Source organism: Photobacterium sp. WH24, assembly GCF_019204055.1.
Taxonomy (GTDB): domain Bacteria; phylum Pseudomonadota; class Gammaproteobacteria; order Enterobacterales; family Vibrionaceae; genus Photobacterium; species Photobacterium arenosum.
This window is the reverse complement of record NZ_JAGSOZ010000010.1, coordinates 57,275-172,617: the sequence shown is the minus strand read 5'-3', so window position 1 is coordinate 172,617 and position 115,343 is coordinate 57,275. Positions and strand designations below refer to the sequence as shown.

Annotated in this window: 98 protein-coding genes (1 of these 98 cut by a window edge); 42 read left to right on the top strand and 56 right to left on the bottom strand. The window is 48.0% G+C overall.

All coding sequences use genetic code 11. The features are described from left to right. A protein-coding gene (locus tag KCG43_RS13790; protein WP_218385627.1) for an MHYT domain-containing protein crosses the window boundary here: on the bottom strand, positions 1-1,375 show its beginning. Its footprint begins 1,550 nt before the window's first position; the window shows 1,375 of its 2,925 coding nt (coding positions 1-1,375); it begins with the start codon at positions 1,373-1,375; its stop codon lies beyond the left edge, outside the window. A gap of 300 nt (positions 1,376-1,675) precedes the next feature. Here KCG43_RS13790 and KCG43_RS13785 point away from each other — a divergent pair, with 300 nt between their 5' ends. From KCG43_RS13785 to KCG43_RS13775, 3 genes are all read left to right on the top strand, one after another. Next, the gene (locus tag KCG43_RS13785; RefSeq protein ID WP_237796411.1) at positions 1,676-2,431 is read left to right on the top strand and encodes an AzlC family ABC transporter permease; all 756 of its coding nucleotides are present in this window, start codon (positions 1,676-1,678) and stop codon (positions 2,429-2,431) included. Next, a complete protein-coding gene (locus tag KCG43_RS13780; RefSeq protein WP_192014536.1) occupies positions 2,431-2,748 on the top strand; it encodes an AzlD domain-containing protein in 318 nt (105 codons plus the stop codon). Before KCG43_RS13785 ends, KCG43_RS13780 begins: the two co-directional genes overlap by 1 nt. Before the next feature lie 161 nt (positions 2,749-2,909). Next, on the top strand, positions 2,910-4,472 hold the full coding sequence (locus KCG43_RS13775) for a cytochrome-c peroxidase (protein ID WP_218385624.1): 1,563 nt from the start codon (positions 2,910-2,912) through the stop codon (positions 4,470-4,472). Between the two features lie 59 nt (positions 4,473-4,531). Here the strand turns inward: KCG43_RS13775 and KCG43_RS13770 are convergent, their stop codons facing one another. The 3 genes from KCG43_RS13770 to KCG43_RS13760 all read right to left on the bottom strand — a co-directional run bounded on the left by KCG43_RS13770 (position 4,532) and on the right by KCG43_RS13760 (position 8,176). Then, complete coding sequence (locus KCG43_RS13770) at positions 4,532-5,068, bottom strand: hypothetical protein (protein ID WP_218385621.1); 537 nt, start codon at positions 5,066-5,068, stop codon at positions 4,532-4,534. A gap of 160 nt (positions 5,069-5,228) precedes the next feature. Further along, positions 5,229-7,400 carry a cytochrome-c peroxidase gene (locus KCG43_RS13765; RefSeq protein ID WP_218385618.1) on the bottom strand — a complete coding sequence of 724 codons (2,172 nt, stop codon included), beginning with the start codon at positions 7,398-7,400 and terminating at the stop codon, positions 5,229-5,231. Positions 7,401-7,477: 77 nt separating this feature from the next. Next, complete coding sequence (locus KCG43_RS13760; protein WP_192014074.1) at positions 7,478-8,176, bottom strand: PEP-CTERM sorting domain-containing protein; 699 nt, start codon at positions 8,174-8,176, stop codon at positions 7,478-7,480. Positions 8,177-9,029: 853 nt separating this feature from the next. Here KCG43_RS13760 and KCG43_RS13755 point away from each other — a divergent pair. Then, the gene (locus tag KCG43_RS13755) at positions 9,030-10,448 is read left to right on the top strand and encodes an MATE family efflux transporter (protein ID WP_218385616.1); all 1,419 of its coding nucleotides are present in this window, start codon (positions 9,030-9,032) and stop codon (positions 10,446-10,448) included. Positions 10,449-10,463: 15 nt separating this feature from the next. Here the strand turns inward: KCG43_RS13755 and KCG43_RS13750 are convergent, their stop codons facing one another. Next, positions 10,464-11,279 (bottom strand): helix-turn-helix domain-containing protein, encoded by an 816-nt coding sequence (locus KCG43_RS13750; protein WP_218385614.1) that lies wholly within the window; start codon positions 11,277-11,279, stop codon positions 10,464-10,466. Between the two features lie 83 nt (positions 11,280-11,362). Here KCG43_RS13750 and KCG43_RS13745 point away from each other — a divergent pair, with 83 nt between their 5' ends. Next, positions 11,363-12,082, top strand: a complete 720-nt coding sequence (locus KCG43_RS13745) for a gamma-glutamyl-gamma-aminobutyrate hydrolase family protein (RefSeq protein ID WP_218385611.1) — start codon at positions 11,363-11,365, stop codon at positions 12,080-12,082. A 12-nt stretch (positions 12,083-12,094) separates the two neighbouring features. Here the strand turns inward: KCG43_RS13745 and KCG43_RS13740 are convergent, their stop codons facing one another. After that, on the bottom strand, positions 12,095-12,973 hold the full coding sequence (locus KCG43_RS13740) for a LysR substrate-binding domain-containing protein (protein ID WP_192014066.1): 879 nt from the start codon (positions 12,971-12,973) through the stop codon (positions 12,095-12,097). 122 nt (positions 12,974-13,095) lie between these two features. Here KCG43_RS13740 and KCG43_RS13735 point away from each other — a divergent pair, with 122 nt between their 5' ends. Further along, positions 13,096-13,794 (top strand): FMN-dependent NADH-azoreductase, encoded by a 699-nt coding sequence (locus KCG43_RS13735; protein WP_218385608.1) that lies wholly within the window; start codon positions 13,096-13,098, stop codon positions 13,792-13,794. A gap of 81 nt (positions 13,795-13,875) precedes the next feature. On the opposite strand, the gene KCG43_RS13730 is transcribed toward KCG43_RS13735, so the two are convergent. Next, positions 13,876-14,793: an EamA family transporter gene (locus KCG43_RS13730; RefSeq protein WP_192014064.1), complete on the bottom strand. Its 918-nt coding sequence runs from the start codon at positions 14,791-14,793 to the stop codon at positions 13,876-13,878. 119 nt (positions 14,794-14,912) lie between these two features. Here KCG43_RS13730 and KCG43_RS13725 point away from each other — a divergent pair, with 119 nt between their 5' ends. The 5 genes from KCG43_RS13725 to KCG43_RS13705 all read left to right on the top strand — a co-directional run bounded on the left by KCG43_RS13725 (position 14,913) and on the right by KCG43_RS13705 (position 22,021). Beyond that, positions 14,913-16,331, top strand: coding sequence for a PLP-dependent aminotransferase family protein (locus KCG43_RS13725; protein WP_218385607.1), 1,419 nt, complete (start codon positions 14,913-14,915; stop codon positions 16,329-16,331). Between the two features lie 104 nt (positions 16,332-16,435). Then, complete coding sequence (locus KCG43_RS13720) at positions 16,436-17,872, top strand: DUF3404 domain-containing protein (protein WP_218385606.1); 1,437 nt, start codon at positions 16,436-16,438, stop codon at positions 17,870-17,872. Next, positions 17,869-18,513 carry a response regulator transcription factor gene (locus tag KCG43_RS13715; RefSeq protein WP_192014060.1) on the top strand — a complete coding sequence of 215 codons (645 nt, stop codon included), beginning with the start codon at positions 17,869-17,871 and terminating at the stop codon, positions 18,511-18,513. The genes KCG43_RS13720 and KCG43_RS13715 overlap by 4 nt, the downstream gene beginning before the upstream one ends. Before the next feature lie 3 nt (positions 18,514-18,516). Continuing rightward, on the top strand, positions 18,517-19,443 hold the full coding sequence (locus KCG43_RS13710; protein ID WP_192014059.1) for a DUF2861 family protein: 927 nt from the start codon (positions 18,517-18,519) through the stop codon (positions 19,441-19,443). A gap of 100 nt (positions 19,444-19,543) precedes the next feature. Further along, positions 19,544-22,021, top strand: a complete 2,478-nt coding sequence (locus KCG43_RS13705) for a glycoside hydrolase (RefSeq protein ID WP_255558038.1) — start codon at positions 19,544-19,546, stop codon at positions 22,019-22,021. 65 nt (positions 22,022-22,086) lie between these two features. On the opposite strand, the gene KCG43_RS13700 is transcribed toward KCG43_RS13705, so the two are convergent. Together KCG43_RS13700 and KCG43_RS13695 are read right to left on the bottom strand one after the other, a co-directional pair. Next, positions 22,087-23,007 carry a M14 family metallocarboxypeptidase gene (locus KCG43_RS13700; RefSeq protein WP_218385605.1) on the bottom strand — a complete coding sequence of 307 codons (921 nt, stop codon included), beginning with the start codon at positions 23,005-23,007 and terminating at the stop codon, positions 22,087-22,089. Positions 23,008-23,339: 332 nt separating this feature from the next. Further along, positions 23,340-24,257, bottom strand: a complete 918-nt coding sequence (locus KCG43_RS13695; RefSeq protein ID WP_218385604.1) for a LysR substrate-binding domain-containing protein — start codon at positions 24,255-24,257, stop codon at positions 23,340-23,342. A gap of 112 nt (positions 24,258-24,369) precedes the next feature. Here KCG43_RS13695 and KCG43_RS13690 point away from each other — a divergent pair, with 112 nt between their 5' ends. The 3 genes from KCG43_RS13690 (at position 24,370) to KCG43_RS13680 (ending at position 28,749) form a co-directional block, all read left to right on the top strand. After that, positions 24,370-26,364: a CocE/NonD family hydrolase gene (locus KCG43_RS13690; RefSeq protein WP_218385603.1), complete on the top strand. Its 1,995-nt coding sequence runs from the start codon at positions 24,370-24,372 to the stop codon at positions 26,362-26,364. Positions 26,365-26,387: 23 nt separating this feature from the next. Then, a complete protein-coding gene (locus KCG43_RS13685; RefSeq protein WP_192014051.1) occupies positions 26,388-27,914 on the top strand; it encodes a BCCT family transporter in 1,527 nt (508 codons plus the stop codon). A gap of 217 nt (positions 27,915-28,131) precedes the next feature. Continuing rightward, the gene (locus tag KCG43_RS13680; protein ID WP_192014049.1) at positions 28,132-28,749 is read left to right on the top strand and encodes a glutathione S-transferase family protein; all 618 of its coding nucleotides are present in this window, start codon (positions 28,132-28,134) and stop codon (positions 28,747-28,749) included. 54 nt (positions 28,750-28,803) lie between these two features. Here the strand turns inward: KCG43_RS13680 and KCG43_RS13675 are convergent, their stop codons facing one another. Continuing rightward, positions 28,804-29,028, bottom strand: coding sequence for a hypothetical protein (locus KCG43_RS13675; RefSeq protein ID WP_192014047.1), 225 nt, complete (start codon positions 29,026-29,028; stop codon positions 28,804-28,806). Positions 29,029-29,135: 107 nt separating this feature from the next. Continuing rightward, complete coding sequence (locus KCG43_RS13670) at positions 29,136-30,542, bottom strand: PLP-dependent aminotransferase family protein (RefSeq protein WP_218385602.1); 1,407 nt, start codon at positions 30,540-30,542, stop codon at positions 29,136-29,138. Between the two features lie 297 nt (positions 30,543-30,839). On the opposite strand from KCG43_RS13670, the gene KCG43_RS13665 reads away from it, so the two are divergent. Continuing rightward, positions 30,840-33,269 (top strand): FN3 domain-containing metallophosphoesterase family protein, encoded by a 2,430-nt coding sequence (locus tag KCG43_RS13665; RefSeq protein ID WP_218385600.1) that lies wholly within the window; start codon positions 30,840-30,842, stop codon positions 33,267-33,269. Between the two features lie 47 nt (positions 33,270-33,316). On the opposite strand, the gene KCG43_RS13660 is transcribed toward KCG43_RS13665, so the two are convergent. Together KCG43_RS13660 and KCG43_RS13655 are read right to left on the bottom strand one after the other, a co-directional pair. Beyond that, entirely contained in the window at positions 33,317-33,949 is a 633-nt protein-coding gene (locus KCG43_RS13660; protein WP_218385599.1) for a LysE family translocator, read from the bottom strand. A 16-nt stretch (positions 33,950-33,965) separates the two neighbouring features. Then, positions 33,966-34,394, bottom strand: a complete 429-nt coding sequence (locus KCG43_RS13655; RefSeq protein ID WP_192014040.1) for a DUF2000 domain-containing protein — start codon at positions 34,392-34,394, stop codon at positions 33,966-33,968. A 517-nt stretch (positions 34,395-34,911) separates the two neighbouring features. Between KCG43_RS13655 and KCG43_RS13650 the strand changes: the two genes are divergently transcribed. After that, a complete protein-coding gene (locus KCG43_RS13650) occupies positions 34,912-36,870 on the top strand; it encodes an alkyl/aryl-sulfatase (RefSeq protein ID WP_304622556.1) in 1,959 nt (652 codons plus the stop codon). A 99-nt stretch (positions 36,871-36,969) separates the two neighbouring features. Here the strand turns inward: KCG43_RS13650 and KCG43_RS13645 are convergent, their stop codons facing one another. The 3 genes from KCG43_RS13645 to KCG43_RS13635 all read right to left on the bottom strand — a co-directional run bounded on the left by KCG43_RS13645 (position 36,970) and on the right by KCG43_RS13635 (position 38,403). Next, positions 36,970-37,383 carry a cupin domain-containing protein gene (locus KCG43_RS13645; RefSeq protein WP_218385597.1) on the bottom strand — a complete coding sequence of 138 codons (414 nt, stop codon included), beginning with the start codon at positions 37,381-37,383 and terminating at the stop codon, positions 36,970-36,972. Positions 37,384-37,482: 99 nt separating this feature from the next. Next, positions 37,483-37,947, bottom strand: a complete 465-nt coding sequence (locus tag KCG43_RS13640; protein ID WP_192014034.1) for a DUF3291 domain-containing protein — start codon at positions 37,945-37,947, stop codon at positions 37,483-37,485. Between the two features lie 105 nt (positions 37,948-38,052). Continuing rightward, entirely contained in the window at positions 38,053-38,403 is a 351-nt protein-coding gene (locus KCG43_RS13635) for a GlpM family protein (protein WP_192014032.1), read from the bottom strand. 541 nt (positions 38,404-38,944) lie between these two features. Here KCG43_RS13635 and KCG43_RS13630 point away from each other — a divergent pair. Continuing rightward, on the top strand, positions 38,945-40,405 hold the full coding sequence (locus KCG43_RS13630; RefSeq protein WP_218385596.1) for an aerolysin family beta-barrel pore-forming toxin: 1,461 nt from the start codon (positions 38,945-38,947) through the stop codon (positions 40,403-40,405). A 123-nt stretch (positions 40,406-40,528) separates the two neighbouring features. On the opposite strand, the gene KCG43_RS13625 is transcribed toward KCG43_RS13630, so the two are convergent. From KCG43_RS13625 to KCG43_RS13585, 9 genes are all read right to left on the bottom strand, one after another. Further along, complete coding sequence (locus KCG43_RS13625; protein WP_218385595.1) at positions 40,529-41,140, bottom strand: histidine phosphatase family protein; 612 nt, start codon at positions 41,138-41,140, stop codon at positions 40,529-40,531. Next, on the bottom strand, positions 41,137-41,691 hold the full coding sequence (gene cobU, locus KCG43_RS13620; RefSeq protein WP_192014026.1) for a bifunctional adenosylcobinamide kinase/adenosylcobinamide-phosphate guanylyltransferase: 555 nt from the start codon (positions 41,689-41,691) through the stop codon (positions 41,137-41,139). Before cobU ends, KCG43_RS13625 begins: the two co-directional genes overlap by 4 nt. Before the next feature lie 7 nt (positions 41,692-41,698). Continuing rightward, positions 41,699-42,472, bottom strand: coding sequence for an adenosylcobinamide-GDP ribazoletransferase (locus KCG43_RS13615; protein ID WP_218385594.1), 774 nt, complete (start codon positions 42,470-42,472; stop codon positions 41,699-41,701). Then, positions 42,473-43,510: a nicotinate-nucleotide--dimethylbenzimidazole phosphoribosyltransferase gene (gene cobT / locus KCG43_RS13610; protein WP_218385593.1), complete on the bottom strand. Its 1,038-nt coding sequence runs from the start codon at positions 43,508-43,510 to the stop codon at positions 42,473-42,475. Between the two features lie 242 nt (positions 43,511-43,752). Then, positions 43,753-45,378 carry an FAD-dependent oxidoreductase gene (locus KCG43_RS13605; RefSeq protein WP_218385592.1) on the bottom strand — a complete coding sequence of 542 codons (1,626 nt, stop codon included), beginning with the start codon at positions 45,376-45,378 and terminating at the stop codon, positions 43,753-43,755. 32 nt (positions 45,379-45,410) lie between these two features. Continuing rightward, on the bottom strand, positions 45,411-47,360 hold the full coding sequence (locus tag KCG43_RS13600; protein WP_218385591.1) for a thiamine pyrophosphate-binding protein: 1,950 nt from the start codon (positions 47,358-47,360) through the stop codon (positions 45,411-45,413). 944 nt (positions 47,361-48,304) lie between these two features. Beyond that, positions 48,305-49,819 (bottom strand): FAD/NAD(P)-binding protein, encoded by a 1,515-nt coding sequence (locus KCG43_RS13595; RefSeq protein WP_218385589.1) that lies wholly within the window; start codon positions 49,817-49,819, stop codon positions 48,305-48,307. A 1-nt stretch (position 49,820) separates the two neighbouring features. Beyond that, positions 49,821-51,032: an MFS transporter gene (locus KCG43_RS13590; RefSeq protein ID WP_218385586.1), complete on the bottom strand. Its 1,212-nt coding sequence runs from the start codon at positions 51,030-51,032 to the stop codon at positions 49,821-49,823. Then, entirely contained in the window at positions 51,017-52,258 is a 1,242-nt protein-coding gene (locus KCG43_RS13585; protein ID WP_218385584.1) for an acetyl-CoA carboxylase biotin carboxylase subunit family protein, read from the bottom strand. The genes KCG43_RS13590 and KCG43_RS13585 overlap by 16 nt, the downstream gene beginning before the upstream one ends. Positions 52,259-52,733: 475 nt before the next feature. Here KCG43_RS13585 and KCG43_RS13580 point away from each other — a divergent pair, with 475 nt between their 5' ends. Beyond that, complete coding sequence (locus tag KCG43_RS13580; RefSeq protein ID WP_218385581.1) at positions 52,734-53,768, top strand: helix-turn-helix transcriptional regulator; 1,035 nt, start codon at positions 52,734-52,736, stop codon at positions 53,766-53,768. An 83-nt stretch (positions 53,769-53,851) separates the two neighbouring features. Then, positions 53,852-54,982 (top strand): hypothetical protein, encoded by a 1,131-nt coding sequence (locus KCG43_RS13575; RefSeq protein ID WP_218385579.1) that lies wholly within the window; start codon positions 53,852-53,854, stop codon positions 54,980-54,982. Positions 54,983-55,095: 113 nt separating this feature from the next. On the opposite strand, the gene KCG43_RS13570 is transcribed toward KCG43_RS13575, so the two are convergent. Together KCG43_RS13570 and KCG43_RS13565 are read right to left on the bottom strand one after the other, a co-directional pair. Beyond that, positions 55,096-55,497 carry a hypothetical protein gene (locus KCG43_RS13570; protein ID WP_192014007.1) on the bottom strand — a complete coding sequence of 134 codons (402 nt, stop codon included), beginning with the start codon at positions 55,495-55,497 and terminating at the stop codon, positions 55,096-55,098. Beyond that, positions 55,494-56,420 carry a zinc dependent phospholipase C family protein gene (locus KCG43_RS13565; RefSeq protein ID WP_218385577.1) on the bottom strand — a complete coding sequence of 309 codons (927 nt, stop codon included), beginning with the start codon at positions 56,418-56,420 and terminating at the stop codon, positions 55,494-55,496. The genes KCG43_RS13570 and KCG43_RS13565 overlap by 4 nt, the downstream gene beginning before the upstream one ends. A 344-nt stretch (positions 56,421-56,764) precedes the next feature. On the opposite strand from KCG43_RS13565, the gene KCG43_RS13560 reads away from it, so the two are divergent. Further along, positions 56,765-57,400, top strand: coding sequence for a LysE family translocator (locus KCG43_RS13560; RefSeq protein WP_218385574.1), 636 nt, complete (start codon positions 56,765-56,767; stop codon positions 57,398-57,400). Between the two features lie 100 nt (positions 57,401-57,500). Here the strand turns inward: KCG43_RS13560 and gcvP are convergent, their stop codons facing one another. The 3 genes from gcvP to KCG43_RS13545 form a co-directional block, all read right to left on the bottom strand. Further along, positions 57,501-60,383, bottom strand: coding sequence for an aminomethyl-transferring glycine dehydrogenase (gene gcvP, locus KCG43_RS13555; protein WP_218385572.1), 2,883 nt, complete (start codon positions 60,381-60,383; stop codon positions 57,501-57,503). Positions 60,384-60,491: 108 nt separating this feature from the next. Next, entirely contained in the window at positions 60,492-60,866 is a 375-nt protein-coding gene (gcvH, locus tag KCG43_RS13550) for a glycine cleavage system protein GcvH (RefSeq protein WP_218385570.1), read from the bottom strand. 100 nt (positions 60,867-60,966) lie between these two features. Next, positions 60,967-62,262 (bottom strand): serine hydroxymethyltransferase, encoded by a 1,296-nt coding sequence (locus KCG43_RS13545; RefSeq protein ID WP_218385567.1) that lies wholly within the window; start codon positions 62,260-62,262, stop codon positions 60,967-60,969. Between the two features lie 571 nt (positions 62,263-62,833). On the opposite strand from KCG43_RS13545, the gene KCG43_RS13540 reads away from it, so the two are divergent. Together KCG43_RS13540 and gcvT are read left to right on the top strand one after the other, a co-directional pair. Continuing rightward, complete coding sequence (locus tag KCG43_RS13540) at positions 62,834-63,463, top strand: helix-turn-helix domain-containing protein (RefSeq protein WP_192013995.1); 630 nt, start codon at positions 62,834-62,836, stop codon at positions 63,461-63,463. Positions 63,464-63,685: 222 nt separating this feature from the next. After that, positions 63,686-64,804, top strand: a complete 1,119-nt coding sequence (gcvT, locus tag KCG43_RS13535; RefSeq protein WP_218385565.1) for a glycine cleavage system aminomethyltransferase GcvT — start codon at positions 63,686-63,688, stop codon at positions 64,802-64,804. Between the two features lie 114 nt (positions 64,805-64,918). On the opposite strand, the gene KCG43_RS13530 is transcribed toward gcvT, so the two are convergent. Together KCG43_RS13530 and KCG43_RS13525 are read right to left on the bottom strand one after the other, a co-directional pair. Further along, on the bottom strand, positions 64,919-65,080 hold the full coding sequence (locus KCG43_RS13530) for a hypothetical protein (protein WP_218385563.1): 162 nt from the start codon (positions 65,078-65,080) through the stop codon (positions 64,919-64,921). Between the two features lie 252 nt (positions 65,081-65,332). Further along, positions 65,333-65,644 carry a DUF3081 family protein gene (locus KCG43_RS13525; protein WP_027251070.1) on the bottom strand — a complete coding sequence of 104 codons (312 nt, stop codon included), beginning with the start codon at positions 65,642-65,644 and terminating at the stop codon, positions 65,333-65,335. Between the two features lie 235 nt (positions 65,645-65,879). On the opposite strand from KCG43_RS13525, the gene KCG43_RS13520 reads away from it, so the two are divergent. Then, positions 65,880-67,061 (top strand): amino acid aminotransferase, encoded by a 1,182-nt coding sequence (locus KCG43_RS13520; protein WP_218385561.1) that lies wholly within the window; start codon positions 65,880-65,882, stop codon positions 67,059-67,061. A gap of 146 nt (positions 67,062-67,207) precedes the next feature. Here KCG43_RS13520 and KCG43_RS13515 read toward each other — a convergent pair whose 3' ends face one another. The 3 genes from KCG43_RS13515 to KCG43_RS13505 form a co-directional block, all read right to left on the bottom strand. After that, positions 67,208-68,206: a sphingomyelin phosphodiesterase gene (locus KCG43_RS13515; protein WP_218385558.1), complete on the bottom strand. Its 999-nt coding sequence runs from the start codon at positions 68,204-68,206 to the stop codon at positions 67,208-67,210. Positions 68,207-68,472: 266 nt separating this feature from the next. Beyond that, the gene (locus KCG43_RS13510) at positions 68,473-68,988 is read right to left on the bottom strand and encodes a hypothetical protein (protein WP_218385556.1); all 516 of its coding nucleotides are present in this window, start codon (positions 68,986-68,988) and stop codon (positions 68,473-68,475) included. Between the two features lie 101 nt (positions 68,989-69,089). After that, positions 69,090-69,944 (bottom strand): lipase, encoded by an 855-nt coding sequence (locus tag KCG43_RS13505; protein WP_218385554.1) that lies wholly within the window; start codon positions 69,942-69,944, stop codon positions 69,090-69,092. Positions 69,945-70,253: 309 nt separating this feature from the next. Between KCG43_RS13505 and KCG43_RS13500 the strand changes: the two genes are divergently transcribed. Next, complete coding sequence (locus KCG43_RS13500) at positions 70,254-70,928, top strand: hypothetical protein (RefSeq protein WP_218385552.1); 675 nt, start codon at positions 70,254-70,256, stop codon at positions 70,926-70,928. A 277-nt stretch (positions 70,929-71,205) separates the two neighbouring features. Then, positions 71,206-72,903, top strand: coding sequence for an HTH-type transcriptional regulator SgrR (sgrR, locus tag KCG43_RS13495; protein ID WP_218385550.1), 1,698 nt, complete (start codon positions 71,206-71,208; stop codon positions 72,901-72,903). Positions 72,904-72,922: 19 nt separating this feature from the next. Here the strand turns inward: sgrR and KCG43_RS13490 are convergent, their stop codons facing one another. Continuing rightward, a complete protein-coding gene (locus KCG43_RS13490; RefSeq protein ID WP_218385548.1) occupies positions 72,923-74,155 on the bottom strand; it encodes a D-alanyl-D-alanine carboxypeptidase family protein in 1,233 nt (410 codons plus the stop codon). Positions 74,156-74,579: 424 nt separating this feature from the next. Between KCG43_RS13490 and KCG43_RS13485 the strand changes: the two genes are divergently transcribed. Then, positions 74,580-75,893 carry an endonuclease gene (locus KCG43_RS13485; protein ID WP_218385546.1) on the top strand — a complete coding sequence of 438 codons (1,314 nt, stop codon included), beginning with the start codon at positions 74,580-74,582 and terminating at the stop codon, positions 75,891-75,893. A 182-nt stretch (positions 75,894-76,075) separates the two neighbouring features. Beyond that, entirely contained in the window at positions 76,076-77,518 is a 1,443-nt protein-coding gene (gene nhaD / locus KCG43_RS13480; RefSeq protein ID WP_218385544.1) for a sodium:proton antiporter NhaD, read from the top strand. Between the two features lie 148 nt (positions 77,519-77,666). Here nhaD and ltaE read toward each other — a convergent pair whose 3' ends face one another. The 4 genes from ltaE to KCG43_RS13460 all read right to left on the bottom strand — a co-directional run bounded on the left by ltaE (position 77,667) and on the right by KCG43_RS13460 (position 86,340). Continuing rightward, on the bottom strand, positions 77,667-78,707 hold the full coding sequence (gene ltaE, locus KCG43_RS13475) for a low-specificity L-threonine aldolase (RefSeq protein WP_218385542.1): 1,041 nt from the start codon (positions 78,705-78,707) through the stop codon (positions 77,667-77,669). Positions 78,708-78,851: 144 nt separating this feature from the next. Continuing rightward, positions 78,852-79,805, bottom strand: a complete 954-nt coding sequence (locus KCG43_RS13470; RefSeq protein WP_218385540.1) for an Imm49 family immunity protein — start codon at positions 79,803-79,805, stop codon at positions 78,852-78,854. Then, positions 79,798-84,057, bottom strand: a complete 4,260-nt coding sequence (locus KCG43_RS13465; RefSeq protein ID WP_218385537.1) for a DUF637 domain-containing protein — start codon at positions 84,055-84,057, stop codon at positions 79,798-79,800. The genes KCG43_RS13470 and KCG43_RS13465 overlap by 8 nt, the downstream gene beginning before the upstream one ends. An 18-nt stretch (positions 84,058-84,075) precedes the next feature. Next, the gene (locus tag KCG43_RS13460; RefSeq protein ID WP_218385535.1) at positions 84,076-86,340 is read right to left on the bottom strand and encodes a hypothetical protein; all 2,265 of its coding nucleotides are present in this window, start codon (positions 86,338-86,340) and stop codon (positions 84,076-84,078) included. A 663-nt stretch (positions 86,341-87,003) separates the two neighbouring features. Between KCG43_RS13460 and KCG43_RS13455 the strand changes: the two genes are divergently transcribed. Together KCG43_RS13455 and KCG43_RS13450 are read left to right on the top strand one after the other, a co-directional pair. Next, entirely contained in the window at positions 87,004-87,306 is a 303-nt protein-coding gene (locus KCG43_RS13455; RefSeq protein WP_192013981.1) for a hypothetical protein, read from the top strand. Between the two features lie 239 nt (positions 87,307-87,545). Next, positions 87,546-88,385, top strand: coding sequence for an isopenicillin N synthase family oxygenase (locus KCG43_RS13450; RefSeq protein WP_218385533.1), 840 nt, complete (start codon positions 87,546-87,548; stop codon positions 88,383-88,385). 82 nt (positions 88,386-88,467) lie between these two features. Here the strand turns inward: KCG43_RS13450 and KCG43_RS13445 are convergent, their stop codons facing one another. The 4 genes from KCG43_RS13445 to KCG43_RS13430 form a co-directional block, all read right to left on the bottom strand. Continuing rightward, positions 88,468-89,112: a hypothetical protein gene (locus KCG43_RS13445; RefSeq protein WP_218385531.1), complete on the bottom strand. Its 645-nt coding sequence runs from the start codon at positions 89,110-89,112 to the stop codon at positions 88,468-88,470. Between the two features lie 300 nt (positions 89,113-89,412). Next, positions 89,413-90,072, bottom strand: coding sequence for a protein-methionine-sulfoxide reductase heme-binding subunit MsrQ (gene msrQ, locus KCG43_RS13440; RefSeq protein ID WP_304622555.1), 660 nt, complete (start codon positions 90,070-90,072; stop codon positions 89,413-89,415). Then, positions 90,072-91,082 (bottom strand): protein-methionine-sulfoxide reductase catalytic subunit MsrP, encoded by a 1,011-nt coding sequence (msrP, locus tag KCG43_RS13435; RefSeq protein WP_218385529.1) that lies wholly within the window; start codon positions 91,080-91,082, stop codon positions 90,072-90,074. Before msrP ends, msrQ begins: the two co-directional genes overlap by 1 nt. Positions 91,083-91,214: 132 nt before the next feature. Next, positions 91,215-91,898, bottom strand: coding sequence for a cupin domain-containing protein (locus KCG43_RS13430; protein ID WP_192013973.1), 684 nt, complete (start codon positions 91,896-91,898; stop codon positions 91,215-91,217). A gap of 258 nt (positions 91,899-92,156) precedes the next feature. On the opposite strand from KCG43_RS13430, the gene KCG43_RS13425 reads away from it, so the two are divergent. Beyond that, positions 92,157-93,281, top strand: a complete 1,125-nt coding sequence (locus KCG43_RS13425) for a fatty acid desaturase (protein WP_218385528.1) — start codon at positions 92,157-92,159, stop codon at positions 93,279-93,281. A 326-nt stretch (positions 93,282-93,607) separates the two neighbouring features. After that, entirely contained in the window at positions 93,608-94,516 is a 909-nt protein-coding gene (locus KCG43_RS13420; RefSeq protein ID WP_370630691.1) for a L,D-transpeptidase family protein, read from the top strand. Between the two features lie 129 nt (positions 94,517-94,645). Here KCG43_RS13420 and KCG43_RS13415 read toward each other — a convergent pair whose 3' ends face one another. From KCG43_RS13415 to KCG43_RS13400, 4 genes are all read right to left on the bottom strand, one after another. Next, positions 94,646-94,909, bottom strand: a complete 264-nt coding sequence (locus KCG43_RS13415; protein WP_027251090.1) for an Lpp/OprI family alanine-zipper lipoprotein — start codon at positions 94,907-94,909, stop codon at positions 94,646-94,648. Between the two features lie 225 nt (positions 94,910-95,134). Beyond that, positions 95,135-95,728: an SCO family protein gene (locus tag KCG43_RS13410; RefSeq protein WP_218385526.1), complete on the bottom strand. Its 594-nt coding sequence runs from the start codon at positions 95,726-95,728 to the stop codon at positions 95,135-95,137. After that, positions 95,725-96,153, bottom strand: a complete 429-nt coding sequence (locus KCG43_RS13405; RefSeq protein ID WP_237795958.1) for a hypothetical protein — start codon at positions 96,151-96,153, stop codon at positions 95,725-95,727. Before KCG43_RS13405 ends, KCG43_RS13410 begins: the two co-directional genes overlap by 4 nt. 154 nt (positions 96,154-96,307) lie before the next feature. Next, positions 96,308-97,219 carry a DUF368 domain-containing protein gene (locus tag KCG43_RS13400; RefSeq protein WP_218385524.1) on the bottom strand — a complete coding sequence of 304 codons (912 nt, stop codon included), beginning with the start codon at positions 97,217-97,219 and terminating at the stop codon, positions 96,308-96,310. Between the two features lie 234 nt (positions 97,220-97,453). Between KCG43_RS13400 and KCG43_RS13395 the strand changes: the two genes are divergently transcribed. After that, positions 97,454-97,750: a hypothetical protein gene (locus KCG43_RS13395; protein ID WP_218385523.1), complete on the top strand. Its 297-nt coding sequence runs from the start codon at positions 97,454-97,456 to the stop codon at positions 97,748-97,750. A 2-nt stretch (positions 97,751-97,752) separates the two neighbouring features. On the opposite strand, the gene pdsS is transcribed toward KCG43_RS13395, so the two are convergent. Together pdsS and pdsR are read right to left on the bottom strand one after the other, a co-directional pair. Beyond that, a complete protein-coding gene (gene pdsS / locus KCG43_RS13390) occupies positions 97,753-99,945 on the bottom strand; it encodes a proteobacterial dedicated sortase system histidine kinase (protein WP_218385521.1) in 2,193 nt (730 codons plus the stop codon). Next, positions 99,933-100,619, bottom strand: a complete 687-nt coding sequence (gene pdsR, locus KCG43_RS13385) for a proteobacterial dedicated sortase system response regulator (protein ID WP_192013957.1) — start codon at positions 100,617-100,619, stop codon at positions 99,933-99,935. Before pdsR ends, pdsS begins: the two co-directional genes overlap by 13 nt. Before the next feature lie 241 nt (positions 100,620-100,860). On the opposite strand from pdsR, the gene pdsO reads away from it, so the two are divergent. Together pdsO and KCG43_RS13375 are read left to right on the top strand one after the other, a co-directional pair. Continuing rightward, positions 100,861-101,619, top strand: coding sequence for a sortase-associated OmpA-like protein PdsO (gene pdsO, locus KCG43_RS13380; protein WP_255558037.1), 759 nt, complete (start codon positions 100,861-100,863; stop codon positions 101,617-101,619). A gap of 9 nt (positions 101,620-101,628) precedes the next feature. After that, positions 101,629-101,814 carry a hypothetical protein gene (locus KCG43_RS13375; RefSeq protein WP_218385519.1) on the top strand — a complete coding sequence of 62 codons (186 nt, stop codon included), beginning with the start codon at positions 101,629-101,631 and terminating at the stop codon, positions 101,812-101,814. Positions 101,815-101,976: 162 nt separating this feature from the next. Here KCG43_RS13375 and KCG43_RS13370 read toward each other — a convergent pair whose 3' ends face one another. Beyond that, complete coding sequence (locus tag KCG43_RS13370; protein WP_218385517.1) at positions 101,977-102,927, bottom strand: chemotaxis protein CheV; 951 nt, start codon at positions 102,925-102,927, stop codon at positions 101,977-101,979. 571 nt (positions 102,928-103,498) lie between these two features. Here KCG43_RS13370 and KCG43_RS13365 point away from each other — a divergent pair. Further along, positions 103,499-103,861 (top strand): NADH:ubiquinone oxidoreductase, encoded by a 363-nt coding sequence (locus tag KCG43_RS13365; protein WP_192013951.1) that lies wholly within the window; start codon positions 103,499-103,501, stop codon positions 103,859-103,861. 66 nt (positions 103,862-103,927) lie between these two features. Here the strand turns inward: KCG43_RS13365 and nagA are convergent, their stop codons facing one another. Together nagA and KCG43_RS13355 are read right to left on the bottom strand one after the other, a co-directional pair. Then, positions 103,928-105,067 (bottom strand): N-acetylglucosamine-6-phosphate deacetylase, encoded by a 1,140-nt coding sequence (gene nagA / locus KCG43_RS13360; RefSeq protein ID WP_192013949.1) that lies wholly within the window; start codon positions 105,065-105,067, stop codon positions 103,928-103,930. Positions 105,068-105,198: 131 nt separating this feature from the next. Beyond that, entirely contained in the window at positions 105,199-105,738 is a 540-nt protein-coding gene (locus tag KCG43_RS13355) for a hydrolase (RefSeq protein ID WP_192013947.1), read from the bottom strand. 255 nt (positions 105,739-105,993) lie between these two features. Here KCG43_RS13355 and KCG43_RS13350 point away from each other — a divergent pair, with 255 nt between their 5' ends. Continuing rightward, positions 105,994-106,680 carry a VC0807 family protein gene (locus tag KCG43_RS13350; protein ID WP_027251102.1) on the top strand — a complete coding sequence of 229 codons (687 nt, stop codon included), beginning with the start codon at positions 105,994-105,996 and terminating at the stop codon, positions 106,678-106,680. A 47-nt stretch (positions 106,681-106,727) separates the two neighbouring features. Here the strand turns inward: KCG43_RS13350 and KCG43_RS13345 are convergent, their stop codons facing one another. Beyond that, on the bottom strand, positions 106,728-107,594 hold the full coding sequence (locus KCG43_RS13345) for a DNA ligase (protein WP_218385514.1): 867 nt from the start codon (positions 107,592-107,594) through the stop codon (positions 106,728-106,730). A gap of 334 nt (positions 107,595-107,928) precedes the next feature. On the opposite strand from KCG43_RS13345, the gene KCG43_RS13340 reads away from it, so the two are divergent. After that, positions 107,929-108,600, top strand: a complete 672-nt coding sequence (locus KCG43_RS13340) for a chromosome segregation ATPase (protein WP_255558036.1) — start codon at positions 107,929-107,931, stop codon at positions 108,598-108,600. Positions 108,601-108,605: 5 nt separating this feature from the next. Continuing rightward, positions 108,606-108,992 carry a cupin domain-containing protein gene (locus KCG43_RS13335; RefSeq protein WP_192013944.1) on the top strand — a complete coding sequence of 129 codons (387 nt, stop codon included), beginning with the start codon at positions 108,606-108,608 and terminating at the stop codon, positions 108,990-108,992. A gap of 64 nt (positions 108,993-109,056) precedes the next feature. Here the strand turns inward: KCG43_RS13335 and KCG43_RS13330 are convergent, their stop codons facing one another. After that, the gene (locus KCG43_RS13330; protein WP_192013943.1) at positions 109,057-110,544 is read right to left on the bottom strand and encodes an FAD-dependent oxidoreductase; all 1,488 of its coding nucleotides are present in this window, start codon (positions 110,542-110,544) and stop codon (positions 109,057-109,059) included. A gap of 426 nt (positions 110,545-110,970) precedes the next feature. Between KCG43_RS13330 and KCG43_RS13325 the strand changes: the two genes are divergently transcribed. Both KCG43_RS13325 and KCG43_RS21485 read left to right on the top strand, forming a co-directional pair. Further along, entirely contained in the window at positions 110,971-111,960 is a 990-nt protein-coding gene (locus KCG43_RS13325; RefSeq protein WP_218385512.1) for an OmpA family protein, read from the top strand. Positions 111,961-112,200: 240 nt separating this feature from the next. Beyond that, a complete protein-coding gene (locus KCG43_RS21485) occupies positions 112,201-113,544 on the top strand; it encodes a trypsin-like serine protease (protein WP_192013939.1) in 1,344 nt (447 codons plus the stop codon). A 75-nt stretch (positions 113,545-113,619) separates the two neighbouring features. Here KCG43_RS21485 and KCG43_RS13315 read toward each other — a convergent pair whose 3' ends face one another. Further along, positions 113,620-114,417 (bottom strand): M48 family metallopeptidase, encoded by a 798-nt coding sequence (locus tag KCG43_RS13315; protein WP_218385510.1) that lies wholly within the window; start codon positions 114,415-114,417, stop codon positions 113,620-113,622. Between the two features lie 105 nt (positions 114,418-114,522). Here KCG43_RS13315 and KCG43_RS13310 point away from each other — a divergent pair, with 105 nt between their 5' ends. Continuing rightward, a complete protein-coding gene (locus KCG43_RS13310) occupies positions 114,523-114,960 on the top strand; it encodes a hotdog fold thioesterase (protein ID WP_192013935.1) in 438 nt (145 codons plus the stop codon). Next, positions 114,957-115,199 (top strand): DUF3389 domain-containing protein, encoded by a 243-nt coding sequence (locus tag KCG43_RS13305; RefSeq protein ID WP_192013934.1) that lies wholly within the window; start codon positions 114,957-114,959, stop codon positions 115,197-115,199. The genes KCG43_RS13310 and KCG43_RS13305 overlap by 4 nt, the downstream gene beginning before the upstream one ends. Positions 115,200-115,343 lie beyond the last annotated feature (144 nt).

Below are 115,343 nucleotides of genomic sequence, written 5' to 3'. Positions count from 1 at the left end.
GCAGGGTTTTCGCAGATTGCCGGATAATGCCAAGGTGTCTTTGCTGTTCGGTGCTCATTTTTCCGTCCAGCATGAGTTCAGAAAAACCGATAATGGCATTCATTGGTGTTCGCAATTCATGACTCATATTGGCCAGAAAGGTGCTTTTTGCCTGAGCCGCGATTTCTGCTTCTTCTTTGGAGCGGCGCAGATCGGCTTCCATTTGTTTCTGCTTGCTGATGTCAGTGATCACACCGACAAAGGTGCTGACGCCATTGAGCTTGGATTCGCCAATAGATAAACGAATCGGTTTCATCAGGCCGTTTTTATGCAGCGCGGTGACTTCTCTGCCAATGCCGATAATACGTGCTGTTCCGGTTTTGCGGTAATTCTCCAGATAGGAATCGTGCGCACTTTGATAGGGCTCTGGCATCAGCATGCCGATGTTCCTGCCAATGACTTCACTTTCGTGATAACCAAAAATACGTTCTGCAGAGGCATTAAATGACAGAATAATGCCGCGGTGTGACATTTTTATAATACCGTCTACGGCGGTATCTATGGTGGCTTTCAGCTCAGCAGCGGTTTCTTCACTGTGCTGCAGTAATGAGCGGTAGCGGGTCAGGGCGTTGACCGCAGCAATGATCAGACTCAGGGATACGGTGACAATTGAAATGGTAATGGCGAGTAAGTAATGACGCTGGCTGCCAGGGATAAATGCTGGATCGGGCTGACCGACAAACCGGGTTGCTTCCATGGCAGTATAATGCATACCTGCAATGGCCAGTCCCATAACAACACTGGCAATCAGCTGGATCTGGTAGCCAGGCATTGAGCGATGCTTGCGCAGACCAAAACTGATCCATAAGGCCAGTGTGGCTAACGAGGCAGCGACAAAAATGGAGAGTGCGAATAAGGCCGGGTCATATTTTAGCGCAGGCCCCAGTACCATCGCCGCCATGCCAATGTAGTGCATTGAGCCTATGCCCAGCCCGACGGTTATACCACATAGGATCAGTCGTGCATTACTGACAGCCCGTTTCGTCAGTAAATGGAGCGTTACCCAGGAAGCAAGAAAGCTGGGTATAGCGGAAAGCAGGGTAGTGCTGATGTTGTAGTTCACCGTGGTACACAGCTCGAACGCCAGCATACCAATGAAATGCATGGCCCATACACCCACCCCTAACGAAGCTGCGCCTGTCAGTATATGGAGGCGGCGAAGTAATCGACTACGGCTCTGTTTAGCCGATTCAGCTAAAGAAAGCGCCAGTAAAGAGGCACCCACAGAGATAAGCAAAGAGATAGCAATCAGTGAATAGTTATATTCACCAGTGACCAGAAGGCTTGGGTCTGTGCTGTCGGAGATAAAAAAAAGCGAAAATAGTTCTGCAATCATGATTCATCAAAGACCAGCCATCCGCCATCTGATGCGAGATAACCGGTTAGGTTAAATTAGTGTTGTATTTTTATGTCAATGGGCGCTCACATTATCCTGTCGGTCAGGAAGAGTAAACCATTCTGGCGTTAGTAAGTGCTAATAATCAACACAATATCAATAAATAGTGATCACCTTATGAGCTGATGTTCTTATCATTGTTTAAGACAAGTTTGTACAAGATTGAAGCCTTGTATTGGCGTAAAGTGACTGTTTTCGAAGCGCGGATAGTGGTAGGCAATGAAAGAAAAGGAAATATTCATGGCAACGTCAGCCGTTTTGCTGACTGGCAAGGAGAAACGACGGTTGTTTAAACAAGGCGCTCTCGCAGTGATGCCTTTATGTGTTGCGGTGATCCCCTGGGGGTTACTTGCGGGTTCCTTTGCTATTGATGCCGGGCTGGACGTGTTTCAGAGTGTGGCTATGTCTGCGATAGTGTTTGCCGGCGCGGCGCAACTGGTAGCGACCGGGCTACTGAAAGCCGGGGTCGGTATTGTGACTATTTTACTGACCACCTTTTTCATTACCTCAAGGCACCTGCTGTACAGCATTACGATGCGAAACGTGATCAGCCCGCTTCCGCTTCGCTGGCGGCTGGTTTTGGGCTTCCTTCTTACCGATGAGCTTTTTGCCTTGTGTGGTAACCAGTCCCCGAAGCGTTTTCAGCCCTGGTATGCGCTGGGCGCCGGGCTTTGGTTTTACATCAGCTGGAACATCGCCACATTAGCAGGCATTTTCGCGGGAAAGTTTATCCCGAATCTGGACAGCCTGGGTTTGGATTTTGCCATCGCCGCCACTTTCATCGCTATTGTCGTACCCAGTATTCAGCGTTGGCCGGTGTTGATCGCAGTACTGATTGCCTTGGTGATGTCGGTATTAATGGCAGCTCTGAACATAGAAGGCGGGTTGATGATAGCCAGTTTAACCGCGATGTCAGGCGGATATATATCTGAACGCTTGATGGGAAATAAATCGATTTACAGTGAAATAACAGAAAAACAGCAGGAAGACAAATGATGATCTGGCTAACTATATTGACAATGACACTGATTATTTTCGCCAGTCGCTATCTATTTTTAGAACCCCGATTGCCTGTAAAACTGAACTATCAAACTCAGCGTTTTTTAAATTACTCGAGCCCGGCAGTGTTGACGGCAATTTGGGCGCCTATTGTTTTTTTGCCTGATAAAAATACTGTTGATGTTACGTATAGTAACCCATATTTAGTTGGCGCAATTGTTGCGATTATAATCGCTTTGAAAACAAAGAATGTTTTATTAACGGCTGTGATAAGTATGGTGGTGTTTTTTTGCGTATCATTTTCTATAAAATGAGAATTTGTTGCTTATATTGTTGATTTAAAAAGTTTTCTCTTTTATGAGAAATTCGGATTTATAAACTTAAGTTATAGTTGGTTAATCAAGCCTTAACGCTCTCAGTGCTGCCCGACTTTACGGGTGGCTGACTTGTGCGTGGAAAAAAGAAGAGGTTAACCATGACCATGCAAGCATCAAAAGGCAGACAGCCTGATAATGTCAGTGCATATTTAAAACCGATGCAAATAATCGGAACATCCGTTCTGGTTATTTCAATGCTGTTTTCATTTAGCTCACAAGCTAAAAACAGCAATGAGAATGACTATGATTTACAACCCATAGAGGAATTAGGAAAAAGATTATTTTTTGAAAACATCTCCGATCCTAATCGAATGTCTTGTGCGACTTGCCACGCGCCAAACACGGGTGGCACGTACAATGTATCCGGTGTGAATTTACATCAGGTCGCCGTGACCGGGGCAAGGCCTCATTTGAGACCACAAGATTTAGAAGAGGGACAAGAAAAAACGACGGTGAAAAATGCTGGTGGTCTGAAGCCGCCGACAAATCAATATGTCAGCTTTCTGCATGACGGCGTAGCGAAAGGTCTGCAAAAACTCCAGCTTGCGGGGCAGGGGCCGTGTGGTATTTTTCCTTGTGGCGGTGCGTTTTGGAATGGACGCGCGAATGGAGACATTGTCGAAAATACTAATCTGGTTTTTGATGTTAACGATGCCAGTTGGCAGAAAAAAACGCTTTACGCTAAATACCTCGGTTCCCTTGCTGATCAGGCCTTTGCAAGCCCATTTTTGAACCCTGTCGAGCAAAACCACAAGAGCAAAGAAGATGTGTGTAGCCAAGTAGAATCTACCAAATGGGGTAAAGAGCTGTATTACCTGTCATGGGGCGTGGGTTTATCTTGCCAGTCTGCAGCGGAATCGGCCACGGCCTTTGCGCGCTTTGCTGTTGCTCTGGCGGCATGGCAAATGTCTGAAGATAACAATCGCTTTAACTCAAAACGGGATATTGCTCTTGCTGAAGACGACAATCAACAATTCCCGTTAACTGGATTCACCAATCTGGAAAACGAAGGGCATGACCTGTTTTATGGCCAGGCTGGGTGTGCTTTTTGTCATAACAGTAACGGTGCTAATGGGACACATCCCCTTGAACGTTATACCGATGACAGCTATCACGCGATTGGTGTGCCAAGAAACTATGAGCTACCGGGTTCTCCATTACCGGATATCGGATTACATCCCACACTGTTAGATCTGGGATTAAATCCCAATGCCAATTTACCCTTCCCTCCGTTTAATGTTCAGAATGCCTTTATTGGTGCTCACAAAACTCCAACACTGCGCAATGTTGATAAACGTCCGGGAAAAGGATTTACCAAAGCGTATGCCCATAATGGCTGGTTCAAGAGTCTGGAAAGTATTGTGCATTTCTACAATACCTCAGATGTTGACGGTCAGACCGCGGCAGATTTTGGTGTGATACGTTGCCCTGCAAGTATCGTGACCGAAAAAGAAGCGCTTGCCAATAATTGCTGGCCTGCACCTGAAGTGCCCGATGCACCGCTATTAACTATTGGTGCTGTAACAGGTGATCTGGGGTTAACGGCTCACGAAGAAGCGGCGCTCGTTGCTTATATGAAAACGCTCACGGACACCACGACTGTGGAACCACCGAAACCCTATAAAAGCACCAGTAACCCGCCGAAAAAAGGCAAAAAATAAAACTACAAATAAAAAGAAAAGCGAGATGATTATCTCGCTTTTTTCTTCTTTGTTTTGTCTTACTTTCTGGATCCCACTGGCACCATGATGTGTTCATAGGGAGTGCCTTTCCACATCACATATGGCCCGCCGTTATTGGGATCGGTGGGAAGCGAATCGAGTAAGGTTTTGTCTGGTGTGATAATCATTAAATGTGGTCCTTCAACCACCCATTGATTGTCTGCAGTTTCACCTTCCGCATAAGGGTCGATATTGCTCGCGCCGCCGTCACCAGCCAGCATGTAAGAAATACCTATGGTTTTCGTTTCAACGGGTTCTTTTTTCATCCAGGCTTGTGCCCATGCCATCCACGGACCATCCATGCACATAGGAGCTGTCCCTTCCAGCTGAGGAGGTGTTGGAAAGCATGTATAGTCACTGGAGCCTTTTTGTAAGACATTGTTATCCCAGTCCATTACGGTGACTTTATCTCTGAGTGTGGGGGGAGCTGCACTCAATGCATCATCCAGCATTGCTTGTTTGTCATCGGCATTGACGATAGCAGGGAGTCCTGCTGTAACAAGCACTACCAGAGGCAGATATCTGGCAAATTTCATACCGTTATCCTTAGTCGAATGACGGTGCTGAGCAGGTAACGAATAAAGTATAGTCTGCCGGAAGCAAGATAATTGTTGCGAATCTTATACTGGTCCTGTGCCAGTCAAGGCCAAACGGTATTGGCCTTGACTGGTGCTATTGCTCTTGATTGCCGTACCGTTACAGCGGTCCTCCCTGATTGAACAAATCGCCTGAGTTTGCCCAGCATTTACTGAAGGGTAAACCGGACGCTCCGACAGCCGGTAGGGTGATCAGAATGTCATCGGCGCGATTATCATTGTTGCTGTCCTGATCAAGATGTCCATTGGAAACCGTTAAGCTCGGGTGGTCGAACGGTGCTTGGGCACAACGCACCCGCTCATCGGTTAACGTTTTCAGGAAAGCCACTAAATCGGCTTGTTCTTGAGAGGTTAAGCCCAGTGGTCTGATATCAGGATCCAGATTGGAATTATTATTACCAAAGCCAGAGTTATTGTTTGACTCAGAACCTCTGCGGTTTCCTCCCCGGTTGTAGAATTCGACAACCTGTTCGAGCGTCGCGGCACCGCCATTGTGGAAATACGGCGCTGTTAACGCGATGTTCCGCAGCCCGGGCGTTTTAAAGGCACCGTCAACAGCATCGCGTTCCAGACCTGCGATGACCCTATCTCGTAGCGCATTGGTCTGCTGCGCGGAGTTACAAGGGAAATCATTGAGTACAGGAACCTCAAAGGTGCAGGGATCGACTTCAAACGGATCAGGCGCGTTATTGCCGAGCAAAATATCAAAATACTGGCGGGTAAAAGACAGCGGGTTGCCCCAGGGGTCAACAGCACCGACACCCAGATCCTCTTTGGTTGGTTTCACTCCGATGTTGTAGAAACCGTTATCGTAGAGTGCAACCTGGTTGTCACCCATGATCATTCGCTCAACAAGGCCTTCTTCCTGATTTTCAGCTTGCAGGTGAATGGCGGCAGAGGTGAACTCTGGACCTTTGTGACAGTTAACACATTTTCCTTTATCAACGAATACCATAAGCCCTTGTTTTTCCTGCTCAGACAGCGCATTTTCATTGGGTTCAATGGCCGGTGAACAAGAGGGTTCATGGCATCCTCTGAAGCGGTCAAACGCCGTATCATCGGAAATGAGTTCAGCTTCGTAAAGCATGATGGCAATACCCCAGAACAGAGAAAAGTTGATCTCGGTTTGGGTATAGCCCTGGCTGTCACTAACCAGCATTGGTTCGCTGCCGCTGTTATCAATAACAAAGTTGCCACGGGCTGCCCAGTATTGCGGCTCGAAAGCCATTCGTATTAACTGAGCGTAGCTGGTTCGTAAGCCTTTGCCGCTGGGATGGACCAAATCGGACAGGTGGCTGTCATTGTTAGCGATGTCTTGCTGTGCCAGTGGTCTCAGGCTAACGATGCGTCGACCGACATCGGCAAACTGTCTGCCTGCACAGGACATTTCAAAATCACTCAATGTTGGCCCGACAGCCTGAGAAGCCAGACTGGCGTTGTTGAGATCGATCCGGGCAAGTTCGGGAGTACGGCCGTTAAGGATCATCACCCTCGCTTGCTCATTACGTCGTCCGAACGGGTCGGTACCGTTAAAGATATTGTTGGCACGACCATCCCAAAAGTTTCTGAAGTTAAATGCAGCATTGATGACCGTTGGGGTGTTCCTCGGTTCGACTTTTCGGGTAGCCAGGTTGGACTGAGTATGGAAAATGCTGCCTTCCGGGTCACCACAGTACTCATTCAGATCTCTGGGAATCACAGTGCCGAATGAACCATCGAAGGTTCCCGGTGATGTAGCGGAGTCATTGGTGGAGTATACAATGGCTGAATTGCGGTCATCTTTATCAACCAGCTGGTGAAATGGAAAATCATCCGGGGTGAGTGTGATATTGGCCCGGGCCACCTGGTTACTGGCGGTAAAGCCATCGGTTGCCACCGGGCTGGGTGGTACGGTGCCACCAAACTCAGTATCAGGGTCGGGATTGCCATTGGCATCGACCCGCAACAGGCCGGGAGTAAGAATATTGGTGATCCTGCCATCAGCACCCGCTTTGAAGTGGCAGCTGGCACAGGCTTGCCCGTCACTGCCGACCTGCTGATCCCAAAAGAAGGCTTTGCCAAGTTTTATGGCGATGTTTTTGTCTCTTACAATACCGGTTAAATCAGGTAGAGGTACTTGAAGGTTCGTGAGTGCTTCAGGAATCAAACTTTCTATTGGTTCAGGTTCTTCGGCAGGTATTTCAGATTGTGCAAAAAATACAGCCCCCAAGCTAAAACAAGCAATGGTGCAACCTAGTGCACCAAAGCGCATTGCTTTTCTACTTTTTTCCATTATTATTCCCCTCGCATTAATAAACAACGATCAATGCTTACTTCAGAGATTTTATTATTGGTTAATGTTAAATAAATCTATGAGTTAATTTTAAGACGTCTTCTTAGTGACACACTTGCTCCAAATAAAATAGTAGTGAACAGAAGCAGAGAGCCGGGTTCCGGAACTTGATACGTACCGTCGAAATATAAGTCGGTGTAATAGTTGTCGGTTAAATGCAACCCAGGGCCATAGTCTTTGAGGGTATAGGTGAAGGATAAAATAGAGCCGTGTGAGAACTCATCGATGTTAAAACCCAGCGCGAGCCCATGTGAAAAGAAAGCTGGAGTCACTGAATTATTGAGGGCTAAGCCATAGTAGTAAAAGTTTCCGGAAAGATCATAGCTGTCATTAATCTCCCAACTGTCGGCACTGTTGCCGGCATTATAGGCATAATCATCATCACCGTAAAAATCAATGACTGCATCTAGTACACCCACAATGTGAACATCCGTAAAGCTACTGCCGGAGTTATTTTTGATCTGCCACTGTAATGTACCGTAGTTATCACTATCAAGCGCAGATGTGAAAGAGGTGACAAACTCGTAGGGGATGTCACTGTAGCCAATGCCGTAGTTGTCGAGTGGTGTATCTACATAAACATTTGTATTGTCAGGAGAAAAATAACTTGAAAACGCAAATATGTCTACCAGTCCTGCTTGTGAGGTTGATGATAACAAGAGACCTGAGACATATAAACCAGTGCGAACAGTTCGAAATGTAGATGAGATTTTCATGATATACCCCCTGCTTTATTAGTATTTAATTATCTCACGACGAATTCATGCCAAATTCATGCCGTTTTTGTTCGGTGGTTTAACTTGTTGATTTAAATTTATTTTCATTTAATTCCTGTCGCGTTTGTTTTTATGGTGTAATTTTTTCTGACAGTTAATTTGATGCAATGTTTGCTATGTCGTTAAAGCTAGTCATTACGGTATGTTTTTATTTTTCATTAAGAATAAAAAATATGGTTTTTAAAGTGTTGGTTTGTTTCTGCGGGTAACTAATAAAGAGATGGAAAAACTAAGGAAGGATTCGAAGCTTTATACTTTATCCCTGTTGTAATTTATATTGACTGCGTCAATAGGAAGGGGATAAATATGCTTTATTTTTAATCGTGACAATAACGCTGTTGATAATAGTTGCTATTGTTATTTATGTTGTGTTAGTTGTTCAGTGAGGATTCGAGTGGTAACTGAATATTCTTGGGTCTGGGTTTTATCGAACTAATAGTACAGTATGCTGTTTATTAGTCATGGCTGCATTATGATCTGGCGAGGAAAATGGGCGTCAATGTATCACTGGGTGAGAGGAATATAAGAGGTGGAGCTAAGAAGAACGGCACTCAATGTAATATCCTGCATGGATTGTTTGTTATCGGCACTGACAATAGCAGCTAACCTTGCTGTAACATGCCATGCCATGCCAGCAGCAGCTAATCATTTGTCAACCTGCAAAAGGCCATGCAAAAAGGCCATGCAAAAAGACTATAAAAGCGAATGCTTATAGTGGCCTGACTAACTATATTGACTAAAGTATCCGCATTTTCAAAACGTATTTATAACGATAACTGCATAAGGCATGGCGATGACAGACAGGCAAAACAGGTTTCTCGTAGGTCCTATCAACAAAGTACTTATCTCGTTAGCGGTTCCCATTATTTTGACCAATATTCTTCAGTCGGCCTATCAGCTGACAGATGCATTTTGGGTGGGACGCTTGGGCGCATCTGAAGTGGCGGCTGTGTCTGTCAGCATGCCCGTTACCTTTCTGGTAATCGCGTTAGGCTCAGGGTTAGCCATGGCGGGCGCAACGTTATCTGCACAATATATGGGGGCAGGGCGCCGGGACAAAGTGAACCATGTGGCGGCTCAGACCATGCTGATGGTCGCGGTTACGTCCGTGGTGCTGGGATTCACTGGCTATTTGCTATCGCCCTATTTCCTGATGTTACTGGGCGTGAGCGAAAAGGTCTATGGCGATGCGCTCAAGTTCATGCACGTGTCGTTTATCGGGGTGATTTTTGTCTTTTTATTTGCCATGTTTCAGTCGCTGATGCGGGGGATCGGGCAGATCAAGATCCCGTTGATGATTGTCTTCGGTACTGTGATCCTCAACTTTTTTCTGGACCCCTTGTTTATTTTTGGCCTTGGCAGTTTTGAAGGACTGGGTGTCATGGGGGCGGCGCTGGCGACACTGGTCACCCAGTCAATTGCTGCAATACTGGGCCTGATGGTTTTCATGCGGGGCAGACATGGCATCCAGCTGGAATGGCACAACTTCAAGCCCGATTTTGCCTATATTAAAAAAGCTTTTTTTCTGGGTGTCCCTGGCTCAGTAGAGCTGTCTGCCCGTGCATTGGGGATGATCATTCTGTCGTTTCTGGTGGCGAGTTTCGGAACAGTAACGATTGCCTCTTATGGCGTGGGTTCCAACCTGCTGCAGTTTGTGATGATTCCGGCCATGGGGCTGTCGATGGCTGTGTCGACCTTGGTGGGGCAGAACATAGGTGCGAACCAGATTGAACGGGCAGAAAAAATCACCTTGCTGGGCACGCTATGGGGCTTTCTCGGTCTGACGGTGATCGGCATCCTATTCTATATTTTCGCCCCTTATTTGATCGCTGTGTTTATCCCGGATGATCCTGAGGTGATCAATGAAGGTGCCCACTTTCTGCGTACTATGTGCCTGACGTGGGGCGGTATTGGGGTACAGCTTTGCGTCGTTTCCGCGTTTCGGGCGTCAGGTAATATGCAGAACGCCATGATGATTGCACTGGTGTCGCAATGGGTGGTGCAATTTCCTCTGGCCTATGTGTTGTCAAAACATACATCGTTACAAGATAACGGCATCTGGTGGTCTTTTGCTGTTACCAATGTGGTGGTCGCTGTTTTTGCGTTTTGCTGGTTTAAGCGAGGAACATGGAAAAAGACCCGCCTGACTGAAGAAGAGCAACAGATAGTGCATATCACGGATGAAGCCTTAATTGAAAAAGGCAATCAGTAGCTCAGCTACGTGCTGTTACTCAATAGTGCGCTGATGTTTGAACTGCTGCGGGGTCAGTTTGAAGGCCAGCCGGAATGCTTCAATGAAAGCGGAAACAGACTGGTAGCCAATCTCATGGGCCACATCCTGCACAGGTAAACCTTGCTCAAGCAGCGTCATTGCCGTCATGAGCCGCAGGCGCTGCCGCCATTGCGGAAACGTCAGTTGTATTTCTTTCTGAAACACCCGGGACAATGTCCGTTCGGTTGCTCCGGTCTGACGAGCCCATTGTGCCAGGGTTTTTGTGCTGCCGGGATGACTCAGTAACTCATCGGCTATAGGTATAAGCCGGCGGTCTTGCGGCATGGGCAGCTCCAGTGAACTGTCTTTGTCTGCGCTTAACTCGTCTTCCAGTACCGCCAGCAGGCGTAAAATACTAGGTGGCTGTTCTTGATCGCGCACAACGGATTGCCTGAGTTTCAGGATCAGTTCGCGGAAAAACGGCGTCACTTCAATCGGCTGGCTGGACGCCGGTAAGTGGGTTAAGGACGCTGGGTTCAGGTACACGGCGATAAATGTGGTGTCCTGTTGCGCTCTGGACTCGTGCCGTGTGTGTGCCGGGATAAACAATGCCCTGTGGTGCGGAATACAGAACTGATGCGTGTCAGTGCTGCATTTCAATAATCCTCTGGATGGAAAAATAATCTGATGCCACGCGTGCTGATGCGGTTTGTCGTGAAAGCCTTTAGCCATGTTCAGGGTATTGATCAGAAGAGGTTGGCACGAATAGGTCGCGATCAGTGTATTACCGTCAGGTGTTGCATATGTCTTTTTATCGATATTTTTTGTCATATTGTCGCTACCTGACCGGATTGTTTCGCGCATAGTATGGGTTGTGTTATCGAAACTCAAATACAAAACGCAAAGGGAAAGCAATGAAAGTACATTTTGTTATGCATGAAGCGTTTGAAGGACCAGGCGCTTTATTACAGTGGATTGATCAGCGTAATTATTCGACGTCATATTCGCGTGTTTATCTGGGCGAGGTGTTACCAGAACGTGGTGATGATATGGATCTGCTGATTGTATTGGGTGGCCCGCAAAGTCCGGCAACCACCAGAGAAGAGTGCCCGCATTTTGATGCTGCAGCGGAAATTACGCTGATCAAAAAAGCTGTCGCAAGCAAAACGCCCGTGGTCGGGTTCTGCCTGGGGGCACAACTTCTCGGGGAAGCGTTAGGTGCGCCGCATAGCCGGAGTCTGGAGCCGGAAGTGGGCTGCTTTCCCATCGTGCTTAACAAACACGCAAGGCTGGACCGCAAGTTTGCAGGGTTTCCGCCAGAGCTGGTTGTCGGTCACTGGCATAATGACATGCCGGGTCTGACACCTGAATGCCAGGTGCTGGCAACCAGTCTGGGCTGCCCGCGTCAGATTGTGCGTTATACCCCGTTAGCCTATGGTTTCCAGTGTCATCCCGAATTTACCCGCGACTCGGTGGAAGGTCTCATCAGGCACTCTGGTGAGGATCTGAACAATGCTGAAAACAGGCCTTTCATTCAGACGGCAGAGCAACTGCGTCATGCCGATTACAGTGAAATGAACCGTGCTTTATTCAGCTTCCTGGATGCGCTGGTGGCTGAGTCACGCCGTGAGTGAGGGTGACAGCATTTAGGTGAGTGTCTGCTGAAGCCAGGAAACAAACTGCTGAACCGCGGCAGTTTGTTTGTGTCGGCTAGGGATGACTGCGTAATATTCAAGCCCTGTTTTTTGCAATGACGCAAAGGCAGGGTGCGGTATCAGCCATGCTTCGCTCAGGGGTTGCTGTACCAGTAACGTACTGATAAAAGCCACGCCCTGGCTTGCTAATGCAGCCTGTACCGCATGATTTTCCTGATCAAAATACCGGATACTCACAGACGCAGCAGCGGCCGGAGTTAAACTTTCAAGTGAAGGTTCAATGGCAGGTAAATCGGTATTTTGCCATCGGGTGGTAAAAACAGTGGCGTTTGCTGCTGTTTTTACCTGCTCACAATACGAAGGTGAGGCTACGCAACATAATGTTTCTTTTGTCAGCAGGATAGATTGTGGATCCGAAGCCGGGCAATGGCCATAACGGATCGCCACATCAAATCGTCTGTCGTGTTCGACATCTTCTTTACTCTCACCGGTTTTCAGAACGACATCCAGTTCAGGATGCTGTTGTCGGAACCGTTCCAGCCTTGGTACCAGCCACAAACTGGCGAAGGCAGAAGTCGTGCTCACGGTAATCGTGCTGGCCTGACGACGTATGTTATTCACCCCTGATTGCAGCTGTTTAAGCGCCTGGTGTGTGCAAAGCAGTAATTCTTCTCCTTCCAGGGTTAACACAACAGATCGGGTTTTTCGTTCAAATAGCTGGGTACCCATCTGCGCTTCCAGTTGACGAATCTGATGAGAAATAGCGGTTGGCGTAACATAAAGCTCAGCAGCGGCGTCTTTAAAGCTTTTCAGACGGGCGGCGGCTTCAAACGCGCGAAAGCTGTTGAGTGAGGGGAGACGGGCGAACATTTAATATACCTAAAGGTGAGTTTTATTCATCTATGTGAAAGTATATCCCTTTTGTCATTACTGTCACTCAGGCAGACAATATTCTCTGACCACAACTTACTTTGGAACAGAAGGATAAGCGGATGACTATTTTACATTTAGATGCCAGTGTACGCAGGACTGATAATCTCGTTTCAGGCCATAATTCAATTTCTAAACAAATAGCGGCTTCATTTATGGATGTATGGCTGACTAATGCTCCACAAACCGCTGTGATACATAGGGATATTGGTATTAACCCGCCAGAGTTCATTAGTCAGGACTGGATTGCGGCGGCTTTTACTCAGGAGGTGAATCGGACCGCTGCCCAAAGGAAAGTGCTGGCACTGTCTGATGAATTCATTGAGGAAGTCATGGCTGCGGATACGATAGTCATCTCGACACCAATGTACAACTATGGTCTGCCTGCTGCGCTGAAAGCTTGGTTTGACCAGGTAATACGCATCAATAAAACTTTTTCATTTGATCTGGAACGGGGTGATTTTCCTTTGTCGCCGATGTTAACCGGGAAAACACTGGTGCTCATTACCTCTACAGGTGAATTTGGTTTCGAAGCCGGAGGAGTCCGCGAAGCGATGAATCACCTTGGTCCGCATATTCGTGTTATGAGTCACTATTTGGGGGTGGAACAGACCTATGAAATAAGTGCCGGCTACCAGGAATTTGGTGATAGCCGCCATCAGGCGTCGCTGAAAGCGGCGTATGCAGAGGCTGAAAACCTGGCGCGATCACTGGCAAACCGAGAGTCTGGGCATTCGCTGAGCATGGCTACAGACATCTGATGGCCCAGTCGGTGAGGTTCTCCTGATGCAATAATTGGGTTCTGACACGAAAAGCCACCTGTCATCAGGTGGCTTAGACAATCAGACTTTCTGATCAGAGACTTTCCTTACACGCCATTGAGCCAGTCTGGCAGCCAAAAAGGTGTTACCGGGTTTGAGCAGAATAATGAGCACGCCCGCCAGAATCATTGCTGCAGATATGACCTGTAAAGCACCGACATGCTCACCGTAAAAGAGATAGCCGCCGAGCAAGCCGAATACTGACACCATCAGATTGACCGGTGCGACCGTACTGAGCGGATACTTCACCAGCATACGATTCCATACCCAGTAGCCAAATACCGTGGTCGGATAGGCCTGAAATAGGACTGAGAAAGTGGTGTAGCCATTCCAGCTGTTAATCGTGGTGGTGATGATATCTGTACCATTTAGCGAGAGTGCAAAGAGCAACAATGGCAGAGGCGCAAATGCCATGCCCCAGATACTGAAGGCAAAGGGTTGTCGGGTGCCTGATTTCTTCACCAGGGTGCTGACCAGGCTCCAGGACAATGCTGATATCATCACTAAAGCCACACCTTTTATTGTGATGGTGCCGTCAGTGGCCATCAGGGATAAAGCCAACCCGGTAAACGCAAACAGGGCGCCAATGACTTTGTGTATTGTGAATCTGTCGCGAAAAACCAGATAACCAATGAACAGACCAAAAATGACATTGGTCTGCAGTAACACTGATGTCATTCCCGCAGACAGTCCGGCGGTGATTGACCAGGATGCCATGCCCCATACACCCACTCCAAACAGCACGCCGTAACTCACCAGGTAGCGCCAGGCAACATCCGGTTTACGAACAAAGAAGATCAGTGGCATTGTCGCAAGTGTGAATCGAATTGCAGTCATCAGCAGAGGATCAGCCTGACTGACGCCCAGTTTGATCACAGAGAAATTGATGCCCCAAATGAACATCACGAATAAGCCCAGGCAGGCATCTTTAAATGTCATGCGTTGTACTCCATTGTTGATTTAACCAACATTGTGGATTACCGTCGCAGAAAGGTGCAGATACAATTTTTAACAATAAAAAGAGCACAGTTTGTGTTTCAAGCTGAAAAGGGTACGCCATGAGGTATAAACAATTAGCTGAGCAGTATATTGCCGATATTCAATCAGGTCTGCTGGCTGCTCAAGTCCGCATGCCCTCATTACGCCAGTTTGCACAATTACATCAGGTAAGCATGACCACTACCTTGAATTGTTATCAGCATCTGGAATCTCAGGGCTGGATTGTCGCTAAACCGCAATCCGGTTATTACGTAGCACAGCGCTCAACCCTGCGCTTACCGGATCTGGCGCAGTTTGAAAGTCAGCTGGCATTGGCATCTGACTATTCGCTGGACAAAGGAAATGCGCCTGACAGTCAGTTCGCCGGGCCGCTGGGTTATTCCCGTTTTGAAGTCACTCATAAACTGACCAGTCAGATGGAACAGAGCTTCCGGCGTACAAACCGGCGCCTTGGTGAAAGGTTGAACTTTTATCCCACCCGACAGGGTGAGGCTATGTTGCGCAGTGTCTTGTCTGCACATTTTGCGAATTACAGTTTTCATTTCACCGCTGAGCAATTGGCCATCACAAACGGCTGCATGGATGCCATACGCACGGCCATTGAAGTCTGTACTCAACCTGACGATGCCATTGCTGTCAGCTCGCCATGTTTCAACGGACTGTTAACCTTATTGCGGGAAATGTCGCGCAATATCGTGGAGATTCCGTCTGTGGACAGCGGCATAGATCTGGACCAGTTGGAACATCACATGCAGCAGGGGACGGTTCAAGCCGGTCTCTTTTGTACGACTCATATGAATCCGCAGGGTATTACGATGTCACCGTCACAAAAGCAGCGACTGGCAAAGATGGCATCCCGTTATGAAATTCCTGTGATTGAAGATGATGTGTACATGGAATTACCCCACGGCAATACAGTGCCCTTACCAGCAAAATATTACGACAAAAGCGGATATATACTCTGGTGCGGTTCCGTATCCAAAACATTGGCCGCCAGCTATCGCCTTGGCTGGTGTTTGCCGGGACGTTATCTGAATCAGTATCTGAGCAAACATGCGGCAGGCTGCTTTGGTGTATCGCTGCCGATACAGTTGGCCGTCGCTGATTTTATCGATAGTGGCCAGTATGCGCGTCATTTGAAAACGCAAAGGTTTGATTTGTTGCTCCATAAGCGGCGCTACCGAGAATATTTGCAGCAGCATCTGCCGGAAACAGTTCGTATCAGTGATCCTGCTGGCGGGTTAGTACTTTGGTTACAGATACCAGGCATGGATGAGGCAAAAATTAAGTCTTTGCTGATTGAGGCTAAGCTGGATATCAGGCTGGGTGAGTGTTTCACTCTGCGGGATCTGTACCGGGACAGCCTGCGAATTAATATCGGCTACGCGCTGCCCGAACCGGGAGAGCCGGATAACGTAGCCAAATGCGCGCTGGACACATTGATTGCAGTGGTTAACAGGGCAATCACTGACGAATAACCACATGGAACGGCACTTATAAAATGCCAAACAGTGACATTGCGGAGACAATGTCACGACAAGCATTGTGTATGATCGCGCATTATTTTTTCTGAGAGAGTTAAATGGTCAGGAATGCATTGCTTCCGCTGTTATTAGTGGCCTTGCCTGTATGCGGGCAGCCGGAAACACATCTGGCCCATCAACAATGGCAGGCATTTTCTGATCGTATTGCAACAGTGCAGGGTGAAGATCAAATCAGTCAGCAGTCGTTGAATCAGTATCCCCAGGAATTGCTTTTACCTGTCAGTCAGTACCCAGATTTAAAGCGGTTCAGCTGGGCGCAGATAGAAACACTTTATCACATTCATACCCACTGCTCTGAAGACGACAATGTGTTGAGTGACAGTGCGGATTGGCGCAGAGCGGTGCAATTTGAACTGATCTTGTGCCGCGAAGGTAAACTTCCATCGCAATGGAGTCAGCACCTGTCCGAGAGGCACCCTGCCGGTGGCAGCTATGCAGACAGGTATGTGAACTACCTGAGAGATCATCATGATGAAAGTGACGCGAATGCATTTCTTCAACAGCATGCCAACAGTCTGACTCTTGCCCATCCGCTGCATCCGTTACACGGTATATTTGCCTCGCTTTCTGATACGGGTCAGTCGGCTATTCTGGGCGGCTCGCGGTATTTTCTGACGAAAAGTGGCCGCTTGTGGCGCAACACTCTGACTGGCATTGATGTGTTAAGCCCGGAGCAATGGCAACCGATAGCAGACAAGGCGGGTATCAGGATCACCCGGTCTAGTGACCAGATCAGCGAGAGTTGTCGTTTTCAGTACAGTAACTTATGCATTGAGCTTCGTCGTACCAATGCGCTTTGGTGGCAGGGCGTCATGCTTATTTTACTTGTCATTATTCTTGGGCTGATTTTCAGGCTGGGGCTGGAGCGACGACGGGAAATGAAAGAGCGGCAGTTTATCCTGCAATTGCTGACGCACGAATTGCGAACACCCATTACCAGCCTTGGTTTTACGGTGGAGCAGTTCAGAGATGAATATGATCACTTGAACGAGCAAAGTCAGCATGCGTTTTACCGGCTGCTGGGCGACTACCAGCGCCTCTACCGGCTGACAGAAACCAGCAAAGGGTTTCTCAGTGGACGCCGGGAAGAAGGGCAAGATAAGCAAGACGCTCAGTTTTCAGAGTGGCTGGAGAGCATAGCCAGCCAGTATGACTTGCACTGCCATATCGACGGAGATCGTAGGGTGTCGCTGCCTTATTACTGGCTGGGCGTGTGCTTGGATAATCTGCTGCGTAATGCCGTTTTACATGGCAAGCCACCGATATACCTTGATGCCCAAATCTCTGACAGCCTGGTTATTGAGGTGAGGGATCACGGGGCATCGCCTGCACGTTGGGAAAAGTGGTTACTAACTGAGAAAGGGGACGGTATGGGGATTGGGCTGATGATAGTTAACCGTATCATGCGCCGGATTGGCGGGCGCTTGACTCACTTACGGCATCCAACCAGGTACATTCTGGAGTTGCCACTATGAGCCGGGTTTTGCTGGTTGAGGACGATGTGTTACTGGGTGAAGGTCTTTCGATGTATCTGGCCAAAAACGGTTATCGCTGTGATTGGATCAAAAAAATATCGGATGTGGAAAAACATTGGATTCAGGCCGATCTGGTTGTGCTGGATCGCCAGTTACCTGAAGGTGACAGTGTGAAATGGCTGCCTGGCTGGCTGTCAGTGAAAGCGCTCCCGGTGATCATTTTAACGGCGAAAACCGATGTCGATCACCGTATTGAAGGGTTAAGTGCCGGCGCGAAAGATTATGTCATCAAACCGTTTTCACATCAGGAGCTGCTAGCCCGGATTCAGGCCCAACTTCGCCCGTTAGGGGAAGTCGAGTTCCAATATAGAAACCTTGTGGTGAATCTGTCTTATCAGACTGTCATGATGGATCAGCAAAATATTCCTCTGAAACCTAAAGAATTTCAGCTGCTTGCGTTGCTTGTTCAGAATCCGGGACGGGTTTATCACCGGGATGAACTTTTGAATAAGGTGTGGGGATATCAGGCATTTCCCTCTACCCGGACAGTCGACAATCATGTTCTGCATCTGCGGCAGAAATTTCCCTCTTTGGCAATCGATACTGTCCGCAGCGTTGGCTACCGGCTAAGAAAGGAGTAATCCGTGCGATTTATTAGCACTAAAGCCATGGTATTTTCCCTGTTGCTTGCCGCTTGTGTATGTCGTCCTGCATTAGCCTCAGATCAGGTGCAGGCCGGGAGTACCGCAGCCGGTGGCTGGTTTATGCCCACGCCATTACAGCGGGTTTATCAGGCTCTGGCCGATCACAATATGCTGCTGGCGTGGCAAGAGTTACAGGTCGTTTTGCAGCAGAGTACAGAACCGGTTACCCCGGACTTATGGCAACCTGTTTTTCAGCAGCTGATTAATCAGTCAGATTGTGGACGCAGGCTGACTGAGTATCCGGGAGCACTGTCAGATTGGGTTGACCAACCCCGAATTTCGCTGTCGATACAGGATAAAGTAAATCTCAGCCAGAGGGTGTATCAGCTTAAACTCTCGATTGATGGCGCCGGACATGCAATGGAAGTGAGCCTGACGGATTCGCGGGGCAATCAATGGCTATCGGGGGCAAGCTCAACGCCGGTAGAGGGCTACAGCGAACTGGAAAGCAGAGAATGGTTTCAATCCGTGCCTGATGGATACTATCAGCTGAGTGTTGGGGAGAAACATTATCCGTTGATTCTGACTTCACTGCAGGAAACAGAAAGGGCTTCAGCGATTCAATTACAGCAGGCAGAAAAGAGTACAGCCGGGGTTTTCGTGTTTTCACCGGATCTCTTTGCGGATCGAAATGCCTGTCAGAGGCAGAGATTGCAGTGGCAATGGTTCGACAGTGACTATCAACTGGCATCTCCTGCTGAAACCCTAGTATTGGATGCTCAGGGGCATGGCGTGCCGCCCCGTGACAAACCTGATAACGCGAATTGGTTAAGTGCGGTAGTGGCAGACAGTTATTTTCAAGGGGCGATTAAAATTGAAAACGTGCATCGGCTGACAGTGCCTGTCAGGTACATGCTGACAGACTAATCACTCATCCTGTCCACCTGTGCGAATGAAGACATAGGGGTGACAATTTGGTGTCCGGCACCATGTGTAATACCGGTGTTTATTAACCCAAGGTATTAGGATGAAGACCCCCATGTTATTGAAAGCAGCCCCTGTGACGGGCCAGCGAGCGCACTTGCAGCCATGTAAAGCGATATTACTTTCAGCTATTTTGCTAATGCCTTGTGGCAAAGTGGCTGCCGATATTATTTCATTACGTGACAACCATCAGCGAGTCGAGATTGATCCCGAATCGCTCGCTATTACCTGGCATACCGACAGCCTGATTTACGATCTGAACCAGGCGGGTGCCAGGGTAAATAACGAAAAACAAAGTGTCAGCCAAAGGCAGAAGTCTCAGCGTGATAATGCGTCATGGCTGTGGCAACCCAGTAATATCAAGGTGACAGCGCAATTAGAATCAGGCGACCTGACGCTCCAGTTTCAGTTGCTTTCTGGTGCCAGTATCACTCGCAGTCACCCCATCGTCTTGAACTGGTTTGATTTGCCGGAAACCTCCACTACCGAGCTGTTGTTACCGTTTAATGAAGGGATCAGAGTACCTGTTCATCACAGGCTTTGGGCGAGGTATTTGCAGGATGAATATTCAGGCAGCAATTCCACGCAGGATCTGAAAATGCCGTTCTGGACTCAGAAGGTCCGGCAACGCGCTGACAGTCAGGTGAACACAGACTACGAAAATGAGCCTGATAATCCGGCCAGATATTTTTCTTACCTGTTAGTCAATCCATTTAACAATGCCTTGGCATTCAAAGAGGTGACGGCAAAAGCGGCTGAAACCTCACCTGCTGTTGATATGGTCTCCAGCCACGCTTTTACCTCTCTGAACTGGAATCAGCCTTTTCAGGTCATGATTCATAGCGGGCAAGACAGGCTGTCTGGCGCCATCCGGTACCGGCGCTGGCGGGATGATCAGGGTGAGAGAGAAAGCCTGCGGGATAAGGCTGCCCGCAATCCGGATGTCAGCAAAATCATCGGCGCGAGCCATGTGTACTTGTTCGGTAGCGACGGTATCTCGCAAAGTGATGTGACCGACTGGACTGGGTTGCTGAAATGGTACTTTCATCAGTCAGAGCTGAGCGCCTTCGCGAGCCGTGAAGCCCAGACACAATTGCTGCCACTGACAACAGCTAATCAGCCTGTCAGCTTGGATCGCTATCAACAACGTCTTTTGGTCGAGTCTGTTAATCACTCTTTGTCCGCGCTTTTTCCTTTTAGCGAAAATGCGGGCCCATGGGAGCAAATTACCGACCAGTTTGCTGCGATTCAAAAAAGGAAAGCGTATTTAGCAAGCCATGCGGCGCCATTTCTGCTTGCTTCTGACAAATGGGGACAAAGCCTGTCTTCGCCTGTACTTGAAACACTCAAGCAAGCAGGACTGCAGAAATTGTGGCTGGGGTTGGACAACTGGTTACCTGCTTTTTATCAGCCCGAGGTGGTTGAACAGGCAAAAGCGGCGGGATATCTGGTCGCGACTTATGATTCTTATAATACGGCTATCGATAAAACGGATAACGAGAGCTGGTTAACAGCGCACATTCCGGCAGCAATCAGAACGCGTTGCGCTATTGAACGCGCCGATGGGCAGAATCAGGCGGGGTTTCGCGGGCAAGGCAATTACCTCAACCCCGGCTGTGAAACGGACTATGCCAAACAGCGAATCTCACGCATTCTGGAGCTGGGGCAGTTTAACAGCCTGTTTTTGGACGTTGATGCAACAGGAATGGTGCGTGAAGATTATTCCGATAAAAGCCGCTTGGCTGCATCCGGGAATGAAAGTGCTGCGACTGGCGGTATGTCTCAGCGGGCAATGGCGAAGGCATTCAACGACCGGCTAGAGTGGGTGAGCGGGCAAGGGGTGCTGCTGGGCTCGGAAGATGGCAACAGTATCACCACCCGAGGTGTGGTGTTTGCCCATGGCATGGAAACCACGGGGTTTGGCTGGACGGATAAAGAGATGAAACATAACCGTCAGTCGCCCTATTACCTTGGTGCCTGGTACCCGGATAATAAGCCGGCCTTCTTTTTTAAGCCGGCAACAGTGAAGGAGCCGTACCGAACCCTGTTCTTCTCGCCGGCTTTTAAAGTGCCCTTATACCAGGCGGTGTTTCATGATGAGCTGATCAATAACCATCACTGGCATATGGATAGCCTGAAGTTTTCTGATGTGAAAGGCATCCGGGATCTGACCAGTATGCTTTATAACACGCCACCCATGGTGCATTTAACCCGTGATGAAGCAGCCTCTGCGACTTCGCCCAGAATCAAAGCATTACAAGATTATCAGCGGGGATTCATGCCATTGCATCAGGCATTGTGGGATAAGGCATTAGTGGGATTTGACTGGCTGAATAGTGATGGCTCTTTGCAAAGAACAAGATTCAGCGATGGCAGTCAGATAGTGGCAAATTTCAGCCATAATGTGACTCAAGTTCGCGTAGACAGCCAGCTTGTGACATTGCCCGCCATGAGTATCCGGGCAGTGATATCGCAGGCTAACGGTAAGCCTTCTGAGGTTATTACCTGGCAATCTCAGTGAATCACTGTGAGCGCGTCGAATATTGTGGCAGCCGAACGGGCTGCCACACAGGCTGGATCTGCAGATTATTGCTGTTTCAGAATATACTCCAGTGCCCCTACAATTGCCGCGACTTGTGCGTTGTTGCATTCGCTTGGCGTGACGAGCGGGCTGTCCGGGTACACTTCCGTGGTGGAGCTGTACTGACAGTCTGACAGACCGGCACACAGGCCGAGTTTCTTCAGCGGATAATCAATCACGCCTTCCTGGGAAACCGGAGAACCTATGATGTTTCCTTCGTCATCAGGCGGGGCAATATGGGTGACTTTACGCACTTCATCTATGATGGCTTTCTGGAAGGCATCATGAGGATTGTCGGTGTCGCCCACCACGTAAAAACCATCAGGAATGCTGCCGGGTTTGTACTCAATACCATCACGTGCCGCTAAAGCCGGGCGGAATTCGGTTTCGTCGCTGTCTGTGGTTTCATGCAGATCGATGTGAGCCAGGATCTCTGCGCCTTGATCATTAACCATTTTCATCAGCGCCGCCGATTCTTCCGCCGGGCTGTTGTCGTAAAAGGAACGGTTTGGATCGATCGCATGCGGGTTCCAGCGATTAATCGTCTCGTAACCCCAGGGGCTGACACAAGGGGCAACCAGAATGTTGAAATACTGGCTATAGTGCTGCGCTTTCTCATCGACAAATTGCAGCGCACCATGAACACCACTGGTTTCATAGCCGTGTACGCCACCTGTGACCAGAATGGTCGGCTTTTGCGTATTCCAGTGACGGGATTTGATGACGAACAGCGGGTATTTTTCTGTGTCATAAGACAGAGCGCCATACTGAGCGACATCAAAGCGATCTTTCAGTGCGTCGATCTTAGTGACCACTTCGTCCAGATAGGAACGCTTGATGGTGAGCCGGGCCAGCCACTCTGCCTTCTCTTTCATGGTCCATTTCTGGCCAGGAGTGCCAATCGGGTAGGTACGCTTACTGCTCATAGCTGTCCTTATTTAATGATGTGTTTTCAGGCGTCAGAAGCTTACTCCTCCTGAAGCGCGTGTTCAATCATCTGGCTGCGGAAGATATTCTTTTCAGAACAACAGCTAAATTATTCATCCGGTGCTTTTGCGGCAGCCAGTATTGACATAAATATAGCTGGAACCACAGTGCATTGCCGTACCGGAGAGAAGAGACAGAAAAGGCGAGTGAGCAGGGCAGGGCCAGGGTGAAAAAAAGCCCCTGCAAGTCAGGGGCAAACGTACACATGCATTTCCCAAAAACATGGAGAGCTCCACTGTATCTGGTATGGCAAAAGATGGCTTGATGCAGATCAATCGAATCCGCTTATCTGCATTTCCTGTTCTAAAACCCAACTGACGAAGGTTCTGGCATTGGGGTGCTGGCTTGTTTCAGAAATACTGAGAAAAAATGCATTACTGTCGCACTCCACTGGTTCAGTCAGTGCGATCAGTTTTCCTTCTTCTATTAAAGTGCGGACATGCCAGTCCCAGGCCAGAGCAATACCCGCATCGCTGAGCGCGCCCTGAATGATAGAGACCTGCTCTTCCATCTGAATGACATTAGTCGGCTCCTGGTAGGGGATACCATAACGATTTGCCCAGGTTTGCCAGCCTTCCCAAAAGGACTTGGCATCCTTCAGCATAAGAATGGGTTGTTGCCAAATGGTTTGGATATCTTTGCACTCCGGGCGCTTTGCGAGAAATGCTGGGCTACAAACCAGCAGCATGCGTTCGGCAAAAAGCAAATGGTTATTTTTGTTGAGCGTATCTATCGCGGAGTAGAAGAAAGCGATGTCGTAATCATCGTTATCGCCAATGTGCCTTTCATTGTTGATAATCAGATTGAGAGGTATATCCGGGTAGCGCTCGCGAAAACCATCCAGCCGGGGAATTAACCAGAAGTGTGAAAAGCAGGCCCCGATTTCAATTGTCAGCGGTGCTGTCTGATTGCTGTTATTCAGTTTTACCGTTTCACGCGCAAGGATCTCAAGCACACTGGTGACGGTTGCCAGATAGTTTTTTCCGTTATCAGTCAGTTCCAGACCGGTTTTCCGCCGGATAAACAGGCTGGTTTGCAAAAACGTTTCAAGCTGTTTGATTTGCTTACTGATGGCTGTTGTGGAAACGCAGAGCTCAGTGGCGGCTTTTGTGAAACTGCCTGACCGGGCTGATGCTTCAAAAGAGATCAGGTTACTTATCGGCGGTATGGCTTTGTTGTTAATAGGCATCAGGGCTGGTTATCTTTAACTTTTAGTTCATATTAGGTTAACAAAATAGCGATTTACTCACAAACGGCTGTCTTTAATATGGGTTGTCCGACGTCATCGACTCAAGGACATTATGCAAATGATACGTGAAATCCATCATGACATGCTGACGCTGCCGGATGGTACTCAACTGGCCTACCGGGCGTGGTTACCCGTCAATGCAGAGTCAGTCCCGGTTCCCGCTATTCTCGAATTCCTGCCATATCGTAAAAACGACGGTACTATCATCCGTGATGAAATCACCATGGCCCAGACGGCTGCACATGGTTACGCTTGTGTTCGCGTTGATCTGCGTGGTTGCGGTGAATCTGAGGGTTTCATGACGGATGAGTATTCTCAGCAAGAGCTACAGGATGGTTACGATGTCATTGACTGGCTGACAAAACAACCATGGTGCGACGGCAATGTCGGCATGGTTGGTATCTCCTGGGGCGGGTTCAACGCGCTTCAGGTCGCGGCGATGAACCCGCCTGCGCTGAAAGCCATTATTACGCAGTGTTCGACGGATGATCGTTATCGGGACGACATTCATTTCAGCGGAGGATGCCTGCTGAATGACAACATGGACTGGGCAGCATTTTTCTGGGCATACGCTCAGGCCCGTTCGCCGGATCCTGCGCTGATCGGGGAAAAATGGAAATCGGTCTGGTTGGATCGTTTGCAGGCTATGCCTTTTCTGGCCAAACCCTGGCTGGCTGAGCAAACCCGTTCGGATTACTGGAAACACGGCTCGGTCTGCGAAAACTACGATGATATTAAAGTACCCGTTTATGCCATGAGCGGCTGGGCAGATGGCTATCGTAATACCGTATTTACCTTGCTGGAAAACCTCAGTGTGCCTTGCAAGGGCCTGGTTGGCCCCTGGGCGCACAAATACCCGAATATTGCCTACCCGAACCCAAAGGTTGACTATGTGTCTGAGTCTGTCCGCTGGTGGGATCACTGGTTAAAAGGCAACGACAACGGCATGATGGATGAACCTGCGCTGCATTATTATTTGCAGGAGAGCGTACGGCCGCAAACGGACTATGAGTGTCGCCCCGGAGAGTGGATGTCTGAGCCTGGCTGGCCATCTTCAGATATCCGCCCGCACGCGTTTTATCTGGGTAAACACGGGTTATCTGAATCTCTGAATGAGCACGTTACGTCTTACGCTGTGTGTTCACCTGAGACAGTCGGGCTGGACGGTGGCCGATTCTGCGTCGGCATTCGTCTGGACATGGAGCACCCGGGGGATCAGCGCATTGATGACGCCGGGTCTCTGGTGTTTGACTCCGAAGTGCTGGAGGACGATTTTGCTATCGTCGGACAGGTTATGGCAAAGCTGGCACTGGTATCTGACTCACCGTCGGCGAATGTCATTGTCCGTGTTTCCGATGTGCATCCAGACGGACAAGTGACCAAAATAAGTCACGGTATACTGAACCTGACCCATCGCAACAGCCATGAATTTCCTGAAGCGCTTAATCCGGGTGAAATTTATGAAGTCGAGGTGCCGGTTAACCATATTGCCTACACAGTACCGAAAGGACACAAACTGCGTATTGCCATCTCGACGGCATACTGGCCACTTATCTGGCCTTCTGCCGATAACGCTACCCTGACTATCTTGCCCAAAGACAGTGTGATCGAGATCCCCCGTAAATCTTCATTCAGCACGGCTAATCCGCTGAAAGCGTACGATCAGCCTGTGACGTTTGCAGGGAAAACACTGCGCCCGAGCGACAGCAAACGCGTTACACACCGCGATTACAAAACCGGTTTGGTAACGCTGGAAACCTATGAAGATTTTGGCCGCCAGTATTACAACTCTTGTCATACAGAGATAGATTTCAAGATAGGGCAGGAAATGCGGATTCATCCCGATGATCCGCTCAGTGCTGAAAACGAGATTGATCTGACCGTGGAAATGGGCCGGGACGGTTGGTGGACAAAGATTCACAGTCATTATCATATGACCTGTGATCATGAGTATTTTTATATTAAAGCGCGCTGGGAAGCGTTTCATGAAGGTATGTTGATCTTTGAAAAGGACTTTGACGAGAAGATCAATCGTAACTACATGTAAAACAATAAATTAGGGAAAATACAATGTTGAAATCGTTACGACCTTTGGTGTTTTTTCCAACCTTTCTGATTTTGGTTGGTGCTTTGGTATTCAGTCTGGTTGATCTGGACGCTTTCATTGGCTATACCAAATCGCTGAACGGAGTGATTCTGTCCAATTTCTCCTGGTTGTTCAGTTTGGGCAGCTTTTACCTGCTGGTGTTAATTGCGCTTACCTATTTCTCTAAGCTGGGAAATATCCGAATTGGTGGCGATCACAGTACACCAAGAATCAGCAAACCCCGCTGGTTTATGATTGTACTCTGTACCACGCTGGCGGTCGGGGTGCTGTTCTGGACAACGGCCGAACCTATCTATCACCTGCATTCGCCGCCGGCGAGTTTTGGTATTGAAGCGGGCAGTGCTGATGCCGCGTTGTTTGCATTTTCAGCGATGTTTCTCCATTGGGGGCCAACGCCATATGCGATTTATGCCGTACCTGCGTTGATCTTTGCGCTGGCGTTCTACAACCTGAAAATGCCTTTTTCGATCACCAGCGCCATGCGTCCTGTTCTGGGTAAATATGTCACGGGGAAAATGGCCGATGTCATTGATGCGCTGGCACTGTATTCGCTGGTGGTTGGTATGGCGTCATCGCTGGGAACAGGGGCGCTGACCTTGCTGGGCGGGGTGAGCCAGTTTATTCCCATGGAACGTAATGCCCTGACACTGGGTATTTTCATCAGCCTGATTGTTGCTACCTTTGTGATCTCGGCTGCCAGCGGTTTAACCAAAGGGATAGCGCGTTTATCGGCCACCAACTTTTGGATGCTGATTGCACTGTTTATCTTTGTCTTTCTCTGCGGCCCGACTGTCTATATTCTGGCTATCGGTGTGGAAGGGGTCGGCGCCTACCTGCAAGATTTCTTCCGGCTGAGCTTGTTTACCGGCCAGGCTGCTAGTGATCCATGGCCTCAGTACTGGAGTGTATTTTACTGGGCGGTGTGGTTCGCCTGGGCACCGATCACGGCCATGTTCCTGGGGAAAATTGCCCGTGGGTATACGGTTCGCGAGTTTATTCAGGTCAACGTTGTTTATCCGAGTTTGTTCATTCTGTTATGGGTTTCTGTTTTTGCCGGTACGGCGGTGTACATGGACTTGCACACAGACGGAAGTTTATACGCCGTGTTGAATGAAGGGGGCATTGAACAGTTGCTATACCATATTTTCGGTGAACTGCCATTGGGTGGACTGACATCGTTCTTTCTGGTGATGATCGCATTTATTTCCTATGTCACGGCTGCCGATTCCAGCACTGATGCCATTGGCGATTTGTGTACCAAGGATTTTAAATCGGACTCTGATGAAGGCGCAGCCCTGCCAATAAAAGTACTCTGGGGGGTAATTATTGGTCTGGTGGCCTGGATAATGGTCAGCACAGTGGGTGTGGATGGCGTGAAGCAGTTGTCTAACCTCGGTGGATTACCGGCCACTATTATCATTCTGGTGTGCAGCCTGACGCTTATCCACTGGCTGCGTAACCCAGAAAAGTTACAGCAGAAACCAGACTGATTCCTACTAACTAGTCGCAATAAAACCAGTAAAGCCCGGATGTGCAAATCGCCGTCCGGGCTTTTTTGTGGCCAGCGGAAGCGGCTAAAAGCGTTGGAAAGTTTATAAGCAGTGATGGTGACAGACACAGATATGGTTTAGTCTGGAAGATGTTTGCAAAGAAATTGTTTAATAAACAGACTATTAAGTTCAATCAGATCAATGAGGCAACAGCATTATGATCACACTGCATCACCTGAACAAATCACGATCCAAGCGGATTATCTGGTTGCTGGAAGAGCTGGGTGTGGACTATCAGATCGTCCCTTACCAACGTGACAGCGCAACATTCCTTGCGCCACCAGAGCTGAAAGCGGTTCATCCTTTGGGTAAATCTCCGGTGATTGAGGATGATGGATTGATCGTCACTGAATCCGGGGCTATTACTGAGTACCTGATTGATAAGTATGGCGAGGGTAAACTGGCACCTGAGCGCGGCACTGCAGATTATGTTGCTTACTTACAATGGATGCATTTTGCGGAAAGCTCGGCCATTCTTCCTTTGTTGTTGAAGATGTTCGTCGACAAAGACGGCTGTGAAACTAACTTTCTCGCCGGTTATGCCGAAGGGGAAATTGCCAAGGTCATGGCTTATGTCGATCAGTCACTGGCAGGAAAGCGTTATCTGGTGGGAGATTCGCTGACAGGGGCAGATATCATGATGTCGTTCATTGTAGAAATCCTGCATACCAGTGGCGCACTCGCGCATTTTCCGCACATTGCCGCGTATGCGCAGCAGCTGGTGACCCATCCGTCATACCTGAAATCGAATGAGATCGAAGCCGCTCATGACTAGCGCTGGCTGACAAACTGCGCTCCCCTGAATCGATGCGGGAGAGCGCAGTATTATTCATTCTGCCGGGGTATTTTTCTTATCAATGTTTACTGCCCGGCGAACAGCTGCCACACCCAGCCCGATGAGCAGAAAGGGGATAGCCGCTGCGGTAGCTTCAGCCCAGGCAAAATAGGCGACATTTTTCATCAAAATGAAATGGCCTAACACGACCAGGAAGACGCAGATAATGGCGATGTATATGAATTTGACTTCGTCTTTAACCTTAGTGGTTCTTTCCATGTTGTGACCCTCTAACAAGCAAGAGTCACTATTTCATCACAGCCGCGGTTTTTCCTGTTGATACAGTTGATACAGTATTTTACCGAACAGTCACTTTGTTGTTCACTTCAGTCACTTAGGCACGCTTTTGCTAGCTGACCAAGTGTGGTCATCGCAGCCAGGTTTTCTTCATTCATCTCGTACGAATAGTTGAGCCTGATATGCCTGAGATCGTCTTGCCGGATGTTAAATAACGTCCCGGGTGCCACTGCGATACGCTTCTCCAGGGCTTGCTCATAAAATGCATGACTATCGAACGGAGCTGGAAACGTCAGCCACAAGAAGTAGCCCCCTGCGGGATCAGTTACAGCTGTACTGTCCGGGAAAAAGCGCCGTATTGCGTGTATCATTGCGCTCTTTCTGTCTTGCAATGTACTGCGCAGCTTGCGCAAATGGTTGTCATACCCGCCATGAAGCAGGTAATGGCTGATCCCGAGCTGCACAGGCACACTGCTTGATATGGTCGATAAAAATTGCTGTTTCTGAATGGCTTCGCTGTGTTTTCCTGCCACTACCCAGCCAATGCGAAATCCTGGTGACAGACATTTGGAGAATGAACCACACAGCAACACCAGATCCTGCTGATCGAAAGCTTTGGCCGGTACTGGCTTTTCCGCTGAATAATACAGTTCTGCATACACATCGTCTTCTACCAGAAACACCTTATGCTGGCGCAGAATGTCTACCAGTGTCTGCTTGCGCTCTTGACTGAGAGTGTAGCCAAGCGGGTGCTGGACATTGGTCATCAGCCAGCAGGCTTTTATCGGATAAGCGGATAACTTTTCAGTGAAGTCTTTCAAATCCAGGCCGCCGTCAGCGCTGGCCTTTATTTCTACCGGTATCAACTTCAAACGCTCTATTGCCTGAAGTGCCCCATAAAAAGTGGTCGATTCAACCGCGACATAATCACCGGGCTGGGTGGCAAACTGTAAGCTGAGATTCAGTGCATCCAAGCCGCCGGAGGTGATCACTATGTCATCCGGCCCAATCTGCAGCCCTTGTTGTACGTACCTTTGCGCAATGATCCGGCGCAAGTCATGGTTGCCGGGCGGCAGGTGCGTTAATGCACTTCTGTTGTCCATTTTGCGCGAGGCACTGGACAGACTGCGGACCAGTTCCTGCTGCGGAAACAGGCTGGAGTCGGGAAACGCCGAGCTGAAAGGCACGATATCGCTGTCTTTGGTTCGCTGTAGGACATCAAAAAGTAAATCATTAATGTTGACCGGAGACTGAGGGGATTCCGGCCGCGAAGCCTGTAGTGCTTGGATGTTGGGAGCGACAAAATACCCGGACTGCGGTTTAGCCACCAGCCATCCTTCACTTTCCAGCAATTGATATGCCTGCAACACAGTCGCCGTGCTGTAGCCAGTTTGCTGGCTGCTCGCTCGCACAGACGGGATTTTTTCACCGGATCGCCAGATCTGCTGGCGGATCTGTTGCATCAGATCATTAGCAAGTGATTGATATTTTGTCATTTGTTTAGCTGCATTGAGTTGAAGTTCAGAACATATCATGCCAAAACGGTAAAGCAAGCCAGTTTGTCGCTTCCTGAGCTGAGACACCATGCTCAATGTGAGCCCGGCAACAGAAAGATCCGAACAGTTAAGCTGGCGACAGTACAAAGGCTAAGATCAATATTTCATTGTCAATAAACTGATAGATAAGTGTCATCCATATTTAGATTCTCTGTCACACAGACCAATTAGCATCATCAGCTGAATATTGGACTAGTCCAGTTAACGCCATGGAATAGAGATAAAAAAGGATTAAACATGTCGATCAAAAACAGGCATCTGGCCAGTGTCACGGCTATCTTGCTGACAAGTACTCTGTTAGCGGGGTGTAATGAGCACTCGGAAACGGATCAGGATGATAAAAAAGGCAATGCTGGTGTAGGCCAGATTGGAAAGGAGCTGGTTATTCCGCCTCCGACTGCATTAACGCAGGTTACGTTTACTATTCATCCGTATCTGCAGCAACCTACAGCCAATACTATGGCTGTGTTGTTTGAAACTAATGACACGTCTCCGACGGTTTGGGTCAGGCCGGCAGAAACGCATGATGAATTTACTGTTGTTGAGCCTGTTGCCGTGGACAACACGTATTTATATAGCGCAGCAATCACCGGATTAAGTACAGACACGCGCTATGAGTATTACGTGGTCAGCGGCGATGGCAGTCCGTCTGTCGTGTCGGCTGTTTCTGAACGCTATGTGTTCAAAACCTATCCGGCAGCCGGGATGACACCTGCCCCTTTTAATGTGGTAGCCATCAGCGATACTCAAAATAACAGCACCCTGGGGGCGCTGAACGATCTCATTACCAAAGGCATTATTCCAACGGTATGTCACAGTCAGCCGGAGCAATGTGCGTCAGAGATCGCGGCGATTACGATTTCCGGCGACATAGTCAACAGTGGCGACAGCATGTTGCAGTGGCGTCGTGATTTTTTTGACCAGATGAAAGCCATTACCCCTTATGTTCCGCTGGTGGCCGTTCCCGGTAATCATGATTTTTACGGCAATGCTGAGCTGACCAATTACCGTCATTTCTTCCAGCAGCCTGAAAATGGTTCGGCGGGTTATGAAGAGCAATGGTATGCACTGGATTACGGCAACTTACGTTTGGTCGGGCTTAACAGTTATCCGATTTCCAAGAACCACGGTAAATTTAACGCGGAGATTCTGGGGATACAGCGTCAGTGGCTGCGCGAGTTGCTGATCAACACCCAATCGGACAGTAATGTCGATTATGTCCTGAGCATGTTCCATCATCCGTGTCTGTCTGAACTCTGGCTATCGGGCGAAAGTATCGGCAGTTGCGAGATGGTGGCTGAGATGGAAGATTTTTCCCGATCAAGCGGCAAGATAACAGGCCATTTATTTGGGCATACCCACGCGTATTCCCGCGGACAATCCATGGATACCAGGCACCTTTGGCTCAATGCCGCAACGGCAGCAGGCTATCGTGAAAAAATTAACGATGATAACTACTATCAGACAGATACCCGCGATTACGATACCTTTGCCATTAGTCAGAGTGAGTTTGGCTTTAATCTGCTGACGTTCAATCAGCAGAGTTCACCTTCCATGCAGCTGACCCGCTACACTGCCACTGTGGCCTCGAAAGGGGGCGGTTTTGCCAGCCTGGATGATACCTTTACTGTGTCCGATACCCTGACTATGAAAGCCAGTCCGGTTGTGCCAGAGGCGCCACAAGTTCTGGCCGGTAACGGTAATCACGCTTTTAATCAGCTGAATCTGGCTATCAGCCATCCTGATCCTGGCGCCATTTATGAAGTGCAATGGCAACTGAGCAAAGCCAGTCAGTTTGATTCAGAGGTTTTTGATATCTGGGGGAATCAAACCCGGGCCCACAACATCTGGCCGATGCAAGATGGCAGTATTCAGGGGATGCCGACAGATACGCAGGCGGGGGTTGATCTGACTACAATCAATCTTGCTGACTTTTCAGGCCAGCTCAAAATGGGCAATGATGAAATCTACAAATGGCAGAAACGATCATCAGAGCATTCCCATGATTCGTACCGTGACCCGTTCAACGGCAGCTCAGCACCGGTACTGACATTATTTCCGGGAGATACCTGGTACTGGCGTGCCAGAGTGCGTAATGACAATCTGGGCTGGTCTGATTGGAGTGACACGGCGACATTAGCCATTGATGCCGGGACGACAACCGCGTTACCTGTTCAGAATGGCGGCGCGGAAGCGCAGGATCTTTCAGGCTGGACAGTCGGGCAGGGCTACTGGCGAGTGCTGCAAGAGATCGACAACATCACGGCCGCAGAAGGGGATTATTACTTCAGCGCCCGTCCGAATGATTCCGCTGCTGGTAACGCTGCCTATGATGATCTGAGCCAGACTTTGGATGTCAGTGCGTTCAGTAGTGTGATTGATCAGTCTTCCGCATTCGTTCGATTCAGTTTTAGTAGCAATGGCTGGGGCGACGGCGATCATGCCGTAGTGACGCTACAACCTATAGACAATAACGGAAACACCATTGGTCAGCCGACTGTGGTTAAAACCGAGAGTAAGAAACAAGCGTGGCTGAATAATGCCTCAACCCTGTTGTTACCAGTGGCGACCCGGGAGGTGAAACTGACACTGCGCGCAGTGAAAAAAGCAGGCAGCATGGCAGATGTTCATATTGATAATGTACAGCTTTCACTGACCACGCCTTAACGTCACTCAAAGGCTGATTAAAACATAACGGCATCTTGATAATGCCGTTATAGATCGGCTGACGTTGACATCAGCAACTTAGCGCCGAATAAACCCAGCAGAGTGCCAGCAACACGGCAAAATCCTTTTTTGGCCTTTAGATACAAGTTTTGCGCGCGTTCTGTTGAAAGCAGCACAGCGACTATGGCATACCAGCCAAAATTTGTCAGGAAAACACCCAGGCTTAACAATATCGGAGTGAGGGAAGGTACCTCTGCGGGCAGCAAAGCGGCAAAAACACTGCTGAAAACCATGGCTGTTTTGGGGTTACTGAGCTGGGTTGTTAAACCATAGAAAAAGGATGAATGCACACTTTGCGTTTTACCTGCCGCTACTGCCTGAACACGTGGTTGCTCCCCTTGTTTCCAGATTCGACATGCCAACACGCACAGATATAAGCCACCAAGTAGTTTAAAGGTCAGGTACAACTCAGGTACCGTTTCGAATAATGTCACTAAGCCAAATGATGCGAGTAAGGCAAAGATAAGGGCGCCAGTTCCCATTCCCAGTGCAACAGAAAATGCCTGTGTTCTGGAATGAGACATAGCCGTTTGAGCAACTAACAGAAAAGAGGGACCGGGCGTCATTGCGCCCAGTGTCAGCAAGGCCAAAATGGGTAAAAGAAACACGTACGATTGCATCTTTCCTGCTCCAGGTTCAGCGGTACAAACTGAATTTACCGGTAAATGATTTCAGAGTTTCAGTGTCGCCGAACAGACAGATTCCCAGGTACTCTAATTCACTTTCCGGGGTTTCTTTGGTCCACGCTTGCTGGGCAATGGAGCCACCTTCAGTCATGGTGTGTGTGAAATCGGTAAAAGGAATTTGATGCCTGATGGCTTCCTCTCTGACTTTGCGGATTTTGTTCGAGTTATCTGCTTTCAGAACAATAAACGGAAAGTGAGACAGACTCGGATGGCAGTTGCCATCAGCATCATGATAATCAATGTATTCAGCTCCTTGCTGATCGACCAGATGAGACAGCCCGGCACTCAGGTGTCCCAGCACATTCAGTGTTCGGCCTGCATCCATTTTTTTGCTTAATACTGCGATAAAGCGTTTTTGATCTTCGTTCGGCAAGCCCATTGATACGTTTCCTTTATCTCTCAATATCTATCAGCAATGTTTACGCTGTTCTTCTGTTTCGCAACAAACAAAACAATATGCATATCTGCTGATAAAGCGTCAACCCTATAACAGACAATTGTTGGAAGCGCAGGTAAATCCTGTGCGGTAACAGGAAGATGCAGAATTTAATCTCTATGCTAATTTTATTCTTATCTGTTTACTTTTGTTCTCACCGCTGTAAGAAAAAGCAGCCATAGTGACAGACGGTATGTCAGTGCATTGGTGTCCCGGAGTTTGTCAGACATCATTTGTCTTTTATTAGCAATCAGCCAAAAGGAAATGGCGTTTTGTGCAGGTTATTTGTGTTCCCAGGCTGAGGTTGTGTTGTTTAACGTTCATCACCGAGTATGACAACAACATGAAGATCAAAAACCATGGAGTGCTACACGTTATGAGAAGTTTTAATTCTTTTAGACAGGAAAGTTGCTCTGATGCAACGTCTTCTTCCGGCAGGATTCGCACAAAAAGCAAGTCTTTGTCAGTCGTTTCCTTGTTCATTTCAGGTGTATTGCTGGCGCCGGTTTCAATGGCGGCTGATGAAGCCAAACCGGCTACGGATGCAACCAAATCGGCTAATCAGGCACTGATGAAAGAGTTGCCTTTTGATGATAAAACCGGGTTCGAACTGGCGCACAAAGGCTTTATCGCTCCCTTGCCACAGGAACAGATAAAAGGCGAGCAAGGGAACCTGGTGTGGGATCCTGCGAAGTATGGTTTCATTAAAGAAGACCAAGCTGCACCCGATACGGTTAACCCAAGCTTATGGCGTCAGTCTCAGCTTATTAACATTTCAGGCCTGTTTCAGGTAACTGATGGCATATATCAGGTCCGTAATCAGGATTTGTCGAACATGACAATTGTGGAAGGTAAAGAGGGGATCACGATTTTTGATCCGCTCATTTCTACAGAAACAGCCAAAGTTGCTTTAGATCTTTATTTCCAGCACCGTCCGAAAAAGGCGGTTGTCGCCGTCATTTATACACACAGCCATGTTGATCACTATGGCGGTGTGCGAGGTGTTGTTGATGAAGCTGATGTGAAATCCGGTAAAGTGAAAATCTATGCGCCAGTCGGCTTTATGGAAGCCGCGGTTGCTGAGAACGTAATGGCTGGTACAGCAATGAGCCGTCGTGCATCTTATATGTATGGTAACCTGCTGCCGCCAAGTGCGACGGGGCAAGTTGGAGCCGGCTTGGGGACAACCACGTCTGCAGGTACAGTCACCCTGATCCCACCAACTGATATCATTACCAAAACGGGTGAAACAAAGGTCATTGACGGACTTACCTACGAGTTTATGTATGCACCTGGGTCTGAAGCACCATCGGAAATGCTTTTCTATATTAAAGAGAAAAAAGCCATTAACACTGCCGAAGATTCGACTCACACTTTACACAATACCTATTCTCTGCGCGGCGCGAAAATCCGTGATCCATTGGCCTGGTCTAAGTATTTGAATGAAGCCATTCATATGTGGGGCGATGATGCTGACGTCATGTTTGCCATGCACCACTGGCCAGTGTGGGGGAAAGGTGAAATTGTCAAACACCTTAAATCGCAGCGCGATTTGTATCGCTTCATTAATGACGAAACTTTGCGTATGGCGAACCAGGGTAAAACCATGGTTGAAATTGCCGAAGACTTTAAGTTACCAGACGCATTGAATACGTATTTCTCAAACCGTGGCTACTATGGCTCTATCAATCACAATGTTAAGGCAACGTATGTGCTGTATCTTGGCTGGTTTATTGGTAACCCTGCGACATTGCACACCTTACCGCCTGTTGATGCGGCAAAACGCTATGTAGATATGATGGGCGGTACGGATGCGCTACTTAAGAAAGCAAAAGAGTATTACGACAAAGGGGAATACCGTTGGGTGGCTGAAGTGGTGAATCACGCGGTTTTTGCTGACCCTTCCAATCAGGCAGCGAAAAACATGCAGGCCGATGCACTTGAACAATTGGGTTATCAGGCGGAAAGCGGCCCCTGGCGTAACTTTTACCTGACGGGGGCAAAAGAACTGCGAGAAGGGGTGAACAAGTTACCTGTTCCTGATACGGCCAGCCCGGATACAGTGAAAGCGATGAGCTTAGAGCTGTTCTTTGATTATCTGGCAATGCGCCTGGACAGTGAAAAAGCAGATGGTAAGAAAATCGTTCTGAACTTTGATTTCACCGACCAGAAAGAAAAGTATCTGCTTGAGATGGAAAATGGCGTATTGAATCATACGTTGGGCGCCGAAGACAAAGAGGCGAATGCATCTGTTTCATTGGCTCGCACTACGCTTGATGCCTTAATGCTCAAACAAGTGACACTGGAAGATGCCCTTGAAAAAGGTGATATAAAGATCACCGGAGATCAAGAGAAGCTGACTGAGTTGTTATCTTATCTCGATAATTTCGATTTCTGGTTCAACATAGTGACACCTTAAGCGACACGCGAGACTGTTACTAAGATAATCAGGGCACTCATTGAGTGCCCTGATTTATTCGCGAGATTTTAGCTGTCATGCTGTCATGCTGTCATGCTGTCATGCTGTCATGCTGTCATGCTGTCTGTGCTGGGTATCCTCACCGGCGGTGATAAACAGCATACGTGCCGAGTGCTTTATTTTTGCAGTGTGCCATACGCCTTTAGGTACAAACACGTATGATCCTGGGGACTCCAACCTGACCTCGTGTATCCCTTCCGGCATTTCCAATTGAAATGTTGCCGATCCAGCTAGCAGTATGACAATTTCATCGCCTTGGGGATGTGCTTCGCTGCCAGACCAGTCAGAGCTAAAATCGTGCAAGCTGACCAGATATTCATGATGAAAATCACCAAGCTCACCGGCCATTAACCGCGGCCAGAAAGCATCATTCATCTCAAGAAGCTCAATACTTGCATCGTTTTTCAGCCGGATAGAGCTGCTGGCGAGGTGTTGCGGCTGTTTTCGCGTCATGTTGAATCCTTTCTTTGCATGGATATCAAAACGGTGGGAACACATGCAAAAAAGATAGCAGATATCTATGATGTGGCCTGAGATGTGTCCTGAACGTCATCAGGCTTCAAGCTCATACGCCAGCGCATCGTCGGGTGTAAAATTGCTCTTAAACGTGAAAGCAAATGGGCTGTCACCTTTATTTCTCAGGTAATCAAGACGTTCTTTGGCTTCCGCAATGGTCGGGATATGATCATCTTCTACCCACCACAGCACATAAGTATCTTCCGCTGAACGATGAAACCATTCAGCCTTACGGCGCATGAAGTCGCGGTGATGGGTTCGAAACATAAAGTTTTTAAGCGTATCTACCGATTCCCAGACAGACATGTTGATAAGCATATTGGGGGCGTCGAATGCCTGAATACTGGTTGCATCGCCGGATTCATCCTGAAGCCGCCATATGAAGCCTTCACTGCTTTCAGCAATGGCATTCACAGGATCCAGATTATCGGCAAAATCTTTAATTTCAGGTGCATCCATTGGGTATTTGGCAAGGGCGATGTTCAGTTGCGCTAGTTTCATGCTTCTTCCTTGATAATGGTTAACCCAGATTGAGGGTTTGTCTTTGATGCTGCTCGTAATTTAACCATATCAACAGTATGTTGAATAGTGGTAAGCCATTCGCTGTCAGGCGATGCCGGTATACAAGCGGCTCCAGCCGAGCAGCAGGCCAGCCGCGAAACCGACCCATACCAGAGTTGCCAGACCCAGTGTCCAGAATAAGCTAAACCGATAACTGAAGTAGTATACGGCCACCAGATAAGCGGCATAGGGAACTAATGAATACAGACTGAACAGAGCGGTCACTCTCAAATCCGACATGGTTCGCTCTGTGCCAATAATATAGTGGGCAATTAAGGCAAAAGTTGGAAATAAGGGCACTAAACCTGCAATGAAAAAACTTTTACTTTTGGAAAGTATCGCAATCAGCAGTACAGCTAGCGCACCCAGCAGACACTTAAGAAACAAGGAGACCATTGAAGTTAATCCATCAAAAAAGAGATTATAAGTTAAAGCAAAAAAACACTGTGAACAGTATTTTGTATTTTTAATTAGAGTAAATATTCTATAGTTGAGCATTGAAACTGCTCAGCTAAACGTTATAGATAATTTTATTACATTATTATCTATGTTGCTTAATCAATATAAAGTGATGCGTCGCTTTAACAAAAAGGTAAAGTTAAAGTCTTTATTATCAATAACAGCCTGCCGATGAAAGCGTATTTTGACTTATTGTTATCGATTACATTTTATGGTTTGTTTTCATCTTGTTGTTTTGTATAATAATTATTATATTATGGTAAGACTTTATATCTTATAATATAGCGATTTACTGATATGTTATTTGTCTTTTTTCATCCGGGATATTTAATTGGGTAAATAAAGGGAGTGTGAAAATAATTCATTGACTTTTTATTAAATGCATTGATATAACGGCGTTGCATATGAGAGGGATGTTTTTATTAGTCACATATGTTTTTGCATTTATGCAAGCCAACATTTCTATAAGAAGGTTTCAATGAAAAAACAAATAACGCCTTTGTTAATTATATTACCTTTTGGTCATATAGCGTCCGTGTCTGCACTGGAAACCAGTGCTTTTTATCCAGAGGAAGTCGAAATTCATTACAATCTCGGCCCTGAAACGTGTAACGCTGATTTCCGGCCAGTTACGCGTTCTGAAGCATTGCGCTTTCGAGATTCGATAATGAACAAAATCGGAAAGTGGTCTTATGTTAGTTTAGCCGATGGCTGGGTCATTATGGGGCCCGGTTACATGGGTGAAATTAAACAGGGAACCGCCAGCCATACTGCTTGTTATCCTCTGAATGCAGACACAAATATTTTATCTTTCCCTGCTATTTCCATTGATGAAGGATCTAAAGAGCGTGTTGAATGGACATTGCTCAGTGATCAAGACGATTTTGTAAAACCTGCCGCGTACCTGGCTCACCACATGGGCTATGCCTGGGTGGGTGGTCCGAAAGGAAACCAGGTTGGCGATGACATGAAAGTCTGGTGGGACAGTAACGAAAGTGCCTGGAATATTCGGGGTAATGACGGTCCGTGTGACGGATACCGTTGCCAGGATATGACAACCATAAAGGCGAAAAACTTTGCTTACACCATGGATCCGGCTTCATTTAAAATTGACGGTTCTATCGTGAATTCAAATAGTCAGCTGGTGAATACGATCTCCTCGACGGCGGTCAATAAAACCAGCATTCAGCAGCAATACGTCATTGATATCAGTTACAACACGTCAACCAGTTGGTCACAAAGTAATGATTACAGCTTCAGTGAAAGTATTGAGGTTTCCAGCACTTTTAAGAGCCCTGAAGTCACTGGCGGTGTTGAAAAATCAATATCCGTGACTTTTGGTGCCACTCAGGCATGGGGAAGCACCAGTGGCGGTGAAGAAAGTAACAGAGTAACGATTCAGGCAAGACCGGTTGTACCGGCCAATAGCGCATTGAAAGTGCTGTTGAATGTGTACCGGGCTGATATCTCTTATCCTTACGTCTTTGACGCGGACGTATCGTATGAGCTGGGTTTTGATGGTTTCATGCGCTGGGGTGGGAACGGATTGCTGTGGCATCCGACAGACAGACCAGACTTTACAAGTAACTTTGCTATCGGCCGCTTCGCCGGCAATGAAAAGAGTCTGGAATTCCAGTGGGATCACCGTGATATTACAGGCATGAATAAAACCTGGGACTGGAACTGGATCGCGCAAACTGCAGGTTCTTATGACACCCGTTATTGGCTGGGCAAAGTACTGGCGCCTAAGAAAGCACGCGTCAAAGGCCAGTTTTACGCAGAAGATCAGTTCACCGGCGAGCTGTATTTTGAAGAGATTGCCCTTCCTCAGGGTGATTCAAATACGGCCTCAATGGAGAAAAGCATTCAGGATCAACTCGAAGATGCTGGCCTGAAAGATGTTCAGGTCTCTGTCAAAAAAGCTGATACCGGGGTGTAACTATCTGTAGCTAGAAGAAAAGAACCGGAAACCACAAAGGGGTTTCCGGTTTGTTCGGATCGAATTCAAATCGAAAGTAACTGTGCTTCAGGCTTGAACTGGCCAACAGTCAGGCCAAACTGATCAGTGTGTCGAGCCAATTTGTTTCACGGAAAAATAGGGCTCGTTATCTGCCATCGTGACTTGAATTTGTGTGATGCTGCCATTGCGAATCGTTAAATTTGAATACCATTTAGGATTCTTCCAGTCGAGGCCAAGTACATCTGCAACTATGGCACGAATCACGCCGCCGTGCGTAATTATCAGGACATCGTGTTGCAGCTCGCTGACTATCCTGGTCCAACAGGCCGTCACCCGCCTACTGAAGTTTTCCAGTGATTCGGCATCAGGTAATCCTGAGCTGGCTGGGTTGTGCCAGAATTGCTCAAGCCGTTGCCACTCTTCGCTCACGCTGGTTATTTCCTCAAAAGGTGTACCGTCTAACTGACCAAAGTACATTTCTTTTAATGCCGGTTCGCAGACCAGAAGGTGTTCACCTGCCAGTAATTCAGCCAGCGATAAGCAGCGGCGCAAAGGAGAGCTGATAACGGTTTTATAGTGAATATCAGCGTTGGCAAGCGAGTTACAGATAGCCTGATTGGTCTCGGGGCTGACCTCTACATCGGTTGAGCCGTACAAAGCGGAGGCGCCATTAACTTTTCCGTGGCGGACTAATGTGACGGTGAAGGTTTTCACCTGGCGATCCCTTTTAATTGGAGTGGTAAACCGGCTGTCACCAGAGTCACCTCATCGGCAATGGCGGCGAACTGCTGATTCATGCGGCCGGCGTTGTCGACAAAATAGCGGCTCACTTCGCCGAGCGGCACCACCCCCATGCCAACTTCGTTCGAGACAAAGATCAATCGGGCCTGGCTGTTTTTCGCTGCCTGTACCAGATCGGTAATACGTGCTTCCAGCGCTTCATTGCTGCAAGCCTCTCCCAGTGAATAAATAACGTTATTCAGCCAGAGAGTTAAACACTCAACCAACACCACATCGTTCGCGGTAAACTGAGTTAGCAGGTTTGCCAGTTCCAAAGCACATTCGTGTTCAGCCCAGTTATCCCCACGTTGCTGCTGATGGTGTTTGATCCGCATGCGCATTTCATCATCAAATGGTGTAGCCGTGGCGATATAATGCAGCCTCTTACCCTGTGTTGCGTTTTCTTTGGCCTGCTGCTCGGCAAAGCGTGACTTGCCGGATCGTGCACCACCAAGTATCAGGCTCAATGTCGTTTGAATTGTCATTTAATCCTCACTGGTTGTGAACTGAGGCGATAAGGATCAGGTAGATCAAAAGTTCCATGAGTTGCTGAGCCGCGCCCAGACAATCACCGGTAAATCCGCCAAGCCGCGCATTCAGCCAGGCTTTGAAACCACTCCGAAACAGAACAGCCGCTACTATCAGCACCAGTGACAGATCGGGTACCAGTAACAGGCAGACGAGGGCACCGGTCGCCACTAAAAAGAGTAACTCAGGGACGGTCTGGGCATTGGCCAGAGGTTTGCTCTTGCTGGTACTGGAGTCGCTGACATAGTGCATGTCGAAAATCAGTGAGGCCGCGACTGTGCGGCTGAGTGTGTAGGCGACAATCAGAACCAGGGCCAGTTCAGTATGCTCAGCCAGATAGCTGAGCATGATAAATTTACCCAGTAAGGCCATGATCAGGGTGGCAGCACCGTAAGTGCCGATCCGACTGTCTTTCATTATGACCAGACGGCGTTCTGTCGTCAGGCCACCGCCAATGCCGTCAGCCATGTCGGTCAGGCCATCTTCATGAAATGCCCCGGTCAGCAGCAGGCTGAACACCATAGTGATAAAGACGGCGAACTGTGGTGGCAACCAGGCTGCTGTTATACTGTAAGCAATGGCACACAACGCCCCCAGTACAAGCCCAACCAGCGCAAAGTAACGCCCGGCCCGATTCATGCGTTCGTCAGAATAAGGGGTTGACGCTGGAATGGGTAGGCGGCTGAAAAAAGACACCGCCAGACAAAACAACTGATACTGATAACGAAGGTTGAACATTTACACCGTGACCCCGGCATCGGCGAAGCTGGCCATGTTGTTGTAAAATTCAGCACTGGCACGAAGCAGGGGGTAGGCCAGTGCCGCACCAGTTCCTTCACCCAGGCGTAAGCCTAAATCCAGCATAGGCTGAGCTTCGAGAAGAGCTAACACTTTTTGATGCCCTTGCTCTTCAGAACGGTGCGCAAAAATCATCACATCACGAGCTTCCGGCTTGAGCAATGTGGCAATATAAGCCGCGATCGAAACGATAAAGCCATCCACCAGAACAGGCACGCGTTGGTCACTCGCGGACAGAAACGCGCCGACCATCTGAACGATTTCAAAGCCACCCAGCTCTGCGAGTGCACGTAATGGACCTGGTTCACCGCTTTCACTGTATCTGGCAACACCCTGACGAATCAGACTGATCTTGTTACCCAGCTGCGCATCGCTGATCCCTGTGCCTTTACCGACGCAATAGGCCGCGTCAGTAATACTGAGCGCCGACAGCAGGGCGGAAGAACTGCTGGTATTGGCAATGCCCATTTCTCCGAACATCAGCAGATTACAGCCAGCTTCGATAGTCTGTTTGGCAATTGAACCGCCTAATTCCAACCCCTCGGCAACTTGCTGCTGACTCATGGCGGCTTTCTGGGCAAGGTTATGTGTTCCGGCACCCAGTCGCTGTACGATGAAATCAGGGTTATCGGTTTCAACCGGTAGCATAATGCCACAATCAATGACTTTCAGGTCAATGTTGTTAATGCGGCAGAACTGATTGATAGCTGCACCGCCAGCGAGGAAATTGAGCACCATTTGCTGGGTTACTTCGCTGGGGGCAATACTGACGCCTTCTTTGGCAATACCATGATCACCAGCGAACAGCAGCATGGTGGGTTGAGTTAAGGTAATTTGGGAAACCGCTTCTTTCTGTCCCTGACTTTGCAATAAAGCAAGCTGGTGGGCTGTGGTTTCGAGTTGCCCCAACGCGCCCAGAGGCTTGGTTTTGTTATCTATGCGTTCCTGAATGGCTGATGCGTGGCGAGTGTCTAACATGATTTCTAACGCTCCGGTTAAGTGTTTCCATAATCACTGTATTGCAGTTTACTCGCCAGAGGGGCCACTATCCAGTGAAAGCAAAGTGTTTGATATTGTTACTTCAAAATGACAGGAAGAGAGAATGGAATTTGCAGGAGAGTTCAAATTTTTGCGGGACGGTGCATCTATTATAAGCAGACACTGCATTGTCAGTCATTCACATCACAGGCCAGATAATACCTGGCCTGTGATTAACTCCCTTACGCCTTGAGCTGAACTTCCAGTTTCGCCAGCATGAGCTGGGCGGTCTGCAGTGCTCCTTCCACCCATCCCTGACTGTGGGAGTAAGCTTCACCACAGATATAGAGGTGGGTATTTGCTAATGGCTGGACGATGTTATTGGCCACATCATCACTTTGCACACCAATATTCCAGCTGTTCCAACCGCCGCCAAAAGGGTCATCACCCCAGTCACGAAATGCAGCCTGAAGCGGCAGCGTTGGAGTGACTTCCGCGGCAGACACATCATGCATCAGGTTAACCTGGCGGGTGACTTCCGTCATCATAGATTCAGGCGCCTGATGCGCTTCCCATTGCGGATCGACATTTTGCTGTTTCAACAGACGTCCGGTAAATGCCTTGTGTTCTGGTAAGGGTAGGACTTCCAGCTGTTGCTTCCATGCCAGGCCACGTTTTTGTCTGTAGCCATCCCAGAACCCTACGTTGACACCGTCATCGTAACTGGCCATCAGAATTGCCGGGCCTTGTAACGCAGGTGCCCCCTCGTTGGTTGGCCAGTAATAGGTTTGCCTGACAGGCATGTCAGTCACGCTGCGTCCTTCCCTGATGCCGGATTGATCAACCCACCAGGGGGACGCGTAAGTGGTAAACAATTTAAACAACGGCCTTGGTGTGACAGTACCAGTTAAAGCTTTCACTTCTGGTTGCTGTAAAACAGGACAATTTTGCTCCAGCAAATCGATGGAACGCCGTGGCATCGCAAGCACAATATGCGTGGCTGTACACTGGATATCATTGTACGCTGTGATCGCTAATTCACTGGTGAAATTGAGGCTAAATACACCGTTAACCTGTTCAAAACTATTCAGTTTGTGGCCGAGTAACAGCTCGCCACCAAGCGCCTGAAGTTCTCCGGCCAGCGCTAATGGTACTGACTGGAAGCCCTGTTTAAATCCGAGGTATTCGACGCCATCACCGAAATCGGTCAGAAACCAAGGAATGGCATCGGCGGCATTCCAGTTCGACAAGGTAGAATTGTAGCCACCGGCATCGCGGCAGTAGCTGTAGTCTTCGCTACTCATGACAACTTGCAGAACATTCCAAAAGCCCTGTTCGTACAGCATTTTGCCATTGAATTCAGTGTTCATTGCCATTTCACGGCGCTGTTGTTCAGTGAGATCAATGGCGGTAATGCCGGGAACGATTTTATCGAATGCCTCAATAACCAAAGCGCCGGGTGTTTTGCCGAAAGCGTCAGGGCTGTAGTTGTATGGCACAGCATGCGGATTATCTTGATAATCACTGAGCCGGAGCCGTACATCGCGTAAATAGGCGATATTGGCCGGCGTATCGACCGGGAAATGGTAGGTTTCTATTGGATCTGGCAGTGAAGCAAATTGGTTGATCTCATCCAGTAATGCGTGGACGAGTGGTTGCCGTGTTGCATCCAGAATACGCATGCCACCCAGCTCTGCGACCATGTTATTGACATCTGGCGCCTTGACAGATAATAAACGGCCACCGACGCGATCGCTGCCTTCAAAAACAGCAATGCGCTTACCGGGGAAATTCTTTTTTAACTGCCAGGCGCTGTAAACGCCCGATACGCCAGCACCAATAATGGCAACATCATAATGTTCACTCATATTACTTTTCCTTGTAGATAGAATGTGGTGGATCAGGCTAATGTGTTGACATGATCCGGGTTGATTTCATCAAGAAGCTGCTTGTGGAAATAATTCAGGGGTGGACGTCGATACGCTGGTGACGTTTTTATCGCACCTCCGCTTTGTTGCACTGCGGCTGGATCGCGTTCAGTTCGGATGTCCAGCACGTAAGGTTTGTTTTCATTCAGCACGTAGTGAATCGCTTGTTGTAAAGCGGCATTCAGATCAGTGGATTTTTCTACCACTTGCCCCTGAATGTCCGCACCCATTGCATTGGCAATCTGATGGAAATTGAGCTGAGGATGCTGCAGCGACAGATAATCAACGTCGTAGTTGTGGTAACTGGTTGGATCGGTAGGGTCGGGTTCTACCGGCTTTTTCTTTGGCTCCCAGCCATAAGAGCCAATCACTTCTTCGAGGCCATTTTGCAAGGTATGGTATTCCCGGTTATTGGTGATGATGTACAACACGGCGAGCTGATATTTGGCGGCACTCCACCACACTTGCGGGTAGAACAGGGACGAACCATCACCGACCGCATTGATCACCAGTTTGGGTGTGACTCCCTGAATTGCGGTGGGCTGAATTTTAATTCCCAGCGAAGCGGGCATTGACCAGCCGAGTGAGCCGCCGGATACGCAGTAGTAGCTTACCGGCTTGCTCATTTCCTGATTAAGCGGCATCAGGTACTGAAAGCTTGGACTGTCAGACACGGCCTCATGCACATAGACAAACTCGTTCGCCAGCCCTTGTTGTGTAATGGCCTGAGATAAATAGTGCGGGATCAGTGCCGGGTTAATGGTGCCTGAAGCGTCTTGCTCGGCCTGGAGTAAATACGCATCCCAGTCACTGCGGCGTTGTTCGCTGAGTTTGCTTAATAACTGATTGCGGGCGTCCCTTTCGCGCTGAATGTCATCGGAAACCGGCAACTCGGCCATGACTTGGTTCAGTTTTTCCAGACTGGCTCTGATCCCACCCAGCACGGCATGGCTGCCATAGTAGTTTTTACCTATGTCCCAGGTGTTATTCGACAGGTATAAAATATCTACGGATTCCGGGATTAAGGGGCCATCAGCATAATTAAACACAGTAACCTGAGCCTGATTACTGTAGCCCACCAGAAAAGCCACATCATGTTGCTGATAGATGGCTTGCAGCATGGCCTGATTACCCGGCAGCTCTCCTTGCCAGTGATAATCATCGTTCGGGAAGTTCGCCAAACTACTGAAGGTTTGCAACGCCACAGGTGCACCAACGGTTTGCGCTAATACCTGCAACTGTTCCGAGGCGTTGTCGCACCCGACACCATCACCGGCAATGATGATAGGGTTTTTGGCCTGTGCAAAGCGCTCAGCCAAACGACTGATTTCATCCGGATCACCGGCGAAATTGGTCGGAATACGAGTAATACCCGGCAGCTTTTCAGGCAGGCTTGGCAAGGGTTTTGCCATCATGAATTCCCAGGGAATAGATATGAAGACCGGGCCACAAGCCGGGGCTTTGGCTTCTTTGAAGGCCCTTTGCAGCACCAGTGGGAATTCGTAAGGTGTGCGCAGTTCGTGCGACCACTTACAATACTGACTGGCTAGCTCTTTGATATTGGATGAAAGCAGGGGTTCTTGTGTGACCAGCTCGTTTTGTTGCTGGCAGCAAAGAATAACCAGTGGTGTATGAGAGCGATAAGCGTTGAACAGGTTGCCAATACCGTGGGCGATACCCGGGGTGATGTGAACCACCAGTACCCCGGGTTCACCTGTCATGCGTGCAGCGCCCATAGCTGCACCCATAGCAATGTTTTCGTGTAAACATTCGACATACTCGACATTATTTTCGGCGTAGGAGGTGCCGTCGATAATGGGGATTTCATTGGTGCCAGGAACGCCAAAAATTTGGCGAATGTTGAGTTGATTGAGCGCATCGTATAAATAATCGCGCATGACGCGCGGTGGCATGTCAGACATGACTTATCCTTGTTGACAAAGGGTACAGCCCTCTCCCTGTTAATGTGATGTAAACAAAAAGTTACTTTTTGGTATTTCGACATTAGTTCAGACTTTAGTGTTCTTCAAACTTATTTGGTTAAGCTTTTAGCTGTTTCTGAATGATTTTTAAATGACATTAATGTCATTAAAATATTTACTCAAGCTCAAGGTTAAAGCTTTAAGAAAAAAGGGATTTGGTGGATTAGTGTGTCAAAGGTAATCGATGGGTTTAATTTTACTGATTAGTCGTTCAATAATGCAGGGGGCAAGGTTGTTAACATCGCTTCGCGCCTTGATGTTCCAATACTCATCATAATTCAGTGCTGTGTTATCATTTTAATATTATAAACGTCAGCATCCTATCTCACTGTAGGGGCTGGGTTTATCTTCAGTTTTATCTCTCCACTGGAAGGCTATATCGTATTATCAGTTATTACAGTTTGGGTTTTATACTCTTTGAAAGCAAGTCAATCGGTCGATAATAAATAACACGTTAAAGCATTGTTATTTTCGGTTTTTTTATTGGTGTTGTTACAGTTTTTGGGCCGTTTTTCATATATCAGTTTCCGGAGTATAAGCTCAGTTATTTATTGAACTTTTTAGGAGCAAGATTAAGTAATGGTAATGTTTTATTTTTAATGGCTTTTTTGGAAAGGATGTAAATTAACTATCTTGGCAAGGTGGGTTAATAAATATAAATCAGTTTTGCAGAAGAATTTCTCTTATTTCAATAACTGTTGAGTCGTGAATGTTAATGCCACATTGAGTGGTATTAACATTTGAGTATTGAAAATTGTGATTCACAGGCGGCTTTTTTCAAGCCGCCTGTTTTTTCAATGAAAGGATTTGTCGCGAAGGCCACGCATCCAGCTTTGGAAGTCAAAGACAGTGTTCATGTGTGTTCTATCGCTGAATAAACGGTTTCAGCATACTTTATTGCTGATTTCCTGTTTCCTGGGGAGTTCTTCTACAGGCGGTTCAGGTTGCGTTAGTGAAGCAATCACAGAAGTGGCGCATCGTGATCCATGTTCAACAATTAGATCCAGAGCGCTGGTAAATAAGAAGTTGCCGTTAGTGATTTCACCCAAGGCAAAAATGTTGGCATGTGCGAATCCTCTGTTATCAAGAACCTGATAGGTTTTATTGAGTATTTGTAACCCGCCATGGGGATGGCTGGCGGCAAGTCCAGAGTGAAAAAGGTGATGTAATAGCGGGGAGTCTGCCTGAGTCAGATCCCGTGCGTTCCCGGTTGCATACACAATGGCATCAGTCTGTGGATTAGTCGCGACGCCAACCTGATAGCTTAATTGCCCGGACTTAACAGCGTTCAACAATTTTATTGCATTCTCTTTCGGAATAGATACCCGTAGTGCCATGGCATTAGACCAGCTATCAGTGAAGAAACGCTGTTTATCTTCCTCGATCAGTTTGCGCCAGATAATATCTAATGCAGCATTGGCGCTGTAAAGAATCGCTTGCCAGCCTCTGGGCCCGTTGGCGAGTTCAATTTCTGTGCTGAGAAAGTGGTGAAAATTGGCCACTGGTGGTGTAGGGAACTGCAGCGATTCCAGTGTATCTTCATTATGTTTTCGGTAGTGGTTGAGTTCTTGCTGGAATAACCGAGCTAAATCAGCAAGCGTTAATGTTCCGAAGTTCTGCTCAATATATCCCGGGGATAAAAATTTATTTCGATACGTCCCTTGCGTTCCCCGCACACTTGGGAAAAAACCACCTCGTGATCGGAACTGGATCTTTCCTTTATGGCCGCGTTCAAGTAGTCCAATGGCGACGTCGATAGCGCTGAGCCGGGCGCCGACGATGACAACATCGTCATTAAGGTCAATGGCACGGGTCACTGAACGCACGGGATACGGGCTTGTAAAGACTTTCGCTGAGTGCTGTTCATGCTCCATGATTTTATTATGTGTGCCGCAAGCAAGAATCACAGCATCACTGTTTAATTGATGTCCGCACTCTGTGGAAATGCTATATCCGGTAGAGTCGGAACAAACCTCAATGGAGGAAACGGCTGCTGCAACCGTCAAAATGAAGATGTCTTTTTCGGCCGCTTGCCGGATAACCCGGTAAAACCGATCTTGCATATAGCGGCCAAATAACGCTCTGGGAGCATAGCTGGATGATTCAATGGTGAAATCTGGATAATCCGGTTGCCATTTTGACTCGTGCGCTTTGAGCCAGTGCATGAAGTCACCGGGTAGATCGGGCAGTCCGGAAATCACACCTGCCTGTGTATTAAGAAGGTTGGAATGACTATCCTCTGTATAAGCATTACCCACACCCCAGACACTTTTTTTCTCGACGACAAAAATTACAACATCCTGATTGGGTTGACAGTTCCAGTGACGAGTAAAAGCATCAAGAAAGGCCAGTGATGACGCTCCGCCGCCGACAAGGGTTAAGGTGATTCGTTTCATCATTCTATTCCTCACATGCATCAGTGGAAGTAAAAAGTAAGCTTCGTAACCCCAGCCCCAGCACTAAAACAGCAACCGAGAAAAGCAAGGCCGTATCGGTATCAAAGAACTGACTGATAAGGCCAGCCCAGAACGAACCGGTTGCCTGAGCCAGATACATGACAATCAGGTATATCGCGATAACACGCGAGAGGATTTGCCGTGGAAAAGAAGATTGAATCTCACCATTGAGCAAGGTGACTGTCATGCTCCAACTCAGCCCAAAAACCATGAGAGCAGCGAAAATGACAGTCAGATTACTGCTTAGCCAGATGGTGGCAATCGACGAGATCATCAGGCTATAACACAACCAGTAACCCTGGTGATTGTGGCGAAGTTTCAGCACAGCCGGTAATACAATAACCGTTAACAGTGCACCCAGACCTGTGGCTCCCATTAAGGTGCCTTGTCCGGCCGTGCTCTGGTTTAAGTGATACTTGGCGATATAAGGCATCATTGACCAGATCACACTGCCAGCAAAGAACAAAACACAGGCATCGAATGTGCAGCGGCGAAACAGTCCGGAGGCAGAAATTTGTTGCCACGCATTACGTATGGATACAAAAGCTGGCTGGTCGGTACTGGTTGTCCGTTCGTTGTAAAACCCCCGGAAAAAATAGGCTGAAACGGCAAGCAGCATAGCCGCCGTGACTAAGTAAACCTGATAGTAAGCCAGTACAAGCAGCAATGTTCCTGCAACGGCAGGGCCGACAGCACGGGCAATATTGAAACCCAGATTGTTGAGGACAGCCGCATGTCTGATCTGGTCGCCGGGCACGGTCAGCGCAATGCCTGCCTGTGCAACGGGCATGCGGAAGACGGTTGCGACAGAGAATGCAGCTGTAACCCCAACCAGCAATGCCGGGGAAAGCAGCCCCTGCCAGGTTGCGGCTGCTAGGGTTAACGAAACCAGTCCAAGGCTGAGCTGAGCGACAGTCAGAACCAGAGGTTTGCTGAATCTGTCACCAATCTGACCCGCCAGAATGCCAAACAACAAGAATGGTAAGGTTGCTGCGACCTGTACCAGCGAGTTGACGGCAGGGGAGGTCGACAAATGCGTTAAAGCGATTGAAGACGTTGTATTCTGAATCCAAATTGCGCCGTTACTCATGATGTTCGCCAGCCAGAAATGGCGGTATTTCGGATTTCTTGCCACAGCAATTAACTCTGCATGCATGATGCCACCTCCTCAGTCTCTGTAGACCAGATGAATTCGCTGGCAGCCCATTGCGCAATGTCGCGGAAAATCTTTTCTATTCGTGCTTCGCTATCAGCTTTGACAATCACGTGAATCAGAGCATCGTTTGACATAGTCATGGCATTGTAGTGTTGTCCGGAAACTGCTCTGGATTGAAATCTGACGATACCCTCATGTCTGAAGGGGGGATTTCCGGAACAGATCAAACGGCCTGTCTGTGGCGGAAGCTGGAATCGGCCTCCGAGCTGCCCCGGAGTCATGGCTTGCGGGCAAAGTGACTCTGAGTGGAATTCGGCATGCAAATAGGCTTCAACGACATTCACGCCGTAAGCCAGTTCAACTTCAGTGACAAGATCGTTACCTCCTAGCCGGCAGGCAATCTCACACAGGGTGATGTGCTGATTGTTTCCCACGAAGCATTCAATATGGAATAGGGAGTGCTCAGGAGTCGGGAAGACATGTTCGAGTAAATATCTGCTGAATTCAGTCAAAGGGCGATAAAGAGGGTTTGATTCAGACAGAGTGTACGAGCCGAGGCTTTGTCCACCAACGAAATCCATACAGTTCCCCACATATTTGGCAGGGCTGCATACAGACATTTTTCCGTTTACTACCAGACCGTCGACGTGAAAGACTTCCCCTTCAATGAAGGGTTCAATGATCATATCCGTAGGGTCAATTTCAGTACCGATTTCAGCCCAATGTTCGCAAGAGGTGACTTTGAGCGTTTGCTGGGAGCCGCGGCCAGATTTCGGCTTTATCACGACCGGGTAAGGTAACGACTGCCAATTGGCAACCTGATTGGCATCCTGTGGCATTGCGGAGACCACGCCATAACGGGCGGCGTGCTGTTTCATCAGGATTTTATCTCTGAACAGTATGGCTTGGTCAAAACGCTGTCCGGGAATATCAAGAATTTCGCGGATGTGTGCTGCTCTGAGTATGTCTCCTTCGGATAAGGCGATGACAGTTTCAATAACAGGCAGCACCCCATTATCGGTTAATTGCTGTAAAAGCGCAGTCGCTGGATGGGAAAAATAGTGATCCAATTCGATGATCACACCAAATTGAGATGTCAGTTCACTTCTGTTTTCTGCAGATAACTGTTCTGTGATTAAGATGCTGTCACCCTGAAAATACGTTTCCCGGATGCGGCGCTGAATAGACAATATAAATTTTTTACTGGATAAAATGAGAGCCGACATAACAATCCTCTGTTGCATCACCTGTTTGTTGATTTAATTGTTTTCATTTATAGCAATCAAATAGATTCAATAACCAATAAATAATATTTCTGTGGTTCATCAATCTGCATGCTCGAAAGGGATACTTGCTCATTCAACGCTGAAATGGAATCACTGCGGTACTTATATATGCAACCGTGTGATCATGATCAGCTTACATGAAAGGTTGACCGTGTTTATTGGTGGATTGGTGTCTCTGAACTGATGATTTTTCTCTGTCTCAATGGTGGGGTTATTTACTCCCTGGACTCACAGGTTACAGTGTGAGCGAGCAAATAATTGCTGTTAAGGCCAATGTAAAAGTGGGTTGACAGAGTGATTACCATTAATCATAGGCATATGTGCCACTACTGATTTTCTACGTGTAGGTCATTGATGATTCATGATATTTTATTCATAACAAAATAGAGAATGGATAAAGTGAAGTGAGAGTGTCATGGTAGCATCGATTCTGCTGGCAGGAATTATTCAGAGTATTGTGCTCGGCGTTTATTTAGCAATGAAAAGTAAAGAGCAGCATGTGTTTTGGTTGCTGGCGGGCATCCATTTTTGCTTTGCGCTGGATCTTTCTCTAAACCTTGCCTGGCATCAAGTCTGGTTGACATCCCGCATGAATATGATGTGGCCGCTGCTCTATCCGGTGCTGTTTTTCCTTTTTATTCGTCTGTGTTTAACCCAAAGACCGCTCACTCGCCGGGATACGGTGCATTTGTTACCGCTAGCTGCGCTTAGCTTGTTATGTGCGGACTTGCTTTTTGCGCCAGGTGAGACTGTGCTCACGGCTAGGCATCATTTCTCTGGCATCCTGCTGATTGTTTTCTACCTGGGCTATTGCCTGGCAAGTATCCGGTTTGTGTGGCGTTATCAGTCACGGCAACCACTGTTTCAGGCTAAGCTATCCAACGCAAATTTGCTTGTGTTGTGGGGGATATGCGCCAGTCTGATTTTGGCTCTGGTCATGGTGATACCACAGGTTATATTGGATACGCATTTGCCTTTACCTTATCTGACAGTGTCTTTGCTTCTGTTCGTCATTACCTGTTGCCTGCTTATCCAACCAAAGCTGATGAATTTTGACGTGATGGTGGAATTGCCTGACGAGGAAGCTGATAGCCAACCTGATGGTGTAATGGCGGCCCTGAGTCAGACGGTCCTGATGCTGATGGATGAAAAACACTACTATCTGAAGCCGGAGATAAGCCTGTCGTCGTTGGCCGGGGAAATGGGTGTGAAACCTTATTTGCTGACACAGGTGTTGAATCAGACAATGGGGATCAAGTTTTATGATCTGGTCAACCAGCGACGTATTACACATGTTTGTGCACTGATGGAAAAACGCCCTTCAAGCGCAGTGCTGGAACTGGCATTTGAATCTGGTTTTAACTCGAAATCTACATTTAACGCGGCATTTAGAAAATATCAGCAGTGTACGCCATCGCAGTACAGGACTCGGCTTAAAGGTGCGAATTAGCCAATTCGGACGTCTGATTCCCGTATCCGGACGCTTTATTCTCCAATCTTCTTATTCTGGAGGTCCAGAAAAAGGAGAAAGTCATGATGTTAAAACTACTTTGCAAGACAGGCTTTATTACTGTGTTAGCGGGGCTGACGGGTTGTAATTCAGACGATAATGACAGTAAAAATACGGCGTATACCCATGTTTATCCTGCGCCAGATGGTCCTTATCGGGTCGGGGTGGCAGCCTTTGATGTGTTGGATGCCGGATTGGACAGTATGAGCCCGATCCCGAATCAAACGCGTCGCCTGCCCATCAAAGTGTATTACCCAACGAAACAAGAAAACGGAACATATCAATCTTACTTCGATAGATGGGGCCATCAGGTCGGCTACCTTGACCGGGTACGGCCGAAAGACGTGCCTGTTCATCCCAACCAATTTAAATTGGACGAACTCGCTTCCTGGTCGCAAGCTAATGTTGCGATTGCACCGGCGGCATCGGGAAGTGGCTGGCCGATACTCTTCTATTCTCATGGCGCGTTTTTATTTGAGGTTGATAACACTGAGCTTTTGGAAGATCTCGCCAGTCGTGGTTATGTTGTTGTATCCATTAATCATACCTACATTTCGGGAGTCGCCAGTTTTCAGGATGGCAGCTCAGAGGGCACTTATTTGCCCTCTGATGCTAAAGACGTGGGAACGGATAAAGGCTTTGCGTATTTTGATCAGGTTGTTGCACCGCAGATTACACATGACGTTATCTCTGTCTATCAGTGGTTGTCCAGACATACTGAACGGTTTGATGATCAGTTGGATGAAAGCCGTATCGGGACTCTGGGTTACAGTCTGGGCGGATCGGCTGCCATGAACAGCTGCGCCGAAATGCCGGACTGTGTGGCCAGTGTCAACATGGATGGTCTGCTGCTGGGGGATGTTCGTACACAGCCACTCAATAAACCTTTATTGCTGTTGCAAACCCCAAAACAAGTGCTTGCTCAGGCGTTTGAAGACAATGGACATGAGACATACCTGCTGACTGTCGCCAATACGAATCACCGGGATTTTATGGATCAAAACCGCTGGGTGGTTGGCTATCGATCAGGAATTGAGGGCGATCTGATGCACGCGATTGTGAAACAAAGTGTGGGGACTTTCTTTGACCGTTATCTGAATGATACCGAGATTGAATGGCCGGAGTCTGATGCTGTAACGATTCAAGTAAAATAAGCACGGAAGTCAGTGGTGTTATAAAAGAAGCCACATCAGAACCGCTCACCGTTGGGCGGTTTCTGATGGTATTCACTTCCGGTCGTGCGCCGGAGAGACACGTTCAGGGGCATCTACTCTGTGCAGACAGAACTGGCATTGAGTGAAACTTTACATGTGTTGTGCTGAGGCTGATGCCAGTAACGATTGTCAAAAGCAGCGTTGCAGCCGGCATCTTCCATCAATGCCACATCACCGTCGCACAACAACATCACGGCATGATCGCCCTGAATGTCTAATATCATCTGATACTCGTTGAGTTTAGCCAGTTTGTCGGGTGCGGAAGACATGGCGTTTGCGATGATTTGTTCATCCGCCAGATTGTTTATCTCGCCAAACTTAATTTCTCCATCTACTGCTTGCGCGACATCTTTTAGGATTGACGCCAGGTCGTACATTGCTTCGTCGGAATACTCTGCCTGAGCGGAACATGACGTTATTGCCATCAACAAAGCGAGCTTGATTAACAGTTTCATAATTTTTCCCATGCGGTTAATACACCGTTTTCACATTGGCCAGTATCAAGGTTCCAGTCCTTAAAGAAGTCTGTGGGCCTATTTTCAAAAACAGCCTCAGCCGTTTTCTCCCAAAACAATTGGATGGTCGACACGGCCCGCTCAAATACCTCGTCATAGTGTTGGATGCCATGCGGGGTTTGTAATTCTGCGATGAATTCACGATTTACTTCTTCTGAAAGCGGGTAAGTCAGGCCTTGCGAAGAGGCAACATGTCGAGCCCAGGCAAAAAGTTTGTGGGATTCTTCTGCGTTATTAACCACGAATTGAAAACCGTGATGCCAGCGGTTAATGTCTGGCGGACACTCTTGAGCGTAGTGAGGGTAAACCGCGACCAGGGCAGTCTGCCAGACATCTTGAATAATCAGATCGATGGAATCTTCATTGCTATCATCCACGCAGCTACCAATATTTTCTTTCACTCGGTCTGCGAGGCCAATGTTCCCTAAATTCATGACCTTATACCAAATATAAGTATCCTGATGCATTTCGCAGATCCGGTGATCTTTGGCGTTCTCACTGTAAGGGCCAACCTTCAGCTCAACAACCGGGTGGATGGTGATATCCGCAGCGACATGAGCAACAAATCCACACAACCAAGCAAATGCTTTTTCTTGGTTGCGCTCGTCCAGTCTTTTGGTGAGATCAATCAGGGTAGCAATGAATTTACCTACCTTGTTGTAGTGCATCTCATCTGCCCATTTATTTTGAGCATGATTTCCGACTGCAAGGTAGGGGTAATCTGGGCTGACACACCCAAATTCTAAAAACGCTTTGTATTGAGACAGCGTTTTCTTCACGTGTTTCGGAACGTTCAGCTTTCTGAGCGCAGTATTCTCAGAGGCTTTATTGACTGCTGATATATGAGCAAATGCACCAGGCATAATCTTCTCCATTCATATGGCTGGAGAGATTGTAGACGGTGTGAATGAATAATTATGCGATCTATTTCCTATAATGACAGTATTTTTATGTCACGATCATCGTCAGAATGCCGTTTTCTTAATGCTAAAGCGATAACACCGCGAACCACACCTTTTTTAAATGCGCGCTTCTGTTTATTCTGCTTTTTTCTATGTTTTGATTTACGTATATTGTGCGTCAACTAACCAGTTTGCTGCTTTTGTCAGTGATGCGAGATGTTTTTCAATTGGGTCAGTGATTTGCAGCGATTAAGCCAGGTCACTGAGGTGAGCTTCCCTGGCGTAAAGCAAGGAGAGAAGAGAAAGTGTTGGGTATTGAAAATGTATGGCTGTTTGTTGTCTCCGGCTTGTTACTGAATCTGATTCCCGGACCGGATTCGTTGCTTATTGCAGGGCGCGCCGCGACACAGGGATTTAAAGCAGGCTCTGCAGCTGCGCTCGGGATTGGTTCCGGGACGCTGATCCACATTATCGCCGCCGCCCTGGGTTTGTCGGCTGTGCTGGCCACCTCTGCGACCGCGTTTACTGTGGTTAAGGTGCTGGGTGGGGCATACCTTATTTACATGGCAATCAGTATGCTCAGAAGCAGCAGTGCGGCCGGTAACACTGAGGTAATGCAAAAGCCAAAGGCATCGCTAAAGCGAATTTACTATCAGGGATTCATCACCAACCTGTTTAACCCCAAAATTGCTGTTTTCTTTCTGGCATTTATGCCGCAGTTCATCTCTGCATCCAGCGATAATAAGGCATTGGCATTCATTGTGCTGGGACTAATTTTTAACGTTAACGGCATGTTGTGGTGCCATTTGATTGCCTGGGCATCGTCTTCGCTCAGCAATAAATTGTCCGTTAGCATCACGACTAAGAAATGGCTGTCCAGAGTCACCGCTAGCTTATTTGGTGTGTTTGGGATCAGGTTGTTGCTCACTTCACAAAGCTAACCGGTATGAAGCAGAGAAGCGTGAAGAATCTTTCTGAGGGTTATAAACAAAAAAGCGAGGCCATAAGCCTCGCTTCGTTTTACTTCGTCATCAGGATTGATCAATCCTCGATGTAGTTCTCAATGCCAGGGCAAGAACAGATTAGGTTACGGTCACCGAAGACGTTATCGACACGGTTGACGGTTGGCCAGTATTTGGCGCCTTTACTGTGCGCGGATGGGTAGCAAGCCAGCTCGCGGCTGTAAGCGTGGGTCCATTCGGCATCCATCAGATCAACCTGAGTATGCGGTGCATTGACCAGCGGGTTGTCTTCCAGCGTCCACTCACCAGCCTGAACACGGGCGATTTCCTGACGAATGGCAATCATGGCATCGCAGAAGCGATCCAGCTCGGTCAGATCTTCCGACTCGGTCGGTTCAATCATCAGGGTGCCGGCGACTGGGAAAGACATGGTCGGCGCGTGGAAACCATAGTCCATCAAACGCTTCGCGACGTCTTCTTCCGAGATACCAGAGGCTTCTTTCAGCGGACGGATGTCGATAATGCATTCGTGTGCAATACGGCCTTGAGTACCGCGGTACAGCACAGGGTAGTGATCACGCAGGCGTTCCATCACGTAGTTAGCGTTCAGAATGGCCAGCTTAGTAGCCTGAGTCAGTCCTTCCGATCCCATCATCGCGATGTAGGCATATGAGATAGGCAGGATAGACGCTGAACCCAGCTCGGCAGCAGAAACGGCGTACTGAGCACCTTCGGTTGCTTTCACTGATTCAACGTGGCCTGGCAGGAATGGTGCCAGGTGTGATTTCACACCGATAGGTCCCATGCCCGGACCACCGCCGCCATGCGGGATACAGAAGGTTTTGTGCAGGTTCAGGTGAGAAACGTCCGAACCGATAAAGCCAGGGTTGGTCAGGCCAACCTGTGCGTTCATATTGGCACCGTCCAGATACACCTGACCGCCTGCGGCGTGAACCAGTTCGCACACTTCACGTACCGCTTCTTCGTACACACCGTGAGTAGACGGGTAGGTGATCATGATGCACGACAGATTGTCGCGGTGTTTTTCAATTTTCGCTTTCAGATCTTCGACATCGATGTTGCCGTTGGCATCACAGCCAACCACCACAACTTTCATCGACACCATGGCTGCAGAAGCCGGGTTAGTACCGTGCGCCGAACTTGGGATCAGACACACGTTACGGTGGCTGTCGCCATTGGCCGCGTGGTAGCGTTGAATGGCAATAAGACCGGCGTATTCACCCTGTGCGCCAGAGTTAGGTTGCAGGGAGAAGGCATCGTAGCCGGTGATTTCACACAGCATTTCAGACAGCTTGCTCGCCAGTTCCTGATAACCCTGAGTCTGATCGGCCGGTGCAAACGGGTGCAAGCCGCCAAATTCAGGCCAGGTAACAGGGATCATTTCTGCTGCGGCATTGAGCTTCATGGTGCAGCTGCCCAGCGGGATCATACCGTGGGTCAGAGAATAGTCTTTGTTTTCCAGTTTCTTCATGTAACGCATCATTTGCGTTTCACTGTGGTACTGGTTAAACACAGGGTGAGTCAGGAACTCTGTGGTGCGGCGACAGCTTTGCGGAATAGCGGCAAATTCGTCAGCGGCAATATCGTCTGTGAAAGCAGTGGCTTTCAGTGCCTGACCGGTGAAGATCTCCAGCAGTTCTTCGACGTCAGTGACTTTGGTGGTTTCATCCAGGCTGACACCCAGTTTGTCGCTGTATTGGCGCAGATTGATACCGGCAGCCAGTGCTTTCTTGTAGATAGTATCGGTTTGTTTGCCTGAGTTGATGGTCACAGTATCGAAGAAGGTATCGTTAACCAGTTCCAGACCAGCGTTACGCAGACCAGCAGCCAGAATTGCCGTCAGGTGATGAACGCGGCGACCGATTTTACGCAGACCTTCCGGGCCATGGTACAGCGCATAGAAGGCTGCCATATTGGCCAGCAGCGCCTGAGCGGTACAGATGTTAGAAGTCGCTTTTTCGCGGCGGATATGCTGCTCACGTGTCTGCATTGCCATCCGCAGCGCCTGATTGCCTTTGGCATCTTTTGAAACACCGATGACACGGCCTGGCATGGTACGTTTGTGCTGATCTTTGGTTGCCATGAAACCGGCATGCGGACCACCAAAGCCCATTGGTACGCCGAAGCGTTGTGCACTACCGATAACAACGTCAGCACCCATTTCGCCCGGCGCTTTCAGGATAGTCAGTGCCAGCAGGTCGGAAGCAACCGCAACCAGTGTTTTCTTGGCGTGTGCTTTTTCAATGATGTCAGTCAGGTCGGCAATAGCACCTGTTGTGCCCGGGTATTGAACCAGCGCACCGAATACGTCGTGGTTGTCCAGCTCTTCAGCTTTGCCACGGATAATCTCAATACCTATGTATTCTGCACGGGTCACGACCACGTCGATGGTTTGCGGGTGCAGGTCGGTAGAGATGAAGAAGGCTTTGCTCTTGCTCTTGCTGGCACGCTGACACAGGGTCATGGCTTCTGCGGCTGCAGTGGCTTCGTCCAGCAGGGAGGCATTCGCCAGTTCCATGCCGGTCAGATCCATGATCATCTGCTGGTAGTTCAGCAGTGATTCCAGGCGGCCCTGAGAAATTTCTGGCTGATACGGTGTGTAAGCCGTATACCAGCCCGGATTTTCCAGCACGTTACGCAGAATGACATTCGGCGTTAAGGTGTTGTAGTAACCCTGACCGATGAAACTGCGGTTGATGACGTTCTTACGGGCAACAGTCTTCAGCGCAGACAGCATGTCTGCTTCGCTTTGCGGCTGATCCAGCTTCATCGCCTCTTTCAGACGGATGGAAGCCGGTACAGTTTCTTCAATCAACTTGTCGATGCTGTCGGCGCCAATGGTCTGCAGCATTTTTGTCTGCTGTGCGTCATTTGGGCCGTTGTGACGGGCAGCGAAAGCTTTGTCGTCACTGAGTGCATGTAAAAGGTTCATGTCGGTCATGGTTCTTTCCTGAACAGTTACTACACATTGCCAGTGGATGTCTGGGCAATGGCGAGAATCATCTTGGGTTGGAAAAACGGCTTTCATGTTGAAAGCCGTGGTGTTCCATTACTCTTCGATAGCTGCCTGATATTGGTCAGCATCGATCAGTTTGCTCAGTTCTTCAACGTCAGCAATCTTGATTTTAGCAATCCAGCCGCCTTCGAACGGTGCTTCATTGATCAGTTCCGGGCTGTCACTCAGTTCTTCGTTGATCTCAACGATTTCGCCTGTTACCGGGGCATAGATGTCAGAGGCCGCTTTCACAGATTCAACCAGAGAGAAAGACTCACCGGCTTCGGTGCTGTCGCCAACGTCTGGCAGGTCTACGAAAACCACGTCACCCAGCAGGCCCTGAGCGTGGTCAGTGATACCCATGGTGATAGTACCGTCGCCGTTGTCGCGTACCCACTCGTGGCTTTCAGTAAACTTTAGGTTGCTCATTTAAATCTCCTCGCGCAATGTTTCTGCATCTTTGTTATTTGTGAGGGCAGGCGGGAATCGAAACTGCCTGCCGACCATTTTCTTTCATATTAAAATGAAGTTACTGGTACAGCGGGAAGCGGCTGCACAGTTTCTGTACCTGCTGCTTCACGCGTTGTTCTGTTTCGTTGTTATTGTCCGGACTGGCTGCCAGGCCATCCAGCACATCGCCGATCCACTCACCGATTTGCTTGAATTCGGCTTCGCCAAAGCCACGGCTGGTTCCAGCCGGTGTACCGAGGCGGATACCTGATGTCACCATCGGCTTTTCAGGATCAAACGGGATACCGTTCTTATTACAGGTGATACCGGCACGTTCCAGCGCCTCTTCGACCTGATTACCTTTCAGGCCTTTCGGACGCAGGTCAACCAGCATCAGATGGGTATCAGTACCACCTGTGACAATGTCACAACCGCGTGTCTGCAGCGTCTCTGCCAGCACCTTGGCATTGTTGATCACATTTTTGATGTACAGCTTGAATTCGGGTTCCAGCGCTTCACCCAGAGCAACAGCTTTACCGGCAATGACATGCATCAGCGGGCCGCCCTGAAGGCCTGGGAACACGGCAGAATTGATCTTCTTATTAATGTCTTCGTGGTTGGTCAGAATCATACCGCCACGAGGGCCACGCAGTGTTTTGTGTGTTGTTGTGGTGACAACATGCGCGTGCGGCAGGGGTGACGGGTGTTCACCGGCTGCAATCAAACCTGCGATGTGCGCCATATCTACCATCAGATAGGCTCCGACTTCATCGGCAATGGCGCGGAATTTCTCGAAATCCACCTGACGCGGAATTGCAGAACCGCCGGCAATGATCATTTTGGGTTTGTGCTCAAGTGCCAGCTCGCGCACCTGATCGTAATCAATATCGCAACTGCCCTGACGTACGCCGTACTGAACGGCGTTGAACCATTTGCCCGACAGGGCAGGGCGCGCACCGTGAGTCAGGTGACCGCCGGCATCCAGAGACATCCCCAGAATGGTATCGCCCGGCTGCAGCAGTGCCAACATGACAGCGCCGTTTGCCTGTGCGCCCGAGTGCGGTTGAACGTTGACGTATTCACACTGGAAAAGCTGTCTGGCGCGCGCAATGGCAATACGCTCAACTTCATCAACATGCTCACAGCCACCGTAGTAACGGCGTCCTGCGTAGCCTTCGGCGTATTTGTTGGTCAGGCAGGTGCCCTGAGCTTGCATGACGGCTTTGGAGACGATGTTCTCAGAGGCAATCAGCTCAATTTGCTGATTCTGGCGGTTCAGCTCTGCGGCAATACCGGCATTCACTGCGCCATCAACCTCGGCAAGGTTGGTTGAGAAGAACATTTCCAAGTCGTGGTTTTGGTATGAAGCTTTCATTTCACGTTATCCTCAATTCGCGCTCTGAACCGGTTCGTGCTGTTCGGTATATCGGTACGCAGAGCGGTATATGTCGTTATGTCTCGTTGTTATCGCTTCCCTGGCTTAAGCGAAGCACAGAAGTGCATTTGCCTAACAAGTGCGTTACATACGTTTCTATTGATAACGGATCAAACCAGAATTTCCAATAGTGGATTATTGTTCATTTTAGTGGTCGCAATCTTACGCAAACGTTTGCTTCTTGTCATGTAAATTTCTATGATAGGGACCATCTTTTCGGTATTAATCTGGCAGAAATGTGTGTCAGCTCTAATTCTTTTTAGTGGCTGACACCAGTGGTAATGCACTCTAGTGGCCGATTGCGCTGCTTTTTACGTTGTCATTGTAATGATATCAGCGGTGGAAAATCTGAGTGTCTGTTATTGGGAAAAGCGTCAGACTTTACCTTGTGTTTCCTATTGGAAACTTTATTTCAAATATGTTGTATAGGTCATGGTTTTGTCTTTGACTGGCTTCCCACTTGTTAACGGCTTGTGTAAGAATGACTGAAAGACGTGCCTCGGAGGGCAAAATGAGTAGTGATGAACAGCAAGTGGATCCGTACCCATCACTGACTGTCGCCAGGGAACGGGAGTCAGAGAATATTGAACCGTTGCAGTTAGGCAAGCGGTTGAAAGACATACGTATGGCTCATGGTCTGACATTGGAAGAGGCCAGCAAGCGTACCGGTTTGGCGCGTTCAACCTTGTCTAAGATTGAGAATGAACAAATCTCGCCGACCTTCCAGGCGATGCAGAAATTGGCCACCGGATTACAGATAGATATTCCGCAATTGTTTGCGCCGCCCAAGCAGCTGGTTGCAACCGGGCGGAGAGATATTACTCGACAGGGCGAAGGCAAGCCACATCCCACTACGACCTATGAGCATGAATTGCTGGCGACCCAGTTACGCAATAAGAAAATGATGCCCTTTAAGTCGCGGGTTCGTGCTCGTCATTTTGACGATTATTCCGACTGGATCCGGCATGACGGCGAAGAGTTTTTACTTGTGCTGTCCGGCAAAATTACTTTTTTTTCTGAGTTCTATGAACCGGTACGCCTGAGTGAAGGTGATTCAGTGTACTACGATGCCACCATGGGGCACATGCTGGTTTCGGTCAGTGATGAAGACGCACTTATTCTTTGGGTGACAGCGTCATAACCGTCGCGTTATCGCGGTAACAGACACAATGACAGAGGGATGAAACACAGCCTCTGTCGCACTTTGAGAACGGCTAGGTTGAGAGATAAGAAACTTTATCTACTATTGGAAACAGAGATACAGTTTATCTGCCTGCTAGCAACATCTACACGTGACAGGTTAAGTCAATCTGCCACAGAAATTGATGCAACAGCCGCTGTGCGGTGAATGGAGTAAATATCAATGTCTCAGGATCTTCTTGTTACACCTTTGCATGCCCTTCACATTGAGATGGGTGCCAAAATGGTTCCGTTTGCAGGTTACGACATGCCAGTGCAATACGCGCTGGGCGTGCGTAAAGAGCATATCCATTGCCGTGAATCAGCCGGTTTGTTTGATGTTTCCCACATGGGTCAGCTGCGTTTACATGGCGAAAATGCGGCGAAAGCCCTGGAAACACTGGTCCCTGTCGACATCATCGATCTGCCGGATGGCAAGCAGCGTTATGCTTTCTTTACTAACGAAAACGGTGGCATTTTAGATGATCTGATGGTGACCAATTTCGGTGATCATTTGTTTGTTGTGGTCAATGCGGCGTGTAAAGATCAAGACATTGCGCACATTCAGGCGCACCTTCCTGCTGATGTGACGCTGGAAATTATTGACGATCGTGCGTTGCTTGCTCTGCAAGGTCCGAAAGCGGCCGAGGTGCTGGCGCGTCTGAATCCTGCCGTCAGCGATATGCTGTTTATGGATGCCACTAAACTGGAACTGCTGGGCGCAGAATGCTATATCAGCCGTTCTGGATACACAGGTGAAGACGGTTACGAAATTTCCGTGCCGTCAGATAAGGCGGAAGAGCTGGCGCGTACATTGCTTACCTACGGAGAAGTTGAGTGGATTGGTCTGGGTGCACGAGATTCACTGCGCCTTGAGTGTGGCCTGTGCCTGTATGGCCATGACATTGATACCACTACTACGCCGGTAGAAGCCAGCTTGTTATGGGGTATCAGTAAGCCTCGCCGTGCTGATGGTGAACGTGCGGGTGGATTCCCCGGCGCAGAACTGATTCTGAATCAGATTGCGACTAAAGATGTAGCCCGCAAGCGTGTTGGTTTGATTGGTCAGTCGAAAGCGCCAGTGCGTGAAGGCAGCAAGCTGTTTGATGCTGACGATAACGAAATCGGCATTGTGACCAGCGGTACGTTTGGGCCAACGAAAGAAGCCCCGGTTGCTATGGCTTATGTAAAAACTGAGCTCGCCACGATTGGTACTGAGATTTTCGCTGAAGTTCGCGGGAAGAAACTGCCAATGACAGTGGAGAAAATGCCGTTCGTACCACAGCGTTATTACCGTGGTTAATGGTTGCTGTCAGCAGTGAAGCCTGTTGATAAAAATGGAAAGGAGCGCAATGCGCTCCTTTTTTCATTTCGTAAACATCAGCAGGGGGGAACTGAGGACGTTTAGCGCTCAATCTCAGCCATCAATCATTTTGTAGGCTGAGGTAAACATCAGGCTGAAGCCCTCTTGCGAAATTTCCTGCGGGGTCAGTTCAGCAGCTTCCAATCGGCGGTAACATTCATTCAAAGCAGCAATCACACGTTCCTGTTCTTGCTTATTCAATATTTCAGCGTTCATTCTTCTCTCTCTCTCTCTCTTTCTTTTTTTTGTTTTGAGTGATGACTGGTTCGCCACATGTGGTTAGTGAGTCATTGACAGAAAACGCTGTGGATGCACTTTGTTACTGGATGGGGCACAAAGTTCGTTACAGCTTTTCCGGTTAACTAGACCTTTCAACTGTGTCTATGTTTCCAGCTTAATCAAGCTGTGGCGGGATAATGTCAGGAAAAGGTAAAACCTAAAGCCGGCAGAGCGACTTTAGGTAACACATTAATAACGTGTATTTAAATCGTGCAACTTATTCAAAAATGCCTGAATCTGGGTTTCGTTGTTGTGGTGAAAATCTGTCGTTGTCTGGTTAATGACTGTGTCTGGATCTTCGTTCAGGGTATGAAAGTGATAAGTGTTGTGAAAGTTAACATCAACACTGACATTACCGTCTGACAGGCTGACGCTGTAACCGTCGTAACTCTCTGTACAGGTAATATCATCGAGTTGTTTGCCGTTTTCGACGGGTGTTCCCAGCGTTTTTATCTTTTCATAGGCGGTTAGTAAGGCGCGAACATCAACGCTGTTTTTCATGATGGCCTCCGGTTGGATGTACCCTTCATGCTTTAAATTTAGGTGCTTGGTCAACCCTTGCAAGCTTTATTGGTGTTTGATTAATCCAGATCAATTCAGGTTGTAACAATTTCATTACATGGTGCTGTTAATCTGGATAAACACTGGCAGGACTATTTCTGAGCTGGGGTAGTGACCTTCGATAAGGTGCATGATAATTTGAGGAAAGTCGCAATAACAAAACGGAATTTCACAGATGTTCAAGCAGCTTACTGAAGCACAACTCGATCCAATTTTATCCCTGACACAAATGTTCCGCGAGGATGCCCGTTCTGAGAAGATGGATTTGGGCATCGGTGTATACCGCAACAGCCAAGGTGAAACGCCAATTATGCAGGCGGTATTTCAGGCTGAGCAGCGTCTGTTGGAAACACAGAAAACCAAAGCGTATGTTGGGTTAGCGGGCGATGAAGTCTTCAATCAGGCAATGATGGATTTACTCATTAAAGATACCTCTGCTTATCAGCGTGCTGCTGCGGTACAGACCCCGGGCGCCAGTGGCGCACTGCGTATGCTGGCCGATCTGATGTATCTGGCTCAACCAGACACAACCGTGTGGATTTCAAACCCCAGTTATGTCAACCACAAACCGGTAATGGAAGCGGCTGGCCTGAAAGTGAAGTTCTATCCGTACTTCGATACCGCATCCAAACAAGTTAACAGCGAAGCTATGCTGGCAGAGCTGGCGAAAGCCGGCCCTAAAGATGTGGTATTGCTGCATGGTTGCTGCCATAACCCGACCGGTGCCGACATTTCATTTGATGACTGGAAGGCAATCACTGAGCTTGCAAATAAAAATGGTTTTCTGCCTTTTGTTGATATCGCTTATCAGGGATTTGGTGACGGGCTGGAGCAAGATGCTGCCGGTTTACGCCATCTGGCTGACAATGTGGAAGAAATGATTGTTGCCACTTCCTGCTCAAAGAATTTTGGTTTGTACCGTGAACGAACAGGCGCGGCGATTATCATCAGTGATTCCCTGAAAGAAGCTCAGAAGGCCAAGGGCAGAATTCTGCAGCTGGCGCGTGCTTCTTATACTATGCCACCTGATCATGGTGCAGCTCTGGTGGCGACTGTCCTCAATGATGACTCTCTGACCGCCACCTGGAAAAGCGAGCTGACGGACATGAACCAGCGTTTGCGACGTCTGCGGGCGGGTTTAACTCAGGCTGTGCGGGACAATGGCTCCGATGCGTTTGATTTCATTGAAAAGCATAAAGGGATGTTTTCCGTCACAGGTTTAAGTCAGGAGCAAATTATTCAGTTACGTAATGAATTCGGTATTTATGCTGTTGGTGACGGCCGGATTAACATTGCGGGTTTGCAGGAGCAGAAACTGGATTACCTGGCAAAAGCGTTACTGAGTGTCAGCCGCTGATCGGTGGGTTAAAACTTCACTCAGGCAGACAGGCAGAAGGAGCACTCAGGTGCTCCTTTTTGATGTCACCTCTGAACCAGTGCCAGCCGCGATAGCGATGGTTTCAACAGCATGGTTTCAACGGCAGGGTTTCAAAGACAGGTTTTTTATTGATCAGGAAACACAAACTCAGCCTGGACTGGGTAATGATCTGACAGATCGCTGTAATAGCCATTATGCCAATATTCACCTTCCGGCAGTGGCCATTTACCTTTCAGGTAATGCCAGTACCATTGTTCATCAGCTTGCAGCTTCACCACTTTCATCGCCGCCGGTACTGTAGGTTGCAGATAGTGTTGGTGCCAGAGTACATAATCCAGAGTATCGTTGTAGTTGAGTGAGTATCCGTCTCTGTACGCACCTGATTTTGTGACCCAATTGTATTTGGCAGAGAAGCTGCCGGTGCTCGGATCGGGAAAGAACAGATGGCTTTGTGTCGTTGCCAGCATGTCTGCAATCTGATCCTGGCGGCTCCATTCCACATTCAGATCGCCTGCAATAATAACGGGCTCTGAGGTCGGAATAGCTTGTGCTGAAATGAAATTCTGCATTTCAGTCAGTTGGGCCATACGCACCGGGTGTTCTTTATCCGGGTTGTCAGTACTGGATTGCAGATGTGTACCAAGCAGATGGAAGCGCTGACCATTCTTGTCAATTTCGACGTAGGCAAAACCTTTGTTGGAATAATAATCCCAGGTGCTGTTGTCGCTGGCGTGATAAACATGTGCTTTCTGGCTCACAATGGGGTAGCGGGACAAAATAGAGACGCCGCCACGCACAACCACAATAGAGTTGGAACAATCGCCTGTTAATGCATCCCATCCCCGACCGCTGCAATCTAAGCCCACAACCGGTGTTTGATATGGATAAAGCGACGCCAGTTCATTAAGCATGACTTCGGAATCTGGGTTGAAAGCTTCATTGATGATCAGCACATCGGGAATGTTCTCCAGGGCAGAAATCGCAGCGGGTATCCGCTGGGCGCGATTGGTCTGATCCCAATCGCCGAAAGACAGTAGCAGCGTGTTGTACGCCATGACGTTTAACGATTCTGCCTGAGTGAAGGATGACAACAATAATAAAGTTGTTCCTATCGTTTTTTTCATCGAAAGTGTCCTTGTTGATTAATTAAAGAGAATCATTCTCCCGATGAAATAATAGGTACAGTTATGTTAAGGAGTTGTTGCTTTAAGATGAAAGTTAACGCTAACCAGCAGAAAAATAAGAATATTTGAGAAATAACTCGAAAAAATGAAATTTAGCCAGCAGTAATTACTGGGCTGAAATCTGGTTGGCAGCAGGTGTAGAAGGGTAAACAGCAATGGCGCGGTGGATCAGTCTGTACCGGCAAGGAAAGCACAGACTGACGGGCTTAACATAACCACAAACTTTCCGACTTATCAGACGCTTGCTGAATGAGCCAACTTGTCATGGCAGCGACAAGTTCATCATGATTTGGCAGCGGAAGCGCACAGATATCGCTGATTAAGGTGTCGTTCGGGGTGTCCGGGTTAGTAAACAGCATACCGCAGGCTGCAGGTTTACCTTGATAGAAACCCACGAACAGTTGAGCCGGCCCGTCGGTTTCCAGCATGATTTGCGTCAGAAACTCTATGACAGCTTCAGACTCTTCATCTTGCCATTGGCTGGCATGAACCAAAGAAAATCGGATAGTGAGAGGGTGGCAATCGACAGGGTAGACACTCAACAGATCTGAAGGCAAAGCGAAATCAGAGGCTTGAACCGAATTGGCTGTCAGTTCGTTATGCGCGGTGTTGTAAAGGGCGAGACCCTGTTTGCTGAGTGCTGTGGGAAACTCAGCGTCCGTAATATGACTGGCCATCCAGACATTTTTTTGTGCGAGCAACTGTGTGATTTGAGAATGCATATCGTCGATTTCTGCTGGATTCAGCCTCAACGATACATGAAACAGGCAAAAGAAGGTATGTTAAATTATTACAATTCCGCAGATTCAGCGTGAGTCAGGAATCAGTGCTTATCAAAGTAGTCCTTATTCCTGATGTATTTGTGCATATAGTGGTAGGTAATAGGGCGTAATATCCAGCTCACCAGTGATTTGTAGAGTCTGACTGGTGTAGAGATGTTGTCGTAGATCTTCTCGTTATGCAGCCAGAGCATTTTCCCTACATGCCAGTGCATCAGAGGGATGGCTGGCAGAAAGGTGACAATGTCCAGATCGCAGCAAATCCGGTAGGTGCAGTGATGGTAACTGTAGGCTTTTTTGAAGCTCCAGAAACCGGCCGCCGGTTGCCCGAAAGTCACAACCCGTTTGATAGCGTCAGGAAACTCTTTGCCCAGCCTTTCCACTGTCAGTACCGCCATGGCGCCACCAGAGGAATGGCCGGTAAAAGACACCTTTTTTCCGTTGCTGATTAAGGGTAACAGGGTTGAGCGAATCTGCTGGTAGAGCGATTCATCCTGGAAATGCTCAGCATCGGCGGCTTGCAGATAATCAATTTCTTGTGAAGCCGACATGGAGGGGAACGCCTCTGCGTACCGATTTGTGTCTATTTTACTTTTCTGTTCCAGAAGAGAGTGATAGCCCCAGTGGACATGATAAGGCTTGCGTCTGCCCGGCAGTTTTTGCGGAAAACACGCAAAATTAAGCAGCCAGTCCCACAGGTTTTGCGATCCTTTGAACACGACTATGGCTTCATTCTGCTCTCCCCAGAGTACCCGGATAATGGTTCGCCCCCATCTGTCGGTAATATCTCGCCGGCCTGCCGGGTCAAAGCCATACTGGGTATGGTCAAAGTCAGCCGGATAAGCCTGTCGGCATAAAATGGCGTAGCGTTCGTACTGATAGCGTTTAAGTTTCTTCATACAGTCGGCAAATTGGTGCTTCTGTGTGTGATGACTCCCCTGAGGCTAGCGGGTTAACATCGCAAATTCATGACAATATGACAGTTACATTTTGGTGTAACGTTTATCTCAAGTTTCTCTTAACATTCACTAATTCAATGATCAAAGCATAGCGCTGCTTGTTTTTTGTTCTTTATGCTGTCATTTTGGGTAGGTAAACTATGCGCATCTGGCATTGTGCGCACAGTGTGCCATGTTGTTTAGGGCATATCCCGAAAGGGAATCACAAGGACAATTGCTAAATTGAAGCCAACTTTAGGAGAATGACTGATGGAAAATGGTTTACAAAAGGCTTTGCAACAACAATGGTCTTCACCGGTGTTTGACCCTAGCCTGTACTTTTCTCACGTTGAAACCTGGATGCAGGTTCACCGTGCATGGGAAGCGATTGCGGCGAAGCAGTTTACCTGGGCAACACACGACAGCTATGACAATACCATCCGGCAGTTCGAACAAGCCGACAAGGTATTGAATGAAAAAGTGCAGCAAACCAAAGAGCAAGGACTGGTGTTTCCGTTCGATATGATGCAGTTGGCCAGTGAGAATATGCTATCGGGTTGGTTGGCGATGACAGGTCAGGAAAGCGCTGCTGCAGACAATTCACAACAAATGGCTGAGCTGGAACAAGCGTTAGCGCTTATGACGTCTGAGTGTGAAAAAGCACAGAAAGCCAAGCAAACGGCACAGCGCAATCAGCGTAAAGTGAGAACCGATCTTGACGCCAGCACGGCGAAAGTGGCATCGCTGAATGAAGAACTCCGGGCGGTAAAAGCGGAACTGGCTGAAGCCAACAAGCTGGCTAAAAAAGAGCAAACAGAATTGCTGGCCGGACAGAAAACGCTGCAAAATGAGAATGATGCGCTGAAAAAGCAACTGAAAGAATTGCAATCCCAGCAGATGTCACAAACTAAAGCATCACAAACCAAATCATCAGACGTGTCCTGAAAAACGGGTCAACCGAATGCCGTGTACATCAAGCGCCGAAAGGCGCTTTTTTGATCGGACAGGGAAAAGGCAACCGGACAAACACTCAGGCGCCGAAGACTGGGGGAGGTCTTCGTTTTGTCCGGCTGCCATAAAATGAAACCAGCCAGCTAAGTGCTTCATTCTGTATAAGAATAAAGGGCAGAAGCTGAATGCTGCGGTTTCATGTAACAGCAATGTAGACTAAAATAGGGAAACAAAAAATTGAAAATCCCAATTTAAAAGGTTCCCCTTTTCTATGAGTGGTCAGCGTCTGAAAACGCAATTCCAGCGTCTTTATAGCCATTTTTCCGGTCAGGACAGCGATACAAACTTGCAGGACATGTCTGATGTGCTGTTTTGTACGCGCCGCAATGTACGTATGGTCATCAATAAGATGGTCGAGAAGGGATGGATAGACTGGGAACCGGCTATCGGTCGTGGCAAACAGTCACGGTTAGTCTTTCATAGTACGGATACTGAGCTGCAGTACAATCACGCCCGCAAGCTGGTTGCCGATGGCAAACTGGAACCCGCTCTGGAAGCGCTGGGGCACGATGCTAATAAGCTGGCTCAGCTCATACAGGAACAGCTTGGGCTGACTACGCAAAAAGGACGTCAGATCGTTCGCGTCCCGTATTACCGCGCGTTTACCAATCTCAATCCGCTTCGTCCGCTCCGGCGTTCTGAGCAGCACCTCGTTCGGCAGATTTTCAACGGACTGACGCGGATTAATGAGGAAAAAGAGGAAACCGAAGGCGATCTGGCTCATCATTGGGAGGCCTTTTCTGCTCGTCACTGGCGGTTCTATCTGCGTCCTGCTGTTCGGTTTCACGACGGCAGTCTGCTGGACAGCCAGGATGTAGTGAAGAGTCTCGAGCGGCTGAAAGAACATAAATTATTCTGTCACCTCAGCCATATTTCTTCACCCTTCCCTAATACCGTTGATATTCGTCTTAGCCATGATGATTATCGTTTGCCTGATTTGCTGGCCAACATTATGGCGGTGATTCAGCCTGCCGAGCTGGACAGTGAAAAGGAGGCGGATTTGTTTCCTGTGGGCACCGGGCCTTATAAAGTCACGCAAAATGACAGGCAGCGTTTGACACTGGAAGCGTTCGATCACTATTTTGGATTCCGGGCTCTGATAGATGTGGTCGAGATCTGGATTTTAACCGGTGTCACCGCCTGCTATTTGCAACCCGGAACGGATAGGGTTGTTGAGCAGATTAAGGACGTGAATGATCAGTTAACCCTGGATGAAGGATGCAGCTATCTGTTGCTAAACAGAGTCAATGGTCTTGCCAGCGATCCTGAGTGGCAGGCGTATTTTCAGAGCCGGCTTGCGCCAATGCAATTGCTGTCGAGGATGAACCCGGCAGAGATAGGCGATATCCGTCTGATCAATGCCTTTGGATTGTTACCTGGCTGGACAGATCTTAATCCGCTACCGATAAAAGCTGCTCTGCCTGCTAAACGCATGGTGACGCTGGCGTTCCCGCAACATCATCCGGTTTACCATGAGCTTGCCCGGGCGATCGACAGTGTTCTGGCTGAAGATGGACTGAGACTCAAAGTGATGGAGCTGAGCAACACAGATGTATTGATGGGGAAGTACGCGGATAAGATCGATATCTGGCTAAATGGTATGAGCCTGAGTAATCACAGAGATGATGCTCTTCTGACCTGGTTTTACAGTTTCGACCATATTTCACGGGCTATGCCTGAAAATGAATTTGATTCACTGAATCAGCGTGTTATGGCATGGCGTTCAGAGAGCGGCCGTACGTGCCCCAGTCATGACATAGGTGCGAATCTGGTCAAATCAGGACAAGTGATCCCTTTATTTCATGCCTGGTTAGGGGTGTACAGCGCCGGTCCGGTACAAGGTATGGAACCCAATTCTATGGGGTGGTTTGATTTTAAATCCGTCTGGCTGAAACCGGGTCTGGAGTAGACCCGGTAGCGTATGCTGTTTATTGCGTGGTTTCGGCGATTGCTTTATCTGTTCTCGGATCCCAATCCTGATCACTGAACCAGCGCCCAATAGGCCGCCAGACGGTATCTATCATGGATTTGTACCACGGCGCTTTTTCTGAAGTTTCCGCCGCAAGAATCGGTTGAACTGTCAGTAAATGCTTGTCGAGATACCATTCGACTTTGCCAACCTGCTGGCCTTCGGTAACAGGGGCTTCCAGATTGGAGTTGTAGAATACCTTGTGCTCCAGACTTTTCCGCTGACGGCGCGGTACGGTAAGAACGCCGCCATCGCCCACTTCAACCTGAACATTTGACGGAGAGCCATACCAGACTTTGGCTTTTTTCAGTGTGTTATTGTCAAAATCAGGTTTGAGATCCTGATAAAAACGAAAGCCCCAGGTTAGTAATTTTTTGCTTTCGTTACGGCGGGCATTCACGTTTTCTGTTCCCAGTACCACGGCTATCAGCCTGAAATCCCCTTGGGAAGCGGATGAAACCAGGCTATAGCCTGCATCTTTGGTATATCCTGTTTTCACGCCATCGGCATTAAGGCTGGTGTCCCAGAGAAGTGGATTACGGTTGCCTTGTTTAATGTTGTTGAAAGTGAATGATTTGATTTTGAACAGTTCATACATTTCAGGCAGGTCACGAATAAAGGCTCGCGTCAGCAGCGCCATATCATAAGCCGTTGTCGCTTGCTGATCATTGTCTAAACCATGCGGGTTGGCAAAATAGGTATTATTCATGCCTAGGTTTTCAGCCTGGCGGTTCATCATTTCGATAAATGCTGAAGTATGCCCGGCAACATGCTCGGCAAGAGCAACAGTGGCATCGTTACCGGAAGAAATGATTACGCCATGATTGAGGTCATCAACGGAGACTTCATCGCCCACTTTGATAAACATAACCGAAGAACCCGGAAACTTTTGACTCCAGGCATTTTCGCTGATCACCACTTTGTCGTCATCGTGAATATGACCGGCTTTCAGCTCAGTTCCGACCACATAACTTGTCATAATTTTGACCAGGCTGGCGGGGGCATGCGCTTTGTTCTCATTACTGCCTGCGATCACTTGCCCTGACTGATAGCTCATCAGAACCCAAGCGTCGGCGGCTATCTCAGGAGGGCTGGGTATCAGCGGATCCTCTGCTGATACAGGGGGAATCAAAGAAAGGTACAGGCCGGTTGTAAAGCATAACAACGCGGGTCTAAACAGTGTTTTTATCATAGTCCAGTGCCCCTATTCAGATGACGCCGAGTGATACCAACCAGAATACAGGTCTGCTTATTTTCCGGTCCGACAACCCGTGATTGAGATGGAGTTTTTGTATTTATTGTCACGAGTTAGGTTAGTTTTCGCTTTATCACTGGCTGCTATTCTTCATGAAAAATCTGACCATACACAGTTTCTGATTGGTACTACTTCCAGCTTAGTAAAAACTCTGTTCGTGAGGATATTTTTTACCGCCTGGCTGTATTGTTTAGCCAATGACGCTGTCAACGAACCTCTTCATGTTTGTTTCATATTATGTTGTTAATTTGATGTAGTTATCAAAAAGGTGATAGCTCATTCATAATTTTGTTCATAAATCGAGATTTGTGTGCAACTTTGAACTCTTAACACTTAGTTAACAAATATCGCGGGAATTTACATGAAACGAGCATTAACTCTGCTGGGACTTTTAACATTCGGAGTGCAGGGCGTGGCAGTCGCTCAGGTCAGTAACGGCGACTTTGAAAGCTGGAGTAATGGGAGTCCAGAACATTGGACAACCATTGATTCAGGGATCAGTGTAGATGTCACCAGTAGTCAGGTTTACTCAGGGAGCAGTGCTGCGGCAATAACTGTTAATACTGGAACGCAAAGTTCAACGGATTTTCGTCAGACTGTCAGTGTGACTGATGGCGAAACTTATGAGTTCAGTGTCTGGATTTACCACACTGAGGGAGGGGTGGCCGCACGCTTGTATGTTGATGGTTATCTGGAATATTCCACTCCTGCCACTACCGGTCAGTGGCAGCAGCTCAGGTATAGCTATACAGCTGGGAGTACCACCAGTATTGAGGTAGGGCTACGTTTCTATGATCAGCCGGGCTTTGATGGCTCTGAAGTCGTTTATGTGGATCGGTTTGAACCCACAGGCAGCGAAGGCGGCAGTTCAGGAGGAACAGGCTCAGGTGGCGGACTGAGTGATTTGTCGAGTTACTACCAAACGGCTGAAGGATTGACCGGATATACACTGAAAACAGCATTGTACAATATCATCAAGGATCACAGTGCTCAGAGCTATAGCGATCTGTGGACGTTTTATAGCGAGTATGAACTGGATGAAAGCTATGAAAATGACGGTTCCATTCTGGACATTTATTCAGAAAATTCCTCGGGAACCGATAGCTATACCTTTACTCCAGGCAACGATCAATGTGGCTCCTACAGTGGTGAAGGCGATTGTTACAACCGCGAGCATTCTTTCCCTCGGAGCTGGTTCGGCGGGGCCGTCGCACCGATGAATACCGATGTGCATCATGTGTTCCCGACAGATGGTTATGTGAATGGCAGACGAAGCAGTTATCCCTACGGCGAAGTTGGCAGTGCGACTTACATTTCTGATAATGGTTCAAAGTTGGGATCGACTGCATCAGGCCTGAGTTATTCGGGGACAGTGTTTGAGCCTGTAGATGCCTTTAAAGGTGACATTGCCCGGGCTTATTTTTATATGGCCACCCGCTATCAAAACGTGATTTCCGGCTGGGAATCGAATAACACATACGGCGACGCAGTGTTGAACGGAACTCATGATCAGGTGTTTGAAGAGTGGTTTCTGACAATGTTACTGCAATGGCATCAGGAAGATCCGGTCAGCCAGAAAGAATTAGAACGCAACGAAGACGTTTACGATTTCCAGGGCAACCGCAACCCGTTTGTCGATTATCCGGAATTTGTGACAGAAATATGGGGCCAATAAGCACCTCTCAGTCAGGGACCCGTTTGGGTCCCTTTCTTTTTTCTCATTGACCGGTTGTCTCTGCGAAAGTGAAGCACCACAAATTTTTGAGTCATTTCATCGCATTATTGCTGTGCTGAACCACAATATAAACAATGCAACAGTGTATTGTTTGTTGAGTGTGTTGTCTCATGGAGTAGAGAATGCGTAAAAAAGTGTCTTACTTTGTTCTTTTTCTGATCTTGCTTGGATGCCCCTTTTTAGCCAGCGCCAGTGCCGATGGTATGAGCTTGGATCTGACCCGGACAGCTATTGGCTATATCGCCATTCTGATATTTGTTGTGGCTTATGGGTTGGTAATGGCGGAAGAGTATCTGCAGCTTCGCAAGTCAAAACCTATGCTGCTGGCGGCAGGTGTTATCTGGATCATGATTGGTTTTGCTTATAAAGAGCAGGGCGCGATTGAGACAGCACACATGGCGCTTGAGCATAACTTACTGGAATACGCTGAACTGATGCTGTTTTTGCTGGTGGCAATGACGTACATCAGCGCCATGGAAGAGCGACGCTTGTTTGATGCCCTACAAAGCTGGATGGTCAGTAAAGGGTTTAACTTTAGAGCGCTGTTCTGGCTGACGGGGTTTCTGGCATTTTTTATCTCTCCGGTTGCCGACAACCTGACCACAGCGTTACTGATGTGTGCCGTGGTGATGAAAGTGGGCGGGGAGAATACCCGTTTTATCAATCTTGCCTGTATCAATATTGTCGTGGCTGCCAATGCCGGCGGTGCGTTCAGTCCGTTTGGTGATATAACAACCCTGATGGTCTGGCAGGCTGGTCTGGTTCGGTTCACCCAGTTTTTTGAGCTATTTGTTCCTTCACTGGTGAATTATCTGGTCCCTGCACTCATCATGTCTTTCTTTGTTCCCCGCACCAAACCTGAAACGATCAGCGAGTATGTGGAATTGAAACGAGGTGCGCGGCGTATCGTGATTCTGTTCTTGCTGACGATACTGACGGCGGTTGGCTTTCATGCTTATCTGCACTTCCCGCCGGTAATGGGGATGATGATGGGGCTGGCTTATCTCTCTTTGTTTGGTTTCTATCTGCAAAAAACCTTGCCGCGTTCACTGGAGAAAAAGCGGGCGATAGCCATGGCCAATAACGATAATGCTGCGTTGGAGCGTCTTGGCTCAGTGGTACCCTTTGATGTATTCAGACGGGTATCAATGGCGGAGTGGGATACCCTGTTGTTTTTCTATGGCGTGGTGATGTGTGTCGGGGGTCTGAGCCTGCTGGGATATCTGAGTGTGGCCTCGCACCTTATGTATACACAATGGGATCCAATGTGGGCCAACATTATTGTTGGTGTCCTTTCTGCTGTGATTGATAATATTCCGGTCATGTTTGCAGTGCTGACAATGAACCCGGATATGTCGATTGGCAACTGGTTGCTGGTAACGTTAACCGCTGGCGTTGGTGGCAGTTTGCTGTCGATTGGTTCTGCCGCCGGTGTTGCCCTGATGGGCGCAGCTCACGGTAAGTACACCTTCTTTGGTCATCTCAAATGGGCACCGGTTATTGCACTGGGGTATGTATTGAGTATTGTGGTGCATCTGATACTCAATACGGCTGAGTTAGGTTAGGCCAACAGGGTACTGAGAACGATAGGGCACTAGGGTGAAAATCTCGATTCCGATAATACGTCGGTGACAGGTCAATAACCGATACGGCGACGACCTGATTGAAGATATTGTGCCTGCCCCCAATAACAATGCGGTGGCAGGCAGAGGTTTACAATGCGGATTTCAGCTCTGCAATCAAGCGATCAATATCATCACGGCTGACATCTAAATGGGTAACCAAACGCATTGGATTTCCCTTACTCAGGAGAATCCCTTTTTCTTTCAGTGTTGAAAGTAATTGCGTCTGATTAATGCCATCGTCCACTTTAGCGAACAGAATATTGGTTTGTACCCATTCTGGCTTAGTGCTGAATCCTTTCACAGTGTTCAACTGCTCCGCTAAATAACGGGCATTGTCATGGTCTTCTTTCAGGCGGGCCGCATTTTCCTGAAGTGCGATTTTACCCGCTGCGGCCAGAATACCTGCCTGGCGCATGCCGCCACCCAGCACTTTGCGCCAGCGTCTGGCTTTTTTGATGAACTCTTTATTGCCAAGTAACAGCGAACCCACAGGTGCGCCCAGTCCTTTCGACAGGCAAATCGTGAACGAATCGAAGTATTTGACTATTTCGGTGATATCAACATCCAGCGCTGCCACAGCGTTGTAAACCCGGGCTCCATCCAAGTGCAGCGAGAGGCCGTGTTGATCCACAAAAGATCTGGCTTCAGCCAGATAGGACAGCGGAAGCACTTTGCCGTTAATCGTATTTTCCAGACTGAGCAGCCTGGTACGTGCGAAGTGGCTGTCGTCCGGCTTGATCGCAGCAGCCAGCTTATCAAAAGGCAGTGTTCCGTCTGGCAGGTTCTCGACCGGTTGCGGCTGAATTGAGCCCAGCACAGCCGCGCCTCCGCCTTCAAACTTGTAGTTGTGCGCCTGCTGTCCGCACAGGTATTCATCCCCGCGTTCGCAGTGAGCCATCAATCCCAGTAAGTTAGCCTGGGTGCCGGAGCTGCAAAAAAGGGCGGCTTCAAAACCATGTCGCTCTGCAGCCCAGAGTTCCAGTTTATTGACTGTCGGATCATCCCCGTAAACATCATCACCAACGGCAGCATTGGCCATCGCCTGACGCATAGCTGCTGAAGGACGGGTGACGGTATCAGAACGAAAATCAAGGTATTGTTCAGATGGGTTGGAAAGGCTCTCGGTCATTTATTTTCTTCCATTAATTGTGCGCTCAGAAAGCGATTTTTCCAGAGAAATGACTATAGCATGGGACCGAAGTAAGGGGAGTTGTTTACTGCCAAAAAAAGAATCCGGGAGACCCCGGATTCTGATGTTTAAAATATAAGAGACTTAATCGTCATCATATTGATCACCAAAAACGTCCTGATAGGTTTTTCGTTTCGAATCAATATTGGATTCTTTCACAATCCATTCCGGCATGTACAGTGTCTCAATCTGAGGCTCAAGGCCCCAGCGGTGATAGGCCAGCGCTGCCAGACCGGTGATTGTCATCGCAAACCAGTTCTGCGCATCAAAGGGATGATGCTGGCTGAAATAGTCTTTGTGATCTTGCAGTGCAGCCTGAAGCTTTTCGGGATAAGCCGTTTCCCGGTTAGGGCTGTACATGGCATGAATCAGCGGGATCAGCGGTAAAAATTTGTAATTAACCGCTTCCTGTCGTTCCTCATGGCCGACGCATTCAGGCTTAAATATTTTCTCGGCCGCATCCACCAGTAAAGCGTTCATGTCTGCGTCGGGGTACAGAATGCCTTTCAGCAGGTTAAGCATGGCTTTATCAAATGCCCGATTTGAAGGGCCGTTTTGCCTTGCATCTAGATCAATGTGCGCTTCATTCAGCTCACACAATTCATAGGCACCTGAATAGTCCTGCAATATCAGGCAGCAGGCAAACACCAGTACCCAGTCATCCAGATTCAGGCGGAAGTCAGTTGGTTTGCCAAACCCATCATAATGGTGCTGGTTGATACTGAAGGGGACAAACTCCCCCTGATTAAATACCAGACGGTAATAGGCCAGACCATGATCCCTGAATGATTTTAAAAACCATTCGATCTGATCTTTCGGTGCCTGTTTCACGACAAGTCTGCCAAGAATCCATCGAAGGGATTCTTGCTTAATACCAAGGATATTTTGATGCCCTTCTGGTGCTATTCCTTCCAATGCTTCTGAAGGCATATCCCTAGCAATTAAAGGGTCAAGCCAGGAGTTTAAACGATCGCTGACATTCACATCAGCAGATACTTTATCCAGAATATGATGGCTGAGAGCATTGATGTTATTCAAAAGCGTCTTCCTTATAATCCACAGTGGTGCCATTGGCTTTCAGCGAGCCGTCTGGGTTTAGTTTGGTTGTGATTTTAATAAATGAAGCCGTCGGCGGTTTTCTATTCGTGTGTTCAGCTATCTTCTTGAGTGTTTCATTATGTTTTTCTAACAGGTCAGGCGCTACAGTATTTGCATAGAAGTTAGCCTCTTCGTTCCACTCTGTCATAGCTTTAATGGTATCAAGCGTGTGCTCCTTATGCCCCTGCACATAACAGTTACTGCCAATCACACGACAGTTGTCAGATGGATTGGAGCCTCCTTTATACTCGGCAAAAATGAGCCTTTCACTGCCGTCATCATGCTCAATCAGATAGATGTCGTCAAACTGGTCATTGGCCTTCTTGCTGCCGGGGTAGGAAGCCTGAAGTTTTCTCACGCGTTTCACACCGTTCTGACCTTCAACGAACAACTGGTTCTGAATCATGGCTTCACCCGTCAGTTTACCAATTGTGTGACTCAGATTGTTCATTTCGATGCTGGCATCCACAAAGGCTTCCTGCTGGGCTGGTGTTTCCTGATGCTTATTCGCTTCTTTTGTTGCTTTGGCTTTCTGGCGCATTTTGCCTAACTCGGATACCGTCAATTCCTTTGGCTGACCGTTGACACTGTAGGTCGCTTTTAGTTCACCCTCGCAGTTCGGGAAGCGGCAAGCATCGACTGGATTCATGGGTTTGCTGGTGTCATAACCATTGATAACATTGTCTTTAAATGCTGGTGATACTTTGGTTGCATTGCCACTTTCAGGCTTATACCAGCCTCTGCCATGCTCATATTCCCAGCCGTTTCGGACATAGAACTCGAATTTACTTGGTGCTATGGTCACTTTTCCGACTGAATCGATATGCGCCTGATAAAGGTCTTTGATATCAGTGTCGGTCAGTTGTTCGACAGGCTTATTCGGCTTTTTGTTGCCTCCGGAATGATTTGGATCACCACCTGAACCAAAGCCTGAGCGAGGGGCATCGTTGCTCAGTTTGTCCATCAGGTGTTTATCATTTTTCACCATTCGGAGAAGATCTGTCAGTTGTGCTACACCTTCAGACGCATCCATTTCACTGTACTGGCCATTCAACAGCTCAAGCACTTCGAGGGTCGACATTGCAAGAATGGTTTTCTTCCATCCAGCAATTTGTTTAACCTTATCAAGCGCACCCTCTTCAATGGAATTAACTGCATTGTCATACGCAATTCGTTTAAGTTCTTCTGTCGCTTTTTTCCTGTCCTCTGGATTATCAGATTTCAGGAGTTTAAAGACATCGCTTGCTGATTGTAATAGATCGGGCAATTCCACGATGGCCAGGTAAGCACTGGCGGCGATAGCCGTTGTGTAAAGGGTATCGGCAAGTAACCATAAGAGGAATGCAGCATTATTTTCTGCCGCGTTTCCAGCGGTTTTCATTCCGGCTTCGACATCGCCCTGAGCAGCAAAAATCATAAGGCCGCTCACCAGCCTGGAGATATCGGCCCCCATCTTTTGCAAACGAACAATTTCTCTATCGAATTCAACCTTAGAGATTTGTCCGTTTTCATTCTGCAGTTGGGTCAGGACTTTCGCGGCAAATGCTTCAGTGCTGCCTTGAATATTATCGATTTGCTCTTTATATCCAATATCTTCCTTATATTTTTCAGCAATATACTCGCCAATGACGCCACCTGCGGCACCGCTCATACAGCCGGAAAGGGTTTCTTTTTTATTGGCACTATTGATGCTATTCGTCAGCGACCCTAAACCACAGCCCAGTGCGGCATGCGCAATATATTTGGCGCCGACAGAGATTGGATCAATCCCGGTTTCTACAATCCTGCCGCTTTCGTCGACACGAATACCCCGGCTAGCTTCACCAATTTGGTTGGCTAAGCTCTTTCCTAGTACATTGACGGTTGAGCTGGCAATGGCATAGATAACAGTTTCATCTATGTCTTTTAAGCTGCGTAGCCCGTCACCGTCTGCCAGGCTTTCTAACTGAGATGCAACAATAGTATGGAAGACTTGCTGGGTGGCTTGCTCAGCGATAGTGCCGATCATGCCATTACCCAAAATATCGGAAGCTGCGCTACTGGCGTCATTGAACAGAGAGGTATCCAGTTGTTCTAAAACACCTGCGGTGACTGCGGCAAGGGCGACCGATTTGATTGTTTCAGAACTCGCCATTTGGTCAAGAGTGGACTTAATGTCAAATCCATTCGCTAATAAAGAAGCAGAAGCCTGGAATGCAAGGCTATTGATTGCGGCAGCCATGACAGTGTTGGTGACTCCCATGACACCAGCAACGCCGGCCCCTCCGGTCGCTACCGCAACAGCCACAGCCAGAATAGCCATTGCTGCAGGGGTTAAACCGCTTTGATCATAGTCCCACTCATCCAGAATGAGTTTTACTTCCTGCCAATTTACATCCGGGGAATCTTTCACTTGCTTCAGCCAGCTCATGCCTTCAGTGGCAGACATTTGATCGATGTAGCTGTCTAAATCGACATACTGCTGGTTGGGCAAAGTAGGAAACTCAACTTTGATGCCGTGTCTGGCATCCAGCATTAAACCGCCTTGGGTTCTGAATAGGTTGTAATAAGCGACTTGCTTTTTGAAACCGTTCCCTTGAAATCTGAAGCTGAGCGATCCTTCATAGGATTCTTCGTAGCTGTAAACATGGCTGGCGAGTTCCAAATCAAAATCGATATTGTCAGCAATGATTTTGGTGACGCCCTGACTATCTACTTCAACAGCACGTAACGTAACCGGACCCACTTCAGTATTTAACGTGATGTCATTTCCAGCACGGAGGAGTGTACGAACGACTTCTGCACGTTGTTCACTCTCAGCTGTTTTTTCCTTGGTTCCGAAAACACCACCTGATTTACTTTCGAAAGTTTTACTCCAACTGAATTGATCTTGTGCTGCAGTCAGATAAATGCCTTCACCTGCAAGTAGTTCAAGCATGCCTTCACTTTCAATAATTGCGCCTTGTGTAATGATCTTCTCATTGGCAATTATTGAAATAATATCTACTGCAGACAGCCTTGTTTGCAGGTTCACCAAAGACTGACTGGAATCCGTCCATTTCTTACCGGATTGCGCATGTTGCTGACGAACTTCCTGTGTTAACAGTTGGACGCTGCCACCGGCATTGATATGGAGTGTTCCTTGTGAGTCAAATTGCCCGCCTTTGCTGATTACATCACCTGCAGTGGTGAGGTTGAGCGAATTTAAACCGGTTATTTTGGCGAGATTCCCGGCTAGTTCAGAGAAGCCGTGTTCATACTCGTGGCGGTAGACCAACGTTTCGTTTTTTATGGCATTGGCAATCAGCTTGGTATCGCGGCCTTGAATTGTACCTGAGTAGTTCTCGATGTTGTTGCCTGCCTGAATTTTCAGGCTTTCCTGAGCTTTTACATTGCCTTTGTTGTTGATGAAATCCTGTTTGGTTTGAATGAACAGGTTCCGTCTGGCAATGACATCGCCACCATTTACCGTGAAGCTCCCCGCATTGATCACACCATTGCCAACACTGAAGGTGGTTTTATCAACTTTATTGGTCGCAATCGTTGTTTTCGACAGGTATACAAAAGGAATGACAACTTTCTTTCCTGTCGATAATGTTCTGAATTCCGGCCAGATGACATCGCTGGAAATACTGTCAATTTGAGCTGAAGTCAGGTTCTGGCCAAATTTGTAGCCTTTTTCCTGCATCAGGGTCAGAGCATTATCATAAAGTGCTCTGATCATGCCATTGTAATTATCATAATCACCTTCGCCGACGATATAACTTCGGTTCAGAAGTTGGTTGAGCTGAAGACGTACGACATCACGTTCAACATAAGGTGTCCCAATAAATAACGGTTTCTGGGGAGCGACAGGGATAATCGTTGTGATATCGCTAACACCAATCGGCACCCACTTCATACCATCGAATTGCTTCGGATATTGAGATGCAGCCAGTTGATAGAAATAGCTGAAACCATCAAAAATGTCAGCCAGCGGTGACATGAAGACTTCTTCGTAAAGACGATCTGAGACCTGACTGGTCAACTGATAACGTGCAGATGAATCCAAAGCTGACTGTAGTTTATTTACATCTCTTGTCAGTTGGATGTTGGCATAAGCTGGTAATGCCAGCTGCATGGGAATTACCCAGGTTAGAACCGAGGCGGTTGCTTTTCTCCAGACAGGCGTCTGCTTCATCTGAGGATGCATGGAATGTTTTTGGTTTTTCATTTTAATTGTCATCCCTGATTATTTGCCGAAAGTGATGTTGCCGGTCGTGACTTTACCGTTTGCGACATTGATGTTCGCTTTATTAATATCAAAAAGGGCAGGGAACTGACCTGTGGTTTCATCTTTGATGAGTTTATGTGAGGTGGTTGTCCATCGCTCTGTTTTGCGTTTGATACATGCACCCAAAACACGACGGGAACAATAACGGCGTGAATGGTGCGTCACTGTTTTTCTCACAATCTTTTCATTTAAGGCTAAACCGAGTGATTTGATTTCATTCAGTTTTCCGTTCGTTTTTCCCCAAATTTCAACGTTACTGGCTTCATTGAAAAATTTATTTCCATTGAAGGTGACGCTGCCAGCGACAAGGATTCGACCTACAGGGGAAAGCGCAGATACATATTGAGCTGTAGCATTTTCAGTTGTAGAGCCGTTACTGGTGCATTCTCTTTTGTACTGTTCTATAAATGTATTTGCTACACTCAGCATCCATGGGTCAGGTCCATTTATGAAAGAATCGATTCTTTCAGCTAGTGAAGGACAATGTTTTGGTGGGGTGAATGGGATTTTTCGAGTGTAGTGATGTGTGCTTCCTTTTATATAATAACGCTGATTGTTAATTGTTGGAGAATCAATCGACATATTTCCATTTAACACTTCCACAACACCAGAACCATTTTTGAATGAGTTTTTTGCCTGTGCGACTAATGCGTTTTCTGCTGAGATCGAGACTGAATTTGAGTCTGTGATTTCCATGTTAATTTCAGCGTTTTTATATGTCTTTCGTTGTTTTATATATGGGTTTGAATTTGTAATTTCTGGCGCACTCAATGAAATGTTAAAGCCAAAGATACTTGCTTTTCTTTCTGTTAGCGTCCAGTCACGAATAGAGCTATTGCTATTACAGCTGTTGATGAAGTTTTTTATCAGTCCGACACCGCTACCAATTTGGATCGTGTCATTTTTGATATACATACTGCGCGCATAACTTCTTCTGACGTCACAGCTCCAAGGTTCAACGATACCGTTGATGATCGAGTGCTCACTGGTTAATGCAACGTTACTACCCACAAGTAGCCCTTGATGGCTATTTTTAATATAGCCATTTCCATTAACATAGAGTGTTTCACGAGCAAATAACTCACCACCGAAGTTATTGACTATGTTTGCAGCAATCTTTATGTTATCTGCAATCATGAGACCTTTCATTGTAAGTGTTAGTTCAGCAGAGATCTCTATATTCCCTGCTTCAATGCTTTTATCTTTATATGACTCATCAGGGATTAAGGATATGTTGCTTGCTTCTAAAGTAGCATTGGATGTTGTACTTAAAGTATTGTTTTTTACAATCAACGAACCAAAGGTTTTTAAATGTATATTGCCAGATGGTATAATGCTGTTTCCTTGATAGGTGTCAACTAATGAAATATCGCCAATAGTCGATATGTTGCTGTTTATTTCTATTCCGGAAATTAAGTTTGTTGTTTGAATAAAGATATTTCCTGACAAAATAACACGGTTAATGTGCAAGGATGCACTGTCAGTTTGGCTGGCATTATCAATTGTGATATTTGATGAATGATAAGCCCATGTTGTATGACCTGTAATTAACTGAAGATTTCCTTGTGCTGCCGACAATGTGCCGGTGTCAGGGGCAAGATCATAACCCTGAGCAGAATTTTTATTCGCACGGGTGAAAGTATTGATTGGGCCGTTGACATGAATATCTTCTGCGAGCAGATCAACAAAAACGGCATCCTGAGTCTTCAGGCCAGAACCGATGATCTCCAGTAAACCTTGCTGGGTTTTGATGCTTGCCAGGTTACCGTGATTGAAAATAGGAGAGCCTGTCGCCAGAACAATACGTTTGGCATTTTTGAATTCACAGGAATCGCAGATAACACCGGATGGGCTGGCAATGATGACATCGCTGGATGGCCCTAATACTTCAACCTGACCAATAGCCAGTGGTTTGGTTGACATGTTGTGAATAACGGTAACTTGTGCGGGCTTGCTTTTTACGCCTTTATTGAGGATGGGATTATTAACCAGTAAAAGCCGTTTCACTGTTCTTCCATCAGTGCCAACTTGTACATGAGCGGTGCCATCTGAGCTTAAACGACCCATAAAGATGAGTGTTTCGCTTTCACTTGCTTCTGTGCCCTTCGAAGTGACGACTTTCGTATTCTGCGAGGTGAGTGATGCAAATGCTAAATGCGGCAGGGATAATGTGCTCGTGAGCAACATGATTGCTGCCCACTTGCTGTTGAATTTTCTTATCATAATGATGATATAACCTTACTGATTGCTTATTATTCTTGAGTATGATTTCGTTCTTAACTGCATGAAAATTAGTCAGATTCTCTGCAGTGCAAAAAGGAGAACGATAATACTTATCATTTTTCTTATAAGCAAGGTGGTTCATTTGAATTCAGTATATTTGTAGCCCTTACATTTGCATGTGAATTGAGTGAGTGTTTCTTGAGGCAAAACACAAAGACACAGACGTCTTGATGTCGCTCCAGATCATTTCCATTCGCTCTGAAGCTAAACATGATCCTGTCAGGCAGGTTATCTTTACCAATTAGTCCAAACATTGAGACAGCTGTTTTATGAAGGGCAGGCTTCACTCATATGAAGAAACGATGACAGTCGATCATCGAAACGTGTACAACAATAAGATGGCGGATGTACCGCTGATAATGATTTTGAATAAGTAACTGATGCCTGATGACAAAGTATTGAGTGAGCAGATGATGATTTAAAACGAATGGCAGATTCAGCCGATTATCGTGATTATAATGATTGATCCTTTTCTGGCTGTATAAGAAAAAAGTATTACTTTTCCTAAGTTTAGGTTAGAACTGATTTGGGAAGAATTTACTCGCGTAACAGAATTTTTGACTACACTTTTAGTTGCGAGTCAACTGAGTGGAGGAAAGGAGGATGTTAGCTGAACACCGGCAGTACCTGTTACCAGGCGGTAAAGGATACCATTTGGATGTGAAGGTTATACCTACTGGTTTTCTTGAAGTTGAAATCATGGAAGAGCACGATAAGTTTTTGGCTGAGTTTGAAGAACTTTCGTTTCTGTCAAATGGCAAAAAAACGGAGTTAGTTTGTCGAGATCATGTCGGTGGTGAATGTGTACGCTGGCAAGTGGATTTAGCGAGTGATGATGCCCGGGAGCTAGCTAAACTGATCGAACTTGCTGAGGATGAGTTTGAGTTGCTAATGCGTGATCTATGACGAATTATCAGCATCGAATTCTGCGAAACAAGCCCTGCTTCGGCAGGGTTTTTCGTTCTGCGGCTCATGAAAGCGTTGAGTTAAACGCAATCGGTTGGGCAATCGTTTCTTTCCGTCAACACTCTGTTTCTTACGGGCTTTGGCTTGTGGGTTGTTCAGGCGGTATTGAAGGTCTAAAATCCTTGTCACAAGATGCGAATAACGCATAAATCTACGCCCTACCGTAAAAGAAGAACATAATGAAATTAGAAGCCATTGACTTTACTGCTGACGATGCTCAAGAGCGTTTCGTTGAATCACTGCGCGAAACGGGTTTTGGTGTCCTGAAAAATCACCCCTTACAGCAAGAGCTGGTCAGCGCCATCTATCATAATTGGCAAGCGTTTTTTGACTCTGAAGATAAATACGATTTTCGTTTCAACGCTGAAACGCAAGATGGATTCTTTCCGCCAGAGATCTCTGAAACCGCGAAAGGCCATAATCAAAGAGATATCAAAGAATTCTTTCATTATTACCCTTGGGGCCAGTGCCCTGAGACGCTGAAAGACGAATTGCAGAATTATTATGCCCAGGCCAATGCGCTGGCGGCGACCTTGCTGTCCTGGGTGGAAAAGCACTCACCGGCTGACGTATCTGCACTGTATTCGCAGTCGCTATCCAGCATGATTGAAAACAGCGACAAAACTTTGCTCCGTGTTCTGCATTACCCGCCTCTGAAAGGGGAGGAAGAGCTGGGCGCTATCCGTGCCGGTGCTCATGAAGACATTAATTTGCTGACTGTGCTTCCCGCTGCCAACGAGCCCGGTCTTCAGGTAAAAGCGAAAACAGGCGAGTGGCTGGATGTGCCGTGTGAATTCGGTAACCTGATCATTAACATTGGTGACATGCTTCAGGAAGCGTCGGGCGGTTACTTCCCGTCAACGACTCACCGTGTGATCAATCCTGAAGGAGCAGATAAAACGAAATCGCGTATCTCTCTGCCACTTTTCTTGCACCCGAAACCTGACGTTGTTTTATCAGAGCGCCATACCGCCGACAGCTACCTGATGGAGCGTCTGAAAGAGCTGGGCCTGATTTAATTCGGTCACCCTAATCAAAAAACGCCAGCTCAGTGAGCTGGCGTTTTTGTCTGACACATCTGCGGTTGAGGCGAATCTTTGATCAGCCAGTTTTCATTGTATGGATGTTGGGGTAGTAGGCTGTCATTACCGCGTAGCGATGCAAGGGTGTATTCGTGTGCAGTCGTTTGAGTGGGTGGTGAAGTTGAGTAATACCTTGAGAAAGATCAAACTGAGTCTGCAGTTGTCCTGTTAAAGACAATTCGCTGGGCAGCAGCTTGATGCCGTCCTGCAGATAGCCCTGAATATTAGCCGGCATCTGACCAAGCCACCAGGACGGAAGTTGTTTACTGGCTTTGCTTCGGTCAAACCAATGATCAGACAATAACAATAAGTGATGATCACCGGTTGGCGTCAGTTGCTCCAGCGTCAGGCCGATAGCCTGGAAAAGCGTTGAACGCCGCGCCAGATTAGCGCTTTGAAGGCGGTGCGCGATAACCCACAGGGTTGTTTCTCGGGTCCGTATCCGAAAGACAGGAGGCATAATCACATCATCGCATTCCACTTGTTCAAGCGTGGCTGTCATGCCCTCCTTTTCCAGTGTCGCCAGAATACGCCGACACATCAGCCTGCCTAAATGGCGATCGCGCATGCCTCGGTTATGCACCGTGGGGTAATGTTGGGTACACAGCTGTAAACAGTCAGCCTGAAACTGTTCGATACTGACGGCAACTAACTCACTGATCAAAAACAGCTTAACCTCACGTGATCGGACTCGACATTGATAATGGGTATACCGCTCTATGATATTGCCAGAGCGCATAGCAGAAAAGGGTTATGTGCCTGAATAATCTGAACCTGTATCAAACTTATGCGTTTAGTTTGAAATTATATCCGTTTTTCGGCATTGAATAGCCTGAAGCAGGAAGAGTTGTGGGAGTGATCCTGTGTTCTACTGTGCTCACCGCGTCGAAACAGACAAGCGTGTGGTGACTAAATGTTGAGTAAAGGTCGCAGATCTGGCTGCCAGTCAGCGGCCAGAACGATGTTATCTCTCTTCAGAAGGCGTGTGCTGAGGAAACTTAGGCAACCACCGTTTTAAGGTTTTTCGCCTGAAACTCAATAGCATCAAAGCCCCGGCAATATAGAGTGCCGGTTCCACAATACCGGATTTCACCGACCAGTAGTAATGAACTGGTGCAAGCACAGCGACCAGATACACCCAGTAGTGCAATTGTTGCCAGCGTTTGCCTAGTTTTCTCTGCATCCTCTGGGTGGAAGTAATGGCAAGGGCAAAGAGAATTAACCAGCATATTGCGCCTATGGTCAGGTAGGGGCGCTCGATTATTTCGCTGGCCAGCAAGGACCAGTCCAGATTCAGATCCAGCAGCACGTAGACTAAAAGATGCAAGGCTGCCCAGGAAAAACAGTAAAGGCCGAGCACCCGACGCACTTTGACTAACGCGCCTTGCTTCAATAGTTTTGCAAGCGGGGAGACCAGCAGAGTGATAAAGAGTGTATTGAGCGCCGCTTTACCCGTAAAGTGACTCAGGCCCTGAACGGGATCCGCACCGAGCCGGCCGTTCAGAAGCAGAAAAGTCAGTATCGCCAAAAAGCCTAACGACATCAGATGAATCAGCGTTTTTAACGCAGTTATGTGAGCAGGCTTAAGCCGGATACTTTGCAAGGTGAGCGCCATTTTCTGCATTAAAAGAATTTCCTCAAATCCATTCCTTTATAAAGCCCTGCAACTTCAGAGGCATAACCATTGAATGGCAGGGTCGGTTGACGTCGGCTGCTGAACAGGTTGCCCTCGCCAATAAAGCGTTCACTTGCCTGGCTCCATCTTGGGTGATCCACTTGTGGATTCACGTTGGCGTAGAAACCGTACTCATTAGAAGCGAGCAGGTTCCAGGTAGTTGGCGGTTGCTTATCCGTCAGGGTAATTTTGACGATAGACTTGATGCTTTTGAAGCCGTATTTCCATGGCACCACCAAGCGCAGCGGTGCACCGTTCTGCGGTGCCAGCGTTTTTCCGTATAAGCCGACAGCAATCAGGGTCAATGGGTGCATCGCCTCGTCCATTCGCAGGCCTTCAACATACGGGTAATCTATCCCGCCACCCAGCCGGCGAGATGCCTGTCCCGGCATCTGTTTCGGGTCATACAATGTCTCGAAAGCGACATATTTTGCGTTACTGGTTGGCTGCGCATATCTCAGCAGTGACGCCAGCGGGAAGCCGATCCAAGGCACGTTCATCGACCAGGCTTCGACACAACGTAGCCGATAGATGCGCTCTTCAATCGGGAAGCGTTTAAATATGTCGTCATAATCCAGTGTGAAAGGACGGGCAACCATGCCGCTGACATCCACTTTCCATGGGTCGGTCACAAAATTGGCTGCCCGGCGGGCAGGATCGGACTTATCGGTACCGAACTCATAAAAATTATTATATTTCAGGATTTTGTCTTCAGGTGTTAAAGACAGGTCCGGGTGAAAACGTGTGGAGTCGGGGGCGTTGAGCGCCCGTCGGCGATCCGGTGTTTTTTCGTCATCACCAAAAATATCAAAGATGTTGGCCTGGGCTTGCGTGGCTAATGGCAGTGTTGCCAGGGTAATCCCCAGCTTTTTGAGAATGTCGCGGCGTTGGTGATAAACCGACTCTGGTGTGACATCACTTTCCTTCAGTTGCCAGGGCGGGGTTGATTTAATACGCATGTGCATCCCTTTGAGCGGTATAAATTGACTGACGTGTTACAAGAGACCTGAATCCATCTGAAAAATTTCATCCGCACGGATGTTAATAGTTAGAAAGCCAGGTTGCCGGTGTTTGCAAGAACCGCCGGACTGTTATTGAGTGATATGGCCAGTTTTTACTAGCAGCAGACAGCCATCTTTGGTTGCTGGCTGATGAGAGCTGCCCGGCGGAGTTCGCAGCCAGAAGCCTTCACCATACTCTCCCCATTCATCATAAAAACTGCCAGCAAGGATATAGACTTCCAGGCCGCCGTCGTAACTTTGTGGCGGTAGCGTTGACCCCGCGTGCCATTGCATGATGACAGTGCGATCTGAACCAAAGCCATGCAGCGGGAGCACTGACTGGCCGGGATAATGGCCGGGCTGCCATCTGGCGTTGTGGGTATCAATCCTGAGCGGTTCCCTATCGCCTTCCGGAAACATGTTCAGTTTGACATACAAGGTACAGCCGCTGTCGCTGGCTGGCGCATGGCGGGTTTTTGCCGGGTTACGGATATAGGTACCAGCCGGGTAGTGGCCAAACTCGTCCTGAAAGATACCGCTGACGACAAAGATTTCTTCGCCGTTTGGATGGTAGTGGGCTGAAAAGTGCGTGTTGGGTTCATAACGGACAAGGCTGGTGACTTCACCCGACTCTTTCGCCTCCCGTTCCAGTGGAATACGCCACACGCCTGCTGCCGGGGATGCCATCCAGTGCTGTGCCTGGGTATTGATCACCACTCGTTTATCACGCTTCATGTTAATCGGCTCAAAGGGAGCCTCGGAGCTGGGCCTCATGGTTGCGTCTCCATGTGTAAGCTTTAGGCTGCTTCCTATAGTGTAGTTAATTCACTGCAGCCGGAAAGCTTGCTGAGCGTATCTCGTATCCTGACGGCTGACGGCTGACGGCGACTGGCAGTATTTTTAAATGCATATTTTTGCATTCAAGATGTCAAGCTGTGATGTAAAGCAGTAAATCTCAGACTTTTACGATTGACCTGAGCGGGATGCTTGCTATTCTAGCGAACACTTGTACGCCGAAAGACAGAGAATGACATGTCACATCCTAAGCCGCCAATCATCTGGCTAAATTTGATTATCTTTACCGTTACCTTTTCCATCGCTGCGATTGGTGCACCCCTTTATGCTTATTTTATCGGGTTTGACTGGCAGCAAGGGCTGATGCTGCTGGCAGCGTTCAGTTATTGCGGGCTGTCTATTACGGCGGGTTATCACCGCCTCTGGTCGCATAAGGCGTATGAAGCAAATGCCGCTGTGCGTTTTATCTATGCGGTTGGCGGCGCATTCGCGCTGCAAAACAGCATTCTGCACTGGTCATCTGATCACCGGATTCACCATCGCCATGTGGATAATAACGATGTCGATCCGTATTCCGCCAAACGTGGTTTTTTCTACAGCCATATCGGCTGGATGCTTCGTGAGTATCAGGCGCATCGCTACACGGATTACTCAAATTGCCGCGATTTACAAAAAGATAAGATCGTCATGTGGCAGCACAAGTATTACGTACCGCTGGCTGTGGCGACGAATGCAGGCATACCACTGCTGTTTGGCTTTTTACACGGCGACATCTGGGGAGCGTTGCTGCTGGTCGGGGTTGTTCGTCTGGTGCTCAGTCACCACACCACCTTCTTTATCAATTCTCTGGCTCACATCTGGGGTTCGCAACCTTATACGGATAAAAATACGGCGCGGGACAATGGCTTTCTGGCTTTCCTGACCTTTGGTGAGGGGTATCATAACTACCATCACATCTTTGAAAATGACTACCGGAACGGGATTCGCTGGTGGCAGTTTGACCCGACTAAGTGGCTTATAAGAAGTCTGTCCTGGTTAGGTCTTGCCAGCAACCTGCGTACTTGCCCGGAAGATAAAATTGAAAAGGCGAAGGCGACTATGGTGCTTAAACGCATTCAGTCCCGCCTGAGCACCGGGCCGGATAGCAGGGTTGTGCTGCAAAAAGTGGAAGCCGAGTATGACGTGCTGATACAGAAAATTTCAGAGTACTACGCAACCCGGAAACAATTGCTTGAGGTGAAAAGGCAGGCGCTTCGCGAACAGTACGACAATCTGGATATTGTGAAGCAATATCAGGAAATAAAGGCCCGGCTGGAACAACAGCGCCGTGACTGGAAATTACTGACAGCGCAATATGCCTGAGCCTGGATTGAGTGAGCAGAAAAGCGGGCAATGCCCGCTTTTTTTGTATGCATAATTCTACATGAGTCCCATTGCTTACAACCCACCGCCACTTTATTGACGTAAACCTGACCTGGTAGTTGCAGGAGCTGGGTACACTGACAGTCAAACTCAGAAAGTGATCAAAGCTACATTTTGTGTCATATATAAGAAAATCACAGTCACTTACTGAGTAAAGATCAAACTTTGCCATAATAATTAAGGTTCTGTTGCCAAATTTTTTGGGTGGAATATCAACTGACTCTCAGTTGCTTATGTCAACAGACTTCATCGATCTGGAGGCTTTCGTGTATCGCTCATTACTTTGTACTCTGATTGGCCTGGCTTCAATGGGTGCGAATGCTATTGAATACCAACTCCCTTCTGACGGCAGCAAGCTCGTCGGTGCTGTGGAGTATTACCAGGTTCCCGAGAATGAAAAAGAGAGTATCGCTGATATCGCTAACCACTTTGACGTGGGTTTTTTAGCCGTGATGGAAGCGAACAAGGGGGTTGACCCTTTTCTGCCTGAACCCGGTACAATGCTGACCATACCGACCAGGCTGATATTGCCTGATGTTGCACATGAAGGCATAGTGATCAACCTTGCTGAATTACGTTTATACTATTTCCCGCCGGGTAAAGATTCTGTCTATGTGTTCCCAATCGGTATCGGCCGTATCGGCCGGGAAACACCTGTGATGACAACGTCAATCAGTCAGAAAATTGTTGGTCCGACCTGGACACCTACGGCGAATATTCGTAAAGAATACCGTGAAGAGCGCGGTATCGAACTGCCGGCAGTTATTCCGGCTGGCCCGGAGAACCCATTAGGTGAGTACGCTATGCGACTTGCTCACAGCCGCGGTGAATATCTGATACACGGTACCAACAAAGACTTCGGTATTGGTATGCGTGTCAGCTCAGGTTGTATTCGTATGAACCCGTGGGATATTGAGTGGCTGTTCCCGCAGATTCCTAAAGGCACCAAAGTGCGGGTAATCAATCAACCATTGAAAGAAACCCGTGAACCGGATGGTAGCTTGTATGTTGAGGTACATCAGCCATTGTCGAAATCGGAATCTGAGGCGGGTCAGGCTAAAGTTGTGAAACCAAGTCGTGCGCTTGTTAATGCTGTCGAAAGTGATAAACAAGCTATTTCGCGTCTGTCTCAGGCTTTACAATCGCAAGAAGGCGTACCTATCGCGATTGATTAATAACATGGTCACACGGGCTGCCGGGCAGCTTGTGTGATATATCTCGATACTGTACCTGTTTTACTGAAACCAAAATTCAGACATAAAAAAAGAGTGGAGCTAATAGCTCCACTCTTTTTGTCGTTTGTATTACTTACGATACGAACTAGCCATGTTGTCAATACGCTGGTTAGCACGCATTGCTTCCTGGTAAGCAGCATCTGCAGAAGCACGAGCGTCGTTAACGGCGCCGGCCATCTGATCTTGCTGACTTTGCAGTGCACCCACTTGGTCAGAAAGCATGTCTACTTTATTGGTTAGTTGTTGCATCTGATCTACTTCATCTGAGCTGGAACAGCCAATCAAAGTTGCACTCAGAATGATACCAGTAAGGATAGATAATGAACGGTTCATTTTTCTTTCTTCTCCTTTGTTTTGCCACTACAGACCGAGTGTAAAAATTTATCAGTCGGCAGAATTAGTATGGCATATGTTATTCAAATTGCTCATCCAAGAAGCTTTTTTCCCAAAAAAAATTCTCTCAAAGACGAGAAAAAGCCCGTGAACGACAGCAAGAATGCGGCCTTTCGCCGTTTGAGTCAATGCACGCTATGTGAATGATATGTCAAATCTTCTTCATTATTTCTCAATCAGGAGACGTTCATTCCTGTCAATAGCGTCTACCAGGATATTGGGATTTAAAGTGTGAGGCACCTTTTCTAACAGGGTGCCGTCGGGTTTTAAAAGATAAAAGTACGAACTGTGATCGACGGAATATTCTAATGCTGAATCTTCCTGCTGGGTTTTCATAAAGAGGACGCCATACTTCTTCGCCAGTAATTGGGTTTGTTCCATAGTCCCCGTCATGCCTGTAATATCTTTATGGAAATATTGCGCGTATTGAGCACTTTTTTCAGGTGTATCCCTTTCTGGATCCAAAGTAATAAAGACAGGCCAGACTTTATTTAATTCATCCTGGGAGATGGCTTTCAAAGCGGCCCCCAGAATAGCCAGTGATGTAGGACAGACATCCGGGCAATGCGTGAAACCAAAGTAGACAACGCGAAGGCGGTTATCATTGGTATTGAACAAGTCGACAGACTCTTTGCCACTCTCGAGCTGGCCGCTTGACTGCTGAGCTTCTGCGACGCTGTCGTCATGGCTGTCTACGAGGTAACGGGTGGCCAGGCCAGCAATCAAGGCTACGGCCAGAATTATCCATTGAAATTTCACTGTGTCATCCTTAAGGAAACGTAGAGAGGTGTAAGGGAGCCGGAATCTGAGGTGATCTTGCCTTGCCAGGTCATAGCGTCCTGTGTACAGAAAGGCAGCATGAGTTCACCAGAAAAGCTGTCATCCGGTTGCCGGGTTAATTGTAGCTGATATTGTCCCATCATCATTTCATGACCTTCCAGGGTAAGAAGGAGGGTTGCTGTCTCTTTCGGCAGCTCAGGCCAGCGAATGGTCATTGTGGTAGGTTGCAGCGGGTGGACAATATTGTCGCTCAGCATGATGCTGGCATTGTTCCGAAGGCAGCTTGCCTGACTCAATTCACAGGCCTGTGCGCTGTCATAGATGGGTTCTGAGCGGATGAATGCCGGCAGCCACTCAATGGCGGCAAAGCCCAAGCAGAATGCCAGAATGAGCTTTACTGGCATTGACCAATGCATTGAGAAAAGCTTATGGGACATCGGTTTCTCGCGTAAGTATTTTGTTATCAGTTAACTGCGCTATGGTATCACGCTTTTTGTGGCGGTCGCAGTTGCGATAAAGAAAGGCTGCCAGATGGCAGCCTCAGCATTCACTCAGCGGCTAGTCTGCTGCAAATTTCTCCAGTCCCCACACCAGCACTATCCCGAGTAGCATGGCAATCACTGCATAGCTAAGGAGCGCTGGCTGGCCGGTAACCTGCTCAAAGCTAAAGGGTGACAGGTTGTGCTCCAGCAGGGGGACTTGTTCACCGCTGGAATTGGTGCGCCAGCTGATGGTTTCTTTCCAGGGCCAGACTTTGTTCAGTGTGCCGAGCATCAGGCCTGTCAGGAAGGTCAGCGTTAAATCGCGGTAATGACGAAGTAGCCAAGACAGAACATGAGAAAAGCACAGCAGGCCGATCACACAACCCGTCGCAAACAGTCCCAGAGTACCCAGCTGCAGCGATTTAGCCGCCGCGAGGATAGGGCCGTACATACCCAGTAGCAGCAAAATAAAGCTGCCAGAGATGCCCGGCAGAATCATCGCGCAAATAGCAATGGATCCTGCTAATACTATGTTGATACTGGTCGGTGCCATATCAATAGGGTGAACAACCGTAATACCGTACGCAAATGCTGTACCGGCAATAATGCACAGAATCCGAGCCGCTCTCCAGTGCTGAACTTGTTTAAACATATGAACAGCAGAAATCAGGATCAGGCCAAAGAAAAAGGACCACAGCGGGATCGGATGCGTATGCAGCATCCAGGTGATTACACGAGCCAGGGTGAGAATACTGGTGAGAATACCAGTGAGAAGCACAATCAGAAAACCCGCGTTAATGTGGGTGAGAACTGCGCGGATTCCCTGTTTGCGCCACAGCGGGATCAGGCTGGGGTTGATGCGTCTGATACTTTCCAGCAGTGTATCGTAAATACCGGTTATAAAAGCGATTGTACCGCCGGAAACGCCGGGAACGACGTCTGCTGCGCCCATCGCTAATCCCTTAAGAAATGTAAAAACGTTACTCATTTGATTCAGGTATAGTTGTTATGAAAGTGAAGGCATTATACCGACTTAGTGTCAAAACGGTATGAGCACTTTGTTGAGTTCAGGCGGAAAATGTAACGGCAGATGAGCCTGCCTGAAGTCTGTCACTGCCAGCAATTGGTAAATTGTCTCAAGATTCGATCATTAATTGCTGCTAATTTGCTTAACTCTAAAGTATGGGCCTGTGCGGTTCATATTTGAACAAAGGTGAGCAAGATGAAATGGAACAGTGTGATGTTATCGGCGCTGGTGGTTTCTGGAGTATTCGTCGCGAATGTTCAGTCGGAGAGTTTACTGATGTCTTATGACGAATATATGGAGCGGTGCACCGAAACATATGGCTCCGACAGGATAACCATCAGTGTCTGCGAAAATCAGTATCTGACTATGTATGCCAAAGATGAAGAGGTCACAGCGCAAGCTGAGACACAAGTGCCGGGCACTGCTCCCTCTTCAGATTCTTCAGAACCACAATCATCTGTACCTGAGACTGATACCGAGTTGCCGGAATAAACTCAGGTATTCGTTGCCGCATTCAATGGCATAGTAACGGCGACTGTGACACCCAAACAATCATGGCGGTTTTTGATTGCGATTTGCCCTGCGTGATAATCCACGATCAGCCGCGCAATATACAGACCCAGACCGAGATGTGGTTTGTCCTGATGTGCCTGACTGCGTACCGAGACCATTGAATGCAACAGTTGGTCGGCCATATCATCCGGTAATAGCGGCCCCTGGTTGCTGACAGTCAGTGTGGCGTGCTTGTCAGTTTGTGACAGTGTGACGTCAATCTGGCTGTTCGGTTGGCTGAATTCAACAGCGTTAGCTATCAGTTTATCCAGCAGCTGAGCCAGAAAGTCGGGGGCACCTGTGATACGGACCGGGGTGTCCGGCACCTGCACCTGGAAGTCTTGCTCAGCAAAGGCGAACTGATAACCTTGCATACAGCCGCTGATCAAGTCATTTAGCGTAAACTCTTCCATGTCTGCACCCTGCAGGCTCTGCTCGATACGGGTTGCTTCTGTCATGCTCGACAAAATCGTGCTCAGTCTTCTGATACCTTCCTGCGCCCGTTCGATATAGCGCTGTTCATCATGATTGAGGCTGGACATAGAAAGGTTATCCAGTGAAGAGCGGACGACGGCAACGGGTGTGCGCAGCTCGTGTGACAGCCGCGAAGACAGGTTTTCCAGGTAATGATTGTATTGTCCGAGCCGGTTAACCATGCTTGCCAGGCTGCGGGATAAATCACCAACTTCATCTTTTGACGATGACGCAGTGATTGCTTCGCGAATCCGGCCCTGAGCATCTATCGATTGCTCTGCCTGATCGCGTAACCGCCGGATACGGCCTGAGAGGCTTGAGGCAAACAGGAAAAGAATAATGGCAGCGATGATGATGATCGCCAGTAACACGTTGAAGAGTTGTTCCAGAGCCCGGTTTTTCAGGGTCTGAACCCCCTGGGTTGATTCTTCGGCGACCACGGCTCCCATCACTTTGTCATCCAGCCAGATGGGGTAGGCGGCGGACAGAATCATTGCTTTGCCGTCACTTGATGACCGCCAGTGGGCGTAACCGCGTCCCTGCAAGGCTTGATCAACATTGACGCCTGTGATCAGTGCGGGATCGTCGGGCTTGTCGTCGAACGGGACAGGCTCTGATAAGAGAAAGGTGTAATAAAGCGGGCGCAGCAGGTGTTGATCCAGCCAGGAGCCTAAACCATATTCCTCTTCATCATAACGAACAGATGTTGCCCACACTCCGTCTGAATGCTGAATGTCGCCAGATTGCGCTAACACACGCTGATGTCGGTCCAATACCCAGATACGCGAACTGCTGTGCCCCATGCCTTTGACTATGCGCTCAATTTCCGGTGAGGGCAGCAGCACTGTACCCAAATTTGCCGCCGTTTTGCTGTTGGCTGTGCCTATGATGGTCTCAACATCACGGTGGGTATCGTGGTTAACATCATAAACAGACACCGACAGCCGTTGGCCGAGCTGTGACAAGGGCATGCTGATTTCCAGTGAGTAGCCATCCTGCCTTGGTTGCCACTGCGCTGTAATCAGATTCGTGGCAGAGATCAGGTTTGGTTCGTCAAGCTCATCGGTGATCATCCAGGCAGAAGTCTGGCCATCCTGTTCAAGTGCAATCAGATAACGTTCGAACTCACCCTGTGGGGTTGTCAGTGCCAATATCAGATGATCGTTCCTGTCGACCTGATGACTGTTGGCACGGCGCAAAACGGTGTGCCTGTCCTTCACTTTCATGGCGGCATAAAATTGCTGGCTGTGTCGCCCGGCAATCAGATAGAAATCGGTTTGCCCCTGCTGGTAAGGGCGCTGGCTGAATCGGACATACTGACGTCCGTAGTAATGCATCTTGGCATCAAGATCCTCTGGCCAGTCTGCCAGGCTTCCGTCAATGGTAATTGAACCGGGCAAATCATAGACGTATAAATCGTGGCCATGCTGAACACGAGGCAGAAAACTGGCTTGCTGGCTGAACAGCGCAGGCCGTTCGTTCAGCGCGGTGGCAATGGCTCTGGCTGTGCCAATCAGAGTTTGCTCTTGCCCCTGACGGAGCAGTTTTTCCATTTCGAGAACAAACCGATACCCGAACCAGGGCAGGGTGAGCAACAGGCTGGCGATGATAACTATCTTTACGCGAAGACCTGCGGTAAATCGTGCTGTCAGGCTCCCCATCGGTATCCCATTCCGTAGACAGTATGAATATGATCAAAGTCGGCATCATGCTGGGCAAACTTTTTGCGTATCCGCTTGATATGAGACGTGATGGTACTGTCATCGACCACGACGTGGGCATCCTCCATCAAATCCTGACGACTTCTGACATGGCCCGGACGTTTCGCCAGCGCGTACACCATCCAGAACTCTGTCACAGTCAAATCAATGTGTTGCTCCTGCCAGAAGATCTGCATTTTGTTCTGGTCAATGGTCAAAGCTCCCCTGTGCAGCAGTGTCTCTTCTGTGGCGGGGGCAGACATCAGCTCACTGCGCCGGAATAGCGCGGCAATTCTTGCCATTAAATGGGGCAGGCTGATGTCTTTGGTGAGATAGTCATCTGCCCCCATCCGCAACCCGCACACCGTATCGAAGTCGCTGTCACGTGCAGTCAGAAAAATGATGGGTACAGTGGGAGACAGGGCGCGTAACGACTGACAAAGTGCGAACCCGCCATCGATTTCATGGCCTAAGCCGATATCAATGATGGCCAGATCGGGCAGTTTGAGTTCGAACGCCTGCTGGGCTTGCTGGCGGTCTGCGTAACCCTGCACTTTGTAACCGTGCTTTCTCAGCACATCCATGTAGTTTTCCCGAATTGCCGCTTCGTCTTCAACAATGGCTATATGTTTCATTGATTGCTTCATCATTCACCTTGGAGAAAACTGACTATACCTGAACTGGCAGGCTAAAAAAGTGCAAATCCGCCTTCAAAGCCAATTGCCATAATGTTGCCACATTTGATCAGCACATTGCCTTTTTCTCTCCCTCTTATTGCCTGAACACTTTGTTTTAATTCTCTCATTGGCAAACGAGAGCTGCATTAACGGCCTCAGATGCTTGTTCGGATAACACAGAAATGATGAGGAAAATCAGATGAACACCATGATGAAAAAACAGGCTCTTTCCCTTTTGGTTGCCACAGCGGTGATGGGTGTCAGCACTCAGGTTCATGCGGGCCAGCAGAGCACGGCAAACACTGAGCCGGTTGCCCAGCAAGAACAATGGATTGGTATGGGTTCCGGTGCCGCTGTCGGCGGTCTGGTTGGTGGTCCGGTCGGTGCTGTTATTGGTGCAATGGTCGGCGGGATTATGGGTACAGCCGTTGGCCAGGAAGGTTATATCGCCAACCAGACAGCGCGTTTGAGTGAGCAGCAGAAAACCATTGTGGCTTTGAATGAGCGTAATGCCGAGCTGGAGCCTGTTCTGAACAGCTACCAGGAAATGCAGCATGAAATGGCCAGCCTGCGCGAGACACAGCAGAAGCATGATATGGCATTGGCAATGAACGTACATTTTCGGACCGGTTCGGCAGTGATTGAGCCCCATTTTCAGGCTCAGCTGGATGAAATTGCAGAACTGATGAAGCAATCGCCAGAAATAAATTGGGAATTATCAGGCTATGCAGACCGCCGTGGCGGGTCGGAGCGTAACCAGGTTCTTTCTGAAGAACGTGCGACTGCCGTCAGGGATTATCTGGAATCTCGGGGCGCGAACCCATTGCAAATTGTCACCATTGCTTATGGCGAAGAAGAGCCGCTTAAAATGGATGAAAGCTGGGAGTACGACTTTTTTGACCGCCGCGTCACTTTGCGTAGCCAGCAGGGACCGGTTCAGACAGCGCAGTCGCATTAAGGGGGATGTATGGCATCGACAGCTCAGTTTACGCTCAGCAGTTGCTTAATACCGATAGCGGTTCTGGTGTTGTTTACTATGCAGCTGGCAATGAAAAGCGATGATCGCACATTGTCAGTCAGTCATCAGATCGAGGCGAAGGGATTCAATGATGGTATCTGGCAAGATATGGATAGTCTTTCACCTAATCAGTAATTTGGCTGAGTGTCAGGGGAGCCGGGTTGGACTGGCCCCTGACTCCTGGCCGAGAGCACTGCTGAAGCTGACATTACTGCATTTGAGTCTGGTGTATTGCTGATAAGACTACGCGCCTTTTAACCTTTGTCTGCCAAACGTCGTGAGTAAGCCCGTGGCGAATTACACGGGCTGCTTTAAAGCTGCTCTCAGTCTGTCCTGGACGACTTCAACCAAAAGATCCGGCTGGAATTTAGAAATGAAACGGTCGCAGCCAACTTTATCGACCATTGCCTGATTAAAGCTTCCGCTGAGCGAAGTGTTTAGTGCAATGAACAGGTCTTTCATCCTCTCATCACTGCGGATTTCGTGAGTCAGGCGATAACCATCCATTTCCGGCATTTCGGCATCGGTGAACATCATCAGGATCTCGTGGCTTACCTCTTTTCCTTCATCACACCAGCCTTTGAGAATATCCAATGCTTTTTGCCCATTAATGGCTTCAATGATTTCCAGACCAAGTTGCGAAAGGGTGTCCCTGATTTGTGCTCTCGCAGTTGAGGAATCGTCAACAATCAGAATTTTGCGTCCATGAAACTGACTGACTAAATGCTGATCGAGAATATCGTCAGAAATGTCTGTGTTGTATGACACGATCTGAGCCAGCACCTTTTCGACATCGACGATGCTGACCAGCCTCTCAACCCCCTCTCTTTTAATTCTTGTAATGGCGGTAAGATAATTGTTTTTACCGACTTGGCTGGGTGGCGGCTGAATGTCCTGCCAGGTCATATTGGCAATGTTCATGACCTGTCCGACGAGAAAGCCCTGAACGCTTCGATTGTATTCAGTAATGATAAGGTTGGTTTCAGTGCTCTCTTCCGTTGCTCTTATACCAATAGCTTTTCGTAAATCAATGATTGGAATCGATTGTCCGCGAATGTTGGCGACGCCACAGACACTGGAATGGCTGCCTGGCAGCGAGTGCAGGTGAGGTTGTTTGACGATTTCACGCACTTTGAACACGTTAATCGCAAATAATTGAGCAGAATGAAGCCGGAAAATCAGCAATTCAAGGCGGTTCTCTCCAACAAGCTGTGTACGAAGATCGACTGCATCAAGAATGGTCGTCATAAAATGCCCGTAAATGTGGTTTTTGTTCTGAATTTCAGCAAATTATAGAGAGAGGTAGCCAATATTCCTAACGAAGGTTACAAAGGTAAGAGCAACATCCCAGTTTCATAGTGAATGCGTCAAAAGAAAAGCGCATCAATCTTGTTTTTTACCGTTGCTGGCTGTTCGTACTTAAGGTTTGTCACACTTTTCACTTTGTTGGGCTCTAAAGTGAAAATTCAGTATTAGATGCTGCTTTTCATGTGAAAGACGGCGGTATGATATTGATCTTTCATGGCAGTATTACTCAAATTCTGAATTTTATTTTTAAGATATGGCCTTTGCAGCGATATCCTGCTGCTGCTTGAGTTGTTAACTGTTTTGTAACTTTTGGCGGTAAGTTGTTTTCTGTTAGGTGTTTATAATGTTTCAGAATGTAACTGGCTGAAAATGAAACATTTTAGTAACAATGCTTAGAGGAACGACCACTGTTAAACCTCTGTGAAACCTGAAACAATAGCCGCAAAAGGGCGATCCGGTGAAAGAATTGGCGCTCATTGTCATTAACGTCGGGTTTATGAGTGAGGTTCTTATGAAGTTCTTGATCATTCTGGCTATATCGGTTGTTGCCGGTGTTTTCTCAGGGGAGCATCTTCATTCATTTATGGCCGGCTTTGGTATAGCGTCTCTGGCGGTAGGTGCGACCTACTGGCTGGCATTCCGGGCAACACGTTATCCTCAATTGGCATTCATGCTGCTGCTAACCGGGTTAATGGCGAAAATGGGTGTTACTGTCGCTGGGGTAATGTGGGGACTGGAAAATCAGGTGATTAATTCACCTCTGGTATTTGCTCTGTCATACCTTTTCTTTTCTATTGTGGCGACTTACGGCTACTTCAAGTTGCGTGAATATCAACTTACCCGGCTTGAAACGCTCAAATTTGCCAACGCATAATGCAGAAAGGGCCACAGACAAGTGGCCCTTTGTCTTGTCACTCCGCGAACATTACATGCCATCGCTTTAAACGTGATGCCGTAACCCCATCTGAACCGTGCCTTTTACTTGCAGATCCGCAGTCAGTAATGCCAGATTGGCTTTATATCCTGTTCTGACTCTTCCATAGTGTGCATCCAGTCCCAGAGCTTTGGCCGGGTACAGGCTTGCCATCCGCAATGCCTCTTCTTTGCTGACACCCACATGATTAATCAGATTATGCACACCTTCAATCATGGTAATGGCCGCGCCGGCAATGGTGCCATCGGCATAATGGCATTTACCGTCAGTGACATAGGCCTTGGTGCCAGCCATATCGTACTCTTTGAGGTCAGTACCCGCTGGTGTCACAGCATCGGTAACCATAAAAAGTTTCTCTCCCAGAAGCTGGTGGGCGATTCTGATTGAGGCGTAATTCACATGAATGCCATCAACAATAATGCCGGCATGGGGTTTGCGATCAAAGATATAGCCGACAGCACCTGGCTCACGAGAATCCAGTGGACTCATCGCATTAAACAGATGTGTGGCCATACTGATGCCGTGTTTGGCTGTGTAGTCGGTGTACCGGCCATTGGTATGGCCCATAGACACTATAATGTTCGCCTCTGTCAGCTGGTTAATCACTGATTGATCACAAGACTCAGGCGCCAGTGTGATCACTTTTATGCAGTGGGCATGGCGAATGAGATACTCAGCAGTTTCTTCATCAAGATCCCTGATGCATTGTTCCTGATGGGCCCCTTTCTTTTGGCGGTTGATGAAAGGGCCTTCTAAATGCAGCCCCAGCACTCCTTCAGATTCCGGGGTATCAATGCTTTCAATCAACTGAATGACTGCGTTAAGCGGTTCGGCTTCACTGGTAATAAAAGTGGGAAGATATTGGGTGGTACCGTAGCGAAGGTTAGTGGCATTCATGGTATCCAGGGTGGATTTGGCAATGTCTGTGTTTAGCAAGACGCCGCCACAACCGTTTAGCTGAATGTCTATGAAGCCTGCGGTGGCCAGTAAACCAGTCCCGTCCAGACAGTCGGTCGGGAGTAATTGCCGGGACTTGGCTTGCGACATGGGCATGACGGCAGAGATGGTATCTCTGTCAATAAAAATGGCTTGATCTTCAGCAATCGTGCTGCCATCAAACACGCTGATGTGGGTTATGGCGTACATGGGCCGGACTCCGAGAATGCAGAGGAGGAGATTAACCTATGGCTATCTTATTTTTTTTATGAAAATAAGATAGCCTGCATTGAATCCGGGATCAATTTATCCGTGCAATTAATGTCAACTTTGTGACTTAATTATTTGATGAGGTTTAAGATCTGCCTGAAGCTTTCGCCTTCAGCGACGCCTTGTAACTCAAAAAGTACCATTTCTGTGCACGAGATTGAGGCACCTGCTTGTTGCATACGATTCAGGGCGACTGTTTTGTTCGCCGCATTCCGTGAAGAGACAGCATCAGAAATGACTTCTACGTGGTAGCCTTTTCGAAGTAAATCCATGGCGGTTTGATAGACACAAATGTGCGCTTCTATCCCGACCAGCAGCACGTTCTTGCAACCAGTGGAAACTAAAGCGTCCATAAAGTCGATCGACTGGCAACCGCTGAAACAATTTTTGGCAATGGGCGTCTGATCAGTGAGGTGCTCAGCAATCTGCGGAATAGTGGGCCCAAGCTTATCGGGTAACTGCTCTAACCAGATGACAGGTAATTGAAGGGCTTTTGCCCCTTGAGTCATGACTGACAGGTTTTGATAGAGGGTATCACTGTCTGACATCAGGCTGGCCAGCTTTCCCTGAACATCAACGATCACCAGCGCGGTTTTATTGCGATCCAGCATAGGAATGTCCTTATCTTAAATTCACCGTTATGTGCTTTTACATGAAAAGTTTAGCGGTGATTGCTCTGTGGTTATAGGGCAGAACATGGTTCTATCTGACCATAAAGTCAAGTCGGTTTGGTATTTTGTCTGCCCCTTAAGCTAAAATAGTTTGGTGAAGCCGACCAAAGCGAAAAGCCTTGTAACTTGTTTCATCTTTACATTGCGGGTAAATGACGGAACAATGACCCGATATTGAAACGTACCTGAAAAACCATGACTGAAAAAAAATCGAATCCTCTTACTGATCTTATCTTCAATGTCATCGTACCGTCTGTGGTACTGATGAAGCTGAGTGGCCAGGAACAACTGGGCCCTGTTAATGCATTGATACTGGCACTGGCTTTCCCGATTGTGCTGGGTGGCTATGAACTGATCAAGCACAAGAAGTTTAACTTCATTTCGTTATTGGGCTTTGTCAGTGTACTACTGACCGGTGGAATAGGTTTACTTGAACTTGATAATCAATGGCTTGCAATTAAAGAAGCGTTGATTCCTGGTTTAATTGGGCTTGTGGTGTTTGTCTCTACATTCACTAAGTACCCTGTTGTAACCAAAATGATTTTCAACGATGCCGTCCTGAATCTCTCGCTGATTAAAGAGAAATTGACACAAAATGGCAAACTAACCGAATTCAATAAGTGTCTGGCACAGTCTAATTATTTGTTTGCCAGTACGTTTGTGTTTTCCTCAATAATGAATTACGTACTGGCCACCACCATAGTAACCAGCCCGGCAGGGTCAGAAGCCTTTAATGAGGAGCTGGGTGAAATGACGCTGCTGAGTTATCCGATGATCGCGATTCCTTCCATGCTGATGATGTTCGGTATCTTTTATTATGTCTGGCGCTCTATCCGGCGCATGACCAATCTTGAAGCTAACCAGATTTTCAAGATGCAGTAATACCGCCAAGGGCTTACCACTGAGTAAGCCCTTTTTACATTTGTGTATCACAGAGTCGATGACGGTCTTGTACGCAGATATCGGGCAAAGCGAGGGATCTGGTTATGTGTAAATCCGTTATATCTGATGGTGACTATACTTCCGATTTCAGGGGGAACGGCACGATCTGCATCTGAAAAACCCGTACCGATTTTAAAGGGCGGCAAAGCATCCATCTTTACCCAAAGTGCCCCCATTAACCCCTGATATTTCCCTTTCCCTGGCTCGTAGCCAACCACGACAGCTTCTGCATCTTCGAAGCGTTTTATTTTTACTAAGCTGTCTGACCGGCCTGCGACATAGGGTTGAGAAGCATGGTGTAACATTATTCCTTCACCGCCATCGGCTTCTATCTCTGCTAGCCAGTTCTTCACCATGGCTATTGAGGCCAGTTTTCGCTGCTCTATGATGTTGATGTATGGATGATTGGATGCATTGACCAGTGTGGTTACATGGCGCCAGCGTTCATCAAATGAACCAGGGTATACGGGGGCATCAAAGACCATGAATCGGATCTTTTCCCATTGCTCACGGTTTGGCGATGCGTCCAGCACTGTTTGTGAGACCAGATGAAAAGCGCCTCTTCCGGCCCATAATTCACCTTCTAACACATCATCAGGCAAACCAGCCGTGAACCACTGTGGTGCATGAATAACGTGCCCTGTCCGGGTTTGTAGCTGCTGGCCATTCCAGTGAGCGCGAATGCCATCTAATTTCTCGCTGACCCAATAATCGGTAATTCTTGTACCCAAAGGGAGCAGAAACGAGTCATCCTGCCAGACAGCCGAAGTTGCTCTCATTGTTACTGTTTCTTTGGCATAACTGATTGGGCTCAGCATTAAGGTGATGATCATCGCCAGCTCAGATTGCTTCATGTTAGTTTCCTCCGGGGGCTACAAGGGCAAAAAGTAACCGGACACTGTCATATCCAGATTTTATTCCGAGGGGAAAAGCGACAGAGTGCGGCAGGAATGTGATTCTGAATAGCTAATTTTCTATCGCTATCATAGACTTTGCGAATGAAGCCTCAATGAAGCCTCAATGAAGCTTGATATAGTTCTGACATCGGTTCGCATCGATTGTGGTAATTTGTGTCTATGCCACTTAGCTACCCAGGGCTCTTGCCGTCATTTGGGTATATTGGGCTGGTTATCGATGCGTAATCATGTATTGAACTGGGTAGTTTGTTAGGAGAAAGGAATGGAGTTGATGTCGAACTGGAAAGTGACTCTGGTTGCCGGTTTAATCGCAGGAATGCTACTGGCATCGGCAATAGGGCACATTCAGCATCAGCCAACGGTTGCGGAAATGGACAACCTTCGTGAGATAAACACTGAGCAGGCGGAGCAAATACAAAGCCTGAGCACGCGGTTAGAAGCGATGGCGTCAATGGAAACTCAAAAAGCGATTGAATTTGAAGAGTTACAGCAGCAACTTGAGCAAAGAACGCTGGAACTATCTTCAGTACGTGAAGAGCACGCAAAACAAATGGCGGCCCTTAAGCAACAGAAAAAGCAGCTGGTTGTGACAAAAAAACAATTAGACACCAAAGTAGAGACGCTGACTGAAGCAACCCAAAAACAGCAGACTGTACTGTCCAACTCTAAAGCGTTGTACCAGCAGCAGCTAGGGCTGCAAAAACAGCTCAGCCAGGTGGAGGCTAATGTGAAACAAGCGCGGCGTGTTGCAGAAGAGTTCAAAAAGCCGTGCGACGAGTTTAAATCCGGCAAGAGCTGGAACTGGGTTTCTCAGGCTGATTGTGATCGGTATGAAGCAAAATTATCTAAAGTGGCTGAAGCTGAAGTGGAACGAACGGCACTTCAGAACGAACTTGATGAACTGAATGAGAAAATCAATGTTACATTGCTAAAAGATGAGTGATGTTCATGACGATCAACAAGTGTCAACCTGGCAACCTGAGCATTCAGGATGTGTTTTCAGACATACCAGATAACCTGCCGGAAGAGCTGTTTCAGACTCTGATTAATACGTCTGATGTACGTATTGAGCGAATCATCTCCCATGGCCACCAAACACCACCTGACGAGTGGTACGATCAAAATGAAGATGAATGGGTGATGGTCATTCAGGGTGCCGCCGAGCTGGCATTCGATGATGGCCGTTTGCCCGTTCGGTTACGTGAAGGCCAGAGTATCTACCTTCCTGCACACTGCCGTCACCGGGTCAGCTGGACGGCTCCCGGCGCGAATACCATTTGGCTGGCCGTATTTTTTCCGCCTGACTACAATGACCTGTCAATTCTGCCTGAATAAAACCGGCATCAAGAAGACACCGGAGCTGTTGTTGTCTGGTTTTCACTGTGCCGCCAGATAAGGTTTAGCCAACCGGCAAAGCTAGAGCAACTGGAAACTGACGAGCGCTCGCTAATACCTCGGCTTTTTTGGTGATAGTGGCAGCGCTAAGCTGCTGCGTCACTGTAAAGCGAGCTTCCAGAGGCAATGTCAGGCCGCTTTGTTCAGCGGTAATCAATCCGTCTTCTACCAGCTTTTTAATGATGATCTCTGCGGCGGTTAATGCAGAGGACGCTTTAACGATCTCGGTGCGGGCATAGCGGTATCCATCAAACGAGACATCGGCAGCGCGAAGAGAGGGATCGTCTCCCGGAATCTGTTGCGCCCCAAACAGTGGCGGGCCGCCGACACTGGCTGTTTTATACGCTGGCAGATGTTTGGCAATATGCGCGATGGCCCTGTGCGTTCGTTGCTCTATATCACTGGGCTGCCAGCCGTTTCTCAGCATATTTTTGTATAGCGGATTTAAAACAGGTTGAGCACTGTGTTCAGTGCTGCTGACCAGGCCGTCTTTGAAGAGCGTGATGTCTTCTGTCATGCCGTGTAATTGGAAGTAGCCGTCCGGGTAGGGAGTAAGCTGAGCCATTCCCAGCGGGGTGCCACGCTGACCATGGAAAATAATTTCAGGCCATTCTGCTTTGCTGTCTTCCCACCGGGTAACATAGGCCGCTTTAAATTCGACTAAACGTTTACGTTTATAATGCGCCATATCGTCTAAGGTACCGGTTCGGTAACCGCACGCATTGATCAGATAGTCCACTTCCTCTTTGTGGCTGTTGTAAACGCTACTGTCTTCACCCAGAGAACGGTAAGTAATTTGCCATTTATGGGTCTGACTATCCTGCTCTATATGGGTGACTTTGGTATGTGTTCTGACCTGGCTGCTGGGAAGCGCATCCAGTCCCAGAGTGACAGTGGCGGCTAAACGAAAAACACTTACGCCGTACTCCTGAACAAGTACGATGGGGAATTTGAAATTATCCAGGTCAAGGTGTTTTGCGACCGGAACCATCCAATCGTCAGGCGCTGTCGCACGGTCGGGCATTTCACGTTGAGCCAGTCTTTCCAGATCTTCGCGATAATAGAGACGGAAATAATCATCCGGCTCGCCCAATACCGCATTTGCTGCATCAATCTGAACCAAGGCTTTATAGTGTTGTTCAAGCAAAGTCAGCCGGGGAAGCAATAAGTCGGGATGGCCGGGATCCTGTTTCGGAACCGCGATGACTGTGGGGCGAATATTAGCGCTGTGTTTATAGACTCTTAACGTATCGACAGACTGTGTCAGCAGTTGGAGACACTGCTCATCTGAAATGTCACGATACAGATTGCCACCTGCGTGTAAGTGGCAGATAGGAGGACCATTAACCAGGCTTGGCCCTTCCTCGAAAAGATTGACAGAGAAACCTTGCTCGGCAAGCCGAAGTGCAATGGTAGAACCTGCCATTCCGCCGCCAATAACCCCAATTTTCAGATGGCTAAAAGGTTTGTTTGTGCCAGTTTCAGTTGTCATCAGCGGTAAATTCAACATTTTTGTAATTAGTTCTCATGCCGGACATTTTACTTGTCTGGCGCTCCGTTTGAAACAGTGAACATAAACAAACTCATTGATTGTTCATTTTTCTGTCAGTGTGAATTTACAATGTAAATGTTGTGCGTGTAGGTGCATATTAAGGGTTAAGTTGCCAATCTGCATGATTGATAAAAGCCTGACCCGACACCTTGCGGATTTACCTGCTGTCAGTGGTATTTTTTTGACTTGAATGACCAAGAAAGACCCATTTTAGGGTTTTTGTCACAGATTATGCTTAAAAATCGCTTCAGCTGAATGTCTTAATAAAGATATAGGCGCGCTATAACCTGCTTATAACCTTGCCAAAATTGACATTCCTGACTAAACCCTTAGAGGTAGTGGTGAACTAATAACAAGGAAAATTTTATGATTCGAATAATCAAATTTGTTCCGTTGGCGATTTTTTTGTCTGGTTCAGTTGTCGCCGCGACAGAGAATCCGTGGTATTTCGGCGCCCGAGTGGGTGGCACACATTTCAACAATTTTGATGGTGCTATTGATGGCCAGAAAAGTGATTACGGGCAAGATGACTGGGGTGGAGGCGTTTTTCTGGGATATCAGTTCTCTCCTTCGGTTGGTTTAGAGGGTGGTTACACCTACCTTGGTGAAGCCGATTATGATTTAGGCAGTGGTGGCTTTGAAGCTTATGGTTTGGATTTAGTTGCCAAGCTGACATGGCCTGTAACAGATGTTGTTGACTTGTATGCCAAAGCGGGCGGTTTTTTCTTTAATGTCGATAACACGGTAAATGGTGCAGATGATAGTGGTACATCGGGCACTGCAGGGGTTGGGGCTGAGTTTTATATGAATCCCAACGTATCAACACGCTTAGAATATCAATATTACAATCAGGTTGGGCGCAGTGAGCCTGGTAAGGCAGATATTCATTTCTACGGTTTGAGCCTGGTTTATCACTGGGGAGCACCAGCGGCCGCGGCAGTTGTTGAAGAGGCGGCTCCGCTGCCAGAGCCCGCGCCTTTACCTGCTGCGACTATCCAGCCACTTCGGGTGGCATTGCCGTTTAACTTTGACAGTAGTCAGTTAACGCAAGAAGATATCACGCGCCTGCAACCCATTGCCGATCGTTTAGTGAATTATCCTGACAGTAAACTTCAGGTAATTGGCCACACAGATGCTTCAGGTACATCGGCTTATAATCAGAAACTGTCTGAAGAACGGGCAGCAGCAGTCGCTGGCTATCTGGCGGGCTACTTCAGTATTGGTATGGACAGAATTGAGATTAAAGGATTTGGCGAGCGGGATCCTATTGCAACGAACAACACTGAAGAAGGACGAGCGCAAAACCGGCGGGTAGAAGCTTATATGCCTGGTATGTCAGCCAGTAGTGCCAAATAGTTAAATAAATTATTTCCATTGAAAGCCTTCGCTAGCCGAAGGCTTTTTCTTTAAATGGGAAAAGTAATGTGATTAATGAAGGAAATAAATTAGTGCATTATCGCTCAATTACATTTTAGCTTGAACATCAATTCCAGAAGTGCAATAAGGCACAAGCATTAAATGCTGTAATCCATCAACGTCATCACTGTATGCAACTTGGTACGCTTTTTGGTGAAAAACGTAAATTGAGGATTACTTATGAACAAATGGAAAGTCACTTTCACACTAACAGCGTTATACGCTTTTACGGTGTTTCCTGCATATTCTGCCGCTGTCGATCCTGGTTCTGAGCGAGTATATGAACCGAGAATTGTAGGGGGCGTTGATGCAATCAGCCAGGACTGGCGCTTCTTTACGCAGATAACTAGTCGCTTTAGTAACAGATCATTTTGCGGGGCAAGTTATTTAGGTGGCGGATACGTATTAACGGCGGCGCATTGCGTTGATGGCGATTTGCCGGGGGATTTAGCGGTAAAAGTTGGGGCACATCAATATAATGGCACGGATGGACTTCGTGCTAATGTCAGCCAGATTCATATTCATCCTCAGTACGTTCGCAGTACATTAAGCTATGATATCGCAGTGCTTAAGCTGGATAATGATGTGAATGCGCCTGCGGTTGATATTGCTACGGGCAGTTTGCATCAATATGTGATTGAAGGTGATGATTTGAGAGTTGCTGGCGTCGGACGGCTCTCGGAAGGCGGCATCAGCCCGACAATCTTGCAAGAAGTGACAGTGCCTCTCGTCAGTGATCACGTTTGCCAACAAAGTGGGGGCAGTTATCAGAATGTCGGCATCGACAACTTTTGTGCCGGCTATCCGCAAGGCCAAAAAGATTCATGCCAGGGCGACAGTGGCGGTCCCATTATTGTGAAACACAATAATCAAATAATTCAATTGGGAATTGTTAGTTGGGGGATTGGATGTGCGAGACCAGGTCAGTATGGTGTTTATACTGATATTGCTGCGCTAAGAGAGTGGGTTGACAGTGTGATTGGCGGTCAGGTTGATACCCCTTCACTGGCTTATGATGCAATTACAAACTTGGCTGATTTCACTGTAGGCGAGCGGGTAAGCCATGCTTTTACATTTAAAAATACAGGCTTGGCCCAAGCAAACATTACACGTGTGAATATATTGGAGGCGGGGGTTGCTGAGCAAGCTGTTATTGTCAGTGATACTTGTTCCTCGGCTTCTTTGAATCAGCACCAAAGCTGTAGTGTGCTGGTAGAATTCGGGGCGGGTACACCCGGAAATGCGAAAGTGACGTTGTCTCTTATTGCTCATCACTCTCAATCCGCAATTGAGGCGGTGGTCCAGGCATCTGTACTCAGCGCTGATGGCAGCCAGAACGGAGGCAGTTACGATTACGCTTATCCTGAGGGGCTGGGCCAATATGGTGCAGGCACTATTGTTTTGGGGACCGATGGGATGAGATATCAGTGCCGGCCCTACCCGAACAGCAACTGGTGTAATTCAGGGGGACCGTATGCTCCTGGCACGGGTTGGGCAGCAGGCGATGCATGGAACGCACTTTAAGAAAATAATTGCTGATTGTTGATATCTGTAAGCCGTCAGTACAGAAAGGCATCGCTATTTGCGATGCCTTGATAGTTAGACTGGTGCTTTACAGTTGGGATGTGTTGCCGTTGAAACGGGCAAACGGCCGATTTCACGCCGTAAATCATCAATACGTGATGCATGGGAAGGGTGGGTTGACAGTATTTCCGGAGGTTGCCCGCCGCCGCTGGCTTTGCTCATGTTTTGCCAAAGCGCCACGCTCTGATTCGGATCGAAACCGGCTTGTGACATCATTCGCAGCCCAATGATATCGGACTCCGATTCCTGCGCACGGCCATAAGGCATCAGAATGCCGTACTGTACACCAAGCCCGAGCCCGGCCATGGCCATTTCCTGATACTCAGTGCCACCGAGGGCGATACTGGAAATTTGCAAACCAAGGTTGGCTAACTGTGAGCGGGACAAGCGCTCATTGCTGTGTTTGGCAAGGACGTGACCAATCTCATGGCCGATAACTGTTGCGAGTTGATCCTGATTCTTTGCGACTTTCAGCAGGCCGGTATACACGCCGATTTTTCCGCCGGGCAGCGCGAAGGCGTTCACCTGATCACTGTCGAATACCACCACTTCCCAGCTTGGTGCTTCTGGCTGGCGGCCAAGCGATGCAGTTAAAGCGCGAGTGACACACTGAACATAGGTGTTAACCTGAGGATCAGTATTGATCTTTTCCTTTGTTTTCATCTCTTCAAATGACTGTGCGCCCAGTTGCGACATGTCCTGTTCAGAGAATAGCAGTACCTGTTGCCGGCCAGTGGGTGAATTACTGCAAGCAGCCAGCAGTAACGCACTTGCCAGCAAACTGGTAACGGGTAAATGGCGAAATGCAATCATAGTTCTCACTCCTCGCTTTTTAGTATATGCCATCCTGTACATCGCTTATCAGCCATTTATATAGATGTTATGCTGGCGCAGTCTAGCTTGTTATAAGGAATCGCAATGTCGATTTGGCAAAAGAAATTTGATCTCAACGACTTAAATCAAACCTCAGTGAACACCCTGGTTCAACACCTCGGCATCGAATACAGTGCCTTTGATGACAATAGCTTGACGGCAATAATGCCAGTAGATTCAAGAACTCACCAGCCTTTTGGTATGTTGCATGGTGGAGCATCGGTCGTTCTGGCTGAAACTCTGGGGTCGATTGCTGCTAACATGTGTGTCAGTGACAATAAGTACTGTGTGGGTCTTGATATCAATGCCAATCATGTACGTGTTGTTCGTACTGGCTTTGTTAAAGGAACGGCCAGCCCTGTACACCTAGGGGCAACGACTCAAGTCTGGCAAATTACTATCACCGATGAGCGGGATAATCTTGTGTGTACAAGCCGGTTAACTATGGCGGTACTAAAACATAAAAAGAAGGACGAAGCATGATTCTGACATTCAGCCAGGGTAGGATTGTAGCTAATCAGCATGAGTTGGTTATTCGTCTTGAAGGGACGGGTAAAGTGACTTTGCAGGCAAGGGCCGATGATATCCGGTTGCTAAGACAACCAAATATCATTACAGCAACAGGGAGTGGCGTGCAATGGTCAATACATTTGGATGATGATGCACAACTTAAAGCCCTGTCAGATTGTATGGGTATTGCCATTGATTCTCATCGTAATTAGAGATTATTTCCTTTTTATAATTATTAGCCATACTTTTACCTTTTTTGGGGGATATATCGCGAAGTTAAGCTTAATGGCTTTTATATCTGATCATTTTTCTACAAAATCGAATGATTACATTTGATTTTTCGATGTATTTAGAGC

Coding starts and splice junctions, on each gene's coding strand:
- KCG43_RS13755 (WP_218385616.1), top strand. CDS start 9,030: ATGACAGACAGGCAAAACAGGTTTCTCGTAGGTCCTATCAACAAAGTA.
- gcvH (WP_218385570.1), bottom strand. CDS start 60,866: ATGAGCAACCTAAAGTTTACTGAAAGCCACGAGTGGGTACGCGACAAC.
- KCG43_RS13460 (WP_218385535.1), bottom strand. CDS start 86,340: ATGATAAGAAAATTCAACAGCAAGTGGGCAGCAATCATGTTGCTCACG.
- KCG43_RS13310 (WP_192013935.1), top strand. CDS start 114,523: ATGTCGATTTGGCAAAAGAAATTTGATCTCAACGACTTAAATCAAACC.
- KCG43_RS13505 (WP_218385554.1), bottom strand. CDS start 69,944: ATGAAGAAACTTAAACGCTATCAGTACGAACGCTACGCCATTTTATGC.
- KCG43_RS13305 (WP_192013934.1), top strand. CDS start 114,957: ATGATTCTGACATTCAGCCAGGGTAGGATTGTAGCTAATCAGCATGAG.
- msrP (WP_218385529.1), bottom strand. CDS start 91,082: ATGCGTATTAAATCAACCCCGCCCTGGCAACTGAAGGAAAGTGATGTC.
- KCG43_RS13770 (WP_218385621.1), bottom strand. CDS start 5,068: ATGAAATTTGCCAGATATCTGCCTCTGGTAGTGCTTGTTACAGCAGGA.
- nagA (WP_192013949.1), bottom strand. CDS start 105,067: ATGTACGCCATAACCCACATCAGCGTGTTTGATGGCAGCACGATTGCT.
- KCG43_RS13655 (WP_192014040.1), bottom strand. CDS start 34,394: ATGGGCTTGCCGAACGAAGATCAAAAACGCTTTATCGCAGTATTAAGC.
- KCG43_RS13545 (WP_218385567.1), bottom strand. CDS start 62,262: ATGAAAGCTTCATACCAAAACCACGACTTGGAAATGTTCTTCTCAACC.
- KCG43_RS13485 (WP_218385546.1), top strand. CDS start 74,580: ATGAAACGAGCATTAACTCTGCTGGGACTTTTAACATTCGGAGTGCAG.
- KCG43_RS13605 (WP_218385592.1), bottom strand. CDS start 45,378: ATGAGTGAACATTATGATGTTGCCATTATTGGTGCTGGCGTATCGGGC.
- KCG43_RS13525 (WP_027251070.1), bottom strand. CDS start 65,644: ATGAAAAACAGCGTTGATGTTCGCGCCTTACTAACCGCCTATGAAAAG.
- KCG43_RS13765 (WP_218385618.1), bottom strand. CDS start 7,400: ATGGAAAAAAGTAGAAAAGCAATGCGCTTTGGTGCACTAGGTTGCACC.
- KCG43_RS13510 (WP_218385556.1), bottom strand. CDS start 68,988: ATGCATTCTCAAATCACACAGTTGCTCGCACAAAAAAATGTCTGGATG.
- KCG43_RS13400 (WP_218385524.1), bottom strand. CDS start 97,219: ATGAGTAACGTTTTTACATTTCTTAAGGGATTAGCGATGGGCGCAGCA.
- KCG43_RS13570 (WP_192014007.1), bottom strand. CDS start 55,497: ATGAAACTGTTAATCAAGCTCGCTTTGTTGATGGCAATAACGTCATGT.
- msrQ (WP_304622555.1), bottom strand. CDS start 90,072: ATGCAGAAAATGGCGCTCACCTTGCAAAGTATCCGGCTTAAGCCTGCT.
- KCG43_RS21485 (WP_192013939.1), top strand. CDS start 112,201: ATGAACAAATGGAAAGTCACTTTCACACTAACAGCGTTATACGCTTTT.
- KCG43_RS13720 (WP_218385606.1), top strand. CDS start 16,436: ATGGTCAGGAATGCATTGCTTCCGCTGTTATTAGTGGCCTTGCCTGTA.
- KCG43_RS13450 (WP_218385533.1), top strand. CDS start 87,546: ATGAAATTAGAAGCCATTGACTTTACTGCTGACGATGCTCAAGAGCGT.
- KCG43_RS13695 (WP_218385604.1), bottom strand. CDS start 24,257: ATGCCTATTAACAACAAAGCCATACCGCCGATAAGTAACCTGATCTCT.
- pdsS (WP_218385521.1), bottom strand. CDS start 99,945: ATGGGGAGCCTGACAGCACGATTTACCGCAGGTCTTCGCGTAAAGATA.
- KCG43_RS13345 (WP_218385514.1), bottom strand. CDS start 107,594: ATGAAGCAATCTGAGCTGGCGATGATCATCACCTTAATGCTGAGCCCA.
- KCG43_RS13330 (WP_192013943.1), bottom strand. CDS start 110,544: ATGACAACTGAAACTGGCACAAACAAACCTTTTAGCCATCTGAAAATT.
- KCG43_RS13665 (WP_218385600.1), top strand. CDS start 30,840: ATGTCGATCAAAAACAGGCATCTGGCCAGTGTCACGGCTATCTTGCTG.
- KCG43_RS13680 (WP_192014049.1), top strand. CDS start 28,132: ATGATCACACTGCATCACCTGAACAAATCACGATCCAAGCGGATTATC.
- KCG43_RS13640 (WP_192014034.1), bottom strand. CDS start 37,947: ATGAAACTAGCGCAACTGAACATCGCCCTTGCCAAATACCCAATGGAT.
- KCG43_RS13315 (WP_218385510.1), bottom strand. CDS start 114,417: ATGATTGCATTTCGCCATTTACCCGTTACCAGTTTGCTGGCAAGTGCG.
- KCG43_RS13455 (WP_192013981.1), top strand. CDS start 87,004: ATGTTAGCTGAACACCGGCAGTACCTGTTACCAGGCGGTAAAGGATAC.
- KCG43_RS13685 (WP_192014051.1), top strand. CDS start 26,388: ATGTTGAAATCGTTACGACCTTTGGTGTTTTTTCCAACCTTTCTGATT.
- KCG43_RS13325 (WP_218385512.1), top strand. CDS start 110,971: ATGATTCGAATAATCAAATTTGTTCCGTTGGCGATTTTTTTGTCTGGT.
- KCG43_RS13580 (WP_218385581.1), top strand. CDS start 52,734: ATGGTAGCATCGATTCTGCTGGCAGGAATTATTCAGAGTATTGTGCTC.
- KCG43_RS13405 (WP_237795958.1), bottom strand. CDS start 96,153: ATGCCAGTAAAGCTCATTCTGGCATTCTGCTTGGGCTTTGCCGCCATT.
- KCG43_RS13735 (WP_218385608.1), top strand. CDS start 13,096: ATGACTATTTTACATTTAGATGCCAGTGTACGCAGGACTGATAATCTC.
- KCG43_RS13690 (WP_218385603.1), top strand. CDS start 24,370: ATGCAAATGATACGTGAAATCCATCATGACATGCTGACGCTGCCGGAT.
- KCG43_RS13775 (WP_218385624.1), top strand. CDS start 2,910: ATGACCATGCAAGCATCAAAAGGCAGACAGCCTGATAATGTCAGTGCA.
- KCG43_RS13565 (WP_218385577.1), bottom strand. CDS start 56,420: ATGCCTGGTGCATTTGCTCATATATCAGCAGTCAATAAAGCCTCTGAG.
- KCG43_RS13370 (WP_218385517.1), bottom strand. CDS start 102,927: ATGACGACCATTCTTGATGCAGTCGATCTTCGTACACAGCTTGTTGGA.
- gcvT (WP_218385565.1), top strand. CDS start 63,686: ATGTCTCAGGATCTTCTTGTTACACCTTTGCATGCCCTTCACATTGAG.
- KCG43_RS13780 (WP_192014536.1), top strand. CDS start 2,431: ATGATCTGGCTAACTATATTGACAATGACACTGATTATTTTCGCCAGT.
- cobU (WP_192014026.1), bottom strand. CDS start 41,691: ATGACAATTCAAACGACATTGAGCCTGATACTTGGTGGTGCACGATCC.
- KCG43_RS13705 (WP_255558038.1), top strand. CDS start 19,544: ATGAAGACCCCCATGTTATTGAAAGCAGCCCCTGTGACGGGCCAGCGA.
- KCG43_RS13715 (WP_192014060.1), top strand. CDS start 17,869: ATGAGCCGGGTTTTGCTGGTTGAGGACGATGTGTTACTGGGTGAAGGT.
- nhaD (WP_218385544.1), top strand. CDS start 76,076: ATGCGTAAAAAAGTGTCTTACTTTGTTCTTTTTCTGATCTTGCTTGGA.
- KCG43_RS13520 (WP_218385561.1), top strand. CDS start 65,880: ATGTTCAAGCAGCTTACTGAAGCACAACTCGATCCAATTTTATCCCTG.
- KCG43_RS13725 (WP_218385607.1), top strand. CDS start 14,913: ATGAGGTATAAACAATTAGCTGAGCAGTATATTGCCGATATTCAATCA.
- KCG43_RS13615 (WP_218385594.1), bottom strand. CDS start 42,472: ATGTTCAACCTTCGTTATCAGTATCAGTTGTTTTGTCTGGCGGTGTCT.
- KCG43_RS13375 (WP_218385519.1), top strand. CDS start 101,629: ATGGCATCGACAGCTCAGTTTACGCTCAGCAGTTGCTTAATACCGATA.
- cobT (WP_218385593.1), bottom strand. CDS start 43,510: ATGTTAGACACTCGCCACGCATCAGCCATTCAGGAACGCATAGATAAC.
- ltaE (WP_218385542.1), bottom strand. CDS start 78,707: ATGACCGAGAGCCTTTCCAACCCATCTGAACAATACCTTGATTTTCGT.
- KCG43_RS13425 (WP_218385528.1), top strand. CDS start 92,157: ATGTCACATCCTAAGCCGCCAATCATCTGGCTAAATTTGATTATCTTT.
- KCG43_RS13585 (WP_218385584.1), bottom strand. CDS start 52,258: ATGTCGGCTCTCATTTTATCCAGTAAAAAATTTATATTGTCTATTCAG.
- pdsR (WP_192013957.1), bottom strand. CDS start 100,619: ATGAAACATATAGCCATTGTTGAAGACGAAGCGGCAATTCGGGAAAAC.
- KCG43_RS13540 (WP_192013995.1), top strand. CDS start 62,834: ATGAGTAGTGATGAACAGCAAGTGGATCCGTACCCATCACTGACTGTC.
- KCG43_RS13365 (WP_192013951.1), top strand. CDS start 103,499: ATGAAGTTCTTGATCATTCTGGCTATATCGGTTGTTGCCGGTGTTTTC.
- KCG43_RS13760 (WP_192014074.1), bottom strand. CDS start 8,176: ATGAAAATCTCATCTACATTTCGAACTGTTCGCACTGGTTTATATGTC.
- KCG43_RS13700 (WP_218385605.1), bottom strand. CDS start 23,007: ATGAGCAGTAAGCGTACCTACCCGATTGGCACTCCTGGCCAGAAATGG.
- KCG43_RS13645 (WP_218385597.1), bottom strand. CDS start 37,383: ATGACGCGAAAACAGCCGCAACACCTCGCCAGCAGCTCTATCCGGCTG.
- gcvP (WP_218385572.1), bottom strand. CDS start 60,383: ATGACCGACATGAACCTTTTACATGCACTCAGTGACGACAAAGCTTTC.
- KCG43_RS13745 (WP_218385611.1), top strand. CDS start 11,363: ATGAAAGTACATTTTGTTATGCATGAAGCGTTTGAAGGACCAGGCGCT.
- KCG43_RS13395 (WP_218385523.1), top strand. CDS start 97,454: ATGAAATGGAACAGTGTGATGTTATCGGCGCTGGTGGTTTCTGGAGTA.
- KCG43_RS13590 (WP_218385586.1), bottom strand. CDS start 51,032: ATGCATGCAGAGTTAATTGCTGTGGCAAGAAATCCGAAATACCGCCAT.
- KCG43_RS13335 (WP_192013944.1), top strand. CDS start 108,606: ATGACGATCAACAAGTGTCAACCTGGCAACCTGAGCATTCAGGATGTG.
- pdsO (WP_255558037.1), top strand. CDS start 100,861: ATGAACACCATGATGAAAAAACAGGCTCTTTCCCTTTTGGTTGCCACA.
- KCG43_RS13600 (WP_218385591.1), bottom strand. CDS start 47,360: ATGTCTGACATGCCACCGCGCGTCATGCGCGATTATTTATACGATGCG.
- KCG43_RS13430 (WP_192013973.1), bottom strand. CDS start 91,898: ATGAGGCCCAGCTCCGAGGCTCCCTTTGAGCCGATTAACATGAAGCGT.
- KCG43_RS13340 (WP_255558036.1), top strand. CDS start 107,929: ATGTCGAACTGGAAAGTGACTCTGGTTGCCGGTTTAATCGCAGGAATG.
- KCG43_RS13730 (WP_192014064.1), bottom strand. CDS start 14,793: ATGACATTTAAAGATGCCTGCCTGGGCTTATTCGTGATGTTCATTTGG.
- sgrR (WP_218385550.1), top strand. CDS start 71,206: ATGAGTGGTCAGCGTCTGAAAACGCAATTCCAGCGTCTTTATAGCCAT.
- KCG43_RS13490 (WP_218385548.1), bottom strand. CDS start 74,155: ATGATAAAAACACTGTTTAGACCCGCGTTGTTATGCTTTACAACCGGC.
- KCG43_RS13355 (WP_192013947.1), bottom strand. CDS start 105,738: ATGCTGGATCGCAATAAAACCGCGCTGGTGATCGTTGATGTTCAGGGA.
- KCG43_RS13785 (WP_237796411.1), top strand. CDS start 1,676: ATGGCAACGTCAGCCGTTTTGCTGACTGGCAAGGAGAAACGACGGTTG.
- KCG43_RS13675 (WP_192014047.1), bottom strand. CDS start 29,028: ATGGAAAGAACCACTAAGGTTAAAGACGAAGTCAAATTCATATACATC.
- KCG43_RS13740 (WP_192014066.1), bottom strand. CDS start 12,973: ATGTTCGCCCGTCTCCCCTCACTCAACAGCTTTCGCGCGTTTGAAGCC.
- KCG43_RS13630 (WP_218385596.1), top strand. CDS start 38,945: ATGAAAAAACAAATAACGCCTTTGTTAATTATATTACCTTTTGGTCAT.
- KCG43_RS13635 (WP_192014032.1), bottom strand. CDS start 38,403: ATGGTCTCCTTGTTTCTTAAGTGTCTGCTGGGTGCGCTAGCTGTACTG.
- KCG43_RS13530 (WP_218385563.1), bottom strand. CDS start 65,080: ATGAACGCTGAAATATTGAATAAGCAAGAACAGGAACGTGTGATTGCT.
- KCG43_RS13750 (WP_218385614.1), bottom strand. CDS start 11,279: ATGACAAAAAATATCGATAAAAAGACATATGCAACACCTGACGGTAAT.
- KCG43_RS13465 (WP_218385537.1), bottom strand. CDS start 84,057: ATGAAAAACCAAAAACATTCCATGCATCCTCAGATGAAGCAGACGCCT.
- KCG43_RS13515 (WP_218385558.1), bottom strand. CDS start 68,206: ATGAAAAAAACGATAGGAACAACTTTATTATTGTTGTCATCCTTCACT.
- KCG43_RS13500 (WP_218385552.1), top strand. CDS start 70,254: ATGGAAAATGGTTTACAAAAGGCTTTGCAACAACAATGGTCTTCACCG.
- KCG43_RS13660 (WP_218385599.1), bottom strand. CDS start 33,949: ATGCAATCGTACGTGTTTCTTTTACCCATTTTGGCCTTGCTGACACTG.
- KCG43_RS13670 (WP_218385602.1), bottom strand. CDS start 30,542: ATGACAAAATATCAATCACTTGCTAATGATCTGATGCAACAGATCCGC.
- KCG43_RS13350 (WP_027251102.1), top strand. CDS start 105,994: ATGACTGAAAAAAAATCGAATCCTCTTACTGATCTTATCTTCAATGTC.
- KCG43_RS13575 (WP_218385579.1), top strand. CDS start 53,852: ATGATGTTAAAACTACTTTGCAAGACAGGCTTTATTACTGTGTTAGCG.
- KCG43_RS13595 (WP_218385589.1), bottom strand. CDS start 49,819: ATGATGAAACGAATCACCTTAACCCTTGTCGGCGGCGGAGCGTCATCA.
- KCG43_RS13415 (WP_027251090.1), bottom strand. CDS start 94,909: ATGAACCGTTCATTATCTATCCTTACTGGTATCATTCTGAGTGCAACT.